General features: G+C 65.1%; 72 protein-coding genes and 2 tRNA genes (1 of these 74 only partly in view). 69 read left to right on the top strand and 5 right to left on the bottom strand.

Annotated features, from left to right (window positions below):
• Positions 1-166: 166 nt before the first annotated feature.
• Positions 167-1,714, bottom strand: coding sequence for a pyridoxal-dependent decarboxylase (locus RMP10_RS11800; protein ID WP_309670107.1), 1,548 nt, complete (start codon positions 1,712-1,714; stop codon positions 167-169).
• A 102-nt stretch (positions 1,715-1,816) separates the two neighbouring features.
• Between RMP10_RS11800 and radC the strand changes: the two genes are divergently transcribed.
• From radC to RMP10_RS11670, 26 genes are all read left to right on the top strand, one after another.
• Positions 1,817-2,530: a DNA repair protein RadC gene (gene radC / locus RMP10_RS11795; RefSeq protein ID WP_309670108.1), complete on the top strand. Its 714-nt coding sequence runs from the start codon at positions 1,817-1,819 to the stop codon at positions 2,528-2,530.
• Positions 2,527-4,701: a bifunctional (p)ppGpp synthetase/guanosine-3',5'-bis(diphosphate) 3'-pyrophosphohydrolase gene (locus RMP10_RS11790; RefSeq protein WP_309670109.1), complete on the top strand. Its 2,175-nt coding sequence runs from the start codon at positions 2,527-2,529 to the stop codon at positions 4,699-4,701. The genes radC and RMP10_RS11790 overlap by 4 nt, the downstream gene beginning before the upstream one ends.
• A 67-nt stretch (positions 4,702-4,768) precedes the next feature.
• Positions 4,769-6,868, top strand: a complete 2,100-nt coding sequence (uvrB, locus tag RMP10_RS11785; protein ID WP_310570442.1) for an excinuclease ABC subunit UvrB — start codon at positions 4,769-4,771, stop codon at positions 6,866-6,868.
• A complete protein-coding gene (gene tsaE, locus RMP10_RS11780) occupies positions 6,858-7,331 on the top strand; it encodes a tRNA (adenosine(37)-N6)-threonylcarbamoyltransferase complex ATPase subunit type 1 TsaE (protein WP_309670111.1) in 474 nt (157 codons plus the stop codon). The genes uvrB and tsaE overlap by 11 nt, the downstream gene beginning before the upstream one ends.
• A 79-nt stretch (positions 7,332-7,410) precedes the next feature.
• Entirely contained in the window at positions 7,411-8,892 is a 1,482-nt protein-coding gene (locus RMP10_RS11775; RefSeq protein WP_309670112.1) for an HD domain-containing phosphohydrolase, read from the top strand.
• A 104-nt stretch (positions 8,893-8,996) separates the two neighbouring features.
• Positions 8,997-9,725 carry a tRNA (adenosine(37)-N6)-threonylcarbamoyltransferase complex dimerization subunit type 1 TsaB gene (tsaB, locus tag RMP10_RS11770; protein ID WP_310570441.1) on the top strand — a complete coding sequence of 243 codons (729 nt, stop codon included), beginning with the start codon at positions 8,997-8,999 and terminating at the stop codon, positions 9,723-9,725.
• Positions 9,722-10,186 (top strand): ribosomal protein S18-alanine N-acetyltransferase, encoded by a 465-nt coding sequence (gene rimI, locus RMP10_RS11765; RefSeq protein WP_310570440.1) that lies wholly within the window; start codon positions 9,722-9,724, stop codon positions 10,184-10,186. The genes tsaB and rimI overlap by 4 nt, the downstream gene beginning before the upstream one ends.
• A gap of 88 nt (positions 10,187-10,274) precedes the next feature.
• Positions 10,275-10,781 (top strand): single-stranded DNA-binding protein, encoded by a 507-nt coding sequence (gene ssb / locus RMP10_RS11760; RefSeq protein ID WP_309670115.1) that lies wholly within the window; start codon positions 10,275-10,277, stop codon positions 10,779-10,781.
• Positions 10,782-10,992: 211 nt separating this feature from the next.
• A complete protein-coding gene (locus tag RMP10_RS11755; protein ID WP_310570439.1) occupies positions 10,993-12,513 on the top strand; it encodes a LysM domain-containing protein in 1,521 nt (506 codons plus the stop codon).
• A gap of 191 nt (positions 12,514-12,704) precedes the next feature.
• Positions 12,705-13,676 carry an NAD-dependent epimerase/dehydratase family protein gene (locus RMP10_RS11750; RefSeq protein WP_310570438.1) on the top strand — a complete coding sequence of 324 codons (972 nt, stop codon included), beginning with the start codon at positions 12,705-12,707 and terminating at the stop codon, positions 13,674-13,676.
• Positions 13,673-14,413, top strand: a complete 741-nt coding sequence (locus RMP10_RS11745) for a MotA/TolQ/ExbB proton channel family protein (RefSeq protein WP_310570437.1) — start codon at positions 13,673-13,675, stop codon at positions 14,411-14,413. The genes RMP10_RS11750 and RMP10_RS11745 overlap by 4 nt, the downstream gene beginning before the upstream one ends.
• Before the next feature lie 2 nt (positions 14,414-14,415).
• Complete coding sequence (locus RMP10_RS11740; RefSeq protein ID WP_171224273.1) at positions 14,416-14,829, top strand: biopolymer transporter ExbD; 414 nt, start codon at positions 14,416-14,418, stop codon at positions 14,827-14,829.
• On the top strand, positions 14,826-15,575 hold the full coding sequence (locus RMP10_RS11735) for a cell envelope integrity protein TolA (protein ID WP_310570436.1): 750 nt from the start codon (positions 14,826-14,828) through the stop codon (positions 15,573-15,575). The genes RMP10_RS11740 and RMP10_RS11735 overlap by 4 nt, the downstream gene beginning before the upstream one ends.
• A gap of 4 nt (positions 15,576-15,579) precedes the next feature.
• The gene (locus tag RMP10_RS11730) at positions 15,580-16,893 is read left to right on the top strand and encodes a hypothetical protein (RefSeq protein ID WP_310570435.1); all 1,314 of its coding nucleotides are present in this window, start codon (positions 15,580-15,582) and stop codon (positions 16,891-16,893) included.
• A gap of 39 nt (positions 16,894-16,932) precedes the next feature.
• Positions 16,933-17,493, top strand: coding sequence for an OmpA family protein (locus tag RMP10_RS11725; protein WP_310570434.1), 561 nt, complete (start codon positions 16,933-16,935; stop codon positions 17,491-17,493).
• Positions 17,490-18,353 (top strand): tol-pal system protein YbgF, encoded by an 864-nt coding sequence (gene ybgF / locus RMP10_RS11720; RefSeq protein ID WP_310570433.1) that lies wholly within the window; start codon positions 17,490-17,492, stop codon positions 18,351-18,353. The genes RMP10_RS11725 and ybgF overlap by 4 nt, the downstream gene beginning before the upstream one ends.
• A gap of 25 nt (positions 18,354-18,378) precedes the next feature.
• Entirely contained in the window at positions 18,379-19,143 is a 765-nt protein-coding gene (tatC, locus tag RMP10_RS11715) for a twin-arginine translocase subunit TatC (protein ID WP_309670124.1), read from the top strand.
• Positions 19,140-22,136 (top strand): putative LPS assembly protein LptD, encoded by a 2,997-nt coding sequence (locus RMP10_RS11710; protein ID WP_310570432.1) that lies wholly within the window; start codon positions 19,140-19,142, stop codon positions 22,134-22,136. Before tatC ends, RMP10_RS11710 begins: the two co-directional genes overlap by 4 nt.
• Complete coding sequence (gene hutH, locus RMP10_RS11705; protein WP_310570431.1) at positions 22,126-23,688, top strand: histidine ammonia-lyase; 1,563 nt, start codon at positions 22,126-22,128, stop codon at positions 23,686-23,688. The genes RMP10_RS11710 and hutH overlap by 11 nt, the downstream gene beginning before the upstream one ends.
• The gene (gene hutU / locus RMP10_RS11700; RefSeq protein ID WP_310570430.1) at positions 23,685-25,382 is read left to right on the top strand and encodes a urocanate hydratase; all 1,698 of its coding nucleotides are present in this window, start codon (positions 23,685-23,687) and stop codon (positions 25,380-25,382) included. Before hutH ends, hutU begins: the two co-directional genes overlap by 4 nt.
• Positions 25,382-26,356 (top strand): radical SAM protein, encoded by a 975-nt coding sequence (locus RMP10_RS11695; RefSeq protein WP_310570429.1) that lies wholly within the window; start codon positions 25,382-25,384, stop codon positions 26,354-26,356. The genes hutU and RMP10_RS11695 overlap by 1 nt, the downstream gene beginning before the upstream one ends.
• Positions 26,353-27,639, top strand: a complete 1,287-nt coding sequence (gene hutI, locus RMP10_RS11690; protein ID WP_310570428.1) for an imidazolonepropionase — start codon at positions 26,353-26,355, stop codon at positions 27,637-27,639. The genes RMP10_RS11695 and hutI overlap by 4 nt, the downstream gene beginning before the upstream one ends.
• 99 nt (positions 27,640-27,738) lie before the next feature.
• Positions 27,739-30,522: a tetratricopeptide repeat protein gene (locus RMP10_RS11685; protein WP_310570427.1), complete on the top strand. Its 2,784-nt coding sequence runs from the start codon at positions 27,739-27,741 to the stop codon at positions 30,520-30,522.
• The gene (locus RMP10_RS11680) at positions 30,519-31,523 is read left to right on the top strand and encodes a polyprenyl synthetase family protein (RefSeq protein WP_310570426.1); all 1,005 of its coding nucleotides are present in this window, start codon (positions 30,519-30,521) and stop codon (positions 31,521-31,523) included. The genes RMP10_RS11685 and RMP10_RS11680 overlap by 4 nt, the downstream gene beginning before the upstream one ends.
• Entirely contained in the window at positions 31,523-31,801 is a 279-nt protein-coding gene (locus RMP10_RS11675; protein WP_309670140.1) for a DUF4321 domain-containing protein, read from the top strand. Before RMP10_RS11680 ends, RMP10_RS11675 begins: the two co-directional genes overlap by 1 nt.
• Before the next feature lie 9 nt (positions 31,802-31,810).
• On the top strand, positions 31,811-32,065 hold the full coding sequence (locus RMP10_RS11670; protein WP_171224287.1) for a twin-arginine translocase TatA/TatE family subunit: 255 nt from the start codon (positions 31,811-31,813) through the stop codon (positions 32,063-32,065).
• Between the two features lie 76 nt (positions 32,066-32,141).
• On the opposite strand, the gene RMP10_RS11665 is transcribed toward RMP10_RS11670, so the two are convergent.
• Positions 32,142-33,974, bottom strand: a complete 1,833-nt coding sequence (locus tag RMP10_RS11665) for a peptidyl-prolyl cis-trans isomerase (RefSeq protein WP_310570425.1) — start codon at positions 33,972-33,974, stop codon at positions 32,142-32,144.
• 262 nt (positions 33,975-34,236) lie between these two features.
• On the opposite strand from RMP10_RS11665, the gene RMP10_RS11660 reads away from it, so the two are divergent.
• The 23 genes from RMP10_RS11660 (at position 34,237) to hflX (ending at position 61,509) form a co-directional block, all read left to right on the top strand.
• Positions 34,237-36,657, top strand: coding sequence for a tetratricopeptide repeat protein (locus RMP10_RS11660; RefSeq protein ID WP_310570424.1), 2,421 nt, complete (start codon positions 34,237-34,239; stop codon positions 36,655-36,657).
• Positions 36,654-37,094 (top strand): type II 3-dehydroquinate dehydratase, encoded by a 441-nt coding sequence (gene aroQ / locus RMP10_RS11655; RefSeq protein ID WP_345785796.1) that lies wholly within the window; start codon positions 36,654-36,656, stop codon positions 37,092-37,094. Before RMP10_RS11660 ends, aroQ begins: the two co-directional genes overlap by 4 nt.
• A complete protein-coding gene (locus RMP10_RS11650; protein WP_310570422.1) occupies positions 37,091-38,203 on the top strand; it encodes a Xaa-Pro peptidase family protein in 1,113 nt (370 codons plus the stop codon). The genes aroQ and RMP10_RS11650 overlap by 4 nt, the downstream gene beginning before the upstream one ends.
• A gap of 29 nt (positions 38,204-38,232) precedes the next feature.
• Positions 38,233-38,757 carry an acetyl-CoA carboxylase biotin carboxyl carrier protein gene (accB, locus tag RMP10_RS11645; protein WP_310570421.1) on the top strand — a complete coding sequence of 175 codons (525 nt, stop codon included), beginning with the start codon at positions 38,233-38,235 and terminating at the stop codon, positions 38,755-38,757.
• Positions 38,758-38,768: 11 nt separating this feature from the next.
• Complete coding sequence (locus RMP10_RS11640; RefSeq protein WP_309673071.1) at positions 38,769-39,947, top strand: PilT/PilU family type 4a pilus ATPase; 1,179 nt, start codon at positions 38,769-38,771, stop codon at positions 39,945-39,947.
• Positions 39,948-39,997: 50 nt separating this feature from the next.
• Complete coding sequence (gene accC, locus RMP10_RS11635; RefSeq protein WP_310570420.1) at positions 39,998-41,356, top strand: acetyl-CoA carboxylase biotin carboxylase subunit; 1,359 nt, start codon at positions 39,998-40,000, stop codon at positions 41,354-41,356.
• Positions 41,356-42,105 (top strand): 2-phosphosulfolactate phosphatase, encoded by a 750-nt coding sequence (locus RMP10_RS11630; RefSeq protein ID WP_310570419.1) that lies wholly within the window; start codon positions 41,356-41,358, stop codon positions 42,103-42,105. The genes accC and RMP10_RS11630 overlap by 1 nt, the downstream gene beginning before the upstream one ends.
• Before the next feature lie 2 nt (positions 42,106-42,107).
• Positions 42,108-44,447 (top strand): DNA translocase FtsK, encoded by a 2,340-nt coding sequence (locus tag RMP10_RS11625; protein WP_310570418.1) that lies wholly within the window; start codon positions 42,108-42,110, stop codon positions 44,445-44,447.
• Between the two features lie 150 nt (positions 44,448-44,597).
• Positions 44,598-47,564 carry a TonB-dependent receptor gene (locus tag RMP10_RS11620; protein WP_310570417.1) on the top strand — a complete coding sequence of 989 codons (2,967 nt, stop codon included), beginning with the start codon at positions 44,598-44,600 and terminating at the stop codon, positions 47,562-47,564.
• A gap of 117 nt (positions 47,565-47,681) precedes the next feature.
• Complete coding sequence (locus RMP10_RS11615; protein WP_310570416.1) at positions 47,682-48,467, top strand: glycerophosphodiester phosphodiesterase family protein; 786 nt, start codon at positions 47,682-47,684, stop codon at positions 48,465-48,467.
• 57 nt (positions 48,468-48,524) lie between these two features.
• Entirely contained in the window at positions 48,525-48,890 is a 366-nt protein-coding gene (locus tag RMP10_RS11610) for a YraN family protein (RefSeq protein WP_309668927.1), read from the top strand.
• A 101-nt stretch (positions 48,891-48,991) separates the two neighbouring features.
• Entirely contained in the window at positions 48,992-50,068 is a 1,077-nt protein-coding gene (recA, locus tag RMP10_RS11605) for a recombinase RecA (protein ID WP_309668928.1), read from the top strand.
• A 157-nt stretch (positions 50,069-50,225) separates the two neighbouring features.
• A complete protein-coding gene (locus RMP10_RS11600) occupies positions 50,226-50,864 on the top strand; it encodes a regulatory protein RecX (RefSeq protein WP_310570415.1) in 639 nt (212 codons plus the stop codon).
• Between the two features lie 42 nt (positions 50,865-50,906).
• Positions 50,907-53,690, top strand: coding sequence for an alanine--tRNA ligase (alaS, locus tag RMP10_RS11595; RefSeq protein ID WP_310570414.1), 2,784 nt, complete (start codon positions 50,907-50,909; stop codon positions 53,688-53,690).
• 17 nt (positions 53,691-53,707) lie between these two features.
• A complete protein-coding gene (locus tag RMP10_RS11590; protein WP_310570413.1) occupies positions 53,708-54,055 on the top strand; it encodes a hypothetical protein in 348 nt (115 codons plus the stop codon).
• 58 nt (positions 54,056-54,113) lie between these two features.
• Positions 54,114-54,857: a CpsB/CapC family capsule biosynthesis tyrosine phosphatase gene (locus tag RMP10_RS11585; protein WP_310570412.1), complete on the top strand. Its 744-nt coding sequence runs from the start codon at positions 54,114-54,116 to the stop codon at positions 54,855-54,857.
• Between the two features lie 30 nt (positions 54,858-54,887).
• Positions 54,888-55,493, top strand: coding sequence for an SIS domain-containing protein (locus tag RMP10_RS11580; protein WP_310570411.1), 606 nt, complete (start codon positions 54,888-54,890; stop codon positions 55,491-55,493).
• Between the two features lie 87 nt (positions 55,494-55,580).
• The gene (locus tag RMP10_RS11575) at positions 55,581-56,333 is read left to right on the top strand and encodes an SDR family NAD(P)-dependent oxidoreductase (protein WP_310570410.1); all 753 of its coding nucleotides are present in this window, start codon (positions 55,581-55,583) and stop codon (positions 56,331-56,333) included.
• 23 nt (positions 56,334-56,356) lie between these two features.
• On the top strand, positions 56,357-57,637 hold the full coding sequence (locus RMP10_RS11570; RefSeq protein WP_310570409.1) for a hypothetical protein: 1,281 nt from the start codon (positions 56,357-56,359) through the stop codon (positions 57,635-57,637).
• 20 nt (positions 57,638-57,657) lie between these two features.
• Positions 57,658-58,215: a hypothetical protein gene (locus RMP10_RS11565; protein WP_310570408.1), complete on the top strand. Its 558-nt coding sequence runs from the start codon at positions 57,658-57,660 to the stop codon at positions 58,213-58,215.
• Entirely contained in the window at positions 58,212-59,528 is a 1,317-nt protein-coding gene (locus RMP10_RS11560; protein ID WP_310570407.1) for a replication-associated recombination protein A, read from the top strand. The genes RMP10_RS11565 and RMP10_RS11560 overlap by 4 nt, the downstream gene beginning before the upstream one ends.
• A 111-nt stretch (positions 59,529-59,639) precedes the next feature.
• Positions 59,640-60,128: an LEA type 2 family protein gene (locus RMP10_RS11555; RefSeq protein ID WP_310570406.1), complete on the top strand. Its 489-nt coding sequence runs from the start codon at positions 59,640-59,642 to the stop codon at positions 60,126-60,128.
• A 79-nt stretch (positions 60,129-60,207) separates the two neighbouring features.
• Positions 60,208-61,509, top strand: coding sequence for a GTPase HflX (hflX, locus tag RMP10_RS11550; RefSeq protein WP_310570405.1), 1,302 nt, complete (start codon positions 60,208-60,210; stop codon positions 61,507-61,509).
• 84 nt (positions 61,510-61,593) lie between these two features.
• Here hflX and RMP10_RS11545 read toward each other — a convergent pair.
• The 3 genes from RMP10_RS11545 to RMP10_RS11535 all read right to left on the bottom strand — a co-directional run bounded on the left by RMP10_RS11545 (position 61,594) and on the right by RMP10_RS11535 (position 63,138).
• Positions 61,594-61,667 (bottom strand) — tRNA-Val (locus RMP10_RS11545).
• A 123-nt stretch (positions 61,668-61,790) separates the two neighbouring features.
• Positions 61,791-61,864 (bottom strand) — tRNA-Ile (locus RMP10_RS11540).
• A 41-nt stretch (positions 61,865-61,905) separates the two neighbouring features.
• Positions 61,906-63,138 carry a PfkB family carbohydrate kinase gene (locus RMP10_RS11535; protein WP_310570404.1) on the bottom strand — a complete coding sequence of 411 codons (1,233 nt, stop codon included), beginning with the start codon at positions 63,136-63,138 and terminating at the stop codon, positions 61,906-61,908.
• Here RMP10_RS11535 and RMP10_RS11530 point away from each other — a divergent pair.
• The 20 genes from RMP10_RS11530 to RMP10_RS11435 all read left to right on the top strand — a co-directional run.
• A complete protein-coding gene (locus RMP10_RS11530; RefSeq protein ID WP_309668941.1) occupies positions 63,029-63,943 on the top strand; it encodes a DMT family transporter in 915 nt (304 codons plus the stop codon). The two genes, RMP10_RS11535 and RMP10_RS11530, sit on opposite strands and share 110 nt — an antisense overlap.
• Before the next feature lie 59 nt (positions 63,944-64,002).
• Positions 64,003-65,142: an asparaginase gene (locus RMP10_RS11525; RefSeq protein WP_310570403.1), complete on the top strand. Its 1,140-nt coding sequence runs from the start codon at positions 64,003-64,005 to the stop codon at positions 65,140-65,142.
• Complete coding sequence (locus RMP10_RS11520) at positions 65,129-65,845, top strand: carboxymuconolactone decarboxylase family protein (protein ID WP_310570402.1); 717 nt, start codon at positions 65,129-65,131, stop codon at positions 65,843-65,845. The genes RMP10_RS11525 and RMP10_RS11520 overlap by 14 nt, the downstream gene beginning before the upstream one ends.
• Positions 65,846-65,950: 105 nt before the next feature.
• Complete coding sequence (gene obgE / locus RMP10_RS11515; protein ID WP_309668944.1) at positions 65,951-66,973, top strand: GTPase ObgE; 1,023 nt, start codon at positions 65,951-65,953, stop codon at positions 66,971-66,973.
• Positions 66,951-68,012 carry a DNA-processing protein DprA gene (gene dprA, locus RMP10_RS11510; RefSeq protein ID WP_310570401.1) on the top strand — a complete coding sequence of 354 codons (1,062 nt, stop codon included), beginning with the start codon at positions 66,951-66,953 and terminating at the stop codon, positions 68,010-68,012. The genes obgE and dprA overlap by 23 nt, the downstream gene beginning before the upstream one ends.
• Complete coding sequence (gene hemW / locus RMP10_RS11505) at positions 68,009-69,163, top strand: radical SAM family heme chaperone HemW (protein ID WP_310570400.1); 1,155 nt, start codon at positions 68,009-68,011, stop codon at positions 69,161-69,163. The genes dprA and hemW overlap by 4 nt, the downstream gene beginning before the upstream one ends.
• Before the next feature lie 10 nt (positions 69,164-69,173).
• Complete coding sequence (gene hrcA / locus RMP10_RS11500; RefSeq protein ID WP_309668947.1) at positions 69,174-70,217, top strand: heat-inducible transcriptional repressor HrcA; 1,044 nt, start codon at positions 69,174-69,176, stop codon at positions 70,215-70,217.
• 151 nt (positions 70,218-70,368) lie between these two features.
• Complete coding sequence (gene dnaJ, locus RMP10_RS11495) at positions 70,369-71,499, top strand: molecular chaperone DnaJ (RefSeq protein WP_310570399.1); 1,131 nt, start codon at positions 70,369-70,371, stop codon at positions 71,497-71,499.
• Entirely contained in the window at positions 71,492-72,337 is an 846-nt protein-coding gene (locus RMP10_RS11490) for a 50S ribosomal protein L11 methyltransferase (RefSeq protein ID WP_310570398.1), read from the top strand. Before dnaJ ends, RMP10_RS11490 begins: the two co-directional genes overlap by 8 nt.
• Positions 72,310-73,092 (top strand): 16S rRNA (uracil(1498)-N(3))-methyltransferase, encoded by a 783-nt coding sequence (locus RMP10_RS11485; protein WP_310570397.1) that lies wholly within the window; start codon positions 72,310-72,312, stop codon positions 73,090-73,092. Before RMP10_RS11490 ends, RMP10_RS11485 begins: the two co-directional genes overlap by 28 nt.
• A complete protein-coding gene (locus RMP10_RS11480) occupies positions 73,092-73,433 on the top strand; it encodes an HIT domain-containing protein (RefSeq protein ID WP_310570396.1) in 342 nt (113 codons plus the stop codon). The genes RMP10_RS11485 and RMP10_RS11480 overlap by 1 nt, the downstream gene beginning before the upstream one ends.
• 124 nt (positions 73,434-73,557) lie before the next feature.
• Positions 73,558-73,746, top strand: coding sequence for a 30S ribosomal protein S21 (rpsU, locus tag RMP10_RS11475; protein ID WP_171224322.1), 189 nt, complete (start codon positions 73,558-73,560; stop codon positions 73,744-73,746).
• On the top strand, positions 73,743-74,204 hold the full coding sequence (locus tag RMP10_RS11470; protein ID WP_310570395.1) for a GatB/YqeY domain-containing protein: 462 nt from the start codon (positions 73,743-73,745) through the stop codon (positions 74,202-74,204). Before rpsU ends, RMP10_RS11470 begins: the two co-directional genes overlap by 4 nt.
• A gap of 132 nt (positions 74,205-74,336) precedes the next feature.
• Positions 74,337-76,781 carry an endonuclease MutS2 gene (locus RMP10_RS11465; RefSeq protein ID WP_310570394.1) on the top strand — a complete coding sequence of 815 codons (2,445 nt, stop codon included), beginning with the start codon at positions 74,337-74,339 and terminating at the stop codon, positions 76,779-76,781.
• Positions 76,778-78,703, top strand: coding sequence for a DNA primase (dnaG, locus tag RMP10_RS11460; protein ID WP_310570393.1), 1,926 nt, complete (start codon positions 76,778-76,780; stop codon positions 78,701-78,703). The genes RMP10_RS11465 and dnaG overlap by 4 nt, the downstream gene beginning before the upstream one ends.
• 38 nt (positions 78,704-78,741) lie before the next feature.
• Positions 78,742-79,473, top strand: coding sequence for a hypothetical protein (locus tag RMP10_RS11455; RefSeq protein ID WP_309673244.1), 732 nt, complete (start codon positions 78,742-78,744; stop codon positions 79,471-79,473).
• Between the two features lie 82 nt (positions 79,474-79,555).
• A complete protein-coding gene (gene recJ, locus RMP10_RS11450) occupies positions 79,556-81,346 on the top strand; it encodes a single-stranded-DNA-specific exonuclease RecJ (RefSeq protein ID WP_310570392.1) in 1,791 nt (596 codons plus the stop codon).
• 3 nt (positions 81,347-81,349) lie between these two features.
• Complete coding sequence (gene rsmD / locus RMP10_RS11445; protein ID WP_309673246.1) at positions 81,350-81,871, top strand: 16S rRNA (guanine(966)-N(2))-methyltransferase RsmD; 522 nt, start codon at positions 81,350-81,352, stop codon at positions 81,869-81,871.
• On the top strand, positions 81,868-82,380 hold the full coding sequence (gene coaD, locus RMP10_RS11440) for a pantetheine-phosphate adenylyltransferase (protein ID WP_309673247.1): 513 nt from the start codon (positions 81,868-81,870) through the stop codon (positions 82,378-82,380). The genes rsmD and coaD overlap by 4 nt, the downstream gene beginning before the upstream one ends.
• Positions 82,377-82,798 carry the 5' end (the start) of a phosphate acyltransferase gene (locus RMP10_RS11435; RefSeq protein WP_310570391.1) on the top strand. The gene runs 616 nt beyond the window's last position, so 422 of the gene's 1,038 nt are visible here — the first part of the coding sequence; it begins with the start codon at positions 82,377-82,379; its stop codon lies beyond the right edge, outside the window. The genes coaD and RMP10_RS11435 overlap by 4 nt, the downstream gene beginning before the upstream one ends.

The raw sequence follows: 82,798 nt of genomic DNA, 5'->3' as shown, positions 1-82,798 counted from the left end.
CATCCCGAACACGGTCGTTAAGCCAAGCAGCGCCGATGGTACTCCGGTCGAGAGACCGCGGGAGAGTAGGCCGATGCCGGCACCTTGTGAAGCCCCCGTCACCGATCCTTACGGATTCCGGTGGCGGGGGCTTCTGTGTATGCTGGCCATCGAATGTCCCGCACGCCTACGACGGATGCGGGCGCCGCGCGGCGACCAGCTCGGCCACTACTTCGTCGCCGATCTCCGTAACGGCAGACAGTACGAGCGCCATGTCCTCGTCGGTCGTGCGGTGATTCACGTGGGCCAAGCGAAGCGCGAAGCGCGCGCCAATGCGCGTACTCGACGGGACCGCAATGCCGCGCTCCTGCAGGCGCAGCAACAACTCCTCGTTGATCGCGTCCAGCGTCGCATCGTCGAGCGAATCCGCGCGATAACGAAAGCACACGATGTTGAGCGGGGCCGGTGCAAGCAGCTCAAGTGATCGATGGGCGACCACCGCGCCTGCGAACTGTTGTGCCTGTCGGATGTTCTGTTCGATGAGGCGACCTAGCTTGGCCACACCATCGGCTTGCAGCTGCATCCACACTTTGAGTGCCTTGAATCCACGGGTCAGGTCGAGTCCTCGATCCGCGAAGTACACCCCCCCGGCGCTGACGCCGCGGCTCGTCTCTGCGAGATAGGACGCGGCGGCACGGAAGGCGTCGTGATTCACGGCCGGGTCCCGCACGAGCACACACGCGCATTCAAACGGCATCGCGCCCCACTTGTGGAGGTCGAAGGCGACGGAGTCGGCCTGCTCCAGCCCGGCTACCTGCTCGCGTCCGGAGGGCGCCAGAAGGGCCAACGCGCCGAAGGCGCCGTCAACGTGGAACCAGAGGGACTCATCGCGACACCGCTGCGCGATGGCCGGCAGATCGTCGGTCGCGCCCGTGTTCACCGTGCCCGCGGTCCCCATGACGCAGAACGGATCGAGGCCGTCCTCGCGATCGCGTTCGATCATGTCGCGTAGTGCCACGAGATCCATCTGGTACGCGGCATTGACCGGCACGCGCCGGAATGCGCGATCGCCCAGCCCAAGCCACTCGGCAGCCTTGCGCGCCCAGCCATGTGTCTCGACGGAGCCGTAGAAGACCAGCGGCTTCGCCGTCGGACCATCCGGCCAGTGCTGCAGACCGTCGTTGCGCACATTTCTGCCACGCGAGCGAACGGAGGCGAACCGAGCGACGCCTAGCGCATGGGTGTTGGCGGCCGTTCCACCGGTCACCAGGAGCCCGCCAGCACCCGGAATACCCATGAGATCGGCCAGCCAGCCAACCACCTGTCGTTCCACCAGCGGCGGTGCATGGTTGAATCCGGCGAGATGCGGGTTCATGCCCGCTGCGAGCATCTCCGCGAGCATGGCCAGCGGCGTGCCCTGGCCCTGCACCCAACCAAAAAAGCGCGGGTGCCAATTGCCATTGCCGTAGGGCAGGATGTGGCTGCGAAAGCGGTCGTAGGCGGCATCCGCGCCGATCCCTTCCATAGGGGCCGGCTCGTCGAACATCAGGCGCTTGGCGGCGGGGATTTCCTGCCACGCCGGTCGATGGGTCAACGACGACTGAACGTCGAGCATGTCGTCGAGCATGCGATGACCAAGCTCGCGAAGCGCTGCCCAGGATTCCGAACTGTCGGGATCGAACGACTCCGAGCGCTGGGGAGGCGAGGAGGCCTGGTCGGTCAGGATATGGGGCATGCGGTAAAATGGGCCAGCTCGCAATGCGGGGGTACCGTCGCAACAGCGACTGCTCCGCATCCTGTGGAGATGGCCATTTTCCCATTCTCCTGGAGTGCGTCCGTGACAGTAACGACTAGCCAGTCTCCCGCTGCTGCCCTTAAGATCAAAGAGATGCCGAACGTCGATCGACCGCGCGAGCGGCTTCGAAGTCTCGGCGCGCAAGCGTTGAGCACCACCGAGCTGATCGCCACGGTGCTCGGCTCCGGCGGGAAAGGTGCCTCGGCACTCGCCTGTGCACAGCTCGTGCTTGAGCAGGCGGGGGGCTCTCTTGGACGGCTCGGGTCCATGCCGTTGGCGGCTCTGACACGGGTGCGCGGGGTAGGACGAGCACGGGCGACTGCAGTGCACGCGGCGCTCGAACTCGGGAGGCGGATGGCGGGAGAGGCACGCGAGGCGGGGGTGCCGCTCCGTGGTCCCCGTGACGTGGTGGCGGTGTTTGCGCCGCGGTTGCAGGATGCGCCAGTGGAGGAGTTCCATGTCGCGATCCTCGACGCGCAACACCGTCTTGAACGGGACGTGTTGATCACACGGGGATTGTTGAACTCGTCACTGGTGCATCCGCGAGAGGTGTTTCGGGAGGCGATCGCGGAACGGGCGGCGGCGGTTATTCTGGTGCACAACCACCCGAGTGGCGACCCGACACCGTCGGCGGAAGACAGGGCGGTGACGGAACAGTTGGTGGCGGCCGGGCGCTTGCTGGATATCCCGGTACACGACCACATCATTGTGGGACGTGGGCGCTACGTGAGCTTTGCGGAGGCAGGTCTGCTGTGACAACGATCGCGCTGCACGAGATGATTCCCGGGTTCGGGCCGAGTGCCGATATCTCCTATGATCGGCTCGACCACGAATTGCTCGTGCGCGCGTACAAGTTTTCCGATGTCGCACACGCGGGGCAGGTCCGGCATTCCGGCGAACCGTACGTGTCGCACTGCATCGAAGTCGCGCGTATCCTGGCCGACCTGCAGCTCGACACGACAACGGTGGCCAGCGGACTGCTCCACGATATCGTCGAGGACACCGACATCACGGTCGAGGATGTCGAGCGCGAGTTCGGTTCCGAGATCGCGCAGATCGTCGATGGTCTGACGAAGATCGCGAATCTGCCCCTCTCGTCCCGCGAAGAGCGACAGGTCGAGAATTATCGCAAGCTGCTGCTGTCGATCGCCAAGGATGCGCGCGTCATCCTGATCAAGCTGGCCGATCGCCTGCACAACATGCGCACGCTCGACTTTCTCGCCCCGGAGAAGCGCCGGCGGATCGCGCAGGAAACGCGCGATCTCTACGCACCGCTGGCTCACCGTTTCGGTATGGCGAAGGTGCGGTGGGAGCTCGAGGATCTGGCCTTCAAGCACCTCGAGCCTGAGGCGTACAAGACGCTCGCCAAGTTGGTGGCGGCGAAGCGTGGCGAACGCGAACAGCTCATCGCCCAGATGCGTGAGCCGCTCGAGAAGCGGCTCACCGTGGCCGGCATCGCCGACGTCGAAGTCACTGGGAGGCCGAAGCACCTATGGTCGATCTACAAGAAAATGCAGCAGCGCGATCGGCCGTACGAGGACATCTACGACCTGCTGGCAATTCGCGTGATTGTTCCCAATGTGCTCGAGTGCTATCACGCTCTCGGCGTGATCCACGACGGCTGGACGCCGGTGCAGGAGCGCATCAAGGATTACATCGCGCAGCCGAAGTCCAACGGCTATCAGTCGCTGCATACGACGGTCTTCGGCCCGGGCCGTCAGCTGTTCGAGATCCAGATCCGGACGCGCGACATGCACCGCACTGCCGATTTCGGCATCGCGGCGCACTGGTTGTACAAGGAGTCGTCACGCAGCGCCGATGATCTCGATCGCCAGCTGGCGTGGTTTCGACAGGTGCTCGAACTGCAGCTCGACGCCGAGACGCCGGGAGAATTTCTCGAGTTCCTGAAGCTCGACCTGTATCAGGATGAGATCTTCGTGTTCACGCCCACGGGAGACGTCATCCAGTTGCCGAAGGGCGCGACGCCACTCGACTTTGCCTTCGCCGTTCACACGCAGGTCGGTGCGCATTGCGCCGGTGCGAAGGTGAACGGCCGCATTGCCCCGCTGTCGCGTGAGCTGAAGAATTCGGAAACGGTCGAGATTCTGACCAATCCGAATGCGAAGCCCAGTCGTGACTGGCTGTCGCATGTCCGCACGGGTCGCGCGCGTCACAAGATCCGGCAAATGCTCCGACTCGAGGAGCGTTCGTCGGCCATGCGGCTTGGTCGCGAGATCATCGAGCGCGAGTTGCGCCGTCGCCGCTTGCCAAAGATCGATGACCACGGTCTGCAGCCGATTGCGAAGCTCCTCAAGCTGAAGGATGCGACGCAGCTCATCGCATCGGTCGGCGCGGGTGATGTCCACGTGATGCAGGTGCTGAAGGCGCTGCATCCCGATCTCGAAACGGCCGAACCGGTCGAGAAGCAAAGCACGCTCGAGCGCATCGTGGATCGCGTGCGTGGTACCGGCAAAGGAATCCGCATTCAGGGTGCCGATGGGTTGCTGGTGCGCTACTCGCAGTGCTGTCAGCCCGTGCCCGGCGATCAGGTGGTCGGTTATGTCACGCGTGGTCGCGGCGTGAGCATTCATCGCGGGGATTGCCCGAACCTGTTGCTGCTCGCGCACGAGCCAGAGCGACGGCTCGACATCGATTGGCACGAGATGGCGGGAGAGCGTTTCATTGTACGCCTTGCGATGGAAGGCACCGATCGTCGCGGCCTGTATGCCGACGTGGCGGCGGCTGTAAGTGCTACCGGCACGGACATCAAGAGTCTGGAACTGAAGACGATCGATGGCCGGGTCACGGGCTCGGCGATGGTCGAGGTCGAGAACCTCGCGCATTTGGAGCGCATCATGAAGGCCGCGCGTCGCGTGAAGGGCATCGCGGCGGTGTCCCGACGCGAAAAGATCACGGCCGAGGAGTAGGCGGCGGGCTCGGCCGCAGGGCGCGCGCCGCTACCCGAAGAAAAGCCGATCCCGCTATATTGCGACTATGTCAGCCCCGTTTCGACTCCAGAGCCCCTTCGCCCCTGCCGGTGATCAGCCGCGTGCGATCATCGAACTATCCGAGGGGCTAACGCGCGGCGACCGCTTCCAGACGCTGCTCGGCGTCACCGGGTCTGGCAAGACGATGACGATGGCAAACGTCATCGCGCAATGGGGGAGGCCGACGCTCGTCCTGTCGCATAACAAGACGCTGGCGGCGCAGCTGTACGGAGAGCTCAAGTCGTTCTTCCCCACGAACGCAGTCGAGTACTTCATCTCGTACTACGACTACTATCAGCCGGAGGCGTACGTCCCCTCGAGCGATACGTTCATCGAGAAGGATGCGAGCATCAACGAGGATATCGATCGACTCCGCCTGCGGGCCACATCCTCGTTGATGGAACGCGATGACGTCGTCATCGTGTCGACGGTGTCGGCCATCTACGGCCTCGGCGATCCGGTGTCGTATCGCGAGCGCATGGTGGCGCTGTCCCGTGGACAGCAGATCGCGCGCGACGACATTCTGCGGGCACTGGTCGGCATTCAGTATCTGCGAAACGATGTCGCGTTCGATCGCGGGACGTTTCGCGTGCGTGGCGACACGGTGGAGATCTATCCGGCGTACGAGGAGCAGGCAGTGCGCCTCGAGCTGTGGGGTGATGAGATCGAGCGCATCTCCAAGATCGACCCGCTCACCGGCGAAACGATTTCGACGCTCGAGCGGATGGCGATCTACCCGGCCAAACACTTCATCACGAACCGACCCACGATCGAGCGGGCGAGTATCGCCATTCGCGAGGAGCTCGCCGAGCGCTTGGCCGAGCTACGCACGCAGGGCAAGTTGCTGGAAGCGCAGCGGCTCGATCAGCGCACGAACTTCGATCTCGAAATGCTGGCGGAAATCGGTACCTGCGCCGGCATCGAGAACTACTCGAGGCACATCAGCGGGCGCGCGGCCGGCGAACGACCAGCCTGCCTGCTCGATTACTTCCCCGACGACTACCTCGTTGTGGTCGACGAGTCGCACGTGTCGCTGCCACAGATTCGCGGGATGTACAACGGCGATCGCGCGCGCAAGCTCACGTTGGTTGACTACGGATTTCGGCTACCCAGTGCGCTCGACAATCGACCGCTGGTCTTCGACGAGTTCATCCAGCTGGTACCGCGGCTCGTGAATGTCTCGGCGACGCCTGGGGAATTAGAGCTGCAACTCTCGGAAGGCGTGGTCGTCGAGCAAGTCATCCGCCCCACGGGCCTCCTGGACCCAGTCCTGGAAATTCGTCCGGTGAAGGGGCAGGTGGACGATCTGCTTCACGAGATTCGCATTCGCGAGCGCAAGGGCGAGCGGGTGCTGGTCACCACGCTCACGAAGCGGATGTCGGAAGATCTTACCGATTATCTGCAGCAGGTGGGTGTTCGGGTGCGATACATGCACTCCGATATCGACGCCATCGAGCGCATGGAAATCGTGCGTGGGTTGCGCCTCGGTGAATTCGATGTGTTGATTGGCATCAACCTGCTCCGCGAAGGGCTCGACATGCCCGAGGTATCGCTGGTGGCGATTCTTGACGCCGACCAGGAAGGCTTCCTGCGCAGCGATCGGTCGTTGATCCAGACGATCGGACGCGCGGCACGCCATTTGAACGGTATGGCGATCCTGTATGCCGACCGCATCACCGGGTCGATGCAGCGTGCCATCGACGAAACCGATCGCCGTCGGACGATTCAGCGTGAGCACAACGAGAAGAACGGGATCACCCCGCACGGCGTCCTGAAGAGCATCGATGATGTCCGGTTGATTACGCGGGTCGCCGATGCGCGCGCGCCGCACGAGGAGGCCACTCCGACCACCAAGCGATTGGGTGCCGAGAGCGCACCGCGGTCGCGTGAGGATTTGCAGACGCTCGTGGGGGAGCTGGAAGTCGCCATGCGCGAAGCGGCGATCGCCCTCGATTTCGAGGCAGCAGCTCGACTGCGCGACCAGCTCTTCGAAGTCCGCACCGCGCTCGGAGAGAAGCCGGAACAGGCGCGCGGCAACACGGCCGCTCCCAAGCGCCCCCCCGGTAGCGCACCGATGCGGCGCGCCGGAGGCAAGCGTGGCCGCTGACTCGCTCGGGTACTTGCTGGGGCGAGGCGCTCCGCGGGCCCCGGATCGGGATTCGCTGGAGGCGTGGGGGCGGGCACTCGGGGCGGTACTTCCGCGTCCGGTCGTAATCACGCTCGAGGGTGACCTCGGAGCGGGAAAGACCACACTGGTGCGGGCGATTTGCGTCGGGATCGGCGTCTCCGCCATCGAGGCGGTGACGAGTCCGACATTCTCGATCATCCAGCAGTATGACGCGCCTCGAGGCCCGGTGATCCACGCCGATCTGTATCGCTTGCGGTCGGACGCGGAACTGGAGATGCTGGGGTGGGATGAGGTGGTCGAGAGCGCGCCGGTCCTGCTGGTGGAGTGGCCTGATCGCGCCGTGAATACGTTGCCGCGTGACAGGATTCACGTGGTGCTCGGTCATGATCCGGAAAACGCGAATCGACGGTTACTCCGCATTCACGCGCCGACGATGCGCTGAATCTGCCGGTATGTCGGGATCGGGGTCGCGCCGGTGACCGTCCGGCGGACGTCGTCGTCATGGAATGGTGGAGCACCGCATGTCGGTCGGTGTCTCCCGCATCCCTCGCATCATCGCCATGCCCGTCGCCGGCCTACGCGTCTCGTACATTCGTCTGGCCGAAGTGATCTCGGCGTTGACATATGCGCTCGATCTCACCGAGGGACAGCGACCAGGTCACACGCTCCGGACGGCGCTGATCGCGATGCGGCTCGGTCGGGAGTTGCATCTTGATGACGAGACGATGGGAGCGCTGTACTACGCGGCGCTCTTGAAGGATTCCGGGTGTTCCAGCAACGCCGCACGCATGTCGGCGCTGTTCGGCAGCGACGATCAGGACGTGAAGCGCGACATGCGTCTGGTCGATTGGCACGATCGCTGGAGGCTCGCGATGCGTACCGCGAAGAACTGCGGCGTCGGTCGGAATCCGCTCGCCCGCGTGTCGCACTTCTTGCGTATCGCGCGCACGCCGTCGATGACGCGTGAAATCATCCAAACGCGATGCGAACGCGGCGCGCAGATCGCGCTCGTACTCGGATTCCCGGGGGCCACGAGCGAGGCGATCGCCCATGTCGACGAGCACTGGTGTGGCCTTGGTCATCCGGTCGGACTGGCGGGTGACGAGATCCCGTTGCTGTCGCGCATCTTGTTGATTGCGCAGACGCTCGAGGCGTATTGGAGTGAGAACGGTATCGATGCCGCGATCGACATGACTCGTCAGCGGCGAGGCCGTTGGTTCGATCCGCGACTCGTCGATCTCGTCGCTCCGTGGAAGCGCGATCGTACCTGGTGGGCTGTGCTCGCCGATAGCGCGAACCTCGAACAGGCGGTACTGACGCTCGAGCCGGGTGGTATTCCACTGCACGCCACCGACGAACGGCTCGACAGCATCGCGTATGCCTTTGCCGCGGTGATCGACGCCAAGACGCCGTACACCGCTCGGCATTCAACGAACGTCGCGCGCTATGCGGTGGGAATCGCCATGTCGATGGGGGCCGACGCCGACATGTGCCGTGATACCCTCCGTGCCGGCCTGTTGCACGATATCGGCAAACTAGGCGTCTCGAATCGAATTCTCGACAAGCCGGCCAAGCTCACCGACGAAGAGTTCGGGGAGATCCGGAAGCATCCGCGATGGACATGGGAGATCCTCGAGCGCGTCAGCGCGTTCAACGGATTCGCCCAAGAGGCCGCGCAGCATCACGAGCGACTCGACGGCAAGGGGTACCCCTGGAAGCTGGATGCCTCGCAGCTCGGACTGCTGTCGCGTGTACTGGCGGTGGCCGACGTGTATGAGGCGCTCACGGCCGATCGCCCGTATCGCGCCGGGTTGGAGGTGCCGGTCGTACTCGACATCATGCGTCGAGATCGGGGTACCGCCTTCGATAGCCAGGTGTTCGACGCAGCGGCGGCGCTGGCCGAACGCGGCACCTTCGCGGTGCTTGCTGAGGGACGTGAGGACCCGTTCCCCCAACTCCGTCAGGAGCCCGCCAAGTTTACCCGGATTGCCAGCGTGGCGTAGCGATCAGTCCCGGGGGGAACGCTGGCCGCGACGGCGCGTACTCGGCGCCGACTTGACGCGACGGAGGGCTGGGGATCGTTCGGTGGGCGCGCTAGACTCTGTGTATGTCCGCACGCGTGTTCCCTCAAGAGTCATTGGCGTTCCCGTCTGCACGGTTGCTCGTGCTCGAGTCCTCGACGACTGCCGGCTCGGTGGCGCTCATCGCCGATGGAGCGCTTGTCGCGATGCACCCCGTCGCCATGGGTGCCGGGCGTGAGGATCAGCTCTTCCCGGCGGTTCAGGCGCTTCTGAAAGCGGCCGACATGCAACCGCAGCATCTCACGGGCGTCGTCTGCGGAGAAGGCCCGGGAAGCTTCACGTCGTTGCGCATCGCGGCGTCGCTGGCGAAGGGGCTGGCCCACGGAGCGTCGCTGTCGCTGTTCGCCGTGTCATCGCTGCTCCTCGCGGCGGCGGACGCAAGCGACGCGCTGCCGGCCGGCCCCGCGGTGGTACATGGAGATGCTCTGCGAGGCGAGCGTTACGTCCTCGACGTCAGGTTTGACGAAAATCGCCGTGTGCAGGCGCAGTCTGCGCTCCAGCGCATGACACTGGAACAGCTCGACATGCACGTGGCAGGACGTCCTCGCCTAGCCGTGCTCTCGTCGCCCGTGGCGGAGCTCGAGACTCAGGTCGTAACACCGTGGTCAGCGCACCTGTTGCGGGTGGTACCGCACGCGTGGACCCGTGTCGTACCGTTGGAGAGCTGGGAGCCACAGTATGGGCGCCTGGCGGAAGCGCAGGTGAAATGGGAAGCGTCGCACGGTGCGACATTGCCCTCCCTCGGCGTTTCATGACTACGCCACTTCTCGCGATCCGGCCCACCAAGGCCGATGATGTGCCGGCGATGGCGTCGATCGAAGCGCTCGCGTTCAGCGACCCCTGGCCGTCACGGTCGTTTCACGAGCTCTTGGTGCATCCCTTTTCGCGAATGATGACCGCCGTCGATGCGTCGGGTGGAGTCGTTGGATATTGCATCATGCTGCAGGCCGCCGACGAGGCGGAGATCGCCAATATTGCGACGGCCCCTGGGATGCGCCGACGGGGGGTCGGGGCCCGGCTGCTGGACGATGCGATCGCGGCGGGGACTGACGCCGGGGTCGCCGCCATGTTCCTTGAGGTGCGCGAGTCAAACGCAGCCGCTCGCGCGCTCTATTCGTCCCGTGGATTTGCGGCCGTCGGGCGCCGCCGAGGGTACTACCGACACCCCGTCGAGGACGCCCTTGTGCTGCGTCGCGACGCCATGGCGTCCGAATAGCCCCGCGTGCGGCTTTCGGGTTTGGTTTGGTCAGAGGACCCTCCTAGCTTATCCGACACCCATTACCATCGTACTTCGAGGAGGCACCATGAGTCGCAGCCTGAACAAGGCCATTTTGATTGGCAACGTCGGGTCCGATCCCGAAATCCGCACAGTCGGCACTGGAACGCGCGTCGCGCAGTTCTCGCTTGCCACGAGCCGCAACTGGACGGACCAGAGTGGCGCGAAGCAGGAAAAGACGGAGTGGCATCGCTGCGTCGTCTGGAACAGCGCACGCGGCTCGGGTCTGGCCGACGTGGTGGAGAAGTACGTGAAGAAGGGCGAGAAGATCTACGTCGAAGGCGAGATCGAGTACCGTCAGTGGCAGGACAAGGACGGACAGACCCGGTATACCACCGAGATCAAGGTCAAGGAACTGATGCTCCTCGGCGGTCGCGCCGGCGGTGGCGGCGGCGACGAGATGGACAGCGCGCCGCGTCGCACGGCGGCCCCGGCAGCGCGTCCGAAAACGGCGGCTGCGCCGTCAGCGGGCAAGGAAGAGTTCGGAGATTTTCCGGGCGCGCTGGAAGACGAAGACGACGATCTGCCCTTCTAAATCGCCGCAGGATTCATGGTGCCCGCCGTCAGGAACTCCTGACGGCGGCAAATGTGATGATGCCGACCATTGCCGTGATGCCCCCGCCGTTACGCGCGTCCGTCGCAGGCGTCTCCGGTGTGGGCACCTCGCATGCAGTTATGCAAGCGAGTCGAGGGCCCTCCAGCGCCCCGGGCGGGGGCGCGAAGTCTTTCCACTGTGAGGCTCGCTAATGCGCGCTGCAAACCAGCCGCAGTCGTCTACGGCCATCGAATCCCACCGGGCGTTGCAGCCGGTGTATCGCATTTTCGTGGCACTGCTGTCGACGCTCGCTCTCTTGCTCGTCTGGCGTCCTACCGTCGTGCACGGTCAGGAAGCAGAGGGTCGTATCGTGTCGGCTTCCGATTCGACGCTCGATCAGATCAAGGATTCTGCCACGACGACGCACGTGGTGCGGGCCGGCGAAACCCTCTGGGGAATTGCCGCGCGGTTCTACGGCGATGGCCATCAGTGGCCCGCGCTCGCGAAGCGCAATCGGATCTCGACGACCGGGCCGGCTCCGCTTCAGGTTGGCATGCGGCTCAGCGTTCCAGCGTCGCCCACCGTTCGTGGCGCGAAGGCGGCCGCGATGGCGGCGGCACCGGCAGATTCCACGGTGCCAAGTGTTGCCCTAGCCAAGGCGGGTGAGGGCACGTTGCCGCCTCCGCCCCCGGCTCGCCCGTCGGGCTCGCTGTCGGCGCAGACCGCCGGTAAGCGCAATGCCGCGGCCGGAGCTGGCGCCGCCAAGGGTCGGGCCCCCGCTGCCGCCGCCAAGTCGGCGGCCGTGGCGGCGATCGACACCGTTACGAAGGCGTCCGTCGAAGCGGATACATCGCGGGTGAATTTTCAGCCGCAGCATTCGAGCGAGCTGATGATGTCGCGGAAGGGAACGCGCATTGGTCTGGTCGATCTCGAGACGCAGGAAGCGTCGCGCAAGAGCAGTGAAGTGGAGACGGTTTTTCACCGCGATCTCCCCGACGCTGCGGAAGCGGAACGCCGGACGCGCGCTGTGCTTCGTCCCAACACCCCCGCGCCCCGGCAGGCCGAGTTCGACGCGGCACCGTTCGTCGTGCTGCAGTCGGAGCTAGCCAAGTCCGGTTCGATCTTGAAGCGAGTGGGCTCGCCTGCGACTGCGGAAAGCGGATACCCGCAGCGGGCAATCATGACGGACCAGATCGAGGTGCGTCCACCGGCTGGTGTCGCCTACACCGTGGGTCAGCGGCTCGTGGCGGTCACGACACCGGCTGCCGCCGACAAGCAGTCGATGATCGCTATTCCGGCGGGCATCATCGAGATCGTGCGGGTCGAGGCCGGCAAACCGGTGCTGGCCGTGCTCAAGCGGCAGTCCGGTCGGGTTGAACAGGGGCAGCGGCTCCTGCCGTCGACCGGCTCGTCCGCTCCGTGGCTGTCTGTGCAGAAGCTCGCCGAGCCCGATGTGAAGACCAGCGTACGGTGGATCGATCCGCACGAGCTGCAGCCCACGCTGCAGAGCTTCCTGATGCTTGTCGCCGGTACGACGCAGGGCGTGAAGGCCGGCGACGAATTCGGGCTGTATCGCAGCGGCACCAAGGAGCAGCCGTCGCAAGAGTCCCTGGTGGCGACGGTGCGCGTGGTACGCAGCGAGTCGGGTGGCAGTTCGGCGGTGATCATGCGCCAGTATCAGTCGGATATCGGCGTTGGTCTCGCCGCCCGCCGAGTGGCCAAGGCGCCCTGACGCGTGGCCTGAGGTGACCGCGCGCGACGTGATCGGCGTCGCATCGCTCCCAACTCGATTCTGTACTCGCACGCGCCGAGGCCCCCGTGGGCGTCGGCGCGTGTGTACATTGGGACATTGTGCGTCTCAGACAACCCCTTGGCGAGACGCGACGACAGCGGATTTCCCCATCGGATGAGGAAACGAACGGCATGGCAAAGACGGTCGTGGTGACGGGTGGTGCAGGCTTTATCGGATCCCATGTCGCGGACAGGTTTCTGGCCGAGGGCTGGGAGGTCACCATCCTCGACGACTTGTCGAGCGGACGTGAGGAGAACATCCCGTCGGCGGCGCGCTTTGTGCGCGGCGACATCACCACGCCCGAAGCGGCCGCGCTGATCCGCGATGGCAAGTTCGACGTGATGTGTCATTTGGCCGCGCAGATCGATGTGCGCCGCAGTGTGCTCGATCCCGTCTACGATGCCACGCGCAACATTCTCGGCACGCTGAACTTGATGGAAGCCGTCCGTGCGGGCGGCCATCCCACTCGCACCATTCTGTCGTCGACGGGCGGCGCGTTGTACGGCGATTTCGATCCGCCGCCGAGCGCCGAATCGAACAGCAAGGATCCCGAAGCGCCGTACGGCATCGCGAAGTTGTCGATCGAGTACTACCTCGCGTACTACGGGCGCGTGCATGGACTCGACAACGTCGCGCTACGATACGGCAACGTGTACGGTCCGCGTCAGGATCCGCATGGTGAAGCGGGCGTGGTGGCGATCTTCTGCAACCGCCTACTTGATGGTCGCGCGTTGACGGTATTCGGCGACGGCGAGCAGACGCGTGACTACGTCTACGCCGGTGACGTCGCCGGAGCAAACTTCGCAGCGGCGACCGTCGATCTTCCGCCGCGTGGCCGTCTCGATGCTCGCGCCTTCAATATCGGGACGTCAATCGAGACGTCGGTGAATACGCTGGCGGAAACGTTGCGTACCGTCTCGTCGGCGCATTCGCCGATCGACTACGCGCCAGCGCGAGCCGGTGAGCTCGCCCGCTCCGCACTGAACACCGCGAAGGCACAGGCCGTGCTGGGTTGGACGCCCAAGGTCACGTTGCGCGAAGGACTTGAGAACACCTATCGGTTCTTCGCCGATCGTCGTGCGCGCCTGGAGCAGCAGGCGTGACGGCGGTGGTCGGACTGTTCGCCGCACTGCAGCTGGCGAGCGAGAAGGACGCGTTGCCGTCATCGATGCTGGGCATGCTGATCAACAGCGATCCCGTTACAAAGAGCGTGTTGGCACTGTTGGTGGTGCTGTCGCTGATTTCATGGGCGATCATGTTCTCGAAGTGGCGCGGATTCAAGACGGCCGAGACCAACGGCCGGGCGTTTGTGGCCGACTTCGAGCGCGCGCGCGGCATGGACGACGCGATGCTGTGCGCGCAGCGGGCCAAGCCCAGTGCGTTCACGGCGGTTTTCGCGCGAGCGGTGTCGTTCCTGAACGACACCAAGCCGGCACTCGGCGCGACCAATGATCGCACGGCGCGGTTGTCCGGCTCACAGGTGGAAGCGTTGCGGCTCGTGCTCGACGCCGAAGGGTCGAAGGCGCGTGAAGATCTCGGGCAGTACATCCCGTGGTTGGCGACGGTCGGCAGCGTGAGTCCGCTGATTGGCCTCTTCGGCACCGTCCTCGGCGTGATCGAAGCGTTCGTCGGCATCGGCCAGAAAGGTTCGGGCAACATTCAAGCGGTGGCGCCAGGTATTGGTACTGCGCTGATGGCGACCGCAGCGGCACTCGCGGTCGCGATTCCGGCGGCGTTCGCGTACAACGTGTTTGCGTCACGCCTCAATCGCTTCGACGACGCGCTTGAAGGTTTCGGCTCGGAACTGATCGCGCTGATGGTGCGCGAAGGGCGGATCTGAGGATGCGCCGCGGCCGCCGTCGGGAGCGCGCTGGCGTGAACGCTGAGATCAACGTGGTGTCGCTGATCGACGTGATGATGCTGCTGATGATCATCTTCATGATCACTGCACCGATCATGCAAGGCGGCGTGGATATCGCGCTGCCGACGGCGGATGTCGCGCCGCTGGAACCGAAAAACGGACTCGTGATCACGGTCGATCGGCGTGGGCAGATCTTCATCGACGAGACCAAGCTCTCGTTCGACGAGTTCGCGGGAAGCATCAAGGCGTTGTCGGACAAGAAGGGCGGCGGTGGCGTGTATCTGCGTGCCGACGAGGCCGTACCGTACGGGACCGTGGTGCGCATCGTCGCCGCGATGAAGGCCAAGGGCATCACGGATGTCGGGCTCGTCGCTGAACCGGACGGCGATCGGTGAGCCTGTCGCGCACGGCGACTGGGCCGACGACGCTCGGCCGCGGCATCGCGTTCTCCGCGGTGGTGCACCTCGCACTCGTGGCGGCGGCCATCTGGTGGGGCACGCGTGCCGAGGCGCCGCGTCCGCCGGTGTACCGCGTAGAGTTAGTGGGTGCACCGCCTGGACCGCGACAAGCCGGTGTGGTGACTCCCGCCGCGCAGCCGTCGGCGCAGGCCCCGGATATCGCTGGCGCCGAGCGTGTGCCGGAAGAGAAGGTGATCCCGAAGCCCTCGACCGCCAAGAAGGTTTTGCCGTCGCCCAAGGCGACGCCCTCGACATCGCGCACCAAGACGGCGGGTTCGAAGACCGCATCGCCGACCGCGTCGAAAGCCACTGCGGCGCCTAAGGCTGGTGCTGGCGCGCAGGGCGGCAAAGGGGCGGATGTCGCGAACCTGAGCATTCGCGGGATCGACTTTCCGTATCCCGGGTATCTGCAGAATATCGTCCGGCAAATCACGTTGAACTGGACGCCGCGCCGTGTGTCCGCATCGCTCGTGTCGGAGGTGAAATTCACGATCCGTCGCGACGGCTCGGTGATGGCCATCGAAGTCGTGAAGGGATCGGGTGATCGTATCTACGATCTCGATGCGATGGGTGCGGTTGAAGCGGTTGGTTCCACGCGCGGATTCGGCCCGCTTCCTCAGGGATGGACGGACGACGTGCTGATCGTGTATTTCACGTTTGACTATGCCTTGCGACCCAACTGACCGCATGCTCCAGATGAAGGTTCTTTCGCTGCTGCTTCGCGCGCGGCCTATGCTTGCCGGTGCGCTGCTGGCCGTTGGCACGACGGTGCCGTCGCGCGTAGTAGCGCAGGCGCAACCGCCGGGTGTGAGCCTGAGCACGCGCTACGTGGCGGGGCAGAAAACGGCGCTGATGGTGCTGCCGGTGAAGGGCGTGAACGGCGACTCGGTGGCAACGATCCTGTCGCGGGATTTCGACTACAGCGATCGCTTCAACGTGGTATCCACGTCGAGCGCGCCGGTGGTGAACGGACCGCCCAATTACGCGCTGTTTGCCAAGCTCGGCGTGGATGGCATCGTGCAGTCCACGCTGCTACCCTCGGGATGGGTGCGAGTCGCGTTGCACGACGTGTCAAAGAAGGCCGTGCTGAACAGCAAGGATTTTCCGCTGCCGTCGACGGCGCTCTCACCAGCGTGGCGCTCGGCGATGCACGGTGTGTCCGACGCGATCGAAGAGTGGATCACCGGACAGCGCGGCATTGCCCAGACGCGCATTGCATTCACGCGCGGCGGGCGGGTGTGGATAGTTGATAGCGATCGCGCAAATGTGACCCCGGCGACGCCGAGCGGCATGTCGCCGCAGTGGCTGCCCGGGGGGCGCGGGCTGGTGTACAGTGTGCTCGACGGTGTGCGCAATCCGATCATGATGACGGATCTCGGTACGGGTTCACAGCGAACGTTGGCGTCGTCGGCGGGCATCGAGCACAGTTCGCCGTCGGTGTCGCCCGACGGGCGCACGGTGGTGTACGCCCGTGGCTCGGACACGGGAACCGATCTCTACGCCATGCCGATCGAGGGCGGCGCGCCACGGCGCATCACCGTAGGTCGCGGGCGGGCAAGTACACAGCCGACCTTTAGTCCTGATGGGCAGCGAATCGCGTTCATGTCCGACCGCTCGGGGCACCCGGAAGTGTATATTAGCGATCTGGATGGCACGAACGTGGAGCTGCTGACGGCGGCCGCGTTCGGCGATCGCGACTATCGCGCGGGGCCTGATTGGTCTCCCGATGGGCGCCTCGTGGCGTTTCAATCGCGAAACGGCGGTACCTTCCAAATTATGACGATCAATTTGCGCGATCAGACCGTGAAGATTGTGACGAACGATGGCCGGAACGACGACCCGTCGTGGGCTCCGGATTCCCGGCACATCGTTTTTTCGTCGACACGGAGCGGAACGCGCCAGTTGTGGATCGTGGATATCGAAACCGGACGATCACGCCAGCTCACGTTCGGGTCTGAAGCGCGATTGTCGGCGTGGTCCCCGCGTGTGTTGCCGCAGTAATCACCACCCTTTTCACTTTCCCCCTCGGAGTTTTCCGACATGATGCGTGTGTCTCGTCTCACCCTGGTGCTGGTCTCCACCACGCTGGTGCTCGGCGCCTGCCGCAAGAAGCCGGTGGTTGCGCCGCAAACGGAGACGCCTCCCGTGGCACAGCCGCAGCAGCCGACCCGGCCAACCACCTCGGCGCCAACACCGCGCGACACGATGGAGAATGTTCGCGCCATGGTGGCGGCCGCGCGCGCACGCCTGCTCGAGACGATCTACTTCGAGTACGACGCCGACGAGCTGCGCGAGGACGCCAAGTCGAACCTCGACGCCAAGATCTTGGTGCTGAACGCGAATCCGGGGGTCAAGATTCGCGTGGCCGGCCATTGCGATGAGCGCGGCAGCGACGAGTACAACATTGCACTCGGACGTCGTCGTGCCGAGTCGGCGAAGCGCTACCTGACCGACCGCGGCATCGATGCGTCACGCATTGAAACGGCGTCGTTCGGTCGCGAGCGTCCGGACGTGCAGGGCACGACCGAAGAGGCCTGGTCGCGCAACCGTCGTGACGCGTTCGAGATCATCGCCGGCGGCGACCAGCTGCGCGCCCCATGATAGCGGCCGCCGCACTCGGACTCCGGCACACGCTGCGCTCCCGGGTGTGGCGGCTTGTTCCTCTCGTGGCGCTTGTCGCCACGGGGGGATGCTTCGCTACGCGCGGGGATGTGCGGATCGTGCAGAGCGACATCTCATCGCTGCGTGCCGAGATCCTCAAGAATCAGCTCGAGCAGCGCGACGCATTGACGCAGACCATGCGCATGCTGCAGGTCGCCAGTGACTCGTTGTCTAAGGTGAGTGCGCGCACCGTCAGCATTCAGGGTGACGTTCGCGGTGAAATGCGCGCGATTCGCGAACAGATGCTGCAGGTGCAGACGTTGCTCGGGCAGAGTCAGGCGACGATCGCCCGACTTCGCTCGGAAATCGAATCGCGCAGTTCGGCACCGGTGGCCGTGCCGCCCGCCGGAACAGTGCCACCCGTCGCACCACCGACCAGTGGACGTACGACGCTGCCGGCGGTGGACAGTGCGGCCGCCCGCGCCCCCGGCCCGAACCAGCTTTACAGCGACGGGCGCGATCAGCTCACGCGGGGCAGCAGTGCGACCGCGCGCATTTACTTCCAGGAACTGCTCACGAACTATCCGACGTCGGACTACGCGCCCGACGCGCAGTTCTGGATCGCCGAATCGTTCGCCAAGGAAAAGAATCTGCCGGCCGCTGACGCCGCGTATGCCGCCGTGGTGAGCGCCCATCCCACGTCGGCAAAGGCACCGACCGCCCTGTACAAGCGAGCGCAGCTGGTACTGCAGCGGGGAAATACGTCGCAGGCCAAGCAGCTGCTCGAGCAGGTGATCGCGCGCTATCCGCGCAGCGATGAGGCCGAGCTCGCGGCCGAACAACTCAAGACGCTGCGCTGACGGCGCGACCAGGACGACTCCGCTGATGTCCAGCAGTAACAGTGTGGAAATGCCGTTCCTCGATCATCTCGAGGAACTGCGCTGGCGGCTTTTCAAATGTGCCGTAGCCATCGCCATCGGCGTTGGCGTCGCCTTCGCGCTGTTGTATACCAAGCAGGTCGACATCATCGCCTTCCTGTCGCAGCCGATCCAGCCATATCTGAAGCAGCCGCTCATGGTGACCCACGTGAGCGACCTCTTCGATATCGTGATGGACGCCTCGATCACGCTGGGGCTGATCGCCGCGTCGCCCGTGCTGGCCTGGCAACTCTGGGGATTCCTCTCCCCCGCGCTGTACGGCCACGAGAAGAAAGCGGTGATCCCGGCGCTGATCGGGGCCGCCGTGCTCTTTCTGGCCGGCATGGCGCTGTCGTTCTTCTACGTGCTGCCGGTAACGCTCAGCTTCTTCATGAGCTTTCAGAGTGGCTCCGTGCAGATCATGCAGACGGTCGATCAGTACGTCAGCTTCGTGATCTCGATGTGCCTGGCGTTCGGCGCGATCTTCGAGTTGCCGATCGTGATTGCGTTGTTGTCGGCCATGGGTATCGTGCAGCCGCAGTACCTCTCCAAGTTCCGACGCCACGCGTTTCTAGGGTGTATCGTCGCGGCCGCGCTGATCACGCCGGGCAGTGATCCGACGTCGCTGATCGCGCTGACGATTCCGCTGTATTTGCTGTACGAGGTGTCGATCACGGTGTCGAAGTTCATCAGTCGTCGTCGCGAGCGGCGGATTGCTGCCGGGGACGAGTGAGTCGACTGCTTGCCGTTCACGCGGAGCGCGCACGCCACGGCTGGCGCTCGGTCGCGATGGCGATGCTGGGCCTGGTGCTCGGCACCGCAATACGTTCCGCGCCGCTGCGAGCCCAGCGGCCGATTCCTGCGCGCCCGACGCCCGCGGGAAAGGCGGCGTCGGGTAAGGCGCAGGGTCAGGACAGCCTGGCGAAGCTGAGCAAGGATCGCGAGGTGTTCAACTGGACGCCACCCGACTCACTCATGCGCGCCCTCCTCGATCGTGAGGGCTATCGCAAGGTGCAGTATCAGGGTGACACGGTGTTCTTCGATGCCCTGTCTCGAGCTCTGGTGCTCAAGGGCAAGCCATCGGCGGTGCAGCGCGACGAGACGATGATCATCGGCGACTCGATCGTCTACAACGACTCCACCAAGCGAGTGGTCGCCATCGGTGATACGGTGCTGCTGCGGGACCCGCAGCAGCAGGACGCCGACGATTTCATCGCCAAAGGTCGCATCGAGTACGACCTGAGTTCGAAGCAGGGTGTCACGGGCGCCTTTTCGACCTCAGTGACCTCGGGACAGCGACTGTTCCTGAGCGCTGAGCGCGGCACGATCATTTCCGATTCGCTGGTCAGTGGCCGGCACATCGTGTTCGCCAAGAACGGCTCGTTCACCTACTGCGACCACGCCGAGCCGCATTTTCACTTTACGACCAGGGACATGAAGTTCGTGTCCGAAAACGTGATGGTGGCGAGACCAGGCGTACTCTACATCGGCGAAGTGCCGGTGTTCTGGATTCCGTTCTTCTTCCAGGACGTCCGTAGCGGCCGGCGCAGCGGTATGCTCACGCCGAACTTCGGCATTGCCGAACTGTTCCGGAACAGCCCGTCGTATCGCCGCAGCATATCGAATATCGGCTACTTCCTCGCGATCAGTGATTACATGAACGCCGAAGCGTCGTTCGACTGGCGTTCGGGCGCGCGCAGCACGGATCAGGACCCCGGATTCTTGCGGGGCAATGCGGAGCTGCGCTACAAGTGGCTTGACCGGTTCATCAGTGGTGAGACCGCGGTGTCGTATCTGGCGCAGCGCAACGGGACGACCAACACGTCGGTCACGTGGAATCACAACCAGGACTTTTCACGACAGACGCGTCTTACGGCCCGCTTGAACTGGGTCCAAAACACGCAGATCCAGCGGCAGACGACCATCAACCCGACGGCCGCCAACGCGACAATCCGGTCGCAGCTGAACTACCAGACCAAGGTCGGTCCGGCGCAGATCAACGTCGGCGGCAGCCGCGTGCAGTATCCCGGGCGGAAGCAGGTCGACATGGATTTCCCGTCACTCAACGTTACCGCCGGTACGCTCGCCGGCGGACCGTTTGCCTGGACTCCGTCGCTCCGACTGGCCATCACGGGACAGAGCAACATTGACCAAGGGCTGCAGTTCCCGTACGTGTACAACATCCGCAAGGGCGGCGGCATCGACAGTGTGCAGTTCGATGCAAGCCGTCGGAACATGCAGTTCGGCTTCGACACGCCCATCAAGATCGGCGATTGGCAGTGGAACAACTCCTTCACGCTGTCCGATCAGTATCGCAATTTCCCCGAGCAGCGTGAAATTATCGGCGTACGCGATACGTCGATCCGTTCCACGCGGATCTTCGCCAAGACGTACGAGTCGAACTTCGACTGGACTACGTCGTTCGGCTTGCCGCGCTTCTTCCAGGGCACCTGGAACCTGTCCCCGTCGATTTCGGTGAACAACGTGGACGGCGCATCGGGGCTGTTCGTCCGCACGGAGCGGAGTGGCGGCAAGTGGGTGCAGCAGTCGAAGCGTTTGAGCTATGCGCTGTCGGCGTCGCCGACGCTGTACGCGATGCTGCCCGGCTTCGGCTCGGTCGCCAAGGTCCGCCATTCGATCACCCCCAGTCTCAGCTACAGCTACTCGCCGAATGCCAACGTCAGCGACGAGTATCTCCAGGCGCTCGGGCGCACGCGGGTTGGCTATTTGTCGTCGCTCGCGCAGAACCGCGTGTCGCTCAACCTCTCGACCAACCTGGAAGCGAAGCTCAAGTCGGACTCCGACTCGACGCCGGAATCGGGCAAGAAGATCAAACTGTTGGCGCTCAACTTCTCGTCGCTGTCGTACGATTTCATCCGTGCCGACTCCACTGGTAACGGCTTCACCGACAAGATGTTCACGCTCTCGGGGCGCACCGATCTGCTGCCCGGCCTCGACTTCCGCACGTCGTACGATCTGTTTCAGGGTGACCCGGCCTCGGATACCGCCACCTTTAGTCCGTACCGCACCGATTTCGGCGTTACCTTCTCGCTCAACGGCAAGTCCGGACTGGTCGCGCTGTTCGGCCGCCTGCTCGGCATGTCGACGGCGCTCGATGCGATCGATACCACAAATGCGCCGCGCAATGCGGCCGACCAGAACGTGGCGCAGCAGAGCCGACAGATGAATGCCGCGGGTGGCGGGAACATGCGCGGCATGCAGGCGTCGCTCCCCACTGGTGGCGGATGGAATTTGAATCTGCAGTACAATGCCGCGCGTCAGCGACGGCCGCGTGGCGGCACGCAGATCGTGAATGATCCGGCCACGTTTTGCGAACCGCAGCGCGCGTTGGGCTTCTTCGTATACGACCAGTGTCTGCTCAACGCGCAAAGTGCGCAGGCCACCGGACTGACATCAGGTCAGAGCGCGATCGGCGCGCCGACGTTCATCCAGCCGGCCACGCAGAATGTCTCTGCGACGATGTCGTTCAACATCACGCAGAACTGGTCGGCGCAGTGGAGCACGCAGTACGACGTCGAACGTGCCCGGTTCGCGAGCCAGCAGGTGGGACTGCAGCGGCAGTTGCATGACTGGAACGCCGTGTTCGCCTTCTCGCAAACGCCGAGTGGCAGCTTCTCCTTCAATTTCTTCATCGCGTTGAAGGCCCAGCCGGAACTCAAGTTCAACTACGACCGTCAGACGTACCGGTCGACGAGTGGATACTGAACCGTCGGCGCTGCCGGCGCGGAGACAGGACACGATGCTGCTGCTCGACGGACGTTCGTTGCAGATCGCCGACGTGATGGCGGTCGCTGATGGCGCCCTTGCCGTCGGCCTGGCTCCCGAGGCGCGGGCGCGGATGCAAGTCACACGCGACGTCGTCGACCGCGCCGTGGCGCGTGCTGAGCCCGTGTACGGCATCAATACGGGATTCGGGAAGCTGTCCGAGGTCACGATCGCCGGCGATCAGCTGGCGGCGCTGCAGCGCAATCTGGTGCGGAGTCACGCGGCCGGTGTGGGTGATCCGCTGCCGGAACGTGAGGTCCGTGCGATGATGCTGCTGCGCGCCAACGTCCTCGCGACCGCGTACGCGGGCGCCCGCCCGGTGGTCGTCGAGTCGTTGCTCGACATGCTCAACGCCGGCGTCTGGCCCGTCGTGCCGGAGCAGGGCAGTGTCGGGGCCAGCGGCGATCTCGCTCCACTCGCGCACCTGGCGCTCACGCTGATCGGAGAGGGCACCGCGCGCTATCAGCAACGTGAAGGCCCTTCGCATGAGCTGCTCGCCTTGGCGGGTCTCTCGGCTGTTACGCTCGAAGCGAAAGAGGGCCTCGCGCTCATCAACGGCACGCAGGCCCATACGGCGGTCGCGTCGCTGGCGTGCGCCGAACTGACCCGTCTCTGGCACGCGGCGCACGTCGCGACGGCGATGAGCCTCGAAGCGCTGCTGGGCACACCCGATGCGTTCGACGCGCGCATTCAGGAGGCGCGCGGCCAGTCGGGACAGATGGAATCCGCGGCGATGCTGCGCATGCTGCTCGAGGGAAGCGAGATTCGCGAGTCGCACCGCTTCGGTGATCCGCGTGTGCAGGATGCGTACGCGTTGCGTTGCGTACCGCAGGTACACGGCCCGGCGCTCGACGCGCTGCGCTTTGCCCGTGGCGTGATTTCGCGCGAGCTCAACGCGGCCACGGACAACCCACTGGTGCTCGCCACCGGCGAGTTGTTGAGCGGTGGCAATTTCCACGGACAGGCCGTCGCCATGGCCAGCGATCTGCTGGCGATCATCTGTGCGAATCTCGCGGTGATCAGTGAGCGGCGCATTGACCGCCTCGTGCATCCGGATTTCAATCAGGGGTTGCCGCCGTTTCTAGCCGGCTCTCCAGGTTTGGAGTCGGGGCAAATGATGGCGCAGGTCACGGCTGCCGCGTTGGCCAGCGAATGCAAGGGATTGGCGCATCCGGCCAGCGTGGATTCGATTCCGACCGACGGCAACAAGGAAGACGTGGTGCCGATGGCGATGGGCGCGGCTACCAAGCTGCGGCGCTCGGTGCGAAACCTCCGGCACGTGATCGCGATCGAGCTGATCGCGGCCGCCGAAGCACTCGAGTATCGTCGGCCGTTGCGCAGCAGTGTGGCCGTCGAGCGCGCGCACGCCATTATCCGACAGCACGTTGCGCGCGCCACCGGCGACCGACCGCCAGCACCTGACATTACACGCTTGGGAGACGTCGTGGCCGGCGGAGCGCTCGACGCCATCACCGAGGGATTCGTTGTATGACCGGAACCGCGAGCTCGTCGCCGACGGCGGCACCCGCGAGTGGTCCGCGCGAAGTTCGTGCGTCGCGCGGCAGCACCATGCAGTGCCGTGGCTGGGAGCAGGAAGCGGCGCTTCGTATGCTGATGAACAATCTCGACCCCGATGTCGCCGAGCGGCCGGACGACCTTGTCGTGTACGGTGGCACGGGACGCGCGGCGCGCTCCTGGGAGGCCTTCGATGCGATCGTGCGCGCACTGAAGACGCTCGCCAACGATGAAACGCTCCTCGTGCAGAGCGGCAAGCCCGTGGCTGTGTTTCGAACGCACGAGGACGCACCGCGTGTCTTGATCGCCAACGGCAATCTGGTGGGCCGCTGGGCCAATTGGGACGAGTTCCGTCGGCTGGAGCGCGCGGGTCTCACGATGTACGGCCAGATGACCGCCGGCTCGTGGATCTACATCGGCTCACAGGGCATCGTCCAAGGCACGTACGAGACCTTCGGGGCGGTGGCCAGTCGGCACTTTGGTGGCACGCTCGAAGGGAGATTGGTGATTACCGCTGGATTGGGCGGTATGGGTGGAGCGCAACCGCTCGCGGCGGCGATGCACGGGGCAGCCGTTCTTGGCATCGACGTCGATGCGTCACGCATCGAGAAGCGCATCGACACGCGCTACTGCGATCGCATGACGCACTCGCTCGATGAGGCGCTCGCGTGGCTTGGCGATGCCCAAGCGGAACGGCGGGGGCTCTCGGTGGGGTTAGTCGGCAATGCGGCCGACGTGTTGCCCGAGCTCGTGCGTCGCGGCATTACCCCCGATGTGGTCACCGACCAGACCAGCGCGCACGATATGTTGGTGGGCTATGTCCCCGCTGGCGTGTCGCTGGCGAACGCCGCGGCGTTGCGCGAGTCGGATCCTGCCGCGTACATCGCGCGCTCTACCGCGTCGGTCGTAGACCACGTACGGGCCATGCGCACGATGCAGGACCGCGGCGCGATCGCCTTCGATTACGGCAACAACATTCGCACGGTGGCGTTCGACGCCGGCATCGACGATGCGTTTCGCATTCCCGGTTTCGTGCCGGAGTATGTGCGGCCGCTGTTCTGTGAAGGCAAGGGTCCGTTTCGCTGGGTAGCGCTCTCCGGTGATCCCGCCGACATCGCGCGTACTGACGAATTGGTCCTCGAGCTCTTTCCGCACGATGCGCAGTTGCGTCGCTGGATCGAACTCGCCCGTGAGCGCATCGCGTTCCAAGGCTTGCCGGCCCGGATCTGCTGGCTCGGACAAGGCGACCGCGCACGGTTCGCGCTCGCCCTGAACGATCTTGTGGCGCGAGGCGAAGTGTCGGCCCCCATCGTTATCGGACGCGATCATCTGGACACCGGCAGTGTCGCGTCACCGTTTCGCGAAACGGAAGCGATGCGGGACGGGAGTGACGCCATCGCCGACTGGGCCATTCTCAACGCGCTGCTCAACGTCGCCAGCGGCGCCTCGTGGGTCTCGTTCCATCACGGCGGTGGTGTGGGCATCGGGAACTCGTTGCACGCCGGGCAGGTCATCGTGGCCGACGGCAGTGAACGTATGCGTCGACGGCTCGAGCGCGTGCTCACCAATGATCCCGGCATCGGTGTGGCCCGCCATGCCGATGCCGGCTATGACATCGCAATTGCAACGGCGGCCCGTGAAGGGATTCGTCTCCCCATGCAGGAAGGCTGATGTTGTCGAGTCGATATCGTCCGTGGCACGTGCCGATCTTCCTCGGGAAGTACGCGTGGCTGCGCGCACGAAATCGACCGGTGCTGTTGAACTTCGAAGTCACGATGCGCTGCAATGCGAAGTGCGGCTTCTGTGACTACTGGAAGACGCCCGCCGAGGCGAAGCACAGCGAAATGAGCGACTTCGCCGAGATCGCGCGCCGCTTCTCGCCGATGCTCGTCACGTTTACCGGCGGCGAGCCGACGCTGCGCAAGGACCTCGAAGAGATTGTCGCGTCGGTACGGAAGGCCGTTCGCTACACGTACGTGCAGATGATCACGCACGGGGCCATGTTGTCGCTCGACCGCGCCAAGTCGCTGTGGGATGCCGGCGTCGATCAGTTCAATATTTCGCTCGATTATCTCGATGAGCGCCACGACGTCGCGCGCGGCATTCCAGGTCTGTCGGCGAAGATTCTCGATCTGGTGCCGCGCATGAAGGACGCGGGGATCGGCAGCGTGCGTTTCAACACCGTGATCAAGAATGACAATCTCGATCAGATCATGCCGATCGTCGAGCGCGCGGCGGCGCTCGGCGGCGGCGTGAACTTTTCGCTGTACACCGACTTCAAGAACGGCAACGGCGACTATCTGCTCGGCGATACGCAGCAGCGTGAGCTCGAGAAGGTCGTGCAGCAGCTGCTCGCCTACAAGCAGCGCAAGCGCGGTGTCATCACGAATTCGGATTACTATCTCGAGCAGATTCCGCGTTACGTACGCGGCGAGATGACCGAGCCCTGTCGCAGCGGTTCGACCACGATTCATATCGACCCGCAAGGGTTGGTGCGCCGCTGTCCTGACTTCAAGCCCGATGGGCGCTGGCAGGACTACAAGGGGTACGAGCCGATCAACTGCAATGCGTGCTTCTATGCCTGCCGCGGCGAAGCGCAGGCACCGCTTCGCCTGATGTCGCGCGTGCGGGATGTGATGGCATGAGCGAATCACCGAGGACGGACGACGAGACGGTCACACTGTTCGTGAATGCTGCGCAGACGGTCACCTGTGCCGGTCCGGCGCGCGCGCGACGCGGTGCCGAGATGCAGGATGCGGCGGTGCAGGTGGGCGTCGGTGTGGCGGTGCAGGGAGAACGTATCGTCGCGGTGGACGACGACGCCGTGCTGCGCCGTCGATATCCCGATGCGGTGGAGATCGACTGCGATCGAGGCGTGCTCGCCCCCGGGTTCGTCGATTCGCACACCCATACCGTGTTCGGGCGCGCGCGGTACGACGAGCACGAGCTTCGTGCGACCGGTGTTCCGTACCTCGAAATCGCCCGACGCGGCGGCGGCATTCACGCCTCGGTTCGGGATTTGCGCGCGCGCAGCGATGAGGAGTTGTACGCTCTCGCACTGCCGAGGCTGCGTGCGCTGGCCGCCGGCGGCGTGACCACCGTGGAGATCAAGTCCGGGTACGGACTCACCGTGCACGACGAACTGCGGACCCTGCGGGTGATTGCTCGATTGGCCGACGCCGGTCCGCTCAACGTCGTCGCGACCTGCCTCGGCGCGCATGAAGTGCCGCTCGAGTATCGCGAGCTCCTCGATGGGCGGGCGGCGTGGATCGAGTGCCTGATCCACGAGCTCTATCCCGCCGTCGCGGCCGAGCAGCTGGCGGGGTTCGCCGACGTGTTCTGCGAACCGGGCGTGTTCACAGTGCCGGAAACGCGGCGGCTGCTCGAGGCAGCAGGTGGTCATGGCATGCGCCTGAAGCTGCACGCCGACGAGCTGCACGATGGCGGAGCGGCGGTCTTGGCCGCTGCGCTGGGGGCGGTCAGTGCCGATCATCTCGCCGCCATTTCGCCCGAAGGGATTGCCGCGTTGGCTGCCTCGTCCACGGTCGCCACCCTGCTGCCCGCGACCATGCTCTTTCTTGGGACGGGGCGTCAGGCCCCCGCGCGGACAATGCTCGACGCCGGTGTCGCGATCGCCGTCGCGACGGACTTGAACCCCGGAACGTCGCCGCTGCAATCGTTCCCCTTGGTGCTTACGCTCGCGGTCAGTCAGTTGCGCCTCTCGGCATCGGAGGCCTGGCTCGCCGGCACCGTTAACGGGGCTGCGGCACTGGGGTTGGCCGGGCACACCGGCCAACTGCGGGAAGGCTTCCGTGCCGACATCGCGGTGCACGCCGCTGACGACTTCCGAGCGTTGCCTTACTGGTTTGGCGAGCGTCTGTGTCGAGTGGCGTGGGCTCGCGGGCGTGCTTGTCACCTGTCCGCGTGAACCCTAGCTTCCGCAGCTTCCGCCCCGACGTCTTCACGATTCTCTCGCGAGCCCGTCGACGCGTCGTTCGTCCAGCAACTCGGAGTCATTCTCGCACTCATGTCTAGCGCCGCGAAGCACCGTAAGAAGGCGGCTGAGTTCGAGCAGCTGAGACAGATCGATCGCGCGATCGCCTCTTACGTGAGGGCGATTGAGGAGAGCGAACTGGCGGGTGAAGATGTGGATGTCGCGCTTCTGAACAAGGTCGGTGACCTCGCCCTGCGCCAGGGGCGCGTTCCTGACGCGATCACGTACTACGAGCGGGCCGTCGAGCATTACGCGAACTCCGGCCTCTTCAACAATGCCATCGCGCTCTGCAACAAGATCCTGCGCAATGCGCCGGGTCGCGCCAATGTCTACTTCACGCTAGGACGCATCTGCGCGCGGAAGGGACTGCGGGGCGACGCCACCAGGAATTTCCTCGAGTACGCGACGCGCATGCAGCAGGAAGAGCGCGTGGACGAGGGAATGCGTGCCCTCGCCGAGGTCGCCGATCTCATGCCCGAGCTCACCGAGGTGCGGCGTCTCGTCGACGAGCATGCCGATCGGGCTGGCATCGTGCTCCCGCGGCGGCGCACACCGTCCAGCGCCTCGATGGCGCTCAGCGACGAGGTGGCGCCTTCGGTGAGTCGAGACAAGTCCCAGGATCTGATCTTTCTCGAAGTCGACTACGGCGCGCCGGTTGCACGTCGCACGCCGGTGCGGCAGACGCGCATGCCGACGCCGCCGCCGCTGGCGATTGTACCGGCCTTCACGGTCGAAGCGCCTATCGCTACGCCCGTCGCTACGCCCGTCGTCGCGCCTGAGGCGGAGACGTCGGTCGGTCCGGCCCTCGAAGCGTTTATGATCTTTGATCCGTCGATGTCGGCAGCAGCACCGGTGGAAGAGCCTGCGAAAGCGTCGACCGAGGAGCCGGTTGAGGAGCCGGTTGTTGTAGAGCGACTCGCCGGACTGGAGGCCGCCGGCGACTTCGCGGATTTTGGTGCCACGCCACTCGAAGGGCTGACCGTCGACGAGTTGGAGTCCGCTGACGTGGTGGTCGATCCCGCGGTACATCCGTTGGACGTCACCTGGCGGCCCGACGTGCAAGGCCTCGCCGAGGTACACGAGGAGCGTGGCTTCGAACCCACCGGCGAACAAACGGCGATCCCCGATCCGCATCAACATCTCGACGAGGTCATGGCCGAGGATTTCGCGCACGCCGCGGACGATCCCGGCGTCGCGAACATCATCCACACCGAGACGCCGCTGCAGTCGCCGGCACTTGAGTGGATCGAGGTCGAGGAGGAGCTGGACCTGCAGCTGGGGGCGGACGATATCGAGCCGCTCGAGATCGCCCCCGTGCCGGAGCTCGATGCGGCGATCGCTGCTGGTGCGCAGCTGGTCGCCGAGTCAGAGGCGGAAGCCGCCGCGGACCACGAGGCGTTCGAAATACTGGAAGAGGCGCCGATGCTGGTCATGGATGAGCCGGCAGTGGTGCAACGGGCACCCTTCCGGATCGATCCGCACGATTTCATCCTCCCCGGCGAGCTGCCGCCGCTGTTGCTCGACGACGACCTCGTCGAAGCGGGCCTCACCGCACTCGATCACAACGGGCCACGCTCGGCGTCGCATGTGGGCGCCGAGGCCCAGATCAAGGAGGCGGACGCGTCCGCCACTCCTGCTGCGTCGGCTCCCGGCGGTATCACCGCAGCGACGCCGGCAGCCGATTTATCTCAGACGCCCTCGAACGCTGGCGGGTCCGGAAACGACGTCGAGGCCTCCGAGGAGGAGGACGACAAGGTCGACCGTGCGAATCGCGAGGATGTCCGACCCGTCACGGTCACACCGTCGCTACCGATTGCCGCCGTGGCCGCCGAGGCGACGCTGGTCGCGTCGTCGCGCCGCGACGCCTTGCGGGCGGCGGTGGCCAAGCTGCCACAGGATTGGCTGCTGCGTCGTCGGTTGGCGGAAGCGCTGTTCGAAGCAGGGGAGCGGGACGCCGGACTTGCCGAGCTCGAAGCGGCGCAGCAGGGGCTGGTCGCTCAGGGCGATCTGCATGCCGGCGCCGACATTGCCGATACCCTCGTCCAAGTTGCGCCGGAGCGTGTCGCGTTCCACCAGAAGCGCGTCGAGCTGTCGGTTCGGATTCAGGATCAGGGGCGACTCCGTGTCGCGTACCTCGATTTGGCTGATGCGCTCGTGCGGATCGGCGAGGAGAATCGGGCCCGTGCCGTCTATGCGCGCGTGCTCGAGATCGACCCGTATGACGACCGCGCCCGAGCGGCCCTCGGCAGCGCCGCCCCGCCCCCACCGCCGAAGCCGGGGAGTGACGCCAACTTTGTCGACCTCGCCGATTGGCTGCGCGACGACGACGCGCCGGCTTCGACTCGCATGCGGATGCGAGAACCGGCTATCAGTGGCGACGAACAGGCCGATTTTGATGCGCTCCTCAGGCACTTCAAGGAGGGGGTCGCGCGTTCACTCGGTGAGGACGACCACGAGAGCCATTATGACCTCGGAGTTGCCTACAAGGAAATGGGGCTGCTCGATGATGCGATCGAAGAGTTCCAGAAGGCGCTGCGAAGCCGGTCCCACCGACTTCCCGCCTACGAGGCCTTGGGGCAATGTTTCGTGGAGCAGGGACGGCACCAAGTGGCTGCAACGGTACTGTCCCGAGCCCTTCACGAGCCGGGGTTGGATGACGAGCAACGGGTGGGCGTCCTCTATCTTCTCGCATATTCGTGCGAAGCGCTGCAGCGCTGGGACGAGGCTCGTAGCTATTATCAGCGCGTGTATGCGACCGACATCCATTTCCGTGACGCTGCCGTCAGACTGGCGGCGCTCGACCAGGTAGCGCGATGACGCTTTCCACGCGGACGCCGACGGCGTTGGCGGCGGCCCTGCGTGACATTCAGGCGCCCGTGCAGGACGATTTGTCCAAGGTGTCGCAGGAGTTGTGGCGCATCGTTTCCGCGGATGTGCCGCTGGTAAACGAAGTGCAGGAGCACCTGATGGGGATGAAGGGGAAACTCTTCCGTCCCACGTTGCTGCTGCTGTCCAGCAGTGTCGAACATGAGCCGCCCGCACGCGCGATTACCTTTGCGGCGATCATCGAGCTCATTCACCTCGCGACGCTGGTTCACGACGACGCCGTCGATCATTCGGCACTCCGGCGCGGCATGCCGACCGTGAATTCGTTGTTCAGTCACCAGGTGTCGGTGATCATGGGCGATTATCTGTACCTCAGAGCGCTGCGTGAACTCGTCGCCTTGGGCGATCTCGAAGCGATGAAGGCGGTGACGCAGGCGTCGAACGAGATGACCCTCGGTGAAATCCGCCAGCTCGCGGCATACGATGCGCTGGCGTTCACCGAGCGGGACTACGAGACACTCATCCGGGCCAAGACCGGATCGCTCTTCATGGCCTCCTGCGAAGTCGGCGCCCTCTGTGGCGCGCCGAATCATCGCGAGTCACTCGCGCGGTTCGGCGAACGCTTGGGCATGGCCTTCCAGGTTGCCGATGATCTGCTCGACTACACCGAAGGGCAGGAGATGACCGGGAAGCCGAGTGGACTTGACCTGAAGGAGCACAAGGTCACGCTCCCGCTGATCGCGGCGCTGCGCGAAATGCCAGCGTCGGCGCGCCAGCGCGTCGACGCTCTGTTCGCCGATGCCGAGCCGGAAGACGAGGCAATTGCCGAGGTGGTAACCATCGTTCGCGACCATGGCGGCCTCGACTACGCCCGGCGCCGAGCCGATCAGTTTTCTCGTGAGGCGGAGGATGCGCTGGCCGATTTGCCGGATTGCGCGGCGCGTACAGCATTGACGGACGCCATTGCGTACGTCGTGGAGCGGCGCTGGTGATGGCGCGTGGACCATCCAAGCACCGTCCGGTGTTCCATGTTCTGGTGCTCGCCTCCGGATTTGTGGCCGGCGGCCTGTTGACGCAGATCGCGCGTCGGTTTCTGCCGGCCGGCGCGGTGAAGGAGTTCCTGACCACCGGCGTGACGCCGGCAATCGGCCCTCTTCCGATCGATCTGATTATATTGAAGTTTGCTGTTGGACCTGTCGCCCTGGATGTCTCGCTCTTGAGCCTCCTGGGAGTTTTGATCGCCTACCTGATCGCGCGGTCCCTCTTCTAGGAGTTTCCCATGGGTTTACAGAATTTCGGTTTCATGGAGATCATGATCATCCTCGTGATTGTGCTGCTCCTGTTCGGAGCCAAGCGCATTCCGGAAATCGCAGGATCGTTCGGCAAGGGGATCAACGAGTTCAAGCGCAACCTTTCTGATGCGCAGCGTCAGATCACCGAGCCGGCGCCGCGAAATGATCGCGTAGGCGGTGGCACGGCGGAACAGACCACGGCCGAAGAAGAGCGTCCCGAGCCGAAGCGTTTGCTCAACTGACCTTCGCGCTCGACGTAGTAAAAAGCCCCCGCGATGCCTTGGCATCGCGGGGGCTTTTCCTATGCGGCGTCGGTGATCAGACGCCGGACTGGCGACGCAACGCTGACATTACAGTCGGTCGCTTGTCGACGACCGTGACGCTCTCGCGCAGGTTCGTGAGGAACTCGTCGACCCGCTGCTGTCGCATTGACTGCAGGAGCTGCTGGCGCTGCGTGGTCTTGTCGGCTTCGAAGGCCGGACGACTCGCATCGGTACGGCTGTCGACGCGGAGCACCACCATACCATCGACGGCCTTGAATGGACCGCCAACCTGACCGACCGGCACGGTGAACGAGGCACCGATGGCGGGCTCGAACTGGCCGATGCCGGCCACGGCGTCGACACGGGAGAACGCAGGCGACTTCTCAACCTGCAGGCCGCGCTGGGCAGCCACCGCTTCCAACGTCGACGTGCGTGCGGCCACGGCGATCTGCTCGGCGATCGGACGCAACTTCTCGATGCGCTTGTCCTTGGCGAGGCGACGACGAATGTCTTCCTTGACTTCCGAGAGTGGCTGCTGGCCGCCCGGCGTCAGCGAATCGACACGCGCCAGATAGTACGCCTCAGGTGAGTCGAACAGGTCACTCGTCTCACCCGCCCGCACGCCCGAGAACGCCCACGCGCTCACGCTCGGCACATAACGGCCGGCGTAGGAAAGCGGCTCCTTCTCGAACACGACGACGGAGGCCGGCGACAGACCAAGGGCCTTCGCCGCCGCGTCAAACGCCTTCGGATCTTCCTGGCTGCCGGCCTTGCTGGCCAGCGAGTCGGCCCGACGATCGGTGCGCGTTGCACTGGAATCACTCTGGCCGACCGACACGAGAATGTGGCGCACGTCGAGCGTGTCACCGGACTTCGAATCGACGCGGATCAGGTGCCAACCGAACGGCGTAAGCACAGGCTGCGACAGCTCGCCCGGCTTGAGGCTGTACATTGCCGACTCGAAGTTCGGCGTGAAGCGGCCGCGGCCACCCTTGCCAAGCGAACCGCCATTGGCGCCGGAGACGCTGTCGGTGGATTCACGCTTCGCGACGTCTTCAAACTTGGCACCGCCGACAATTTCGGCACGCAGTGTCTCGATGCGCGACTTGGCGCTGGCCGAGTCAGCGGCCGTGACCGTGCGGGGGACCGTCAACAGCGAGACAACGGCACGGCCCGGACGGGTGAAGCGCTTTTTATTCCGATCGAAGAACTGCGAGAGCTCAGCGTCTGTGACAGTGACGGCCGTGTCCGTGAGGGCATTCTGGCCCACCAACACGTAACTGACCTGTGCGCTGTCGTGACGGTCACGATAGATCTGCCACAAGCGCTCGTCGGACACGTACGCGTCGGACGCGATCTGGTCGAAGAGCTTCTGCTTCGGGATCTCATTGCGGTAATAGGCTTCGAGTCCGGCCAGCATGCCCGACTGCCGCGCCATCGGGCTGGCGAGCAGACGCTGGTACTTGGAGAGGTCGAAACGTCCGTCCGTTTGCAGATCCGGAGACTGCATGGCCTGCGGCGGAGGAGCGAGTCGTGCCGCTTCGAGGATTTCGTCGTCAGTAACCGTGATGCCGCGACGCTTGTATTCCTGTTGGAGCAGCAGCTCCGTCACCAGTTCGTCGTATGCACGGTCTTCGAGCGTCTTGCGCTCGTCGAGCGTGATTCCCCGACCGAGCTGCTGCTGTTGCTGCTGCTCGAGGGAGTTCACGGCATTCTGCCACGACGTCAGCAGGATCTCTTCGCCGTTCACCGTCGCAATGGCGGTGGTGGTCGTCACGGGCGAGCGGCCTGCGAGACCCGAGGTCTCGTACAAAAGGAAACTGCCGACGAAAGCCACGATCAGCACGATCCAGATGTATTTCGCGGCGCTCCGCATCGATTGCAGCACGGGGCGAGACTCCTTGGGGCGGAAAAGCTGGACAAACAGAAAGGCACACGCACCTCCATGGGAGAGGCGTATGCCGCAGAGTCTTTCAAGCTAGCCGCCGCGAGTCGCGAATAGCAAGACAAGCGGAGACGATGCACCACATCACCGCGAATGACTTCCCGGAACGGCCACCGCTAATAAGTTGTTGCGTGGGGCCCGTCACACCGACGGAACGGGCGCCTCGCATCGGGCCGGGAAACATCACTACGAGGGCACTGGACGGATGAGCACTGCTGCCCGGATCGACGAACTCCGGAAAAAGTTCGAGGAAAACCCGCGTCGCTACTTCGCCCCCTTGGCGAACGAGTTGCGGAAAGCAGGACACCTGTCGGAGGCGATTGCCCTCTGCCGGGAGTTCCTGCCCAAGCAGCCCGAGCACATGAGCGGGTACATCGTGTTTGGCCAGGCACTCTACGAATCGGGCGATCTGTCCGAGGCGCGTATTGTGTTCGAGCAAGCCCTCGCTCTCGACCCGGAAAATTTGAAGGCCCTCCGCCACCTGGGCGACATCGCCAAGTGGGAAGGGGACACGGCTGGGGCGCGTCGATGGTACGAGCGCGTGCTGGAAGCGGACCCGCGGAACGACGACATCGCTGCCCAACTGGCGACGCTCGCCACGCCGGTATACGCCGTTCCGGTGGTGCCGGAACCCCAACCGGCTCCACCGTCGGTCTCGCCGTTCTTTGCGCCGCCGACTGCCTCGTCACCCGCATCGACTGCGTTCACGCCGGCGTTCTCTATGGCGCCGATCGGGCTCGGAGCGATTCCGACCCCCGATGCCGCGTTGCGTGCCGTCGATTTCGACGAGATCAACGCCCGACTTCGCGAGCCAGACGCGCCGCCGCCGGAGAGCCCGAGGGCGTCCGAGCCGTCGGCCGTGTCCGCGGCCGAAGCGCCCGTAATCAACGAGCCGGAGCTCCTCGATCTCGATGCGATTGAAGCCGCCGGGGGAGAAATCGAACCTCAGGCGACCGCTGATGATCCCTTCGGTTTCAGTGACACTGCCACCGAGGAGGCGACCTTCGAAGAAGGGCTGATCGCGCCCGACTGGCCGGACACCGCGGAGTTGGTCGCCCGCATCGCGACACCGCGCAGCGTCACACCCGCGTTCGTTTCAACGCTCACGCCGGAGGCGGTCGCCGCCTTCGGCGCTGAGCCGGGAGATCCGCTGCCGATTCCCGTGCTCGATGAGCACGCGCTGCTGGCTGATATCGATGCCCAGTTCGGTCAAGCCGACGAACCGGCCACGGCCGACACCAACGAACTCGATAGCGCCGGCGAACGGCAAGCGGAAATCGTCGCGGACACGGAAGATGCGGAGATCGTCGACCTCGACGGCGATGCGGTTGACGCTGAGTCGGACGACGAGATCGCGCCAGCGGCCGAGGTCGAGGTCGAAGTCGAAGGTTCGACTGAAGTCGAGAGTGCGGCCATGGCCGAGTCGAAAGAGATGACCGCCAGCGACGAGCTCGAAAAGCTTGACGAGCTTGACGAGCTCGACGATGAGGAGCCTGAGTGGATCGTGGCGACGACGTCCGTGCCGACGTCAGCGGAGGCCGATGAACTGCCGTGGCTCGCGCCGGCTCCGGAACGTGAAGCGGTGGCCCACGAGCAGATCGTGTCCGTCTCGGAATCGGGGCTGCCAGTCGATCACGCCGCCGAACACGTGTCTGCGGAGCCGGTGGCAGCACCGGAAGTGGCGGCACTGTTCGTAGATAGCCCGTCCGATTCCGCCCGCGTGGATGACGAATCGGATCCGCGTGAGGCCAGTTTCGCGGACGTGATGCCGGAGGAGAGCAACCCCGCCTTCGTCACGGAAACGATGGGTGAGTTGCTCGTGTCTCAAGGATTCACGGCGCGCGCGGTATCCGTGTACGAGGAATTGGTACGCCGGCGTCCCTACGACCCTGTCCTGACGTCGCGCCTCGCCGAGCTGCAGGAGCGTCTCACCGCAGACACACTTCCGGCGGCTCCCGCATTCCCCACGCCCGCGTTCCTCACGCCGGAGCTGCCGATGCCCTCCGTCGCCACGCCAGCCATGGGGACGCCCGCGTTTGTGGCGAGCGTGACGCCCCGGTTCATCACGCCGCTCTCGGCGACGCCGACCTCTTCGCCGGTGCACGATACCCCGGTGTACAGCGAGGAGCCGGTCGAGCGCGTCACGGCGCGTGAGCGGTTCGCCCGACTCGCGTTGCGTCGCGTGCCGCGGCGTACGCCGCCGCGCGCCTCGATGGCCGTGGAAACGCCGGCCGATGGGCTGGCCTCGTTGTTCGGCGGCGAGGCCCCCGTGCAGGATGATCTTGCGGCCCGCGCGCTGGCGGAGGCCTTCGCTCCGATCGACGAGATCAGCCATTTCGGCGGCGAACTCCCCTTCGAAGAAGCCATGCTCGGTGGTTCCGCGCGCACGGCGACGCCGATGCGTTCGGCCACGCCGATCGCCACGGCGGCAGTGTCCGACGCGGGCGGACCATTCTCCTTCGATCGGTTCTTCCCGGACCCGGCCACGACGCCGACGCCGCTTACCCCTTCGCCGTCCTCCGTTCAGGCGACGTCGCGCGAGCCGGCGCCTGAGACACCGTCTCCGACGGTGAGCGATGATCTCGCGCAGTTTTCTGCGTGGCTGAAAGGATTGGGCAATTCGTGATCATCGGGATTCTGAACGGACCGAATCTCAACCTGCTTGGCACGCGCGAACCGCATATCTACGGTTCGGCGACACTCGACGATATCAACGCCGGGCTCGCGCGGGTTGCCGCGGATCTCGGCGTCGAATTGCAGACGGCGCAGTCGAATGTGGAAGGCACCATGATCGATATCCTGCACGCGTGGCGCGGCGTGGTGCAGGGAGTGGTGGTGAACGCGGGTGCATACACGCACACCAGCCTCGCGCTGCGCGATGCGTTCACGGCCACGTCCATTCCCTTCGTGGAAATTCATCTCTCCAACGTGTACGCACGTGAGCCGGAACGGCATCACAGCATGCTCGCCGGTGCCGCGATCGGGAGCGTGACGGGACTCGGTGCCGACGGCTACGAATTCGCGTTGCGCGGGCTGGTGTCCGCCCTCCTTCGGCGCTCGTGAGTGCTGCGGCGGCAGTGAGCCCGATCGATGCGCGACCGGCGCGGCTCACGGCGTTGCGCGATGCCTTGGCGCGGGCCGATCTCGACGCGCTGTTGGTGACCTCGCTGGCGAATATCCGTTACGTCACGGGCTTCTCCGGCAGCAACGCGTTGCTCGTGCTCACGGCCAAGGATTGCGTGCTGCTCACCGACTTCCGGTACGCGACGCAGGTCGAGGAAGAGATCGGGTCGACCGCAAGCGTTCGTATCGAGAGTACCAACCTCTGGACGGGACTCTGGGCACAGCTCGGGACGATGCCGAGCGTGGAACGGATCGGTTTTGAATCGATGCACCTGATGCATCGGGACTTTGCCCGATTGTTGGAGCAGGGCGCTCGTTGGTCCTGGCGTCCCACGACCGAGGTGGTTGAATCATTGCGCGTCGTGAAGGACGCCGGCGAACTGGCTCACATCCAACGCGCCGTTGCGATAGCGGAAATCGCCCTGGGTCAGACGGTTCCCCTGTTGCGCCCTGGGATCACCGAAACAGCGGTCGCGGGAATGCTCGAACGCCATCTGCGGGAAGCTGGGAGCGAGGCCTTTCCCTTTCCGAGCATCGTGGCGTCCGGTCCGCGCTCAGCGCTGCCGCACGCTCGCGCCGGCGATCGACTGCTCGAAACGGGTGATTTGGTGCTGATTGACTTCGGCGCCGTGGCGGCGGGCTACTGCTCGGATATTACGCGAACGTTCGTGCTCGGCCGCGCTTCGGACGAGCAACGAGAGATCTACGACATCGTCCGCGACGCGAATTTGCGCGCTTCGGGTGCGCTTCGGGTCGGAATGACGGGGATGGCTGCAGATGCGGTCGCGAGAGACTACATTGACGCTCGCGGATTTGGTGAGGCGTTCGGACATTCGCTCGGTCATGGGATCGGGCTGGAAGTGCACGAAGCGCCTCGCTTGGCCCGCGTCGTCGAGTCTCCCCTCGCTGCCGGCACGGTGGTTACGATTGAGCCCGGGATCTATCGGGCGGGCTGGGGTGGGGTGAGAATCGAGGATGACGTGTTCTTGTCCGATGCAGGTCCGAGGGTCCTGACCGGATTCCCGCGCGATTTGCACGAACTCTCCTGATTTCTGTACGCTCGGCGCTCTCCGCGCCGATGATCCCCTTTGACTCCCCCGCCATGATCGACCTGCGCTACGTGAAGAAGCTGATCGAGATGCTCGACGGCTCCACGGTGGATTCCATCGAGATCTCCTCCGACAAGGGGATGAAGCTCCGAATCTCGAAGAGCTCCCAGCAGCGCGTTGCGGCCATGACGGTCGCGCCCCAGATGGCCGCTCCCGTCGCAATGGCCCCGGTGTTGCCCGCTGGTGGTGCGGAGCGTCCTGCCGGAGAGGGTGTGGCGGCGGCGCCGAAGGCCGAGGCACCGAAGGTTGCACTCCTCGAGATCAAGTCGCCGATGGTGGGCACGTATTATTCTGCCCCCGAGCCCGGTGCGAAGCCGTACGTCAATGTCGGCGATCGCATCAGCAAGGGTCAGATTGTGTGCATCATCGAAGCGATGAAGATCATGAATGAGCTCGAGTCCGAGTTCGACGGCGTGGTGCGCGAAGTGAACGTCACCGAGTCCAACGCCGTTGAGTACGGACAAGTGCTCTACCGCCTCGATCCGACCGGCTGAGACGCGATGACATGACGATGGTCTCCGGTGCCGCTCCAGTAACCGTCACCCCGACGGCGCCTGGCTCGGGCCTTGATCTGAAGGCCGCACTGCAGCGCATGGTGCGCGAGGGCGCGTCCGACTTGCACCTCAAAGTCGGACGGCCGCCCACGCTGCGATTGCACTCGGACCTCGTCCCGCTTGATATGCCGCCGATGCGGCCGGAAGAACTCCGGTCGCTCGCCGAGCACCTGCTGCCGCCCGCGCAGCTTCGTGAGTTCGTGGAGATGCGCGAGTCGGACTTCGCGATCAATGTCCCGGGTATCGGACGTTTCCGAGTCAACGTGTATCAGCAGAAAGGCACCGTTGCTTTCGCCATGCGTGCCATCGCGCATGCGGCGGCGTCGATCCGAGACCTGAACCTGCCGCCGGTGCTCGAGCAGTTGGCCCTCAAGCCGCGCGGACTGGTCCTGGTGACGGGCGTGACTGGGTCCGGCAAGAGCACGGCCTTGGCGGCGATGGTGCACCATATCAACGAACGCCGCAGCGCGAACATCATCACGATCGAGGATCCGATTGAGTTCGTGCATCGCGACGTGCAGAGCCACATCAACCAGCGTGAAGTGGGAACGGACACCGCGTCGTTCTCCCAGGCGCTGCGTCGTGTGCTGCGTCAGGACCCCGACGTCATCATGATCGGTGAGATTCGAGATCTCGAGACGCTCGATGTCGCGCTCAAGGCGGCTGGCACCGGTCACCTCGTCTTCTCGACGCTGCACACCACCGATGCGACGCTCACTATCAACCGCATCCTGTCGTTCTATCCGCCGCACCAGCAAAACGAGGTGCGTTTCGCGCTCGCCAACGCGCTGTCGTCGGTCATCTCGCTGCGCCTCGTGCCGAGGGCCGATCGTCCGGGTCGTGTGCCCGCCTGCGAAGTGCTGGTGAACACCGAGGCGGTCCGCGACCAGATTCGCGACCTGTCTGCCACCCTGAATATCCCCGACCTGATCAAGGAAGGGAGCATGGCGTACGGCATGCAGAGCTTCGACCAGTCGCTCATGAACTGGTACTCGCGCGGGGTGATTTCCTACGAGAACGCGCTCTTCTATGCGACCAACCCCGCGGAGTTCGCGCTCCGTATCCAGGGGGTCGACGGAACCAGCGACACGAACTGGGACGGATTCCGCCAGGGCAGCGCCGCCACCTGATTGGCGGCCGCGGGACTGGCGGCAGGGCTTTGAGCCTGCCACCATACGGCATGTTCAAAAAGGTCCTGATCGCCAACCGCGGCGAAATCGCTCTCCGTGTCATTCGCGCTTGCCGTGAACTCGAAATTCAGACGGTCGCCGTGTACTCCGAGGCTGACCGCGAGTCGCTGCACGTGCGCTTCGCCGACGATGATGTCTGTATCGGACCCCCACCGGGTCGCGATTCCTACCTCAAAATCCCGCGACTGATCGCGGCCGCCGAAATCACCGGCGCCGACGCGATCCATCCAGGCTACGGCTTTCTCGCGGAAAATGCGGAGTTCGCCGAAACCTGCCGCGCCTCGGGTATTGCCTTCATCGGCCCCACGCCGGAGCAGATTCGCGTGATGGGCGACAAGGCCTCGGCTCGTCGGGCGATGGCCGAGTGCGGGGTGCCGATCGTGCCGGGATCGCCGGGACCGGTCGACGATCCCGAGGAGGCGCTGGAGTTCGCTCGCGGCATCGGCTTCCCGGTCATCATCAAGGCCGCCGCTGGCGGCGGTGGTAAGGGAATGCGTGTCGCACGCGATCCTGATGACTTCCTGCGTTCCTTCCAGCTTGCCCGCTCTGAAGCGCTCTCCGCGTTTGGCAACGGCGACGTGTATGTCGAGAAGTTTCTCGAGCGTCCTCGGCACGTCGAATTTCAGGTGATGGGCGATATGCACGGCAATGTCATTCACCTGGGCGAACGCGATTGCTCGGTGCAGCGTCGTCACCAGAAGCTGATCGAGGAAGCGCCGTGTCCCGTGATGACGCCGGAACTGCGCGAGAAGATGGGCGAGGCGGCCGTGCGGGGCGCGAAGGCGATCAACTATGTCGGCGCGGGCACCGTGGAAATGCTACTCGACGAAGACGGTTCATTCTTTTTCATGGAAATGAACACGCGCATCCAGGTCGAGCATCCCGTGACCGAAATGCTCACGGGCGTCGATCTCGTGAAGGAGCAGATTCGTGTGGCGTCGGGGCTTCCCTTGTCGATCCTCGAGACGCCCGCGTTTCGCGGTCACGTGATCGAGTGCCGCGTCAATGCCGAGGATCCAGCCCGCAATTTCCAGCCGTCGCCCGGCAAGTTGGAGGTCTTCCATCAACCTGGCGGCCCCGGCGTGCGCGTCGACACCCATGCCTACGCGGGCTACACCGTGCCGCCGTACTACGATTCGATGATCGCCAAGCTCATCGTGCAGGGCAACACGCGCGAAGAGGCGCTCAAGCGCATGCAGATCGCACTCGAGAGCTTCGTGATCGAAGGGGTGAAGACCACCATGCCCTTCCTCGCCCGCGTCATGCAGCATCCTGCCTTTAAGGCCGGCAAGGTGCACACCAAGTGGCTCGAGTTGGAAGGGACCGATCTGCTCAAGGAACCGACATAGTGCGCATCGATGTGCTGCTCGGCGAGGCGCAAGTTGCGCCCGCCGAGGTGGCGGATCGTATCGTCGTGGTCATTGACGTGCTGCGCGCGGCCACCACTGTGGCCGCGGCGCTCGATGCGGGGGCGCGCGCTGTGATCCCGTTCGAGACCGTCGACGAAACGGCATCGCGGGCGAAGGCGTACGCGCGGGGCGAGGTTCAACTGGCGGGTGAGCGGCGCATGGTGAAGATCGATGGCTTCGATCTGGGCAATTCTCCCGCCGAGTATACACCGGCATCGGTCGAAGGACGGACGATTCTCTATACGACGACCAACGGCACAATGGCGTTAGCCGCGTCACACGGGGCGCGCGCCTGCTACTTCGCCGCGTTCGTGAATGTGACCGCCACCGTGGCGTCGGTGCGGTCGGCGATCGAACACGGCGGGGATGTCACGATCATCTGCGCTGGCCATGAGCGGCACGTGGCGCTCGAGGACGTCGTCTGCGCCGGACGGCTCGTGCGCGGCATTACCGCCGGGGTCGAGCGCGTCACGCGGGGCGATGGTGCGCGCGTGGCGGAAATGGCGGAACGGCCGTTTCAGGGAGGAGTGGCATCGGTGGCGCTCGAAGCCGGTCACGCGAGGTCGTTGGTTGCCGCTGGCTTCGAGCGCGATGTGGAGATGTGCCTGACGCTCGATCGCTTCCATCGGTCAGTGCTATACCACGATCGACAGCTTCAGCTCGAGCCCGCGACTCGCGCGGATCACTAGGCATGGAACCCGCTGTGCTGCGTCGGGAGCTCTCGGCGATCGCGCTGACGCTGCTTGCGGTGTTTCTCACCGGTGCATTGATCTTTAATGCACCCGATGCCGGCCAGTTGTGCCTCGAGGCGACCGGCGTGTTCGGGCCGGCCGGAACGTGGGCGCGCTGCGCGCTGGTGAGCACCGTCGGGATTCCGGGAGCGGCGATCGTCGCGCTGGGGTGCTTGGTGGTCGCGCTCACACTCTTCGGGCGGATCGCGCGTGCCGACGACGCGAGCGATTGGGGCGTGCTCTTCGCGGGCACGGTCACTCTGGTGCCAGTAGCGATCGGTCTCGCGCTTGGCGGCGAACCGTCGGCGTCGGATAGCTCCGGACTCTGGGGCAGCTTTGTTGCGCACTACCTGCGCAAAGGACTCGGCTCGGCCGGTGCATGGGTGTTCTTTTTGCTGGCCACGAGTGTGCTCACGGTGGCGACCCTGCGTTGGAATCCGATCCGCATGCTGCTCGGCCCCGGACGCGGCGCCGATGCGAACGGGGCAGACGAAGCGCCGACGGTTGACCGTGCGATCGCGACCGGCCGCAAGCGCCGCACACTGGCCCAGCAGCTCGAGCCGGAACCCGAGGAGCTGCCGGCGATCGACCCCGTGCTGGCGCGGGACGTCCTCGCACTCGAGAAGCCGGATGCCCGGTTCGCGCCTGAGGCCGGTCGCGACGGCGCGAAATCGAAGAGGAACGCGAAGGAAACGGCCCGTCCTCCCGCCGCGGTCGAGGCGGCCCTCGACGCGTCGTCGGAGCCGTCGCCCTTCAGCGACAACTTGCCGCCCACCGATCTGCTTACCGCCGCGCCTGCCCGCAATGCCGATGCCGGCAAACGCGAGCTGGACTTGGCGGGTGAGAAGCTGATGGCGACGCTTCGCACGTTCAAAGTGGACGGCGAGCTGGTGGGGCGGACGACAGGACCGACGGTTACGCAATTCGAAATCGAGCCGGCCCCCGGCGTGAAGGTGCGGCAGATCGCGGCGTTGGCCGATGATCTGGCCTTGGCGATGCGGGCGCCGAGCATTCGCATCGTGGCACCCATTCCGGGGCGTGGCGCGGTCGGTGTGGAAGTGCCCAACCCGTCGCCGGAAATGGTGGTGCTGCGCGAAGTGCTCGAGTCGGCAGAATTTCGTCAGATGCGCGCAGCGCTTCCGATCGCGCTGGGCAAGGATCTCGAAGGACGCGCCGTGATCGCCGACTTGGCGAAGATGCCGCACTTGCTCATCGCTGGCGCCACGGGCTCCGGAAAGTCGGTGTGCGTGAACACGATCATCACGAGTCTCGCGTATCGGCACACGCCACGTACGCTGCGATTTCTGATGGTCGATCCCAAGATGGTCGAACTCAGCGTATACAACACACTGCCGCACCTGCGACACAAAGTGATCACCGACAACCGTGACGCGGCGTCGGTGTTGAAGTGGGCCGTGATGGAGATGCAGGACCGTTACCGATTGCTCGAAGCGAATGCGTGCCGCAACCTACAGGAGTTCAATCGCCGCGTTCAGCAGCATGCTGACGGTGAAGGCGCACCCGTGCAGAAGCCGCGCAATCTCGAAGTGGCCTTCGAGGATCGGACGTATTCCGGTGGTGTCTTGCCGTATATCGTCGTGGTGATCGACGAAATGGCCGACCTCATGATGACGGTGCAGGGCGAAGTCGAAACGCCGATCGCGATGTTGGCGCAGAAGGCGCGCGCGATCGGCATTCACCTGATTCTGGCCACGCAGCGACCGAGCGTGAACGTGATTACTGGCCTCATCAAGGCGAATTTTCCGTGCCGGATCGCGTTTCGTGTGGCGTCGCAAGTGGACAGCCGTACGATCATCGATGGCGCGGGGGCCGAAGCGCTGCTTGGCAACGGCGACATGCTGTTCATCCCGCCGGGCAAGTCGGAACCGGCGCGGCTCCAGGGGGCATATCTCTCCAGTGAGGATACCGAGCGACTGCTCAAATGGTATGAGGATGCCCGCGCCCGTCATGAGGCTGGTGAAGGCATCATGGCGGAACCCGATATTCTAGAAACCGTGCGTGCGCTCGAAGCGAAGGGCGACGGCGGTGACGATGACGATGGCGATCGCTCCTCCGACGACCGGGATGCGCGCTTCCGTGAAGCGGCGGAAGTCGTGATCCAGCATCGCCAGGGATCAACGTCGCTATTGCAGCGACGGCTGAAGATCGGATACGGACGCGCCGCCCGTATCATCGATCAGCTCGAAGCGGCCGGCGTGCTGGCGCCGTCCGAAGGCGCCGCGCGCCCGCGCGATGTGCTGGTGGGCGTTCAGGATTTGGACCGCATCTGCGGTTCCTGACTTCATCAAATTCTCCGTTGACTCTCGTCACTGCGTATTGACGGCGTGCAACAGTCCGGCGAACATAGAGACGGCTCGTCCCTCCTCTTCCCGCTCTCCTTCCCGCGGGCCGCTGGACCTCGACGTTTTTCCTCCCTCCCGAGGTGTTAGATGTTTTTTCTTCGAGTTCGACAAGTACTGACTGCGACCCTGCTCGCACTCGGCGCGCTGCCTGTGGTCGCCGGTGGGCTAGCGGCCCAATCCGGCGCGATTACCGGCAAAGTGACCAACGCCGAGAGCGGGCGCCCGATCGAGAACGCTGCCGTCAAAGCCACTGCGGCGGGCGGCATGACCTACGGTGCCGTCAGCGGCGCTGATGGTGCATTCCGCATCGTGAATCTTCCCGATGGCACGTATACGGTAAGTGTGAACGTGCTCGGTTTTGCGCCGAAGAGCTCGGCCAGTGTGCGGCCCGGCGCCGTGCTCACCATTGCGATGACCGCGCGCACGACCACGCTCGACCAGACCGTCGTCACGGCGAGTCGCAGCCGTCCGGAAAAGGTGCTCGATGCGCCGGCGCAGATTTCTGTCGTGTCCAGTGAGCAGATCGCGGAGCGCCCGGTGGTCACGGTGACCGATCACCTGCGTTCGAGCCCCGGCGTGGATGTGAGCCGCGGTGGTCTCGCCCAGTCGAACGTCGTGGCGCGCGGCTTCAACAACGCGTTCAGTGGCAGCATGCTGATGCTGCAGGACTATCGTTTTGCCGGCGTTCCGTCGTTGCGCGTGAACGTGCCGTTCCTATTCACCGGCACCAACGAAGACATCGACCGGATGGAGATCCTGCTCGGACCTGCGTCGGCCCTCTACGGACCGAACAGCTCGAACGGCGTGCTCCATATCATCACCAAGTCGCCGTTCGCCTCGCAGGGCACCACGATCAGCGTGGACGGCGGCGAGCGCTCGATCATCCGCACGGGACTGCGTCACGCCGGCAAGCTGAGTGACAAGGCGGCGTACAAGGTGTCGGGCGAGTATATGCAGGGTAAGGACTGGGAGTATAACGACCTGAAGGAGCCGAAGATCTTCAGCACCTCGCTGGTCGTTCCTGAGTCGCGTCGCGGAAAGGCGAGCCAGCGTGACTTCGATCTGCAGCGCTTCACCGGCGAGGCACGCCTCGATCTGCGACCCCGTGAGGGCATGGAAGCCATCACGACGCTCGGTTACACGAAGATCGGCAGCGGTCTCGAACTCACCGGCACCAACGGCACGGCGCAGATCAAGAACTGGTCGTACACGAATCTCCAGCAGCGTTTCCGCTGGAATCGCCTCTTCGCGCAGGCGTTCATCAACGCCAGCGACGCCGGCAACAAGAATGCGATGGACGACCGGGGCACGTTCCTCCTCGGATCTGGGCAGCCGATCGTCGACAAGTCGCGCGTCGTGGCCGCACAGCTCCAGCACGGCCTTGATCTCGGCAAGAAGCAGAGCTTCACCTATGGTCTCGATTACATCTGGACGAATCCGCAAACCGGCAACACGACCAACGGTTCGAACGAAGACGTTGACAACGTCACGGAGTACGGCGCGTACATTCAGTCTTCCACGAAGCCGACCGAGAAGATCGAACTGTTGCTCGCGGCCCGCGGTGATGCGAACAACGTGATCGAAGGACAGTTCTTCTCGCCGCGTGCGGCCCTGATCTTCCGCCCCACGCCGAATCAGAACCTGCGCTTCACGTACAACCGCGCGTTCTCCACGCCGGCCAACTTCTCCTTCTTCCTCGACTTGCTCGCCGCGCCCAACGTGGGCGGCTCTGGCTTCGACGTCCGCGCTCGTGGCAATCCGCCGAAGGAAGGCTTCCAGTTTCGCCGTGATTGCACCAGCAGCGCCGCGTCCGGCCTGTGCATGAAGTCGCGTCTTGCCGGCGGTGGTCAGTTCGTCGGTGCCAACGCGGCGGCGGCGTTCGGCCCGCTCATCGGTGCCAACGCTGGCGCGCTCAACCCGAGCGTCACCGCCGGCATCGCCGGCGCACTGCAGTTGGGCGGCTTCTCCGCGCAGCAGGCGGCGGCGCTAGCCCCCGGACTGGCGACGGGTCTCATTCAGCACCTCGCGACGCGTGCGCCGACGTCCGCCGAGTTGAGCACGCGACTCTCGATTATCGGCACGTCGACCCCGCTGCAGGCGGCGCAAGTGGCCGACATCGATCCGCTGCGGGCCTCGTTCAACAACACCTTCGAAGTGGGCTACAAGGGTCGTGTCGGCAGCCGCATCGGCTTCGACCTTTCCTTCTGGGGGCAGGAGCGTGGTGACGTCGGTACGGCGTCCGCGATCGCCACACCGAACGTCTTCTTTGGCGATACGACGCAGCTCAAGGGGTACATCTCCGGCCAGACGACATCGTACTTGACAACCGCGCTTCAACAGGCGGCAGGACTCGGCGTCGGCAACGCCACCGCGCTGGCAACTGGCATCGGTGCCGCGCTCGGCCCGAGCCTCGGTCGTAGCTTTGCTCCGGCGCCGTTGGGCGTCGTGACCTTCGACAACGCCACTAGCACGAGCACGGATCTCTACCTCACGTACTCCAGCGTCGGCAAGTCGATCTGGGTGCGCGGTCTCGACCTCGCCACCGACATCTCGGCAACCGATCGCGTCACGGTGGACCTGTCCTACAGCTGGCAGAGCCAGAATATCTTCCGCAGCGTCCCGGGTGGAAACAACCTGCCGCTGATGTCGAACTCGCCGAACTCTCGTGGTTCGCTCGGCGTCCGGTATCGGAACGATGAGAACGGATTGGGCTTTGAGCTCCGCACTCGCTACAACGAGGCGTATCCCGTAAACTCGAGCTACTACACCACGAACTTCGCCTTCCCGATCGCCGCTGGTCAGACCGGCGCCGTGGCGAATGCGTCGGGTGGTGCCAATCGCTGCAGCCCGGCGCCTGCCGGTACGTTCTGCTACGAGAATGTGCCCGAGGCGCTCACGATGGACGCGCAGGTCTCCAAGCGCTTCGACCTCGGCAGCCAAAAGCTCATGTGGTCGCTCAACGCGCAGAATATGTTCGACAATCGCATCCGCACCTTCCCGGGCGTGCCGGAGACGGGTCGCTTGATCATGACACGTCTGCAGTACTCCTTCTGATCCGGCGCGGCACCGGGTGCGGAACGCGCCCGGTGCACGACCGTGACAGCGCGGAGTTGACGAGGGGGCGGTGCACAGCGTGCGCCGCCCCCTCGTGCATTCGCGTTATCTTGCACCATGATCTTGCTTGACCAGAACGCCCGTCCGGTGATCGGACATCGAGGCAACCGCGCGCACGCACCGGAGAACACACTCGAGTCGTTGCAAGAGGCCGTGGTGCTTGGGGTGGATGCCGTCGAGTTCGATGTACAGGTCTCGAGCGACGGCGTGTTGCTCCTCATGCACGACCTGACGATCGACCGGACCACCAGTGGGAGTGGCGCGGTCGCGACCCAGACGTTCGCCACGCTCCGTGCGCACGACGCCGGAGCGCGCTTCACCGTGGACGGTGGGCGCAGCTTTCCGTGGCGTGATCGCGGCGTCGTGATTCCCTCGTTTGACGACGTGGTCGAGGCGTTGCCGAGTACGCTGCCGCTGATCGTGGAGCTGAAGACGCCGGCCGCGTCGGCCGCGCTGCTCGCTGCGATTACCCGACATGGCCTCCAGAAACGCGTGATTGTGGCCGGCTTCGAATCTGCAAGCACCCAGCCGCTGCGCGGACAGGGCTTCGCTCTCGGCGCGAGTACGCCTGACGTGGCGCGACTGCTGTGGCCGTCGCTGCTTCGGCGTCGGATACCGTCACCCTGGTATCAGGCGCTCTGCATCCCGCCCACGTATAACGGCGTCCCGTTACCGATTAGCGCGATCGCCCGAGCCGTGCGCCACGCACGCGTGGTCACTCACGTGTGGACGGTGAACGATGCCGTGAAGGCCACACAGCTCTGGTCGCACGGTGTGCAGGGGATCATCAGCGACGATCCCGCGACCATTCTCGCCGCGCGTGCCGGCGCTGCGTTCTTTTGAGTTCGTCGGCGCATTTCTGGTGACACGCGCCGTGGGCGACCGCGGTATCGTGCGCCCATGACGAAACAACGACAGGCTCTCGGGCTGTTGGGCGAACGCATTGCCGCGCGATGGATGCGACGTGACGGATGGGAGTTCGTTGCGCATCGCTTCCGCAGCGGGCATCGCGATATCGACCTGATCATGCGACGCGGGAACGACATCGCGTTCGTGGAAGTGAAGGCGAGGCGTGGGGAGGCATTCGGACACCCCGTGGAGGCCGTACACTTTCGGAAACGCCGGGAACTCGGCCGCAGCGCCCGCGTTTGGGTGGATCGACACGGTGCCCCCGAGCTGACGTACCGCTTCGATGTGGTCGGAATCCTCATTTCCGGTCAAAATGTCCGAGTGCAGCACGTGGAGAATGCCTTTCTACTGCCCTGAAATCAGACAGTGCAGGGGAGTTGTCCACATCGATGGTTCTTCGTATTTTATTCGGGTCTTGGTCCTGCTCGCGTTCCCGGTAGATTCTCGCGAGCCAGGGCATGGCGGCTTCACCACTCACGACGGCGGTTTCTATGGCGGGCACAGTGATGTCAGACGACAAGCGCAAGGCCCTGGCGCTCGCAGTCGCGCAGATCGAAAAGAGCTGCGGTAAGGGTTCGATCATGCGCCTCGGTACCGATTCGAAAGTGCGTGTCGAATCGATCCCCACGGGCGCCATCAATCTCGATGCGGCAATTGGCGTCGGCGGTATTCCGCGCGGCCGCGTCACCGAGATCTACGGACCCGAGTCCAGCGGTAAGACCACGCTCTGCTTGCACGTGGTGGCGAATGCGCAGAAGCTGGGCGGCGTGGCGGCCTTCATCGATGCCGAGCATGCGCTCGATACCGAGTATGCCAAGAAGCTCGGCGTCGATGTGGAGAACATGCTGATCTCCCAGCCCGACACCGGCGAGCAGGCGCTCGAGATCTGTGAAATCCTCGTGCGCTCCGGCGCCGTCGACGTCATCGTGATCGACTCCGTTGCCGCGCTGGTGCCGAAAGCGGAAATCGAGGGCGACATGGGTGACTCCCACGTCGGTCTGCAGGCGCGCTTGATGAGTCAGGCACTGCGTAAGCTGACCGGCGCGATCGCGCGCTCGAAGACCTCGGTGATCTTCATCAATCAGCTGCGCGAAAAGATCGGCGTCATGTTCGGCAACCCGGAAACCACCACCGGCGGTAAGGCGCTCAAGTTCTACGCCTCGGTGCGCCTCGACATCCGCCGCATCGGACCGGTCAAGGACAAGGAAGAAGTGGTCGGCTCGCACGTCCGCGTGAAGGTCGTCAAGAACAAGGTCGCACCGCCGTTCAAGCAGGCTGAGTTCGACATCATGTACGCCGAAGGCATCAGCCACACGTCGCTGCTCGTCGACATCGGCTCGGAAGCCGGCATCATCGACAAGGCAGGCGCTTGGTACAGCTATGGCACCCAGCGCATCGGGCAGGGTCGTGAGAACGCGAAGATGTTCCTCAAGGACAACCCGGTCCTGATGGCTGAGATCGAAGAGAAGGTGAAGGTGTTGCTCGGTGTGAAGGAAGCAGCAGCGCCGGGCGCGCCCGAAGAGACCGAGGAGTAGTACGCGGTATCTGCCGTATGCGTGAACGAAAAGAGGGCCGAGGGGTGGCTTGCGATGTGAAGTGGTGCCCGGATCACCACGGCTCATTGTGAGTAACCCCTCGGTTCTTTTCGTACCCCCTCCTGAACCAGGGAGCGGGCCCGGTACCGTAAAAACGGTGCTAGAATCGTCGCGTCGGCCGGGGCGATTCGTGCTCACGCTCACCGACGGGCGCATCTTCACCGTCGCCATCGGCGCCCTGAGCGAGACGGGGGCTACCCGCGCGGGCGTCGAGCTCGATGTCGACGCGGTGGCCTACCTTGGCCGCGAGTCGGCCATCACGGACGTCAGCGACCGCGCCGTCGGCGCGCTCGCGCGTGGCCGAAAGACGCGCCGCGAGCTCGAAATTCGCCTTCGACGGGTGCAGCCTGATGCCGCGCTGATCGCCGAGGCGCTCGACCGCCTGACCGCCATTGGGGTGCTTTCCGATGAGGACGTCGCGCATGCCGAGGCGGCGGCACGACTGCGGCACGGGGAGGCGCCCGCCAAGGTGCGACAGGTCCTTCGACGGAAAGGGGTCGAAGGCCGAATGGTGAACGATGCCGTGACCGCGGCCATCAGTGAAGACGGCTTTGACGAGTTGGCGGCGTGCCTTGTGTTGGCAGAGAAGCGTGTGCGGGCTCTGGGTTCCAATGAGCCGGCAGTCGTTCGCCGCCGCTTGGTCGCGTTTCTGCAGCGCCGTGGCTTCGGCGGCAGCGTTATCGGACAGGTGCTGCGTGAGGTGCTCGGACGGAAATCTGAAAGCGAGAGCGAGTAGCCCCCGCACATTGCACTCGCTGTCGTCTATATTTGCACGCCTATGCTTGCGTCCGAAATCCGCGCCCGATTCCTGGCCTACTTCGAAAAGAATGGCCACGCCATCCGCCCGAGCTCCGCGCTCGTTCCGGCCGATGATCCCACCCTGCTATTCACGAACGCAGGGATGGTCCAATTCAAGAAGGTCTTTCTCGGCATGGAGGACGCCCCCGATGGTAATCGGCGAGCGACCACGTCGCAGAAATGCGTTCGTGCCGGAGGCAAGCACAACGACCTCGAACAGGTCGGGCATACGGCGCGCCACCACACCTTCTTCGAGATGCTCGGCAATTTCTCGTTCGGTGATTATTTCAAGCGCGATGCGATCCGATTCGCCTGGGAGTTCATCACCGAGGACCTGAAGATTCCGCGCGAGCACCTGCGCGTTACTGTCTTCCACGAGGACGATGAAGCGCGTCAGTTGTGGAAGGACGTGGCCGACGTGCCGGACAACCGGATCTACGGACTCGGGGCGAAGGACAACTTTTGGCAGATGGCCGATACCGGTCCCTGCGGTCCATGCACCGAGATCTACGTCGATCTCGCGCACATGGCCCCCGACTGGGCGTTCCCGAAAGACGCGCACGGCGAGTGGACGAATACGGACATTCAGGATTACTCGCTCGATGCCTTCGTTGAAGGCGCCGAAGCGGGTCGCTTCCTGGAGATCTGGAACCTCGTCTTCATGCAGTTCGACCGGCAGCAGGATGGAACGATGGTGCCGCTTCCCAAGCCGTCGGTCGACACCGGGGCCGGGCTCGAGCGCATCGCCGCCGTCATGCAGGGCGTCACGAATAATTTCCACACGGATCTCTTCCGCCCGCTCATCGCGAAGGTCGAGGAGATTGTCGGCATCGGCTACCCGTATCGTCCGGGCGTGGGGCTCGGCTCGGCGGTCGGCAAGGATGGCCGTGAGATCGATCCGGCGTCGTTCCGCGTGATCGCCGACCATGCACGCGCGACCGCGTTCCTCTTGGCCGATGGCGTGTTCCCGAGCAACGAAGGCCGCGGTTACGTGCTGCGTCGGATTTTGCGCCGCGCCGTCCGCCATGCCTGGCTGCTGGGTCGCCGCGAACCGACGCTCGTGCATGTCGTCGATGTCGTGATCGAAACGATGCGCGACCTGTATCCCGAGTTGCATGTGCGGCGCAAGCACATCCTGGAGACCACGCGCGCCGAAGAGGAGCGTTTCCTCACGACGATCGACGCGGGTATGACCCGATTCGAGGAGCTGGCGCCGGCCGCATCGACGCAAGGCTCGACGACCATGCGTGGCACGTTGTCCGGAGAAGACGCGTTCCGGCTGTACGACACGTTCGGCTTTCCGATCGACCTCACCGAACTCATGGCTCGTGAGCGCGGATATCTGGTGGACATCGCCGGATTCGAGCAGTCCCTCTCCGCGCAGCGCAAGCAGTCTCAGGACGAGCGCAAGTCGCGGCAGATCACCGTGAGCGCTGATGATTTCGGCGATCCGACGCAGTGGACGCACGATCAGCAGCATGCCGCCAAGCTTGGCCGATTTGTCGGGTACGACGTGACTGAAACCGACACCGTCGTGACGGCAGTGCGCGCATTGCCGGACGGACGCGTAGCCGTCATGATGCGCGAGACCCCGTTTTACGCGGAGTCCGGCGGTCAGGTATCGGATCATGGCACCATCACCGGATCCGGCTGGTCGGTCAGCGTGTCCGATGTGAAGAAGATTGACGGCCGTATCGCCGCCATCGGCACCGCCACCGGCGAGATCACGTTTGGTCCGGCGCACGCCGTGGTGCCGCGCGAGCGTCGTCATGATACCGAGCGCAATCACACGGCGACGCACCTGCTGCACGCGGCGCTGCGACATGTGCTCGGTGAACATGTGCACCAGGCCGGCTCGCTGGTCTCACCCGATCGTCTGCGCTTCGACTTTACGCACCACGGTCCGCTCACACACGACCAGCTGGTTGCGATCGAGTCCCAGGTGAACGCCGGCGTGTGGACCGCCGCGCCCGTCAACACGCGCGAGTCGGCCTACGCGGATGCCGTGGCGCAGGGCGCCATGGCGCTGTTCGGCGAGAAGTACGGCGACGTGGTGCGCGTGGTGGAGATTCCGACGTTGTCCGTCGAGCTCTGTGGCGGCACGCATGTGAAGAACACTGCCGAGATCGGCCTTGTGCGCATCGTGTCGGAAGGCGGCGTGGCGGCTGGCGTGCGTCGCATCGAGGCCGTCACCGGACCGCGCGCGTTTCAGTTCCTTGCCGATCGCGAGCGCGCACTGGTGCAGGTGGCCACGCGCCTGAAGGTGCCGATGGCCGGCACGGCCACGAATATCGAGCAGATCGAAAAGAAGATCGACGCGCTGATCGACGAACGGAAGCAGCTCGAGAAGCGCCTGGATGAAGCGATGCGGGGCGGCGTGTCCGGTGGCGGTGTCGCGCAGCAGCTGGCGGCGCAGGCCACCGAAGTGCGCGGTGTCCGATTCATCGCGACGCGAGTCGAGGTTGTCGATGTGAAGGCGCTTCAGGCGCTCGGCGATTCACTGCGGGAGGCGCTCGGAAGCGGCGTGGCGGTGTTGGGTGCCGTGCTGGCCGACGGAAAGGGCGCCTTGCTCGCGGTGTCCACCGACGACGCGCGTGATCGTGGATTGCGAGCGGACATCGTGGTGCGTGAGGTGGCGGCAGCCGTCGGTGGGCGTGGCGGCGGGAAGCCGCACATGGCGCAGGCTGGTGTCGAGGCCGACAAGCTGGACGCGGCGATTGCCGCGGCCGCTGAAATCTTCGATCGCCTGGCATCCGCCGGGTGAGCGCGACGAACGGCGCGGTGAGTACGAGGGACCCGAAGATGACCACGGTGGGCGGCTGGTTCGATGCCCTGACGCCTGCGCCGCCCGAAGGGCTGCGGGTTCGGCTCTCGGCGTTGCTGGAACCGTTTGCGCATCTGCCCGTACAGCAGGTGCCCGAGGCGTGCCTCGACGCGGGTGTGCAGTTGCTGGATGCATTGCTCGCCTCCGGCTCGACAGCACGGACGACCGCGCTTGACCTGCTCGCGGTCGATGCGCTGGTGACCTACGCGTTCCAAGCGGCCGCCGACGAACCGGCGCTGATGGACGCCCGGGCCGCTCGCGCCCTTGCCCGAATTGCGGCGCTCCCTGCATCGCTGGGCGCCTGAGCCGCCGCACGCGAGCGATGTCCACATCGCCGCGCCACGTCAGCAGGAGGGACGCGTCATGATCGACATTCATTCGCACCTGCTGCCGGGCGTCGACGACGGGTCGCCGTCTCTCGACGTCTCGATTCCCGTGCTCCAGCGGTTCGCGGCTCAGGGCGTCACCGTACTGGTTTGTACGCCGCATCTCAACGCGAGTCAGGCCGCGAGCGCGCCGTACGCGCGCCACGGCGAACTGCTGGCGCTGCTGCGCGCCGCGGCGCCGGCCGACTTGGACATTCGGCTGGGTTGGGAGATCATGCTCGACAGCCCAGGTGTCGAATTGACGGCTCCCGAACTCTGCTTGGGGAACTCCCGGGCGCTGCTGGTGGAATTCACCCGCGGCGGACTACCGCGCGGGGCGACGAGCGAGCTCCGTCGTATTGCCCGCAGCGGGCGGACGCCCATTTTGGCTCATCCGGAGCGCTACTTCGGCTGCACGCTGGAGTTGGTGCGGCAGTGGCGAGCGCTGGGAGTGGTCATTCAAACCGACGCCTCGGTGCTCATGGGACGTGGGGTGCCTGCGGACTTGGCCAAGGCCATGCTGGCGGATGGACTGATCGACATCCTGGCGTCCGACAACCACGGCGATGGCCGATCGCTGGGCACCGCTCGTGATTGGCTCGCCGAGCGGGGGGCAGACGAGCAGTCGGACCTTTTGCTGCGGGCGAACGCCGAGCGGGTGCTGGGCGACGAGGATCCGCTGCCGGTCCCCCCCCTTCGCGACGGCCTGGTTGGACGCATCAAGCGCATACTCGGTCGCTAAGACGATCGATACCTGAACCAATACCGAGCTATGACCCACGCCGATCAAGGCCCGCAGAACGCTCCAGACGCGTCCGTTGCCCCGTTGCTTGCCGCTCTGACGGAGCTGGCAGCGACGGCCGAACAGGTCGCCCGTGACCTCGCGCCGGAGATCGAGCGCGCGCTCGAGATGGTGCGCACCACGGTGAATCAGGGGGGAACGCTCCTATTCTGCGGGAACGGCGGATCGGCAGCCGACGCGCAACACATGGCCACAGAGTACGTCGTTCGCTACATGCGAAACCGTCGCGCCTACCCCGCCATCGCCCTGACCACCGACACCTCGTTGATCACGGCGGCGGGCAACGACCTCGGGTTCGATCACATATTTTCTCGTCAGATAGAAGCCCTTGGGAAAAGTGGCGATCTCTTGATCATCCATTCGACCAGCGGAAATTCTCCAAACGTCCTGCGTGCCGCTGAGGCGGCCAAGGCGAAGAGCATTCCGGTGCTGGCCCTCACGAAACGGGACGGCGGCGCCTTGCGACTGCTGGCGGATCACACCGTGGTGGTGCCGACGGATCGGACCGACCGGGCGCAGGAGATACATCTCTGTATTCAGCACGCGATCTGTGACGCGATCGAACAGACGTTGTGAAGAACTGTCCAATTCTGAACGATAAACCCTTTTCACTTAACTACTTGACGCACGACGTGTCATGTACTTTCACAGGATAGGCTTGGCATGATCTCACTGAAAGGGAAGCGAGCGCTGGTCACCGGCGGGGCACGGGGGATTGGCGCTTCCGTGGCGCGCTTGCTCGCACAGGCCGGGGCCGATGTGGGAATCGCGTACCGCAATCGCTCGAACGAGGCGGCGGCTGTGATTGCAGATCTCACAAATCACAAAGTGCGGAATTTTTCGCACATGGGAGATTTGTCCACAAAAACGGCGAATCAGGACTTTGTGGATAAAGCCATGCAGCTCTTCGGCGGTGTGGATATCTATGTGGGAAACTCAGGCTTTTGGCCGCCTGATCCGCTGCCCGTTTCGCTGCTCGACGATGATCGATGGCGTTTCACGATGGCGACCAACCTGGACGGAATGTTCTACGGGGCGCGGGCGGCGGCGCGAGTGATGAGCGACGGTGGTCGTATGATCTTCGTATCCAGTACGGCGGGACAACGGGGCGAGGCGGGTCACGCCGACTACGCGGCAACGAAGGGGGCGATGATCTCCTTCGTGAAGTCGCTTGCGGTTGAGCTCGGTAGTCGAGATATCACGGTGAACTCCGTGGCGCCCGGGTGGGTCGATACCGAGGCCGTGGCGAAGCCGTTCGCTGCCGGACGCGAGCGGATCGAGGCCGCCATCCCATTGGGGCGCGTGGCCTCCCCGTCGGACATCGCCGGACCCGTTCTCTTTCTGGCCAGCCCGTTGGCTCGGCATGTGACCGGCGAAATTCTGAATGTGAACGGCGGGAGCGTGCTCTGCGGATAGCGAGCGCAGCGTCTCGTGGGAACTTGCGCACCCCCGGCCAGGTCATCGACATCGCTCGCACGCTCCAGCAGGCGGGCTTCGAAACCTGGTGCGTCGGCGGAGCCGTGCGCGACGCGCTGCTGGGGGAGGCCCACCTTGACTGGGATCTCGCGACCGCGGCGACGCCGACGCAAGTCCGGAAGCTGTTCCGCCGCACCGTGCCGGTTGGGATCGAATTCGGAACGATCGGTGTGCTCGACCGCGACCACGTCATGCATGAGGTGACGACCTTTCGCCGGGATGTGAAGACCGACGGGCGGCACGCCGTCGTGGAGTTCGGCGCCTCGCTGGATGAGGACCTGGCACGTCGCGATTTCACGATCAACGCTATCGCGTACGATCCGATCGATCACCGTCTGCACGACCCCTTTGGTGGGCAGATCGATCTGACGCGTCGCGTGGTACGCGCCGTCGGAGAGGCCGACGCGCGGATGCGCGAAGACCGGCTGCGAGCGCTGCGGGCGATCCGCTTCGCGGCGCGATTCGGCTTCGAGATCGCGCCGGACACCTGGGCGGCGATCGTCGAGAGTGCACCGTTTCTCACGCGGTTGTCTCCCGAGCGGGTGAAGCAGGAGCTTGAGAAAACCATGGAACAGGTGCTGGCTCCGTCGGTGGCGTTCGTTCGGTGGCGAGAGGCGGGGGCATTCGCGTCGCTGGTACCGATGTTGGCCGAGGTCCGCGACGACACGTTACGCGCCATCGACGCCTTGCCTCGCCCCGGCTTAGCCGGTCGTCCGCTCCGGAAGACCCTGCGTGTCGCCGCACTCTTCAGCGAGGGCGGCGCCAAGCCGGCGGAGCGGGCATTACGCGACCTCCGCTTTTCGAATCAGGACACTTCCAACGTGTCGTCGCTCGTGGATCGGTGGAGCCGTTTCGGGCCATCGCTCGCCGAAACGATGGCCTCGGGTGTCCTCCCAGCTGACGCCGAACTTCGGCGCCTGGCGGCGAACGTCGGGCGATTACGAGTGGCGGGCTTTGTGCGCCTGGCCGCCGCCCAGTGGAGCGCGATGGGAGGGGTGAGTCCGGCCTTGGTGCGTCGGCTTCACCGACGCCTGCTCACGATCGCCTTCCGAGAGCCCATCGAACTGGCCGATCTCGCAATCGATGGCGACGATCTGCGCAGTGCGGGTATCGCGATCGGACCGGCGTTGGGGCGATTGTTGCATGCGCTCCTGCAGCGGGTGATCGACGACCCCGCTGCGAACACACGGGATGCGCTGCTCGAGGCGGCACGCGACCTCGCCAGTCTCTCTGAAACCGCCTGACCGGGCGCATGAATCTCCAAATGCGAAACGCGATGTCGCCGTCGGGCGGCGACGAGGCCGGGCGCTTCCGTCCGGTGTCGGATTGGTTTGTCGCGTCGAAGGATGCCGGCGTGCACGTCGCGCGCATCGGGACGACGGCAGAACGCGCCGTCGACCTGCTGCACGCCTTGACGCTGCATCTCGATCCCGCTGTCGATGTCGTGATGAGCGATCTGCGAAGCGGTACAGAATGGGCGGGCTTCGACGTCGCGCTGCCGGATCTGCGCGACGCGCTCGGGCGTCTGCGCTTTCCGCTGGCGACGTACGGGGGCGTGGAGATGTCGGTGTTCGGGCCGGACGATCAGCTGTCGCTCACGCCCGAGCTGCTGCTCGTGATCTACTCACGTTCGGATCGCTGGTACTTTCTGCTAGATGGGTTGGGGCTTTCCGAACGGGCCGAGCCACCGGCCGCGGTCTGGGTTCCGTCGCGCACCATGCTCGCCCCCTCGTCGGAGCTGGCCACCGCGTTGGCATCCGCCGCCGCGAGACTCGGCTTGCAGACGGGCGCGCCGGCGGGCGCCCGCTCGATCGCCCGATGAGCGCCACCCTGTTCGCGGCGAGTTCACCGGAGCCACTGGCGGCTCGTATGCGCCCGGAACGCCTCGAAGACGTCGTCGGACAGCAGCATCTGCTCGCTCCCGGTCGACCGCTTGGCGATGCGATCCGGAACGGCACGATCGGGAGCGTGATTCTGACCGGTCCCAGTGGGACGGGCAAGACCACGATTGCCAGTCTGATCGGCCGATACATGCAGCAGACGGTCGTGGTCCTGAACGCGGTTACCGACGGCATCCCACGTCTTCGTGAAATCGTCGCCGACGCGGAGAAGCGTCGCAACTTTGAAGGGCGCCGCACGCTGGTGGTGATCGATGAAATCCACCGTTGGGCGAAGTCGCAGCAGGATGCATTACTGCCACACGTCGAGAATGGTGTGATCACGTTGTGTGGGGCAACGACCGAGGTGCCCGGCTTCGCGGTGGTGGGCGCGTTGCTGTCACGGTCTCGCGTGTACGCGCTCCGTCCACTCACGATCGAAGACGTCGTCAGCGTATGCGCGCGCGCGCTGGCCGACGAACATCGCGGTCTTGGTGCTTTACGGGTGCAGGCAGATCCGGACACGCTGCGCTGGCTCGCGGAGCAGTCCGATGGCGACGCGCGTCGTGCGCTCGGTGCGCTGGAGGCGGTCGCGCAGATGCTCCCGACCGGTGCCGCGCTCACGCGTGACGCCTTGGCCGATGCGCTCGGAACACGCGTCGTGAGCTACGATCGCGTCGATGTCGACCGCAACGCGGTGCTGTCGGCCTTTCATAAGTCGCTGCGCGGCAGTGACCCGCACGCCGTGCTGTACTGGCTGGCGCGCGGCCTCCAGGCCGGCGAAGACCCGCAGATCTTCTTGCGTCGGTTGGCGGCCATGGCGACGGAGGATATCGGTCTCGCGGATCCGCAAGCGATCGGCATCGTGATGACCGCCTGGGAGACGTTCCGCCGACTCGGGCCCGCGGAAGGTGAACGGGCGGTGGCGCAAGCGGCCGTGTACTGCGCCGTCGCGCCGAAGTCGAATCGACTGTACCTCGGATGGGCAGCGGCCCGCGCGGCCGCCGCGGAATCACCGTCCGTGCCCGTGCCGGCGCATCTGCTCAATTCGGAGATGCATCTGCGCGCCGATCCCGATCGCCGCGTGCCGTACGAGTATCCGCACGATCATCCCGGGGCGTTTGTTGCGCAACCGTATCAGCCACCGGAACTCCAAGGGCAGACCTACTATCATCCTCTATCGGTCGGCGAGGAGAAGCAGATCGCCAAACGTCTCGCGTGGTGGGCCGAACGTGGCGGGCCTCCCGTTGTCGAGTGACGGAACACGACCGAGGGGACGGGTACCATTCAAGGACTCGGTGCGCCGTCGATTCCGACGCCACCGGAAACTTGGGAGCAGACCTTTCAGCTCTGGGGATATGAGATGCGCATGACGAGGGCTGTACGGCGCTGGATGACGGCGGGAGCAGTCGTGGCGTTGACCACGGGCGGTGCCGCGTGCGCCACGCTTGGACGCGCGACGTTCAAGGAACCAGTGGTGACGCTGCGTGAGTTCAACGTGACGGGCCTCGGGCTCACCGGGGGCAGCGTCGACGTTGTGCTCTCGGTCTACAACCCGAATGGCTACAAGCTCGACGCGCTAAGTATGACGTATCAAGTGGATGTGGACACCATCAAGCTCGGAAGTGGTGCGCTTGACGGTCGGTTCGTGGTGCCAGAGAACGACTCCTCGCTGGTGCGCTTGCCCGTACGTTTCACCTACGCCGGCCTCGGCGCGGCTGGTCGGTCTCTGGTCACGGCCGGCACGGTGAACTACCGCGTGCGCGGCGATTTCACTGTCTCCACACCGCTCGGCAATTTCACCCGTCCATACGACCGGACGGGACGGTACTCCTCGGTGTCCGGCAACGGACGCTGATCGGCTTCGCCCTCTCAGAATTAGGTAGACGCACATCAGCCGCGAGATCATCTCCCTCACGCCGCCAGTCGAGCGCGCGGTGCTCGTCAGTGCACCGTCGAAGCGTGGTAATGCCCGTCATCAATCAGAAGAACACCTCGAAGAACTCGCCCGCCTGGCCGACACGGCTGGGGCTGTCGTGGTTGGCCGGTTAACGCAGGCGCTCGATCGGCCGCATCCCGCGACGTACCTGGGCAGCGGGAAGGTCGAGGAGCTCAAGCTGCGCATCAACGAACTCGGTGCCACGCTGGTGCTCTTCGATGATGAGCTGACGCCGGCCCAAGGCAAGAACGTCGAAGCCATTGTCGGAACGCGCGTGATGGATCGCGCGGAGCTGATTCTGGACATCTTCGCCACGCGGGCGCGGTCGAGCGAGGCCCGCATGCAGGTGGAACTCGCGCAGCTGCAGTATTTGCTGCCGCGACTCACACGCATGTGGACCCACCTCGAGAAGTTCCGCGGTGGTATCGGCGTACGTGGTCCGGGTGAAACGCAGCTTGAAACCGACCGTCGTCTCATTCAACATCGCATTCGCGTGCTGAAGGAGCGCCTCGCCGATGTCGAGCGCGCGCGCGAAGTGCAGCGGGAAGGACGCAAGGCGCACTACCGAGTTGCCCTCGTTGGCTACACGAATGCGGGCAAGTCATCGATCCTGCGGCAGATGGCGAATGACGTGCAGGTGTTCGTGGAAGACCGTCTCTTCGCCACGCTCGATCCGCTCACGCGTGAAGTCGACGTCGGCGACGGCTACACCGTGCTCCTCACCGACACCGTCGGGTTCATCCGGAAGCTGCCGCACCATCTGGTCGCGTCGTTCCGGGCCACGTTGTCCGAGGCGAAGGAAGCGGATCTGCTGCTGCACGTCATCGACGCGAGTCATCCGGTCTGGGAAGAGCAGCGCGATGTCGTGGACGGTGTGCTGGCGGATCTCGGGCTGGCCGATCAGCCGAAGCTGTACATCATGAATAAGATGGACTTGCTGCCAGCCGACGAAGTGGCGGCCGTTCGTGAACGCGTGGCGAATCTCATCCCGAATTCGTTGTTCGTGTCGGCCATCGAGCCCGGTGGTCTCGACGGGCTGCGCGCATCACTGTTGGACAGCCTGCGTCGCCAACGTCCCGTGCTTGAAGTCCGGCTGCCGGCGGCCAACGGGCGAATGATTGCCGAGATGCATCGCGACGGTGAGGTGCTGGATCAGCGCACCGACGAGGATGTGATTGTGCTTCGCGCGCGCTTGGACGACCGCACCATCGGTCGTCTGCGGCAAGCTGGTGCGCGGATTACCGTGCTCCGGGGTGTCGAGCGGGTCAAGGCACCGGCCGTAGCGGCGGAAGTGTTCTGATCGCCAAACCGCCGACACTGAACAAAAAGACGGCCGGTCATCAGTGAAGATGACCGGCCGTTCTTGTACTACGAGATGATGAAGTGGGCGTGCAGGGACTCGAACCCCGGACCTCTGCTGTGTGAAAGCAGCGCTCTAACCAGCTGAGCTACACGCCCCATAGCGTTCCGTGCTCGACAACTCACCGCGCGGATCAAGAACGTAACGGAGGGGATCGGCGGTGGGAAGCCCCCTCCGGTTCTGCCAAAGACATACGCCTCGGTGCATGGCACCGAGGCGTATGGTCCGGGTGGGACTTGAACCCACGATCCTTCGATTATGAGTCGAGCGCTTTAACCAACTAAGCTACCGGACCAAACGTGGCGATACCCCGCCGCCGCCCTTGGCAAATGTAGTTCACGCATCCGCAATGTGCGCGTCGTAAGCCTCGAGGACTTCGTGGGGCGTGACCGTGGCGGCACCGAGCTTCCCCACTTCGACGCCGGCGGCGTAGTTCGCCACGATCGCTGCCTCGAGCGCGGTGGCTCCCGCGGCGAGCATCGTCGCCAGATACGCCGTGACGGTGTCGCCGGCACCGACCACGTCGTACACCTCACGGGCGGTGGTGGGGACGCGATGCACCACGCCGTCTGACGAGACCAGTGCCATGCCGCGCTCACCGAGCGTGAGCAGCAAGTGCTCGACGCCGAGGCGCGCAAAGGTCTCCGGCAACGCCGCCGGATGTTCCAGATCAACAGCCGCGCCGAGTGCACTTTCAAGCTCTCGACGATTCGGCTTAAACACGGTGGCCCCACGATACGCAAAGAAGTTGCGGAACTTCGGATCTACGACGATCGGGAGATTCCGCGTGCGCGCGGCAGCGATCGCGCCTTCGATGACCGCCGGGACGAGCACGCCTTTGTTATAGTCTTCGAAGACGAGCGCCGTTGCGTGCGGCATGGCGGTTTCGATGGCCTCGAGCACACGCGCCACGTCTGCGCTTTCGAGGTCCGCGTCATCTTCTTCATCGAACCGCACCAGCTGCTGGGATCGCGCCATGACGCGGGTCTTGGTCGTGGTGGGTCGACCGACCACGACGAGCGACCGCGACTCCATGCGACCGGCCTGGAGGCGCTCGCGCAGGGTGCTGCCAGCCCCGTCGTCTCCGACCACGGCCACGAGATCGCACCCCGCGCCAACGGCCGCGACGTTCTGCGCCACGTTCGCTGCGCCACCGAGGGCCAGCTTGCGGTCGCGCACGCGCACCACGGGGACGGGCGCCTCGGGGGAGATGCGGTCGACGTCGCCACGAAGGTACACGTCGAGCATGGCATCGCCGATGATGACCACGTGCTGCGAGGCGGCGTCAGCCAGCAATGCCTCGAGCCGAGCGCGGGAGATGGTGGGCGTCATGGCGGGGAAGCTAGTCGGACCCATAAGCTTCGTCACCGGTTGTGCCGTTCCCTTGCCTCCTCCCGCCGCGATGCCCGCCTCGTCCTCTCCCAGCAAATCCCCCGTCTCTCGCCGTTCGCCAGTCCTCGTGCTGGCGGCGTCGCTGATCGGGATCTCCTTTGCGGCACCGCTGATCCGGCTGTCTGCGAGTTCAGCCATCGTGATCGCCACGTGGCGACTGGGTTTGTCGATGCTCATCGTCGGAGCGGCCCTGATGTTCACGGGCTCCTGGCGAGAGTGGCGTCTGCTGTCCCGACGGGAATTGCTGCTGGCCGCGGGTGCCGGAGTGTTGCTCGCGCTCCACTTCTGGAGCTGGAATGCCTCGTTGCGCTACACGACGGTCGCGGCCTCGGTCGCGTTGGTGAATCTGCAGCCCGTGCTGATCGCCAGTGTGTCGGCGCTCTGGCTGCATGAGTCTCCCTCCGGACGTCAATGGATCGGGGTCGTCATCGCCGTGATTGGTGCGCTGGTGGTGGGGTTGGCCGACGTCCCCGGGGGATTGCCGGGAATTGTCTCCGCGATCGCCGGCGGATCGACCACGGAGGGTGGCGGCCGTGCGCTGTTCGGCGACCTCTTGGCGCTCGTGGGCGCGGTTACGGCCGCGTTGTACTACTTGATCGGGCGCCGGCTTCGGCAGCGTGTCGGGGTGTGGCCCTACGTTTCTCTCGCCTATGGGGCAGCCTTTGTCACATGTCTGCTCATTGCGCTCGCCAGTGGCGAGGTCCTGTTGCCGCAGCCGCGCCGCGAACTGTCGATCTTTGCGGGACTTGCCATCGGCCCCATGCTACTCGGACACACCGGTATGAACTGGGCGCTCGGCCACCTGCCGGCATTTGTGGTGAATCTCACGACGCTAGGTGAGCCGATCGGTGCCACGATCCTGGCCGCCCTCCTCCCGGGCATCGCCGAGGTTCCGGGCATCGGCACGGTCGTGGGAGGGGCGCTCGTTCTGGCCGGCGTCCTGCTCGCGTCACCCCGCGCCCAGGCCTCCACGGAGCGCTGACCGAGGTCGAATGGTCGTCTGAGCCGACTCGCCTCCCTCGCCCCGGTTATCTTTCAGGGGTGAGCGAGACTCGATCGATATTCTCAGGCGCTGGTGCGCCGCACGCCGAGCCGGATGGCGCGTCCGTACAGGGGCCGTTCGCATCGGCGACGCCGATGGTATTCGCCCCGGCGCTCCGGGAGCGCCGCTTCGATGTGGTGGTGACGCGCGGCGGTACGGTCGAATCGCGTCACCGTGTCCATGCTGCCGTCGTGGACGCCAACGGGACGCTGCTGGAGGGCGTGCGCAATCCGCACACGGAGACGTGGTGGCGTTCGTGTGCCAAGCCCTTTCAGGTGATGCCGCTGGTGCGGGCGGGCGGCCTGGAACGTCTGGGCTGGGGCTCGAGCCAGTTGGCCTTGGCCTGCGCATCCCACGGTGGCGAACCGGAGCATGTGGCACTGGCCGAGTCGATGCTCGCCGGAATCGGTCTCGAGGAAGGCGACCTCGCCTGTGGGGCCCATGAGCCGCTGGCGTCGCGCGGCGCACGGCTGCTTCGCGAGTCGGGCGATCGGGTCACGCGCCTCCACAACAACTGCTCGGGAAAACACGCGGCCATGCTGGCGCGGGCAGTGCTTCTCGGCGAGCCCACCACCGGCTACGAGCAGGCGTCGCATGCGGTACAGCGGGCGGCACACGAGACCGTTGCCACGTGGGCGGGCATGACGCCGGAGCAGGTCCGTGTTGCGGTCGACGGTTGCGGCGTGACAGTCTTCTCGCTCCCGCTGGCGAATATGGCGCTCTCGTACGCACGACTCGCCCACGCGTCGACTCACGGAGACGAGACGAGCCGGCGTATAGTGCATGCCATGACGACGCATCCGTTCCTCGTGGGCGGCAGCGATCGGTTCGATACACGCCTCATGGAGGCGATCGGCGGAAACGTGTTGTGCAAAGTCGGCGCGGAAGGTGTGCACACGTTTGCGATCATCGACCGCGGTATCGGTTTCGCACTCAAGGTCGAGGACGGCTCGCAGCGGGCGCAGTTCGTCGCCGTGCTGGCGATGCTGGCGGAGTACGGCGGATTGCCATCGCCGTTGCCGGAGAGCTTGCGCGACGCGGCCGTTCGGGCCGTGCGCAACACGCGTGGCGAACAGGTCGGCGAAGTGTTCGTGAGTGTGGCGTCGCTCGGCGCGCCTGTACGCAATGACGCCGTATGACGGCGAGCCGCGCATGGGCGAGGCAGGCGCGCGTACGCATGACACCGTGGGCGTTGGTTCGATGACAGCCCGCGGCCACGTGTCCGTTACACTCGATGCACTCGATGCGGAGACGGCGGCGCTCGTTCGGCTTGCGGCGGTGCTGGCCGGCGGCAGCGAGGCGGAGGTTCGTGCGGAACTGTCGGGGGTGAATGACGTCGTCAATCCGATCTGGGTCGAGGAAGTCATTCTTCAGACGTACCTGTTCGCCGGGTTTCCGCGCGCGCTCAACGCGGCGCGAGATTGGCGGCGGATCTCCGGTCGCCTCGCACCATCGCCGGCCGACGACCGAGAAGCTGAGGAGCTGGACTTTGTGGCGCGAGGCGAGGCGACGTGCGCCACGGTGTACGGCGAATTTTACGATCGGTTGCGTGTGAACATTCGTGGACTCCATCCGGCGTTGGATCGGTGGATGATCACGGAGGGATACGGCAAAGTGCTCGGCCGGCCGTTGCTCGATCTGGCACGACGAGAATTGTGTGTGGTCGCCGCGTGCGCGATTGCACGACAAGACCGGCAGCTGCATTCGCATCTGCACGGTGCGCTGAACGCGGGAGCGTCGGCGGGTGTCGTGACGGCCGCGTTGCGGGTGGTCTCGCCATTGATCAGCGACGACGACATGCGTCGCTATCTCGGTCTGTGGGCGCGAGTGCAGGGGAAGTAGTTCGGCATTTCAGCAGTACGGCAGCACCATCAGCACGCAGTGTACTCGAAGGTTTTTTGGCGGCGCCCCCGTGGCCGGCTGCCTCTCTCGTTTCGGAAGTGATTCATGTTCGTAGATCGCGTACTCGTGAAGGTCGAAGCAGGAACCGGTGGTTCGGGACAGACGTCGTTTCGCCGCGAGAAATTCGCGCCGATGGGTGGCCCTGATGGCGGCGACGGCGGACGTGGCGGCGACGTGATCGTACGCGGCGACCGGAACCTGACCACGCTCCTCGACTACACGTACCGCGATGCCTGGAAGGCCGAACGCGGACAGCACGGCGAAGGGTCGAACCGGACCGGCCGCTCGGGCGAGGACATCGTGTTGCCGGTGCCTCCCGGCACGGTCGTGCGCGACGCCGAGACGCAGGAGTTTCTCGGTGAAGTCATGGAGGATGGACACACCATTCTCGTGGCAAAGGGCGGTCGGGGGGGCAAGGGCAACTCCTTCTTCGTGACGCCCACGCACCAGTCGCCGCGCGAGTGGCAGCCGGGTGAGGAAGGAACAGCCCGCACGCTCGAACTCGAACTCAAGCTGATCGCCGATATCGGTCTCGTCGGACAGCCGAATGCGGGCAAGAGCACGCTTCTCTCGGTTATTTCGGCGGCGCGCCCGAAGATCGCTGACTATCCGTTCACGACGTTGTCGCCGAACCTCGGCGTCGTCCCGCTCAGCGATCACCGCTCGTTCGTGGTGGCCGATATTCCGGGAATCATCGAAGGCGCGTCCGAAGGCAAGGGACTTGGCCTTCGGTTCCTGCGACACATCGAGCGTACGCGCATGCTCGCGTTCATGATCCCCATCGACGCGGAAGACTGGCAGGCGGAACTCGATCAGCTGCGTCACGAGATCTCCTCGTACTCCACCGAACTCGCCGCGAAGCCGTATTGCGTCGTCTTCACGAAGCTCGATCTGCTGGGCGAACACTACGTGCCGGACATCGAAGCGCCTGGTGCGTTCGGCAAGTACGCGATCAGCGCGGCCGGACGTATGGGGCTCGATGTCGTGCTCGACGCGTGGTGGCGTGAGCTGCTCGCCATGCGCGTGGAAGCCGAGAAGCCGGCACGTGACGCGCAGTTTCTTCCCTGAAGAGGTGGTGGACGCGCGCGAGGTGATCGCGCTGCGTCAGGTCGCCGGACTCGGCGACGTTGGCGTAGCGCGACTCCTGTCGCTTCATGGCGACGCGGCGCGCGCGCTGGCGTCGGTCGCTGCGGCGCGACGCGACGACGCATTGGGTACGGCCGACCGCATTCTGGCGGACCTGCGTCGCATCGGCGGGGAGGCGCTCGTGGCCGGAACCGAGCGCTACCCGTCGCGACTCCTCGAACTCGCCGACTCGCCTCCGGTGATCTACGCGCAGGGCACACTGGTTAGCGCGAATCCGCCGGCCGTGGCGATCGTGGGCACCCGCGCGGCGTCGGCATACGGACTGCGCGTGGCGCGCGCCATCGCCACCGCCTGCGCCCGCGCCGGTGTGACGATCGTGAGCGGATTGGCTCGCGGCATTGACGGCGCGGCGCATGAGGCGGCGCTGGCAGCGGGCGGGCGTACCGTGGCGGTTCTCGGCACGGGTCTCGACGTGCATTACCCGCGTTCGCATCGCACCCTGCAGGAACGCATCGCGCGTGATGGGCTGTTGCTGACCGAGCAGAGGCCGGGTGACACTGGACACGGTGGCACCTTCCCCCGACGGAATCGCATCATTGCGGCGCTGGCCGACCTCACCGTCGTTGTCGAAGCTGGTACAGGGAGCGGCGCGCTGATCACCGCCGATCACGCGCTCGAATTGAATCGAACGGTCGCCTGCGTACCGAACGCCATCGATCAGGTCTCGTCGCTCGGCAGCAATGCGCTGCTGAAGATGCACGCCGAGCCGATTCTGGCCGTGGACGACGTGTTGGCCTTGCTTCGCGTCGATCGGTCGATCTCCACCCACATGGCCCTCGATGGCGATGCAGCGCGGTGCTGGGACGCCGTGCAACGCGGCGCGCGCGACATCGAGCAGGTTGCGGCGCACGCTCAGTTGCGCCCTCGTGAAGCGGCCGCTGTGCTGAGTGCGCTCGAAATCGATGGACTCGTGCACTTCGGGCCATCGGGGCAGGTGCATCCGTCCATCGGCGTATCGTGAGCGCTTCGGCGGCTTCACCCGTGGGCTATCGGCATCTGTACTTGCACGTACCGTTCTGTGCGCGGCGCTGCAGCTATTGTGATTTCGCGATCGCCGTGCGCAAGCGGGTGCCGTGGCGTGCGTTCGCCGATTCGGTCGGCGCCGAGCTTCGCCTTCGCGGTACCGCAGAGTCGTGTGACGTGTTGAGCACGCTGTATCTCGGTGGAGGCACGCCGTCGCGATTGGGCGGCGAGGGCATCGAGCGCTTGTTCGATGTACTGCACGAGCACATTCGACTGGACGCGGACGCCGAGGTCACGCTCGAAGCGAACCCGGAAGACGTGTCGGCCGACGCCGTGGCAGCGTGGTGTCGGGCGGGTGTGAATCGGGTGAGCTTAGGTGTCCAAAGCTTCGATGATCGGGTGCTGTCGTGGATGCATCGCGTGCATGACGCGGATGCCGCCGTGCGCGCGGTTGACACCCTCCGCGCCGGCGGCATTGATGCGATGTCGCTCGACCTCATCTTCGCGGCGCCGGATACGCTGGAGCGGGACTGGAGCGGCGATGTCACGCGACTTCTCGCACTCGCTCCCGATCACATTTCGCTGTACGGTCTCACCATCGAACCGCACACGCCGCTCGGGCGATGGCAGGCCCGTGGTGAGGTCGAGGAAGCGCCCGAAGATCTCTACGAGCGGCAGTTCCTCGAGTCGCACGAGCGACTGCGGTCCGCCGGCTTCGAGCACTACGAGGTGTCGAATTTCGCCCGGCCCGGCCGACGCGCGCGACACAACAGTGCGTATTGGCAGAACGTGCCGTATCTGGGCATCGGGCCATCGGCGCACGGCTTTGACGGATCGGCGCGTCGCTGGAACCACGCGGCATTGACGGCATGGGAGTCGGCGTTGTCCGCTGGAATCGACCCGATGGAGGGAGCGGAAACGCTCACCAGACAGAACCGTGAGGCCGAGATGGTGTACCTTGGGTTACGCACGATCGACGGACTGGAGCTTCGGGAAGGTGAGGAAGCCCGCGTCGCCACGTGGCGTCGGCAGGGGTGGATCGAGTCTGTTCATGGGACTGCCGGATCTCGGATCCGGTGCACCGCCTCCGGATGGCTTCGGCTCGATGCCCTGGCCGTCGACTTGACAGCACTTCGAAGTCGTTCGTAGCGTTACACTTATGGCTATTAGCGGGGAGCTCTCCGAGCGGGAGCGTCAGGTACTGGAAGCGGTGATCCATAGCTACGTGGCAACGGCCGAGCCCGCGGGTTCGCGCACGCTATCGCGTCGCTTCGGCTTGGGCATCTCTCCGGCGACCATCCGCAACACGATGAGCGATCTCGAAGAGAAAGGCTTTCTCTTTCACCCGCACACGTCAGCCGGACGCGTTCCCACCGACAAGGCGTACCGCGTGTACGTCGACTCGCTGATGCGGGTGGAGACCATTACTGGCGATGCGCAACGACGATTACATGCCGACATCTCCGCCGGCGGTTCGGCGATCGAAGCGATTCTCCGTCGAGCGGCCCAATCCCTCGGCGTGTTGACGCAGGAACTTGGCGTCGCCCTCGGCCCTCGGTTTGAACGGGCCACATTGCGACAGGTCGAGCTCGTGCGCATGTCGTCTGAGCGCCTGCTGATGGTGCTCACGCTGCAGGGTGGCGCCGTGCGCACCGTGTTCGTCGAAGTACCGGGCGTGATCGCCGACGAAGCCCTGATCGAGGTCACGATCGTGCTCAACGAGCGACTCTCCGGGCTCACGCTCGAGCAGGTGCGCACCTCGCTCGCCTCACGGCTCCGCGATGTGCACCTGAAGCCGGAAACCGCCGAGTTGCTGCACATCTTTGTGCAGGAGGGGGAGCAGGCGTTCGGCCGGGTGGCGGATCCGCTGGAGACGGTGGTGTTGGGCCAGCCGTCGTTGTTGGCCGATCAGCCGGAGTTCGCGAGCGGCGAGCGCCTGCGGCAGCTGATCGAGCTCACGGAAACCCGACAACAGGTAGCCTCGTTGCTGGAGGCGAAGCCGGGGGCAAACGGTATCTCGATCACGATCGGGAACGAGCATGGTGACCCGCGACTGGAGCCGTTTACGGTGGTGACGGCCGAGTATCAGGCAGGATCGCTCAGCGGGGTGATCGGCGTCATCGGTCCCACGCGAATGCCATACGACAAGGTGATCGCGCTGGTCGGTCACACGTCCCGTCTCGTGTCCGATTTGCTGTGCTGACCGTCCCTCCCCTCGCTTCAGGCGGGCGGAGCGGTCGATATTTCCGATAGGTTTTTCACTACGACGTTGAATTCACCGACGGGCGTCCGGTTTCCGGCACCCGTCGTTCGACTGCGCCGCCCACTGGCAGCGCGTTTTTCCGGGTTTCGACATGGCCGATTTTTACGCGGTACTGAGTGTGCCGCGCGATGCATCCGACGACGACATCAAGAAGGCGTATCGTCGCCTGGCAATGCAGTGGCACCCTGACCGCAATGCGGGCGCGAAGGAGGCCGAAGAGAAGTTCAAGACGATCACCGAAGCGTACGACGTGCTGCGTGATCCGCAGAAGCGCGCTGCCTTCGATCGGTACGGCGAGGCAGGACTTCGGGGAGCGCAACAGCAACAATACGAGCACGTCGATCTGTCGGAGGCGCTGAACATCTTCATGCGCGACTTCGGTGGCTTCGGTGACCTGTTCGGTGGGCAGGGGGGCGGTCGTCGGAACGGGCCGCGTACGGGTGCTGATGTGAAGCTGCCGCTCCCGCTCACGCTGACCGAAGTGGCGACGGGCGTGGAAAAAACCGTTGTGCTCAAGGTGCTCGAGGCGTGCGACAAGTGCGACGGATCTGGTGCCGAGCCGGGCACGAAGCCGCAAACCTGCAACACCTGCGGTGGCGCTGGTGAAGTGCGACGCGCCCAGCGCTCGTTCTTCGGCCAGTTCGTGTCGGTGGCACCGTGTCCGACCTGCGCCGGTGAGGGCGTCGTCGTCTCGTCGCCGTGCAAGAAGTGTCGCGGTGAAGGACGCGCGAGGTCGGAGCGTACGCTCAAGATCCAAGTGCCGGCTGGTGTGGCGACCGGACAGTACATGACGCTCCGTGGCGCGGGCAACGTTGGCCCGCGTGGCGGCACCAAGGGCGATGTGCTCGTGGTGTTCGAGGTGGAAGACGATGAGCGTTTTGATCGCGATGGCGAGGACCTGTTCTGCGAAGCGCTGGTCACGTACTCACAACTCGTGTTCGGCGCCGATATCCGCGTTCCCGGGCTCACGGGTGATCTCTCGTTGCGCGTGCCGACGGGCACGCAAAGTGGCACCGTGTTTCATCTGCGCGGACGCGGACTGCCGCGTGTGAACGCGTCCGGTACGGGCGACCTGCACGTGAAGGTGCAGCTCTGGACGCCACAGGATGTCGAGGGTGACGAGAAGGCCGTGATCGAGCGGCTTGGCACCCTGCAAGGGCAAGCGCCGGCGCAGCGCGAGAAGGGCTTCTGGTCGAAGATGAAGGAGGCGCTCGGTGCTTGAGGCGTCGTTACGCTGGGTCAGCGTGCGGGTCAGCCCGGGAGTCGACGTCGGCAGTCGCGATGCCTGCCTCGCCGCACTCTTCGCGGTCGGTGCGCAGGGCGTGCATGAAGATGGGGCATCGCTCGTCACGCACTTTCCGCCGTCAACCGATCTCGAAGCCGTCCACATCGCGCTGACCGAAGCCGACGAGGGCGTCACAATCGAGACGGCACCGGTGCCCGACATCGATTGGAGCGAAGCCTGGAAGTCGCGCATCAATGCGCACGACCTTGGCTCGCTCACCGTTACGCCGCCGTGGCTTGCCGAGGGCCGCGATCCGGCGCGTACGATCGTGATCGAGCCCGGGATGGCTTTCGGCACCGGCGAGCATGCCACGACGCGTGGCGTGGTCCGACTGCTGCCGACGGTCATGCGTGATGGCGATATCGTCGCCGACCTCGGCGCGGGCAGTGCTGTCCTGGCGATCGCAGCGGCCAAGCTCGGAGCGTCGCGTGTGTATGCGGTCGAGCTCGACGGCGAAGCGATTCCGGATGCCGAGCAGAACGTGCTTCGCAACGGTGTTGCGGATCGCGTGCATGTCTTTGAGGCCGACGCCGGTGCGCTGCTGCCGTTGTTGGCGCCAGTTCGGGTCGTACTGGCGAACATTATTTCGTCGGTGTTGGTCGAACTGCTGCCGATTATCGCCGAGTCGCTCACGGACGATGGCGGCGCGATCCTGAGCGGCATCCTGCAGGAGGAGCGCGAGGAGATGCTCGGCGTCTTGGCGGCCACCGGATGGCGCGTGCTCGATGAGGATGCGGAGGACATCTGGTGGTCGGTCTCGATCGCGAGGGTGTAGCCGCCGGACGTCCGAACTTCGTCACGACCGAGCCCTTTGCGGTCGGGGCGACGTGCGTGTTGGACGAACACGCGGCGCGACACATGCGAGTGCTGCGACTCGACTCCGGAGCGGTGGTCGGCGTCCGTGACGGGCATGGACACGTGGGAGTCGGTCAGCTCGTTCGCCTCACGAAGACGCAGGCGCACGTCGAGATCAGCGACGCCGAGCTCATCGCGCCGCTCCCCGAGGTGCATCTGCTGGTGCCCGTGGCTGACCGCGACCGGATGTTGTGGCTGGCTGAGAAAGCCTGTGAGCTGGGCTGCACGAGCTGGCGACCTGTCCTGTGGCGGCGGTCGCGCAGTGTCTCACCGCGCGGGGAGGGCGTCGCCTTCCAGCAGAAAGTCATGGCGCGGATGTCGAGCGCGTTGGCGCAGTCGGAAGGGGCTTGGCTCCCGCAACCCTTTCCTGAGGCGCCACTCGAACGTGCGCTGCTGGCCGCACCTCCGGGGGACCGTATTGTGCTTGATCCAACAGGAACTCCCATGGTTGGCCCGGCTGCGGCGCCCCTGCAGGAGCCCGTCGTGTTGGCGATCGGCCCGGAGGGCGGCATCGAGGCGGATGAACTCGCGGCGCTGGTGGCTGCCGGCTTCCGCCCGGTTCGGCTTGGGCCGACCATCCTCCGGTTCGAGACCGCCGCTGTCGGGGCGCTGGCCATCGCCCGGACGGCGCTTGGTACCCTGTCCGCTTCTCCTTCTCCGCTTCGGGAGTCCTGATGTCCGACGCCTGCATCTTCTGCCGCATCGTGGGTGGATCGATTCCGGCCACGCTCGTGGCCAGCAACGACCACGCGGTCGCGTTTCGCGACCTCCATCCCCAGGCGCCGTCGCACCTACTGGTGATTCCGCGGCGTCACGTGGCGTCGCTGGCCGAGGCCACCGATGCGGCCGAACTCGGGGCGCTGCTGCTGCTGGCGGCCGAGGTTGCGCGGTCGGAAGGGTTAGCGGAAACGGGGTATCGGGTGGTTGCCAATACCGGGAATGACGGCGGCCAAACGGTGCACCATCTCCATTTGCACGTGCTGGGCGGGCGGGCGATGCAGTGGCCGCCGGGATAATTGGTCGCCATCCCTCCGGAATTATCGTACTTTGCGCCTTGACCTCCCTCCTCGGGCTGGGTAGGATTTAAGGCTGTCGTTCTATCGCAACGTGTCTGTCACGCCATCATTTACGAGGTTTCGTTTGTCCGAAGTCATCATCCACGAGGACGAGAATTTTGAGCGTGCGCTCAAGCGCTTCAAGAAGAAGTGCGAAAAGGCCGGCATTCTGTCCGACCTGCGCAAGCATCGTCATTATGAGAAGCCCTCGGAGAAGCGCAAGCGCAAGATGAACGCGGCCGTCCGCAAGAATCGGCGCACCCGTAACGGGTGAGCGGTTTCGTGGATGTCGGCGGTTCGTTGCTGCCACGGTTGCAGCGTGATCAAGCCAATGCACGACGGGAGCAGCTGAAGGATCGCGTGCTCCTCCTTGGAATGATCATTTCCGAGGTCAAGAACAGAGAGATCGAACTCCGCCGTGATGCGACCGACGATGACGTCATCGACGTCATCCGGAAGGGCATCAAAAAGCGGCGCGAGTCCGTCGAGCTCTACGGCAAAGCTGGGCGAACGGACCTCCTCGAGAAGGAACAGAGCGAGGTCACGGCCCTCGAAGTGTATTTGCCCGCCGAAGTCGATCCTGAAGAATTGCGCGCCGCCGTTCGAGCAGCGATGCAGGGTGGAGCGGCCAACATTGGTGCCGTGATGGCCAAGGTGATGCCGCAGTTCAAGGGACGGGTGGAAGGCGGTACGATCAACGCAATCGTGCGTGAGGAACTCGCGCGCGGGTGACAACGACAACGCACGACACGTCGTGGCGAGCCGAATGACAGCACACAGCAGGATTCGAACCCGGACTAGCGCCCTCGGCGGTCCGGGTTCGTGCCGTTTCAGCCCTGCCGCACACCGACGGGCACCCTTGGTATGATGAACGCGCACGCCCTCGGCATCCTCGAGTTCCCGCGCATGCTCGCGCACGTCGCGGGTCGCGCGAACTCCGGCCCTGGCGCGGCCGCCGTCCGCACGCTCGCTCCTCGACGCGATCGTGCGTGGATCGAGGCCGAGCATGGGCGCGTCGCCGCGATGCGCGCGCTCGTCTCGTCGGAGCTCGCCTGGCCGACCGAGCCGATTCCGGAATTGGGCGAGCCGCTGCGCCGACTGCGTATCGAAGGGCTCACCTGGACGGCGCTCGAACTCTTGCAAGGTGCCACCCTGATCCGCTCCTCGCGTCGCGTGCGTGACGCGCTGCGTGATCCACGACGGCCGCGCATCACGGTCGCGTACCTGCAAGCGTATCTCGATCAGCTCATCGACCTGCGGTCGCTCGAAGAAGCGATTGCTCGGGCGATCTCCGATGACGGCACCGTCCGCGACGACGCGTCGCCCGCGCTCCGTCGCGTACGTCGTGAGCTCCGCCAGACCGAGGGCGAGCTTGTGCGCTTGCTCGAGCGCGAGATGGCCAAGCTCGAGTCACACCATCAAGTGAGCGATCTATCGGTCACGATGCGCAATGGCCGCTGGGTCATGCCGATGCGCCGCGAAGCGCGCGGTTATGTGGGTGGCATCGTGCACGACAGTTCGGGAACCGGCGCCACGATCTTCGTGGAACCGCCCGCCGCAGTGGAGTTCGGCAACCGTGTGCGCGAGCTCGAGATCGAAGAACTGCGTGAAGTCGAACGCGTGCTTCGCGAACTCACCGAGCAGCTGCACCCGTATCACGATCAGCTGATCGCCGCGTTCCATGCGCTCGTCGCGCTCGACTCACTGTATGCCCGCGCGCGGTACGCGATCGAGGCCAGCTGCGCGCCGTTGGCGTTCTGCGCGCCAGCCGAAGGACTCGCGATCGTCGACGGACGCCATCCGCTGCTGCTCTCGCGCGGCACACCGGTAGTGCCGTTCGATCTGACGCTGTTCGAGCAGGAGCGGACCCTGCTCGTTTCCGGTCCGAACACCGGCGGCAAGACCGTCCTGCTGAAGGCGATCGGTTTGCTGAGTGCACTCGCACAGGCGGGAATCCCGGTACCGGTCGGTGCGACGAGTCGGCTGCCCGTGTTCGACGATGTCTTCGCCGACGTCGGCGACGAGCAGAGCATCGAGGCCAGCCTCTCGACCTTCAGCGCGCACCTCAAGAACCTCGGCGAGATTCTGCGCTCGGCCACGCCCGACTCGTTGGTGTTGATCGACGAACTCGGCTCGGGCACCGATCCGGCCGAAGGTGCGGCGCTCGGTGGTTCCATTCTCGAAACGCTCACGCGCCGATCGGCGACGACCATCGCGACGACGCACCTTGGACAGCTCAAGCTGCTGGCGACCGAAGTGGATGGCGTGGTGAATGCGTCGCTGCAGTTCGATGCCGTGCAGTTGGCGCCGACGTATCGATTGCTGAAGGGCATTCCCGGTCGCAGTTATGGCCTGAGCATCGCCCGTCGTCTGCAGTTGCCGGAAGACATCATCGTGCGCGCCGAGGAGCGGTTACCACACGGCGAGCGCGATCTCGCCGTGCTGCTCTCTGACGTAGAGGCGCGAGACGGTGCGCTCGGTGCGCGCCAGCAGGTGATGGACCGCGAACAGGAGAAGTTGCGCGCGCGCTTGGCAACGGTCACCGATCGTGAGCTCAAGGTGCGCGAGCGCGAACGTGAGGCGGAGAAGTCGGCCCGTCAGGAGGCGCGCAAGTATCTGCTGGAAGCGCGCGGTCAGGTTGAGCGCGCGATTGCCGAGATCCGTGCGAAGGCCGGTGAACAGGCGGAAGCGCTTGAAGCGTCGGCACGCGCGGCGCGACGCGCCGTTGAAGAGGCGGCCACCGCGCAGGGACTCGCCGTTGAAGCCGTGCAGCAGCGCGCTGCGCGCGAGAAGGTCCGCACGCAGGTACGCCAGGCCGTCGACGTGGCTACGCCGCGTGCCGGCACGCCACAGAAGGCGCAGCAGCCGTTGGCCGAGGGTGATCGCGTGCTGGTGGGCACGCTCGACAACAAGAGCGGGCAGGTGCTCTCGGTGCGAGGCAAGGAAGCGCGCGTCGTGGTGGGGTCACTCACGGTGACCGTGCCGGTGTCGACGCTCGCGCGGTCGTCCGCGCCGCCGCCGCCGGCGGTGAAGGCCACGTACGCCGGCAGTATTCCCGAAGCCGATCCGCTGCGTGAAGTCGATCTGCGCGGACTGCGCGTGGATGAAGTCGACGATCAGGTGCTCCAAGCGCTCGATGCCGCCGTACGCTCCGACATGCGCGAGCTGCGTATCATTCACGGTAAGGGGACCGGCGCGCTGCGATCCCGTGTGGGAGAGATGCTCAAGAAGGACACGCGGGTGGCGGGCTTCCGGCTGGGCGCGTGGAATGAGGGTGGCGCCGGCGTCACCGTGGCCGAGCTCACGTGATTTCCGACGAAATCATTGAGCGCGTGCGCACGGCGGCTGATATCGTGCAGATTATCAGCGAGTTCGTGCCGCTCAAGCGCGCCGGTGGTGACTATCGCGGACCGTGTCCGTTCCATGGTGGCACGAATCCGAATTTCTCCGTGTCGCCAAAGCGTGGGAGCTACCACTGCTTCGTGTGCCACGAAAGCGGTGACGTGTTCTCGTTCGTACGGAAGCGTCTCGGCCTCGATTGGCCCTCCGCCGTCAAGATGATCGGTGAGCGTGTCGGCATCGAAGTGGTCGACGTACCGATGCGCGCGCAGGCGCCCGATCCGAACGCGCCGAACTTCGAAGTCCTCGCGGCTGCCGCCGAGTGGTTTCAGCGACAGCTCACCGAAGAAGCGACCGGGCGCGATGCGCGGTCGTATTTACAGCAGCGCCAACTCGACGAAGCCGCATGGGAACGCTTCGGACTTGGTTTCGCCCCGCGCGATCTGCAGGCGCTGCGCCGGTATCTGCATTCGCTCGGCGCCGATGACGCGCGCCTGATCGAAGCCGGCTTGTTCGTCGTGCGGGAAGGCGAGACCGAACCGCGCCCGCGCTTTCGTGGACGTCTGATGTTCCCGATTCTCGACGAGATGGGTCGGCATGTCGGCTTCGGCGGCCGTGCGCTCGGCGACGACACACCGAAGTATCTGAACAGTCCGGAGTCGGTGGTCTTTCAGAAGCGAAAGACCTTGTACAACATGCACACCGCGAAACAGGCCATGCGCCGTGCGGGTCGTGCCATCGTGGTGGAGGGCTATCTCGATGCGATTCGACTGGTGCTGGTCGGCATCGAAGAAGTCGTGGCCCCCCTCGGTACCGCGCTGACCGATGAACAGGCGCAGTTGCTGGTGCGATACGCGCCCGAAGTCTTCCTGTTGTACGACAGCGATGAGGCGGGGCAGAAGGCGACCTTTCGGTCCGGTTTGGAGTTGCTCGGGCACAAGGCCACCGTTCGTGTTGTCACGCTGCCCGAGAACGAAGATCCGGACACGTTCGTCCGTGATCAGGGCCGCGCGGCGATGGATACGCAACTCGGCTTGGCGATCGACCTCTTCGACCGACAGGTGCAGATGCTCGAGCGTCTCGGATGGTTCTCCGATCTGCGCCGGCGTCGCATCGCGATCGACAAGTTGCTGCCCACCATTCGTGCGGCCCGCGATCCGCTGACGCGCGACCTGTACCTGGCACGACTCGCCGATGTGTCGCACCTCGACAAGGTGACGCTATCGACGGAAGCCGACGCGGTGACGGAGCAGGGACGGCGCCGTGCGCCCGGCGGGCCGCCGGAGCGGAGTTCCGATGAGCCGATGCCCGCGTTCGAAGGGCCGCCGGTGGATTCCGAACCGGCACCACTACCGCCTCCCGACGGCGACAAGCCCGTTTGGAAGTCGCGCAAGAACAGCAGGTACGGCGGCGGGCCGGAGTGGAAGACCACCAACATTCCGCCTCGCCCGCGTCGGGACGAACCGGTGGAACGTTCACTCGTGCGCGCGATGTTGGCAGATCGCGGGATCGCCGAACGCGTTGCCGAGCGGCATCCGCCGATTTCCTTCCGGCACGCGCAGTACGGTGCCCTCTTTGCGGCGCTACTCAACGCGCCGATGCACGATGATCTGGACCAGATCGCCGACCGCTTGGCCCCGGACGCGCTCGCGGTGCTGCGCGAGCTCACCGATGGGGCCGTTGCGATCAATGTGGAGGCTTCGGACATCGGGCTCAGTCTCAGCAAGCTCGACGCACGTGTGTTGGAATTCCGGGTCGATGAGATCCGTGAGGCGATGCGAACTGCAACGCGAGAAGCGCAGGACGCGTTGATGAAGGAGCGCCTTGAACTCGAGGCCGAAATCCGTCGGCTCTTGCCTATCCGCAGTCCGCGGGCTAAACCGAAGGGGTGACGGTCGATCATCGACCTGATCTCCCTCCTGGAGGTGTAGTGAATACCGAACTGCAAGCACTGTTGATCGTCCAGCAGGACGATGAAGTCATACGCGCCATCGAGGCGCGGCGTGATGCGCTGGCCCCTCGTCTCGCGACGCTCGACAAGGCGCGAAAACGGGCGGCCGATGAGGTGTCCCGTACGGAAGGCGCGCTCGAGCGCGAGCTGGAGAAGCACCGGGCGATCGAAGCACGCCTCGTCGAGCACAAGGCCCGCCATGACAAGAACGTCGAGGTCCTGAATTCGGCGCAGAAGCTGAAGGAAGTCACCGCCGCCGCCGCGCAGGTCGAAGCGGCACGCAAGGTGGTCGCCGACGAAGAGAGTGAGTCGTTGGCGATCTCGCGTCGCATCGTCGACCTGCGCAACGCCCTCGCCGTGCACCGCGAGGTGCTCGAGCGCACGTCGTCCGATCAAGAAGCGGCGCGTTCGACGCTGGCCGCTGAGATCGCGGTCATCGACAAGGAGCTCGGTGTCGCACGGGCCAAGCGGAACAAGTCGTCCGAGGGCGTGGGCAAGTCGCTCCTCAGCAAGTACGATCGCGTACAGGCCCGTCGCCGGACGATCGTCGTGTTCCAGCTGCACGATGACTTCTCGTGTGGGAGCTGCGACACGTCGATCCCGCTGCAGCGTCGGCTGCCGATGTCCACTGGCGCCATCATCGAACCCTGTGAAGGGTGTGGCTGCCTGCTGTACTACATCCCCGCGCCGCCGGCGGCGGTACAGGGCTGAATTGAGGTAGGTCGGCCGCGTCGGGGGTATGCGTGCACCGTTTCGGGTGCACCCCCCGCCGCTCTGCCGGTACATTGCGGGTGTGACTGCGTCCTCCCGTTCTCAACTCGACCGCCGCCTCGAAGGCGCCCCCCTTTCCGCCTCTCTCCAGCCGGCGCGTCTGCGGCCGGAAGCGCGGTGGATCGCCACGGTCCCTGCCGCCGGCGAGGGCGTGCGGAGCCTGATGCAGGCCTTGCTCCTCCCCGAGCCCGTGTGCCGTCTGTTGGTGGCCCGCGGCTACGGCGACGTGGAGGCCGCGAAACGGTTTCTGCGTCCGCGCCTCGAGCATCTTTCGGCGCCCGACACGTTGCGTGACTTGCCGAGGGCTGTCGAGCGTATCGCCGATGCCGTACGGGCCCAGGAAACGATTTTCGTGCACGGGGACTACGACGTCGACGGCATGAGTTCGACGGCCCTCATGGTGCGGGTGCTCCGAGGGCTCGGGGCCGAGCACGTCGTACCGTTCGTGCCCAATCGACTCACGGACGGCTACGATCTTGGCCGCGCCGGTGTGGAAGCCGCGCAGCGCGCCGGCGCCACGCTGGTGGTGACGTGCGACTGCGGTACGAGTGCCTGCGACCCAGTGGCCTCGCTCAACGCGTCCGGTATCGATGTGATCATCACCGATCACCACTTGCCCAGTCACGCGTTGCCCGCGGCGTACGCGATCTGCAATCCACGGCATCCCGAGTGCACGTCCGCTGACAAGGACTTGGCGGCGGTCGGCGTGGCCTACAAGATCGCGCTGGCCCTGTGCGAGGCGTTCAACGTGTCGCCGGCGCTCGCCCACCGTCAGCTCGATCTCGTGGCGTTGGCCACGATCGCCGACGTGGCGCCGCTGCGTGGCGAAAATCGCGTCATGGTGCGCTACGGCCTGAAATTGTTGGCCGAAACCACGCACCCCGGTTTGCGGGCGCTGATCCGCTCGTCCGGTCTCGAGGGCAAGCCGCTGACCGCTGGACGGGTCGGCTTTGTGCTGGCACCGCGCTTAAACGCGGCCGGTCGCATCGCGGATGCGAAGCTCGGACTCAAGCTGCTCCTCGCCGAGCGCGAGGATGAAGCGAACGTGATCGCGCGAGAACTCGAAGAGCTCAATCGCGCGCGTCAGGAGCTGGATCGTGCGGTGCTCGATGATGCGATGCGCCAGGTCGACGCGCCGGGCATGGGCGATCGCTATGCGTATGTCTTGTCGCGCGAAGGTTGGCATGCGGGTGTCATCGGTATCGTGGCGTCGCGCATCGTGGAGCAGACCGCGCGCCCGGCCGTGCTCGTCGCGGTGCAGGATGGTATCGGGAAGGGGTCGGGTCGCTCGATCAGTGCGTTCGACCTGCATGGGGCGCTGGGGGACTGCGCGATGCACTTTCAGCGCTTCGGCGGACACCGTGCGGCGGCGGGCCTCACCATGGATGCCGCGCAGCTTCCGGCATTCACCGAACGCTTCGACGAGGTCGCGCGCGCGCGGCTCAGGCCCGACGATCTCGTGCCAGAACTGCGCGTGGATCTCGAGGTCCCGATCGACAGCGTCGGCGAGGAGCTCGAGGCCCTGGTGCGGCACTTCGAACCCTTCGGCATCGGAAATCCCTCACCGCTGTTTCGCACCACGGGTGTGCATCTGGCCGCCGCCCCGCGGAAGGTCGGCGGCGACGGACTCAAGCTGTCCATCGACGGAGGGCACGGCACCCTTGAAGCCATCGGCTGGGGGATGTCGGCGCTCGCTCCGACGCTGAGCGTATCGCGCCCCGTAGACCTCGCCTATCGGCTCGACCGCGATGAGTATCGTGGCGTGTCGCGCCTTCAACTACGGGTCGCCGGCGTGCGTCCCTGTTCGGAGTAGCTCGTGCGGATTATTTCAGGCAAGTGGCGCGGCCGTCGCCTCGACGCGCCCGAGGGTGGGGCGGTGCGTCCCACCGGCGATCGTGTGCGTGAGTCGTGGATGAGCATCGTGCACCAGCTTCTCCCCGAAGCGCGCGTCCTCGATCTGTGCGCGGGCAGCGGCGCGCTTGGCCTCGAGGCACTCTCTCGGGGCGCCGCCAGCTGTGATTTCGTCGAACAGTCGCCAAAGGTGCTCGCCGTTATCCGGGGCAACCTCGAAAAGCTGGGAGGACATCCTGAGGCGCATCTGCACCGCGAGGAGGCTGTGCAGTTCGTCGAGCGACTCTCGGCGGGCGCGTACGATATTGCCTTCGCAGACCCGCCGTATTCGGCCGAGACCGTGGAGCGGCTGGTCGATTGCTGGATGGCCGTCCCTTTCGCCAACGTGTTCGGCATTGAACATTCGTCCTCGGTGGTTCTGCCGGCGATCGGCGAAACCCGCCGTTACGGCTCCACGTCTCTGACCTTCTTCCGCGCCCCTTCGTGACGCCGTCCCCAGTCGCCTCCGCCGAGCGTGTCGCCCTGTACGCCGGTTCCTTCGATCCCATCACGCATGGGCACGAGGACCTGATCCGGCGTACACTGACGTTCACCGACCGGGTCATCGTCGCCGTGGCGAACAATGTGAGCAAGACGCCGCTCTTCTCGGTGGATGAGCGTCTGCGCTTCATCTCGGAGATCATGGGACCTGACAGCCGCATCGAAGTGCGCGCGTTCAGTGGCCTGCTGGTGGATTTTGCGCGTGACGTCGGGGCGCAGGTCAACGTGCGCGGTCTACGCGCGGTCAGCGATTTCGAATACGAGTTCCAGATGGCGCTGATGAATCGACATCTACTTCCCGAGATGGAAACGGTGTTCATGACGCCGTCGCTCGATACCACGTATATCAGCTCGAGTATGGTGCGCGAAGTGGCGCGCTTCGGTGGCGACGTGAGCGGACTCGTGCACCCGCTGGTCGGCAAGGCGCTCGTGACCCGATTCGCCGAGTTGCGATGAGTTCCATGCCGACATTCGACGATGCGGCCGGCACGTTTCTGCGATCTGTGCATGAACGGGCCGCGGCCGCGCCGCGCACGATTCTCTTTCCGGAAGCCACCGACATTCGGACGGTCGAGGCAGTGATCGCGCTCGGCAAGCTCGGGTCGGTGGTGCCGGTGCTCGTGCGACGCAATGATGCGCCGACCGGCGTCGTGCCCTCACGCGGGATCGAGATGATCGATCCGCTCATCGATGTGCGCACCCCGCGTGTGGTCGAGCATCTGCTGGCGCGTCGCGGTGCGAAGGGGCTGAGTCGCGAGGATGCTGAACGCCTGGCGCGAGATCCGCTGTACTTCGCCGATTCGCTGGTGGCGCTGGGCGAGGCGGATGGATGCGTGGCCGGGGCGGTGCACACGACCGCCGACGTCTTGCGCGC

Origin of the sequence: Gemmatimonas sp. (genome assembly GCF_031426495.1) — a bacterium.
Classification (GTDB): domain Bacteria; phylum Gemmatimonadota; class Gemmatimonadetes; order Gemmatimonadales; family Gemmatimonadaceae; genus Gemmatimonas.
The sequence above is the reverse complement of the archived record's forward strand: the minus strand, read 5'-3'. Positions and strand labels throughout refer to the sequence as shown.

What these genes read in the sequence shown, in the direction of transcription:
- RMP10_RS11575 (WP_310570410.1), top strand. Translation starts at nt 55,581, where the DNA reads ATGATCTCACTGAAAGGGAAGCGAGCGCTGGTCACCGGCGGGGCACGG.
- alaS (WP_310570414.1), top strand. Translation starts at nt 50,907, where the DNA reads ATGCTTGCGTCCGAAATCCGCGCCCGATTCCTGGCCTACTTCGAAAAG.
- RMP10_RS11640 (WP_309673071.1), top strand. Translation starts at nt 38,769, where the DNA reads ATGACGATGGTCTCCGGTGCCGCTCCAGTAACCGTCACCCCGACGGCG.
- RMP10_RS11725 (WP_310570434.1), top strand. Translation starts at nt 16,933, where the DNA reads ATGATGCGTGTGTCTCGTCTCACCCTGGTGCTGGTCTCCACCACGCTG.
- RMP10_RS11675 (WP_309670140.1), top strand. Translation starts at nt 31,523, where the DNA reads ATGGCGCGTGGACCATCCAAGCACCGTCCGGTGTTCCATGTTCTGGTG.
- RMP10_RS11585 (WP_310570412.1), top strand. Translation starts at nt 54,114, where the DNA reads ATGATCGACATTCATTCGCACCTGCTGCCGGGCGTCGACGACGGGTCG.
- accC (WP_310570420.1), top strand. Translation starts at nt 39,998, where the DNA reads ATGTTCAAAAAGGTCCTGATCGCCAACCGCGGCGAAATCGCTCTCCGT.
- hutU (WP_310570430.1), top strand. Translation starts at nt 23,685, where the DNA reads ATGACCGGAACCGCGAGCTCGTCGCCGACGGCGGCACCCGCGAGTGGT.
- tatC (WP_309670124.1), top strand. Translation starts at nt 18,379, where the DNA reads ATGTCCAGCAGTAACAGTGTGGAAATGCCGTTCCTCGATCATCTCGAG.
- obgE (WP_309668944.1), top strand. Translation starts at nt 65,951, where the DNA reads ATGTTCGTAGATCGCGTACTCGTGAAGGTCGAAGCAGGAACCGGTGGT.
- RMP10_RS11730 (WP_310570435.1), top strand. Translation starts at nt 15,580, where the DNA reads ATGCTCCAGATGAAGGTTCTTTCGCTGCTGCTTCGCGCGCGGCCTATG.
- RMP10_RS11620 (WP_310570417.1), top strand. Translation starts at nt 44,598, where the DNA reads ATGTTTTTTCTTCGAGTTCGACAAGTACTGACTGCGACCCTGCTCGCA.
- RMP10_RS11625 (WP_310570418.1), top strand. Translation starts at nt 42,108, where the DNA reads ATGGAACCCGCTGTGCTGCGTCGGGAGCTCTCGGCGATCGCGCTGACG.
- ssb (WP_309670115.1), top strand. Translation starts at nt 10,275, where the DNA reads ATGAGTCGCAGCCTGAACAAGGCCATTTTGATTGGCAACGTCGGGTCC.
- RMP10_RS11520 (WP_310570402.1), top strand. Translation starts at nt 65,129, where the DNA reads ATGACGCCGTATGACGGCGAGCCGCGCATGGGCGAGGCAGGCGCGCGT.
- RMP10_RS11670 (WP_171224287.1), top strand. Translation starts at nt 31,811, where the DNA reads ATGGGTTTACAGAATTTCGGTTTCATGGAGATCATGATCATCCTCGTG.
- RMP10_RS11465 (WP_310570394.1), top strand. Translation starts at nt 74,337, where the DNA reads ATGATGAACGCGCACGCCCTCGGCATCCTCGAGTTCCCGCGCATGCTC.
- RMP10_RS11660 (WP_310570424.1), top strand. Translation starts at nt 34,237, where the DNA reads ATGAGCACTGCTGCCCGGATCGACGAACTCCGGAAAAAGTTCGAGGAA.
- RMP10_RS11685 (WP_310570427.1), top strand. Translation starts at nt 27,739, where the DNA reads ATGTCTAGCGCCGCGAAGCACCGTAAGAAGGCGGCTGAGTTCGAGCAG.
- RMP10_RS11800 (WP_309670107.1), bottom strand. Translation starts at nt 1,714, where the DNA reads ATGCCCCATATCCTGACCGACCAGGCCTCCTCGCCTCCCCAGCGCTCG.
- dnaJ (WP_310570399.1), top strand. Translation starts at nt 70,369, where the DNA reads ATGGCCGATTTTTACGCGGTACTGAGTGTGCCGCGCGATGCATCCGAC.
- RMP10_RS11565 (WP_310570408.1), top strand. Translation starts at nt 57,658, where the DNA reads ATGCGAAACGCGATGTCGCCGTCGGGCGGCGACGAGGCCGGGCGCTTC.
- tsaB (WP_310570441.1), top strand. Translation starts at nt 8,997, where the DNA reads ATGTCCGCACGCGTGTTCCCTCAAGAGTCATTGGCGTTCCCGTCTGCA.
- RMP10_RS11680 (WP_310570426.1), top strand. Translation starts at nt 30,519, where the DNA reads ATGACGCTTTCCACGCGGACGCCGACGGCGTTGGCGGCGGCCCTGCGT.
- RMP10_RS11750 (WP_310570438.1), top strand. Translation starts at nt 12,705, where the DNA reads ATGGCAAAGACGGTCGTGGTGACGGGTGGTGCAGGCTTTATCGGATCC.
- hutI (WP_310570428.1), top strand. Translation starts at nt 26,353, where the DNA reads ATGAGCGAATCACCGAGGACGGACGACGAGACGGTCACACTGTTCGTG.
- RMP10_RS11560 (WP_310570407.1), top strand. Translation starts at nt 58,212, where the DNA reads ATGAGCGCCACCCTGTTCGCGGCGAGTTCACCGGAGCCACTGGCGGCT.
- RMP10_RS11480 (WP_310570396.1), top strand. Translation starts at nt 73,092, where the DNA reads ATGTCCGACGCCTGCATCTTCTGCCGCATCGTGGGTGGATCGATTCCG.
- recA (WP_309668928.1), top strand. Translation starts at nt 48,992, where the DNA reads ATGGCGGCTTCACCACTCACGACGGCGGTTTCTATGGCGGGCACAGTG.
- RMP10_RS11615 (WP_310570416.1), top strand. Translation starts at nt 47,682, where the DNA reads ATGATCTTGCTTGACCAGAACGCCCGTCCGGTGATCGGACATCGAGGC.
- RMP10_RS11695 (WP_310570429.1), top strand. Translation starts at nt 25,382, where the DNA reads ATGTTGTCGAGTCGATATCGTCCGTGGCACGTGCCGATCTTCCTCGGG.
- uvrB (WP_310570442.1), top strand. Translation starts at nt 4,769, where the DNA reads ATGTCAGCCCCGTTTCGACTCCAGAGCCCCTTCGCCCCTGCCGGTGAT.
- rimI (WP_310570440.1), top strand. Translation starts at nt 9,722, where the DNA reads ATGACTACGCCACTTCTCGCGATCCGGCCCACCAAGGCCGATGATGTG.
- RMP10_RS11740 (WP_171224273.1), top strand. Translation starts at nt 14,416, where the DNA reads ATGCGCCGCGGCCGCCGTCGGGAGCGCGCTGGCGTGAACGCTGAGATC.
- RMP10_RS11775 (WP_309670112.1), top strand. Translation starts at nt 7,411, where the DNA reads ATGTCGGTCGGTGTCTCCCGCATCCCTCGCATCATCGCCATGCCCGTC.
- ybgF (WP_310570433.1), top strand. Translation starts at nt 17,490, where the DNA reads ATGATAGCGGCCGCCGCACTCGGACTCCGGCACACGCTGCGCTCCCGG.
- RMP10_RS11610 (WP_309668927.1), top strand. Translation starts at nt 48,525, where the DNA reads ATGACGAAACAACGACAGGCTCTCGGGCTGTTGGGCGAACGCATTGCC.
- RMP10_RS11535 (WP_310570404.1), bottom strand. Translation starts at nt 63,138, where the DNA reads ATGAGCATCGACAAACCCAGTCGCCACGTGGCGATCACGATGGCTGAA.
- RMP10_RS11580 (WP_310570411.1), top strand. Translation starts at nt 54,888, where the DNA reads ATGACCCACGCCGATCAAGGCCCGCAGAACGCTCCAGACGCGTCCGTT.
- accB (WP_310570421.1), top strand. Translation starts at nt 38,233, where the DNA reads ATGATCCCCTTTGACTCCCCCGCCATGATCGACCTGCGCTACGTGAAG.
- RMP10_RS11755 (WP_310570439.1), top strand. Translation starts at nt 10,993, where the DNA reads ATGCGCGCTGCAAACCAGCCGCAGTCGTCTACGGCCATCGAATCCCAC.
- hrcA (WP_309668947.1), top strand. Translation starts at nt 69,174, where the DNA reads ATGGCTATTAGCGGGGAGCTCTCCGAGCGGGAGCGTCAGGTACTGGAA.
- RMP10_RS11555 (WP_310570406.1), top strand. Translation starts at nt 59,640, where the DNA reads ATGACGAGGGCTGTACGGCGCTGGATGACGGCGGGAGCAGTCGTGGCG.